Annotated in this window: 109 protein-coding genes and 3 tRNA genes (1 of these 112 only partly in view); 67 read left to right on the forward strand and 45 right to left on the reverse strand. The window is 70.7% G+C overall.

Going from position 1 to position 112613, the window contains the following annotated elements; all coding sequences use genetic code 11:
- The 7 genes in view from AOP78_RS03790 to AOP78_RS03820 are tightly spaced (each overlapping or abutting the next) and all read left to right on the forward strand, a layout consistent with a single transcriptional unit that may run on beyond the window.
- A protein-coding gene (locus AOP78_RS03790) for a sirohydrochlorin chelatase (RefSeq protein WP_062201804.1) crosses the window boundary here: on the forward strand, window positions 1-86 show its final stretch. 610 nt of this gene lie to the left of the window's left edge; 86 of the gene's 696 nt are visible here — the last part of the coding sequence; its start codon lies beyond the left edge, outside the window; it ends in the stop codon at window positions 84-86.
- The gene (locus AOP78_RS03795; protein WP_062201806.1) at window positions 79-786 is read left to right on the forward strand and encodes a HesA/MoeB/ThiF family protein; all 708 of its coding nucleotides are present in this window, start codon (window positions 79-81) and stop codon (window positions 784-786) included. Before AOP78_RS03790 ends, AOP78_RS03795 begins: the two co-directional genes overlap by 8 nt.
- The gene (locus AOP78_RS03800; RefSeq protein ID WP_083979884.1) at window positions 779-1945 is read left to right on the forward strand and encodes a molybdopterin molybdotransferase MoeA; all 1167 of its coding nucleotides are present in this window, start codon (window positions 779-781) and stop codon (window positions 1943-1945) included. The genes AOP78_RS03795 and AOP78_RS03800 overlap by 8 nt, the downstream gene beginning before the upstream one ends.
- Window positions 1942-2412 (forward strand): cyclic pyranopterin monophosphate synthase MoaC, encoded by a 471-nt coding sequence (gene moaC / locus AOP78_RS03805; RefSeq protein WP_062201809.1) that lies wholly within the window; start codon window positions 1942-1944, stop codon window positions 2410-2412. The genes AOP78_RS03800 and moaC overlap by 4 nt, the downstream gene beginning before the upstream one ends.
- Window positions 2409-2969: a molybdenum cofactor guanylyltransferase gene (mobA, locus tag AOP78_RS03810; protein ID WP_062202558.1), complete on the forward strand. Its 561-nt coding sequence runs from the start codon at window positions 2409-2411 to the stop codon at window positions 2967-2969. Before moaC ends, mobA begins: the two co-directional genes overlap by 4 nt.
- Window positions 2966-3211: a DUF6457 domain-containing protein gene (locus tag AOP78_RS14965; protein ID WP_062201811.1), complete on the forward strand. Its 246-nt coding sequence runs from the start codon at window positions 2966-2968 to the stop codon at window positions 3209-3211. Before mobA ends, AOP78_RS14965 begins: the two co-directional genes overlap by 4 nt.
- On the forward strand, window positions 3208-3447 hold the full coding sequence (locus AOP78_RS03820; RefSeq protein WP_174442374.1) for a MoaD/ThiS family protein: 240 nt from the start codon (window positions 3208-3210) through the stop codon (window positions 3445-3447). The genes AOP78_RS14965 and AOP78_RS03820 overlap by 4 nt, the downstream gene beginning before the upstream one ends.
- Window position 3448: 1 nt before the next feature.
- On the opposite strand, the gene AOP78_RS15360 is transcribed toward AOP78_RS03820, so the two are convergent.
- On the reverse strand, window positions 3449-3607 hold the full coding sequence (locus AOP78_RS15360) for a hypothetical protein (RefSeq protein WP_169748444.1): 159 nt from the start codon (window positions 3605-3607) through the stop codon (window positions 3449-3451).
- Window positions 3608-3671: 64 nt separating this feature from the next.
- On the opposite strand from AOP78_RS15360, the gene AOP78_RS03825 reads away from it, so the two are divergent.
- Window positions 3672-5015 (forward strand): flavin monoamine oxidase family protein, encoded by a 1344-nt coding sequence (locus AOP78_RS03825; RefSeq protein ID WP_439645013.1) that lies wholly within the window; start codon window positions 3672-3674, stop codon window positions 5013-5015.
- Window positions 5016-5041: 26 nt separating this feature from the next.
- Here AOP78_RS03825 and AOP78_RS03830 read toward each other — a convergent pair whose 3' ends face one another.
- From AOP78_RS03830 to AOP78_RS03865, 8 genes are all read right to left on the reverse strand, one after another.
- Entirely contained in the window at window positions 5042-6328 is a 1287-nt protein-coding gene (locus AOP78_RS03830; RefSeq protein WP_062201813.1) for an APC family permease, read from the reverse strand.
- Window positions 6329-6683: 355 nt separating this feature from the next.
- A complete protein-coding gene (moaA, locus tag AOP78_RS03835; protein ID WP_062201815.1) occupies window positions 6684-7688 on the reverse strand; it encodes a GTP 3',8-cyclase MoaA in 1005 nt (334 codons plus the stop codon).
- On the reverse strand, window positions 7673-8095 hold the full coding sequence (locus AOP78_RS03840) for a molybdenum cofactor biosynthesis protein MoaE (protein ID WP_062201817.1): 423 nt from the start codon (window positions 8093-8095) through the stop codon (window positions 7673-7675). The genes moaA and AOP78_RS03840 overlap by 16 nt, the downstream gene beginning before the upstream one ends.
- Window positions 8092-8592, reverse strand: a complete 501-nt coding sequence (locus AOP78_RS03845; RefSeq protein WP_062201819.1) for a MogA/MoaB family molybdenum cofactor biosynthesis protein — start codon at window positions 8590-8592, stop codon at window positions 8092-8094. The genes AOP78_RS03840 and AOP78_RS03845 overlap by 4 nt, the downstream gene beginning before the upstream one ends.
- Before the next feature lie 76 nt (window positions 8593-8668).
- On the reverse strand, window positions 8669-9694 hold the full coding sequence (locus AOP78_RS03850; protein ID WP_062201821.1) for a sulfate/molybdate ABC transporter ATP-binding protein: 1026 nt from the start codon (window positions 9692-9694) through the stop codon (window positions 8669-8671).
- The gene (locus AOP78_RS03855; protein ID WP_062201823.1) at window positions 9691-10506 is read right to left on the reverse strand and encodes an ABC transporter permease; all 816 of its coding nucleotides are present in this window, start codon (window positions 10504-10506) and stop codon (window positions 9691-9693) included. The genes AOP78_RS03850 and AOP78_RS03855 overlap by 4 nt, the downstream gene beginning before the upstream one ends.
- The gene (gene modA / locus AOP78_RS15465) at window positions 10503-11261 is read right to left on the reverse strand and encodes a molybdate ABC transporter substrate-binding protein (RefSeq protein WP_062201825.1); all 759 of its coding nucleotides are present in this window, start codon (window positions 11259-11261) and stop codon (window positions 10503-10505) included. The genes AOP78_RS03855 and modA overlap by 4 nt, the downstream gene beginning before the upstream one ends.
- A gap of 56 nt (window positions 11262-11317) precedes the next feature.
- A complete protein-coding gene (locus tag AOP78_RS03865; RefSeq protein WP_062201827.1) occupies window positions 11318-11833 on the reverse strand; it encodes a PH domain-containing protein in 516 nt (171 codons plus the stop codon).
- Window positions 11834-11959: 126 nt separating this feature from the next.
- Between AOP78_RS03865 and AOP78_RS03870 the strand changes: the two genes are divergently transcribed.
- The 9 genes from AOP78_RS03870 (at window position 11960) to holA (ending at window position 24067) form a co-directional block, all read left to right on the forward strand.
- Window positions 11960-13552 carry a circularly permuted type 2 ATP-grasp protein gene (locus AOP78_RS03870; protein ID WP_062201830.1) on the forward strand — a complete coding sequence of 531 codons (1593 nt, stop codon included), beginning with the start codon at window positions 11960-11962 and terminating at the stop codon, window positions 13550-13552.
- Window positions 13552-14475, forward strand: coding sequence for an alpha-E domain-containing protein (locus tag AOP78_RS03875; protein ID WP_062202560.1), 924 nt, complete (start codon window positions 13552-13554; stop codon window positions 14473-14475). The genes AOP78_RS03870 and AOP78_RS03875 overlap by 1 nt, the downstream gene beginning before the upstream one ends.
- Window positions 14472-15308 (forward strand): transglutaminase family protein, encoded by an 837-nt coding sequence (locus tag AOP78_RS03880; RefSeq protein WP_062201831.1) that lies wholly within the window; start codon window positions 14472-14474, stop codon window positions 15306-15308. The genes AOP78_RS03875 and AOP78_RS03880 overlap by 4 nt, the downstream gene beginning before the upstream one ends.
- Window positions 15309-15368: 60 nt before the next feature.
- Entirely contained in the window at window positions 15369-17873 is a 2505-nt protein-coding gene (leuS, locus tag AOP78_RS03885; RefSeq protein WP_062201834.1) for a leucine--tRNA ligase, read from the forward strand.
- A 117-nt stretch (window positions 17874-17990) separates the two neighbouring features.
- Window positions 17991-18911, forward strand: coding sequence for a DegV family protein (locus tag AOP78_RS03890; protein ID WP_062201836.1), 921 nt, complete (start codon window positions 17991-17993; stop codon window positions 18909-18911).
- A gap of 58 nt (window positions 18912-18969) precedes the next feature.
- Window positions 18970-19863: a DegV family protein gene (locus AOP78_RS03895; protein WP_160297589.1), complete on the forward strand. Its 894-nt coding sequence runs from the start codon at window positions 18970-18972 to the stop codon at window positions 19861-19863.
- Between the two features lie 145 nt (window positions 19864-20008).
- Window positions 20009-20758 (forward strand): ComEA family DNA-binding protein, encoded by a 750-nt coding sequence (locus AOP78_RS03900; protein ID WP_152659396.1) that lies wholly within the window; start codon window positions 20009-20011, stop codon window positions 20756-20758.
- Entirely contained in the window at window positions 20755-23070 is a 2316-nt protein-coding gene (locus AOP78_RS03905; protein ID WP_062201842.1) for a ComEC/Rec2 family competence protein, read from the forward strand. Before AOP78_RS03900 ends, AOP78_RS03905 begins: the two co-directional genes overlap by 4 nt.
- Window positions 23071-23074: 4 nt before the next feature.
- Window positions 23075-24067 carry a DNA polymerase III subunit delta gene (gene holA / locus AOP78_RS03910; protein ID WP_062201844.1) on the forward strand — a complete coding sequence of 331 codons (993 nt, stop codon included), beginning with the start codon at window positions 23075-23077 and terminating at the stop codon, window positions 24065-24067.
- Between the two features lie 96 nt (window positions 24068-24163).
- On the opposite strand, the gene rpsT is transcribed toward holA, so the two are convergent.
- The 3 genes from rpsT to AOP78_RS03925 form a co-directional block, all read right to left on the reverse strand.
- A complete protein-coding gene (gene rpsT / locus AOP78_RS03915; RefSeq protein WP_062201845.1) occupies window positions 24164-24424 on the reverse strand; it encodes a 30S ribosomal protein S20 in 261 nt (86 codons plus the stop codon).
- A 71-nt stretch (window positions 24425-24495) separates the two neighbouring features.
- The gene (locus AOP78_RS03920) at window positions 24496-25020 is read right to left on the reverse strand and encodes a type II toxin-antitoxin system PemK/MazF family toxin (RefSeq protein WP_062201847.1); all 525 of its coding nucleotides are present in this window, start codon (window positions 25018-25020) and stop codon (window positions 24496-24498) included.
- Between the two features lie 54 nt (window positions 25021-25074).
- Complete coding sequence (locus AOP78_RS03925) at window positions 25075-26907, reverse strand: putative bifunctional diguanylate cyclase/phosphodiesterase (RefSeq protein ID WP_083979825.1); 1833 nt, start codon at window positions 26905-26907, stop codon at window positions 25075-25077.
- A 149-nt stretch (window positions 26908-27056) separates the two neighbouring features.
- Here AOP78_RS03925 and lepA point away from each other — a divergent pair, with 149 nt between their 5' ends.
- From lepA to AOP78_RS03940, 3 genes are all read left to right on the forward strand, one after another.
- Window positions 27057-28907: a translation elongation factor 4 gene (gene lepA / locus AOP78_RS03930; protein ID WP_062201852.1), complete on the forward strand. Its 1851-nt coding sequence runs from the start codon at window positions 27057-27059 to the stop codon at window positions 28905-28907.
- 2 nt (window positions 28908-28909) lie between these two features.
- On the forward strand, window positions 28910-30121 hold the full coding sequence (gene hemW, locus AOP78_RS03935; protein ID WP_062201854.1) for a radical SAM family heme chaperone HemW: 1212 nt from the start codon (window positions 28910-28912) through the stop codon (window positions 30119-30121).
- A gap of 348 nt (window positions 30122-30469) precedes the next feature.
- Entirely contained in the window at window positions 30470-31219 is a 750-nt protein-coding gene (locus tag AOP78_RS03940) for an endonuclease domain-containing protein (protein ID WP_160297590.1), read from the forward strand.
- 48 nt (window positions 31220-31267) lie between these two features.
- Here AOP78_RS03940 and AOP78_RS03945 read toward each other — a convergent pair whose 3' ends face one another.
- The 3 genes from AOP78_RS03945 to AOP78_RS14695 all read right to left on the reverse strand — a co-directional run bounded on the left by AOP78_RS03945 (window position 31268) and on the right by AOP78_RS14695 (window position 32990).
- The gene (locus AOP78_RS03945; protein WP_062201858.1) at window positions 31268-31831 is read right to left on the reverse strand and encodes a P-loop NTPase family protein; all 564 of its coding nucleotides are present in this window, start codon (window positions 31829-31831) and stop codon (window positions 31268-31270) included.
- Between the two features lie 85 nt (window positions 31832-31916).
- On the reverse strand, window positions 31917-32537 hold the full coding sequence (locus tag AOP78_RS03950) for a DUF4870 domain-containing protein (RefSeq protein ID WP_062201859.1): 621 nt from the start codon (window positions 32535-32537) through the stop codon (window positions 31917-31919).
- A 90-nt stretch (window positions 32538-32627) separates the two neighbouring features.
- Complete coding sequence (locus tag AOP78_RS14695; RefSeq protein ID WP_160297591.1) at window positions 32628-32990, reverse strand: DUF4870 domain-containing protein; 363 nt, start codon at window positions 32988-32990, stop codon at window positions 32628-32630.
- Window positions 32991-33280: 290 nt separating this feature from the next.
- On the opposite strand from AOP78_RS14695, the gene hrcA reads away from it, so the two are divergent.
- From hrcA to leuA, 11 genes are all read left to right on the forward strand, one after another.
- Window positions 33281-34288, forward strand: a complete 1008-nt coding sequence (gene hrcA / locus AOP78_RS03960) for a heat-inducible transcriptional repressor HrcA (protein ID WP_062201863.1) — start codon at window positions 33281-33283, stop codon at window positions 34286-34288.
- Window positions 34285-35418 carry a molecular chaperone DnaJ gene (gene dnaJ, locus AOP78_RS03965; protein WP_062201865.1) on the forward strand — a complete coding sequence of 378 codons (1134 nt, stop codon included), beginning with the start codon at window positions 34285-34287 and terminating at the stop codon, window positions 35416-35418. Before hrcA ends, dnaJ begins: the two co-directional genes overlap by 4 nt.
- Window positions 35419-35460: 42 nt before the next feature.
- Window positions 35461-36240, forward strand: a complete 780-nt coding sequence (locus AOP78_RS03970) for an EI24 domain-containing protein (protein ID WP_062201867.1) — start codon at window positions 35461-35463, stop codon at window positions 36238-36240.
- Between the two features lie 58 nt (window positions 36241-36298).
- Window positions 36299-37039, forward strand: a complete 741-nt coding sequence (locus AOP78_RS03975) for a 16S rRNA (uracil(1498)-N(3))-methyltransferase (RefSeq protein ID WP_062201869.1) — start codon at window positions 36299-36301, stop codon at window positions 37037-37039.
- A gap of 40 nt (window positions 37040-37079) precedes the next feature.
- Window positions 37080-37418 carry a histidine triad nucleotide-binding protein gene (locus tag AOP78_RS03980; protein ID WP_062201871.1) on the forward strand — a complete coding sequence of 113 codons (339 nt, stop codon included), beginning with the start codon at window positions 37080-37082 and terminating at the stop codon, window positions 37416-37418.
- Window positions 37419-37456: 38 nt separating this feature from the next.
- Window positions 37457-38542: a PhoH family protein gene (locus tag AOP78_RS03985; protein WP_083979885.1), complete on the forward strand. Its 1086-nt coding sequence runs from the start codon at window positions 37457-37459 to the stop codon at window positions 38540-38542.
- Complete coding sequence (gene ybeY, locus AOP78_RS03990) at window positions 38539-38994, forward strand: rRNA maturation RNase YbeY (protein ID WP_062201873.1); 456 nt, start codon at window positions 38539-38541, stop codon at window positions 38992-38994. The genes AOP78_RS03985 and ybeY overlap by 4 nt, the downstream gene beginning before the upstream one ends.
- A 20-nt stretch (window positions 38995-39014) precedes the next feature.
- Entirely contained in the window at window positions 39015-40331 is a 1317-nt protein-coding gene (locus tag AOP78_RS03995; protein WP_062201875.1) for a hemolysin family protein, read from the forward strand.
- The gene (era, locus tag AOP78_RS04000) at window positions 40324-41235 is read left to right on the forward strand and encodes a GTPase Era (protein ID WP_062201877.1); all 912 of its coding nucleotides are present in this window, start codon (window positions 40324-40326) and stop codon (window positions 41233-41235) included. The genes AOP78_RS03995 and era overlap by 8 nt, the downstream gene beginning before the upstream one ends.
- 107 nt (window positions 41236-41342) lie before the next feature.
- On the forward strand, window positions 41343-41834 hold the full coding sequence (locus AOP78_RS04005) for a hypothetical protein (protein WP_152659398.1): 492 nt from the start codon (window positions 41343-41345) through the stop codon (window positions 41832-41834).
- Between the two features lie 274 nt (window positions 41835-42108).
- Window positions 42109-43809 carry a 2-isopropylmalate synthase gene (gene leuA / locus AOP78_RS04010; RefSeq protein WP_062202561.1) on the forward strand — a complete coding sequence of 567 codons (1701 nt, stop codon included), beginning with the start codon at window positions 42109-42111 and terminating at the stop codon, window positions 43807-43809.
- A 400-nt stretch (window positions 43810-44209) separates the two neighbouring features.
- Here leuA and AOP78_RS04015 read toward each other — a convergent pair whose 3' ends face one another.
- Entirely contained in the window at window positions 44210-44980 is a 771-nt protein-coding gene (locus AOP78_RS04015) for a DUF4386 domain-containing protein (protein ID WP_062201881.1), read from the reverse strand.
- 56 nt (window positions 44981-45036) lie between these two features.
- Window positions 45037-46077, reverse strand: coding sequence for an NAD(P)-dependent alcohol dehydrogenase (locus tag AOP78_RS04020; protein WP_236685289.1), 1041 nt, complete (start codon window positions 46075-46077; stop codon window positions 45037-45039).
- A gap of 188 nt (window positions 46078-46265) precedes the next feature.
- Between AOP78_RS04020 and AOP78_RS15180 the strand changes: the two genes are divergently transcribed.
- Both AOP78_RS15180 and AOP78_RS04025 read left to right on the forward strand, forming a co-directional pair.
- On the forward strand, window positions 46266-46430 hold the full coding sequence (locus AOP78_RS15180) for a hypothetical protein (RefSeq protein ID WP_160297592.1): 165 nt from the start codon (window positions 46266-46268) through the stop codon (window positions 46428-46430).
- A gap of 110 nt (window positions 46431-46540) precedes the next feature.
- Complete coding sequence (locus AOP78_RS04025) at window positions 46541-47194, forward strand: TetR/AcrR family transcriptional regulator (protein WP_062201883.1); 654 nt, start codon at window positions 46541-46543, stop codon at window positions 47192-47194.
- A 10-nt stretch (window positions 47195-47204) separates the two neighbouring features.
- Here the strand turns inward: AOP78_RS04025 and AOP78_RS04030 are convergent, their stop codons facing one another.
- The 4 genes from AOP78_RS04030 to AOP78_RS04045 are packed head-to-tail and all read right to left on the reverse strand — an operon-like array spanning window position 47205 to window position 51160.
- Window positions 47205-48272: an ABC transporter ATP-binding protein gene (locus tag AOP78_RS04030; RefSeq protein WP_062201885.1), complete on the reverse strand. Its 1068-nt coding sequence runs from the start codon at window positions 48270-48272 to the stop codon at window positions 47205-47207.
- Window positions 48269-49144 (reverse strand): ABC transporter permease, encoded by an 876-nt coding sequence (locus AOP78_RS04035; protein WP_083979829.1) that lies wholly within the window; start codon window positions 49142-49144, stop codon window positions 48269-48271. Before AOP78_RS04035 ends, AOP78_RS04030 begins: the two co-directional genes overlap by 4 nt.
- The gene (locus AOP78_RS04040; RefSeq protein WP_062201888.1) at window positions 49141-50022 is read right to left on the reverse strand and encodes an ABC transporter permease; all 882 of its coding nucleotides are present in this window, start codon (window positions 50020-50022) and stop codon (window positions 49141-49143) included. The genes AOP78_RS04035 and AOP78_RS04040 overlap by 4 nt, the downstream gene beginning before the upstream one ends.
- Window positions 49994-51160, reverse strand: coding sequence for an ABC transporter substrate-binding protein (locus AOP78_RS04045; protein WP_062201890.1), 1167 nt, complete (start codon window positions 51158-51160; stop codon window positions 49994-49996). Before AOP78_RS04045 ends, AOP78_RS04040 begins: the two co-directional genes overlap by 29 nt.
- Window positions 51161-51381: 221 nt before the next feature.
- Here AOP78_RS04045 and recO point away from each other — a divergent pair, with 221 nt between their 5' ends.
- From recO to AOP78_RS04060, 3 genes are all read left to right on the forward strand, one after another.
- Window positions 51382-52113, forward strand: coding sequence for a DNA repair protein RecO (gene recO, locus AOP78_RS04050; protein WP_062201892.1), 732 nt, complete (start codon window positions 51382-51384; stop codon window positions 52111-52113).
- 75 nt (window positions 52114-52188) lie between these two features.
- A complete protein-coding gene (locus AOP78_RS04055) occupies window positions 52189-52878 on the forward strand; it encodes an HAD family hydrolase (protein WP_062201894.1) in 690 nt (229 codons plus the stop codon).
- 58 nt (window positions 52879-52936) lie between these two features.
- Window positions 52937-53695 (forward strand): isoprenyl transferase, encoded by a 759-nt coding sequence (locus AOP78_RS04060; protein WP_236685291.1) that lies wholly within the window; start codon window positions 52937-52939, stop codon window positions 53693-53695.
- Here the strand turns inward: AOP78_RS04060 and AOP78_RS04065 are convergent.
- The 5 genes from AOP78_RS04065 to AOP78_RS04085 are packed head-to-tail and all read right to left on the reverse strand — an operon-like array spanning window position 53649 to window position 57195.
- Window positions 53649-54176, reverse strand: coding sequence for a DedA family protein (locus tag AOP78_RS04065; protein ID WP_062201898.1), 528 nt, complete (start codon window positions 54174-54176; stop codon window positions 53649-53651). The two genes, AOP78_RS04060 and AOP78_RS04065, sit on opposite strands and share 47 nt — an antisense overlap.
- Window positions 54176-54598 (reverse strand): Fur family transcriptional regulator, encoded by a 423-nt coding sequence (locus tag AOP78_RS04070; protein WP_062201900.1) that lies wholly within the window; start codon window positions 54596-54598, stop codon window positions 54176-54178. Before AOP78_RS04070 ends, AOP78_RS04065 begins: the two co-directional genes overlap by 1 nt.
- A complete protein-coding gene (locus AOP78_RS04075; RefSeq protein ID WP_062201903.1) occupies window positions 54595-55443 on the reverse strand; it encodes a metal ABC transporter permease in 849 nt (282 codons plus the stop codon). Before AOP78_RS04075 ends, AOP78_RS04070 begins: the two co-directional genes overlap by 4 nt.
- Entirely contained in the window at window positions 55440-56264 is an 825-nt protein-coding gene (locus AOP78_RS04080) for a metal ABC transporter ATP-binding protein (RefSeq protein WP_236685292.1), read from the reverse strand. Before AOP78_RS04080 ends, AOP78_RS04075 begins: the two co-directional genes overlap by 4 nt.
- Window positions 56251-57195 carry a metal ABC transporter substrate-binding protein gene (locus AOP78_RS04085; protein WP_062201904.1) on the reverse strand — a complete coding sequence of 315 codons (945 nt, stop codon included), beginning with the start codon at window positions 57193-57195 and terminating at the stop codon, window positions 56251-56253. Before AOP78_RS04085 ends, AOP78_RS04080 begins: the two co-directional genes overlap by 14 nt.
- A 306-nt stretch (window positions 57196-57501) precedes the next feature.
- On the opposite strand from AOP78_RS04085, the gene AOP78_RS04090 reads away from it, so the two are divergent.
- On the forward strand, window positions 57502-58887 hold the full coding sequence (locus tag AOP78_RS04090; protein ID WP_062201906.1) for a glycine--tRNA ligase: 1386 nt from the start codon (window positions 57502-57504) through the stop codon (window positions 58885-58887).
- A 4-nt stretch (window positions 58888-58891) separates the two neighbouring features.
- Window positions 58892-60121 (forward strand): YibE/F family protein, encoded by a 1230-nt coding sequence (locus AOP78_RS04095; RefSeq protein WP_062201908.1) that lies wholly within the window; start codon window positions 58892-58894, stop codon window positions 60119-60121.
- On the opposite strand, the gene AOP78_RS04100 is transcribed toward AOP78_RS04095, so the two are convergent.
- Window positions 60102-61436 carry an oligosaccharide flippase family protein gene (locus AOP78_RS04100; RefSeq protein WP_152659399.1) on the reverse strand — a complete coding sequence of 445 codons (1335 nt, stop codon included), beginning with the start codon at window positions 61434-61436 and terminating at the stop codon, window positions 60102-60104. The genes AOP78_RS04095 and AOP78_RS04100 overlap by 20 nt on opposite strands.
- A gap of 124 nt (window positions 61437-61560) precedes the next feature.
- On the opposite strand from AOP78_RS04100, the gene AOP78_RS04105 reads away from it, so the two are divergent.
- The 3 genes from AOP78_RS04105 to AOP78_RS04115 are packed head-to-tail and all read left to right on the forward strand — an operon-like array spanning window position 61561 to window position 64535.
- Window positions 61561-62298, forward strand: coding sequence for an HAD family hydrolase (locus tag AOP78_RS04105; protein ID WP_152659400.1), 738 nt, complete (start codon window positions 61561-61563; stop codon window positions 62296-62298).
- On the forward strand, window positions 62295-63506 hold the full coding sequence (locus tag AOP78_RS04110) for a hypothetical protein (protein WP_062201915.1): 1212 nt from the start codon (window positions 62295-62297) through the stop codon (window positions 63504-63506). The genes AOP78_RS04105 and AOP78_RS04110 overlap by 4 nt, the downstream gene beginning before the upstream one ends.
- A gap of 36 nt (window positions 63507-63542) precedes the next feature.
- On the forward strand, window positions 63543-64535 hold the full coding sequence (locus AOP78_RS04115; protein ID WP_062201917.1) for a glycosyltransferase family 2 protein: 993 nt from the start codon (window positions 63543-63545) through the stop codon (window positions 64533-64535).
- A gap of 61 nt (window positions 64536-64596) precedes the next feature.
- On the opposite strand, the gene AOP78_RS04120 is transcribed toward AOP78_RS04115, so the two are convergent.
- The 5 genes from AOP78_RS04120 to AOP78_RS04140 all read right to left on the reverse strand — a co-directional run bounded on the left by AOP78_RS04120 (window position 64597) and on the right by AOP78_RS04140 (window position 71283).
- Entirely contained in the window at window positions 64597-66771 is a 2175-nt protein-coding gene (locus AOP78_RS04120; RefSeq protein ID WP_062201919.1) for a glycoside hydrolase family 16 protein, read from the reverse strand.
- On the reverse strand, window positions 66768-67667 hold the full coding sequence (locus AOP78_RS04125) for a glycosyltransferase family 2 protein (protein WP_062201921.1): 900 nt from the start codon (window positions 67665-67667) through the stop codon (window positions 66768-66770). The genes AOP78_RS04120 and AOP78_RS04125 overlap by 4 nt, the downstream gene beginning before the upstream one ends.
- Window positions 67664-68716: a glycosyltransferase family 4 protein gene (locus tag AOP78_RS04130; protein ID WP_062201923.1), complete on the reverse strand. Its 1053-nt coding sequence runs from the start codon at window positions 68714-68716 to the stop codon at window positions 67664-67666. The genes AOP78_RS04125 and AOP78_RS04130 overlap by 4 nt, the downstream gene beginning before the upstream one ends.
- Window positions 68713-69807, reverse strand: coding sequence for a glycosyltransferase (locus AOP78_RS04135; protein ID WP_062201924.1), 1095 nt, complete (start codon window positions 69805-69807; stop codon window positions 68713-68715). The genes AOP78_RS04130 and AOP78_RS04135 overlap by 4 nt, the downstream gene beginning before the upstream one ends.
- 177 nt (window positions 69808-69984) lie before the next feature.
- Window positions 69985-71283: a Wzz/FepE/Etk N-terminal domain-containing protein gene (locus tag AOP78_RS04140; RefSeq protein ID WP_062201927.1), complete on the reverse strand. Its 1299-nt coding sequence runs from the start codon at window positions 71281-71283 to the stop codon at window positions 69985-69987.
- A 102-nt stretch (window positions 71284-71385) separates the two neighbouring features.
- Between AOP78_RS04140 and AOP78_RS04145 the strand changes: the two genes are divergently transcribed.
- The 10 genes from AOP78_RS04145 (at window position 71386) to AOP78_RS04190 (ending at window position 85942) form a co-directional block, all read left to right on the forward strand.
- Window positions 71386-72822 carry a hypothetical protein gene (locus AOP78_RS04145; RefSeq protein ID WP_062201929.1) on the forward strand — a complete coding sequence of 479 codons (1437 nt, stop codon included), beginning with the start codon at window positions 71386-71388 and terminating at the stop codon, window positions 72820-72822.
- 5 nt (window positions 72823-72827) lie between these two features.
- Complete coding sequence (locus AOP78_RS04150; RefSeq protein WP_062201931.1) at window positions 72828-73871, forward strand: acyltransferase family protein; 1044 nt, start codon at window positions 72828-72830, stop codon at window positions 73869-73871.
- Between the two features lie 116 nt (window positions 73872-73987).
- Complete coding sequence (locus tag AOP78_RS04155) at window positions 73988-76621, forward strand: GMC oxidoreductase (protein WP_083979831.1); 2634 nt, start codon at window positions 73988-73990, stop codon at window positions 76619-76621.
- Between the two features lie 44 nt (window positions 76622-76665).
- A complete protein-coding gene (locus AOP78_RS04160) occupies window positions 76666-78033 on the forward strand; it encodes an FAD-dependent oxidoreductase (protein WP_062202570.1) in 1368 nt (455 codons plus the stop codon).
- Window positions 78034-78087: 54 nt separating this feature from the next.
- Window positions 78088-80340: a glycosyltransferase gene (locus tag AOP78_RS04165; RefSeq protein WP_062201933.1), complete on the forward strand. Its 2253-nt coding sequence runs from the start codon at window positions 78088-78090 to the stop codon at window positions 80338-80340.
- A gap of 153 nt (window positions 80341-80493) precedes the next feature.
- Complete coding sequence (locus tag AOP78_RS04170) at window positions 80494-82011, forward strand: sugar transferase (protein ID WP_062201935.1); 1518 nt, start codon at window positions 80494-80496, stop codon at window positions 82009-82011.
- A 287-nt stretch (window positions 82012-82298) separates the two neighbouring features.
- Window positions 82299-82643 carry a hypothetical protein gene (locus tag AOP78_RS14970; RefSeq protein WP_152659401.1) on the forward strand — a complete coding sequence of 115 codons (345 nt, stop codon included), beginning with the start codon at window positions 82299-82301 and terminating at the stop codon, window positions 82641-82643.
- A 239-nt stretch (window positions 82644-82882) separates the two neighbouring features.
- Entirely contained in the window at window positions 82883-84058 is a 1176-nt protein-coding gene (gene dusB / locus AOP78_RS04180; protein ID WP_062201939.1) for a tRNA dihydrouridine synthase DusB, read from the forward strand.
- Between the two features lie 106 nt (window positions 84059-84164).
- Complete coding sequence (locus AOP78_RS04185; RefSeq protein ID WP_062201941.1) at window positions 84165-84638, forward strand: hypothetical protein; 474 nt, start codon at window positions 84165-84167, stop codon at window positions 84636-84638.
- Entirely contained in the window at window positions 84635-85942 is a 1308-nt protein-coding gene (locus AOP78_RS04190; RefSeq protein WP_062201943.1) for a deoxyguanosinetriphosphate triphosphohydrolase, read from the forward strand. Before AOP78_RS04185 ends, AOP78_RS04190 begins: the two co-directional genes overlap by 4 nt.
- Here AOP78_RS04190 and AOP78_RS04195 read toward each other — a convergent pair.
- The 3 genes from AOP78_RS04195 to AOP78_RS04205 are packed head-to-tail and all read right to left on the reverse strand — an operon-like array spanning window position 85921 to window position 87220.
- Window positions 85921-86331 (reverse strand): hypothetical protein, encoded by a 411-nt coding sequence (locus AOP78_RS04195; RefSeq protein ID WP_062201945.1) that lies wholly within the window; start codon window positions 86329-86331, stop codon window positions 85921-85923. The two genes, AOP78_RS04190 and AOP78_RS04195, sit on opposite strands and share 22 nt — an antisense overlap.
- Window positions 86332-86345: 14 nt before the next feature.
- Window positions 86346-86765: a hypothetical protein gene (locus AOP78_RS04200; RefSeq protein WP_062201947.1), complete on the reverse strand. Its 420-nt coding sequence runs from the start codon at window positions 86763-86765 to the stop codon at window positions 86346-86348.
- Window positions 86765-87220 (reverse strand): DUF6941 family protein, encoded by a 456-nt coding sequence (locus AOP78_RS04205; protein WP_062201958.1) that lies wholly within the window; start codon window positions 87218-87220, stop codon window positions 86765-86767. The genes AOP78_RS04200 and AOP78_RS04205 overlap by 1 nt, the downstream gene beginning before the upstream one ends.
- A gap of 116 nt (window positions 87221-87336) precedes the next feature.
- Between AOP78_RS04205 and dnaG the strand changes: the two genes are divergently transcribed.
- The 5 genes from dnaG to phnE (AOP78_RS04230) all read left to right on the forward strand — a co-directional run bounded on the left by dnaG (window position 87337) and on the right by phnE (AOP78_RS04230) (window position 93078).
- Window positions 87337-89349, forward strand: coding sequence for a DNA primase (gene dnaG, locus AOP78_RS04210; RefSeq protein ID WP_062201960.1), 2013 nt, complete (start codon window positions 87337-87339; stop codon window positions 89347-89349).
- Window positions 89350-89566: 217 nt separating this feature from the next.
- A complete protein-coding gene (gene phnD, locus AOP78_RS04215; protein ID WP_062201962.1) occupies window positions 89567-90541 on the forward strand; it encodes a phosphate/phosphite/phosphonate ABC transporter substrate-binding protein in 975 nt (324 codons plus the stop codon).
- 85 nt (window positions 90542-90626) lie between these two features.
- Window positions 90627-91397, forward strand: a complete 771-nt coding sequence (gene phnC, locus AOP78_RS04220) for a phosphonate ABC transporter ATP-binding protein (protein ID WP_062201964.1) — start codon at window positions 90627-90629, stop codon at window positions 91395-91397.
- The gene (gene phnE, locus AOP78_RS04225) at window positions 91394-92200 is read left to right on the forward strand and encodes a phosphonate ABC transporter, permease protein PhnE (protein ID WP_062201966.1); all 807 of its coding nucleotides are present in this window, start codon (window positions 91394-91396) and stop codon (window positions 92198-92200) included. Before phnC ends, phnE (AOP78_RS04225) begins: the two co-directional genes overlap by 4 nt.
- Window positions 92197-93078, forward strand: a complete 882-nt coding sequence (gene phnE / locus AOP78_RS04230) for a phosphonate ABC transporter, permease protein PhnE (RefSeq protein ID WP_062201968.1) — start codon at window positions 92197-92199, stop codon at window positions 93076-93078. The genes phnE (AOP78_RS04225) and phnE (AOP78_RS04230) overlap by 4 nt, the downstream gene beginning before the upstream one ends.
- Before the next feature lie 10 nt (window positions 93079-93088).
- On the opposite strand, the gene AOP78_RS04235 is transcribed toward phnE (AOP78_RS04230), so the two are convergent.
- Window positions 93089-93162: transfer RNA gene (locus tag AOP78_RS04235), tRNA-Ile, on the reverse strand.
- 131 nt (window positions 93163-93293) lie between these two features.
- On the opposite strand from AOP78_RS04235, the gene AOP78_RS04240 reads away from it, so the two are divergent.
- A tRNA-Asn gene (locus AOP78_RS04240) sits at window positions 93294-93366 on the forward strand.
- An 88-nt stretch (window positions 93367-93454) separates the two neighbouring features.
- On the opposite strand, the gene AOP78_RS04245 is transcribed toward AOP78_RS04240, so the two are convergent.
- A complete protein-coding gene (locus AOP78_RS04245; protein ID WP_062201970.1) occupies window positions 93455-95698 on the reverse strand; it encodes an Ig-like domain-containing protein in 2244 nt (747 codons plus the stop codon).
- Between the two features lie 159 nt (window positions 95699-95857).
- Between AOP78_RS04245 and AOP78_RS04250 the strand changes: the two genes are divergently transcribed.
- Both AOP78_RS04250 and AOP78_RS04255 read left to right on the forward strand, forming a co-directional pair.
- Window positions 95858-96154, forward strand: coding sequence for a DUF1905 domain-containing protein (locus AOP78_RS04250; protein WP_062201972.1), 297 nt, complete (start codon window positions 95858-95860; stop codon window positions 96152-96154).
- 100 nt (window positions 96155-96254) lie between these two features.
- A complete protein-coding gene (locus AOP78_RS04255) occupies window positions 96255-96836 on the forward strand; it encodes a hypothetical protein (RefSeq protein ID WP_062201973.1) in 582 nt (193 codons plus the stop codon).
- A gap of 51 nt (window positions 96837-96887) precedes the next feature.
- Here AOP78_RS04255 and AOP78_RS04260 read toward each other — a convergent pair whose 3' ends face one another.
- Window positions 96888-97766 carry an NAD(P)H-hydrate dehydratase gene (locus AOP78_RS04260; RefSeq protein WP_062201975.1) on the reverse strand — a complete coding sequence of 293 codons (879 nt, stop codon included), beginning with the start codon at window positions 97764-97766 and terminating at the stop codon, window positions 96888-96890.
- Between the two features lie 42 nt (window positions 97767-97808).
- Here AOP78_RS04260 and def point away from each other — a divergent pair, with 42 nt between their 5' ends.
- Entirely contained in the window at window positions 97809-98306 is a 498-nt protein-coding gene (def, locus tag AOP78_RS04265) for a peptide deformylase (RefSeq protein WP_062201977.1), read from the forward strand.
- 47 nt (window positions 98307-98353) lie between these two features.
- Here def and AOP78_RS04270 read toward each other — a convergent pair whose 3' ends face one another.
- Entirely contained in the window at window positions 98354-99004 is a 651-nt protein-coding gene (locus AOP78_RS04270) for an NAD(P)H-hydrate epimerase (protein WP_062201979.1), read from the reverse strand.
- 155 nt (window positions 99005-99159) lie between these two features.
- Between AOP78_RS04270 and AOP78_RS04275 the strand changes: the two genes are divergently transcribed.
- Window positions 99160-99657 carry a DUF3145 domain-containing protein gene (locus tag AOP78_RS04275; protein ID WP_062201982.1) on the forward strand — a complete coding sequence of 166 codons (498 nt, stop codon included), beginning with the start codon at window positions 99160-99162 and terminating at the stop codon, window positions 99655-99657.
- Window positions 99657-100019: a nuclear transport factor 2 family protein gene (locus AOP78_RS04280; RefSeq protein ID WP_062201984.1), complete on the forward strand. Its 363-nt coding sequence runs from the start codon at window positions 99657-99659 to the stop codon at window positions 100017-100019. Before AOP78_RS04275 ends, AOP78_RS04280 begins: the two co-directional genes overlap by 1 nt.
- 283 nt (window positions 100020-100302) lie before the next feature.
- On the opposite strand, the gene fabF is transcribed toward AOP78_RS04280, so the two are convergent.
- From fabF to AOP78_RS04305, 5 genes are all read right to left on the reverse strand, one after another.
- Window positions 100303-101538, reverse strand: a complete 1236-nt coding sequence (gene fabF / locus AOP78_RS04285) for a beta-ketoacyl-ACP synthase II (protein WP_062201987.1) — start codon at window positions 101536-101538, stop codon at window positions 100303-100305.
- A gap of 66 nt (window positions 101539-101604) precedes the next feature.
- Window positions 101605-101853, reverse strand: coding sequence for an acyl carrier protein (locus AOP78_RS04290; RefSeq protein WP_062201990.1), 249 nt, complete (start codon window positions 101851-101853; stop codon window positions 101605-101607).
- Between the two features lie 74 nt (window positions 101854-101927).
- Window positions 101928-102929: a beta-ketoacyl-ACP synthase III gene (locus AOP78_RS04295; protein ID WP_062201991.1), complete on the reverse strand. Its 1002-nt coding sequence runs from the start codon at window positions 102927-102929 to the stop codon at window positions 101928-101930.
- Complete coding sequence (locus AOP78_RS04300) at window positions 102926-103840, reverse strand: ACP S-malonyltransferase (protein ID WP_062201993.1); 915 nt, start codon at window positions 103838-103840, stop codon at window positions 102926-102928. Before AOP78_RS04300 ends, AOP78_RS04295 begins: the two co-directional genes overlap by 4 nt.
- Window positions 103841-103917: 77 nt before the next feature.
- Window positions 103918-105087, reverse strand: coding sequence for a PucR family transcriptional regulator (locus tag AOP78_RS04305; protein WP_062201994.1), 1170 nt, complete (start codon window positions 105085-105087; stop codon window positions 103918-103920).
- 236 nt (window positions 105088-105323) lie between these two features.
- Here AOP78_RS04305 and AOP78_RS04310 point away from each other — a divergent pair, with 236 nt between their 5' ends.
- Window positions 105324-106202, forward strand: coding sequence for a hypothetical protein (locus AOP78_RS04310; protein WP_062201995.1), 879 nt, complete (start codon window positions 105324-105326; stop codon window positions 106200-106202).
- A 59-nt stretch (window positions 106203-106261) separates the two neighbouring features.
- Here the strand turns inward: AOP78_RS04310 and aceE are convergent, their stop codons facing one another.
- A complete protein-coding gene (gene aceE, locus AOP78_RS04315; protein WP_062201996.1) occupies window positions 106262-108973 on the reverse strand; it encodes a pyruvate dehydrogenase (acetyl-transferring), homodimeric type in 2712 nt (903 codons plus the stop codon).
- Window positions 108974-109240: 267 nt separating this feature from the next.
- On the opposite strand from aceE, the gene AOP78_RS04320 reads away from it, so the two are divergent.
- The 4 genes from AOP78_RS04320 (at window position 109241) to AOP78_RS04335 (ending at window position 112473) form a co-directional block, all read left to right on the forward strand.
- Entirely contained in the window at window positions 109241-109669 is a 429-nt protein-coding gene (locus AOP78_RS04320) for a DUF3052 domain-containing protein (protein ID WP_062201997.1), read from the forward strand.
- On the forward strand, window positions 109666-110130 hold the full coding sequence (locus AOP78_RS04325) for a redoxin domain-containing protein (RefSeq protein WP_062201998.1): 465 nt from the start codon (window positions 109666-109668) through the stop codon (window positions 110128-110130). The genes AOP78_RS04320 and AOP78_RS04325 overlap by 4 nt, the downstream gene beginning before the upstream one ends.
- Before the next feature lie 80 nt (window positions 110131-110210).
- Window positions 110211-110287: transfer RNA gene (locus AOP78_RS04330), tRNA-Val, on the forward strand.
- A gap of 287 nt (window positions 110288-110574) precedes the next feature.
- Window positions 110575-112473, forward strand: a complete 1899-nt coding sequence (locus AOP78_RS04335) for a metallopeptidase domain-containing protein (protein WP_062201999.1) — start codon at window positions 110575-110577, stop codon at window positions 112471-112473.
- Window positions 112474-112613: the final 140 nt, after the last annotated feature.

The raw sequence follows: 112613 nt of genomic DNA on the forward strand, positions 1-112613 counted from the left end.
CGGACAGCGTGACGGATCCCCTGTCCCCGCATCGCCACCTCGTCGAGATCGTCGCCGAGAGGTACCGTCGGGCGTGTGATGGCTGATCCCTTCCTGCGCCAGCGGGTGCTGCGAGGCTTCGGCGATGCGGGCCAGGAGGCGCTTGCGGGCGCGCGCGTCGCCATCGTCGGTGTGGGTGGCCTTGGGTGCCCGGCCGCGCAGTACCTCGCCGCAGCCGGCGTCGGCTCCCTTACGCTCGTCGACTCCGACCGGGTCGCCGCCTCCAATCTCCACCGTCAGATCCTGTTCGGGCCGGATGATGTGGGTCGGCTCAAGGTCGACGCAGCCGTTGACGCGCTCAACAGGATCGCGCCGTGGTGCGCGGTGACGGAGGTGCCCGAGCGCCTCGCCGAGAGTTCCGCGGGTCTGCTCGCAGGCGTGGACATCGTGGTCGACGGCACGGATACGTGGGCGAGCCGACGTGCGGTCGCCTCCCTCGCGCGATCACGCGGTGTCCCTGTCGTGTGGGGTGCGGTTCAGGGTTGGTATGGGCAGGTGGCTGTGTTCGGCGGTGCTGTCGATCTCGCCGATGTCTACCCGCAGGAGGACGTCGGCGACCTGGACAGGTGCGACGGCCAGGGCGTCGTCGGAGTCGTCTGCGGTCAGGTCGGCACCTCGATGGCGCAGCGCGCGATGGCTCTCATCCTCGGCAACGACGCGGGCGAGGGGCGGCTCGATCAGCTCGACGGACGTACTGGTCGCTGGCGAGAGGTACGGGTCGGTGCCCGCACGCGGACCCATGCGTAGCGTTGCGGAGCATCGCGAGGACCTCCTCGCGCTCGTGAGTCCGATCGGTTCCGAGTCCGTCCTGCTCTCCGATGCGCTCGGACGGGTGCTGGCGGATGACGTGCTTGCGGCCGCCGACGCGCCGCCCTTCGACAACTCGGCGATGGACGGCTACGCCATCCGTGTGTCCGCCGGCGGCGTCGGCTCTTGGCGGGTCAGCCAGGACATCCCGGCGGGACGCATGCCGTCGGCGCTTGAGCCTGGAACGGTCGCCAGGATCATGACGGGTGCGCCGATGCCTGAGGGTGCCGATGCGGTGGTGCCCGTCGAGGATTCCGACGGGGGCATCGGCCAGGTCGAGCTGCGGACCTGGCCTGTCGTCGGACGGCATGTGCGGCCCGCCGGCGCGGACATGATCGCCGGTGCCGTGGTGGTGGGCGCCCCGCGGCTCCTGCGCGCGGCGGATCTCGCCGCGGCGGCGGCGGCGGGACAGCCACGTGTCACGGTGGCGCGTCGACCGCGCGTCTCCATCGTCGTCACCGGCGACGAGCTCGCCCCGCCGGGAGCGACGCTCACGGGCGCGGAGATCTACGACGCGAACTCGACGGTCCTGAGTGCTGCCGTGCGCGAGTGGGGCGGGGAGGTCGTCTCGGCGCAGAGGGTAGGCGACGGGCCGGCTGAGCTGCTCAGATCCCTCGAGGGCATCGAGGCGGATCTGATCGTGACCGCGGGCGGGGTGTCGGCGGGGGCCTATGACGTCGTCAAGGAGTCGCTCGCCTCTCGCGGAGTGACGTTCGGTCCGGTCGCCATGCAGCCGGGAAAGCCCCAAGGGTGGGGTGCACTCCATGGCGTCCCCATCGTCTGCGCCCCGGGGAACCCCGTGTCGGTGGCTGTCACGTTCCGGCTGTTCGTCGTGCCGATGCTGTGCGCGATGCTGGGAGTGCCGACGCCGCCGTTGCGTCGGCTGCCGGTGGTGGAGGGCTGGCGAAGCCCGCAGGGGAGGACTCAGGTGATGCCCGTGCGCATCCTTGACGATGCGGTCCTCCCCGCCACTGCCGGAGGGTCGGGGTCCAACCTTGTCGGATCTCTCGCGGCGGCCGACGCGTATGCTCTCGTGCCAGCCGAAGTCGAGATGGTGATGCCTGGCACTACCGTGGACGTCATGGGACTCGTGCCATGACCGGATTCACCCACCTCGACAGTGCGGGCCATGCCCGTATGGTCGACGTCACCCACAAGCAGCCGACCGAGCGTCGCGCGTCCGCGGAGGCATACGTGGCGGTCTCGCCGCAGGTGGTTGACGCGTTGCGCTCGGGCGACGTGCCGAAGGGCGATGTGCTCGCCGTCGCGCGCGTGGCTGGCATCGCCGCCGCGAAGCGCGTGCCCGATCTCCTGCCGCTCGCGCACGTCATCGGTATCCACGGCTGCACCGTCGATCTCGAGATCCACGACGACGGCGTGGCCATCGCGACGACGGTCGCCACCGCTGACCGCACCGGAGTGGAGATGGAGGCGCTGACCGCGGCGACGGTCGCGGCGCTGGCCGTGGTGGACATGGTCAAGGGCATGGACCGAGGTGCAGAGATCGTGCACGTGCGAGTGACGAGGAAGTCCGGCGGACGGTCGGGCACGTGGGAGCGCGCATGACCCATGCCGCGATCATCCTCGCAGGCGGACGCGCCCGTCGGCTCGGCGGAGCGTCCAAGCCTGACCTTGAGGTCGGCGGAAGGACCCTGCTCGAGCGTTCCCTCGACGCCGCGGCGGGAGCCTCGACCGTGGTGGTCGTGGGACCAGTGGCGCCGCGCGACGGAGTGATCGTCACCCGCGAGGACCCGCCCGGGGGTGGGCCGGTGGCTGGCCTCGCCGCTGGGCTCGCATCGCTCGGGGAGCTCGATGGGGACGTCCTCGTGCTTGCGTGCGACATGCCGCAGGTCGGCGAGGCGGTGCCCGCGCTCCTGGCGGCCGCTTCCTCTGCGAGAGATGGGGCCTGGCTCGTCGACAAAGACGGCCGCGAGCAGCCGCTCGCCGCCGTCTACCGCGCGGATTCGCTGCGCGCCGCGCTCGCGGGTCTCAAACCCGACGGCGCGTCCATGCGGCAGCTCATCACCGACCTGTCGATGGCTGACGTGTCGGACGAGCGTGCCGCGAGCCGGGATATCGATACATGGGACGACTTGGACCATCACCGCAAGGAGCAGTCATGACGGACCCCGCGACGCTGGACGACTGGACCTCGGAGGTCGAGGACGCGCTCGGACTCGCACCTGGCACTGTCGACTCCACTGCGGTCCTGGATCTTGTTCGCGACGTTGCGCACGGTGTGATGCGGCCCGCGGGGCCCATCGCCGCGTACCTGGTCGGCTATGCGGCCGGCGCCTCGGGCGCTGATCCGGGCGCTTCGGCGGATGCTGTCCGCGCCCTCATCGCGAGTCGAGGAAGCGCGTGAGTGTCATCGTGCGACTGTTCGCTGCGGCCGCCGAGGCCGCGGGCACGGACGAGACCGTGGCGGAGGCCGCCACTGCGGACGCGCTGCGCGAGGAGCTTGCGCGCGCGCACGGGTCCGGTCTCGGGTCGATCCTGCCCCGCTGCTCGCTGCTGAGCGATGGCGAGTATCTGGAGGGATCCGCAAGCCTGCCGGACGGCGCCACCGTCGATGTGCTGCCGCCGTTCGCGGGGGGATGAGTCAGCCGTGCTCGTCGTCGACCAGCGGTGCCAGGCTGGCGACGCGCCTGCGGGCATCGAGGATGCCGTCCCGCACCGCCATCCGGATGATCCGGTAGAGCACGTACAGGATGATCCCGATGACCAGCACGTAGGCTGCGATCCCCTCAAGAAAGGCCATGCGGGGAATGCTGGCATCGGCGGCACCTGGTGTCAATGAGTCGAGTCTCGATGAAGGAGTCGTGGTGACGAGCGAGGAGATGCGGCGGCAGCGGTACGACACCGTGGTCGTCGGCGCGGGGGTCGCGGGCCTCACGGCCGCGAGGCTGCTGTCGCGCGCGGGGCGCGACGTGATCGTGCTCGAGGCGCGCGACCGGGTCGGCGGCCGGCTATGGACCTTGCGCGAAGGTGGCGTGGTCACGGACCTGGGCGGCTCGTGGATCCACGGGATCGACGGCAGCCCCGTGGCCGCCGCGGCCGAGGCTTTCGGCATGCGGACCCACGAGTTCACGGTGGGCGGCTACCAGGTCGACAGCCGCCCGATCGCGTACTACGGGCCGGACGGTACGCGGCTGTCCGATGCTGCGGCCGCGCGGTTCGCCGCGGACGTGCACGCCGTCGACGAGGCGCTCGTGAGCGTGATCGCCGAGTCGGCGCCCGACGCGTCGTACCGGGACGTGACCGACGCCGCGATCGCTCTGCAGGGGTGGGACGACGAGCGGGCCGAGCGCGTACGCGAGCACCTCGAGCATCGCAGCGAGGAGCAGTACGGCGCCTGGATCGACGATCTCGCCGCCCACGGGCTCGACGACGACCAGATCGAGGGGGACGAGGTCGTGTTCCCCGACGGCTACGACGTCCTGCCTGCACGGCTCGCGGAAGGGCTCGACGTGCGGCTGGGCGAGGTGGTCTCGCGGGTCTCCTGGGGGCCTGACGGCGTGCGGGTGTCCTCGACAGGCGGCGTCGTCGAGGCGGACGATGCGGTGCTGACCGTCCCGGTGGGAGTGCTTCAGTCAGGCGACCTCTTGGTCGAGCCGCCGCTGCCTCCTGCGGTCGCTGAGCCGCTGGCGCGGCTCCGAGCGAACGACTTCGAGAAGGTCTTCCTTCGGTTCGAGCGACGGTTCTGGGAGGACGACGTCTACGCGATGCGGCAGCTCGGTCCCGAGGGTGCCTGGTGGCACTCCTGGTACGACCTCACGGGGCTCGACGGCGTGCCCACGCTCCTCACGTTCGCCGCGGGACCCGCCGCGCGTGCGACCGCCGACTGGACCGACGAGGAGGTGGCCGAGTCGGTGATGGCCCAGCTGCATCGTCTGTACGGCGACTCCGTTCCCGCGCCGATCCGAGTCGACAGGACCGCGTGGCGCGCCGACCCGTTCGCGCGTGGCGCCTACGCCTACATGGAACGAGGCTCGGTGACCGCCGACCATGACGCGCTCGCGACGCCCATCGGGGGAGTGCTTCACCTGGCAGGCGAGGCGACCTGGACCGATGACCCTGGGACCGTCGCGGGAGCGATGCTGTCGGGGCATCGTGCGGCCTGCCGGATCGCTCGGCGAGACCTGGCGATCGAGGGGCTCTGGGCGTAGGCGAGCGTCGGCGGTTCGTCGTCTCCTCAGCCCGCGCTCGGCTCGCGGCGGTGAGTGAGGCGGAACGTCCCCTCGATAGCCACCGCGAGGCCGACGAGCCCCGCGACCACCCACACGTTGCCAGGCGCATGGCGCAGCGTCTGCCAGATCAGCGCCGCGAGCGCCAGGACGCACGCGGCCGCGGCGACCCATGAGATCCATGCGCGGGAGCCGACCTCACGGTGGCGCACCGCGCTCGCGCAGTTGACCGCGGTGAACACGAGAAGGAAGCCTGCGGAGCCGATGGTGGCGATCGAGGTCAGGTTGAGCGTGTTCGCGACCACGAGCGTGACGGCGGCGGTGATCAGCAGGCCCTCGATCGGGCGGCCCCAGACCTTGCGGCCCAGCGCTGCCGGGAGCTCGCCGTCGCGCACGATCGAGTAGCTGAGCCGCGCGGAGCCGTACAGGGTGGCGTTGATCGCGGACGCGGTCGAGAGCATCGCGGCGACCGCGATGAGCGTGAACCCGAAGTGGCCGAACGTCGGACGAGCCGCCTCGGCGAGTGCGAAGTCCTTGGCATCGACGATCGCCGAGACGCTGAGGCTGCCGACCGTGACGGCGGCGACCGCGACGTACAGGGCGATCACGAACCCGACGGCGACGAAGAAGGCGCGAGGCAGCGTCCGATGAGGGTCGTCGACGTCCTCGGCCGTGTAGGCGATCAGCTCGAACCCCTCGTACGCGAGGAAGATGATCATGCCGCCGGCAGCGATCTGGGCGAGCGGGGCCCACTCGGACGGGGCGAGGTTGCCGGGCTGGACCCCGAAAGCGCCGACGCCGACGAAGATCAGCAGGATGACGATCTTGAGCCCGACGATCCACTCCTCGGCGCGCCCGATGACCTCGGCGCTCAGCACATTCAGCCCCGCGATGACGACGATGGCGGTGGAGATGAGCACGTGCTTGCCGGTCGCCTGCCACGCGTCGGGGAGGAACGTCGCGCCATAGCTGCCGAAGGCGTACGCGTACAGCGACAGCATCACGACGTAGCTGAGCCACAGCAGCACGTTGAGGCTGCCGGTGGCGAGGTTCGCCCCGAATGCACGGTCGAGGAACGTGACCGTCCCGCCCCGCCCGGGGTAGGCGAGCGACAGCCTCGCGTACGAGTAGGCGGTGAGCAGCGCCACGCAGCCCGCGATCGCGAAGGCGAGCGGGGTGCCGCCGTGCGCGAGCTGCACCGCGAGGCCGAGGACGGCGAAGATGCCGCCGCCGACCATCCCGCCGACGCCGATGGAGACGACCTCCCACAGGCTGAGCTTCTTCTTGCTGCCCACCCGCTCATCGTGGCACGCTGCGCCCGCCGTCGTTCCGTGACGCGTCGACCCTCTCCACGGACAATCTCTGACACACGGCGGCGCTGGCGCACGGCGTGTCTCCCGCGACACGCCGAGTCGGCGCGTCGATCTGTGTCAGAGAGCGTCCGCGCGAGTCCGCGGCGGGGTGGGTGCTGCGCGACGCCCCCCTTCCGCGCGGATGCGGGGCGGCCGATCGTCGCGCGGGTGAGATGCCTCGAGATCGACCAGGCCCGCGAAGTGAGCGATCGCATGCCTCATCCTGCGGCGGGTCGCCTTCCCGATGTACCTGGTGGTGCGCGACCGGTGAGCCGTCGAGCGGCGATCAGCAGGAGCGTCAGCCGCCGATCGCGCTCATCGGGCGGCTCGGCTGAAGGAATCCAGGGTCGTCGATGTCGTGGCCGGCTTTCTTGCCGAGCAGGCACCGGCGGATCGCGGCGTCGATCTCTGCGTCGGAGGCGCCCGAGCGCAGCACCGAGAGCACGTCCGTCTCCGTGCGCGCGAACAGACAGGCTCGAAGCTGGCCGTCGGCGGTGAGGCGGATGCGATCGCACGCGCCGCAGAACGGCCTGGTCACCGACGCGATCACCCCGATCGTGGTCGGCCCGCCATCCAGCAGCCACGTCTGCGCCGGGTCGGCGCCACGGCCGGGCATCTCGGTGAGCTCCCATCGCGAGGTGAGCGCGGCGAGGATCTCCTCGGCCTCGACCATCGTGCCGCGGTCCCACGTGTGGCCCGCATCGAGAGGCATCTGCTCGATGAACCTCAGGTGCAGGCCGCGCTCGGCCGCGAACTCCGCGAGGTCCACGATCTCGTCATCGTTCCTGCCGCGCATGACGACGGTGTTGATCTTCACGGGCGCGAGCCTCGCCCCGACCGCCGCGTCGATGCCCGCGAGCGTGTCGTCCAGGCGGTCTCTCCGGGTGAGCGCGACGAACCGATCCTGGCGCAGGGTGTCGAGCGAGATGTTGACGCGGGTCAGGCCGGCTTCGACGAGCGGCTGCGCGAGGCGGGGGAGTGCCAGGGCGTTCGTCGTCAGGGAGATCTCGGGTGGCCCGTCGGGGCCGATGAGGGTCGACAGTCGCGAGACGACGTCCACGACGTCCGGGCGCAGCAACGGCTCACCGCCGGTGAGCCTCAGGGTGCTCACCCCTGCTTCGACCGCGACGCGTGCGACGCGCACGATCTCCTCGGTCGTGAGCAGGCTGTCCTTCTGGAGCCACGGCACGCCCTCGGCCGGCATGCAGTAGGTGCAGCGCAGCGAGCATCGGTCGGTGAGCGAGATGCGGAGGTCGCGATGAACCCTGCCGAAGGTGTCGGTGAGCGTCACAGGCCCACCCATGTGTGCGACCCGTCGGCGAGCACCTCGCGCTTCCACACGGGGAGCTCGGCCTTGACCCGCTCGACGAGCTCGCGGCAGGCATCGAACGCCGCAGCGCGATGCGCGGACCCGGCGGCCGCGACGATCGCGGCGTCTCCCACGGCGAGCAGCCCGACGCGGTGGGTCACGGCGAGCGCGACGTCAGGGTGAGCGGCGGCGACGGATTCGGCGATGCGGGCGAGGAAGGCCTCGGCGTCGGGATGAGCGCTGTACTCGAGGTGCGTCACCTCACCGACCACGGACGGGTCGTGGTCCCGGACCACGCCCACGAACGTGGCGACCGCGCCGTGCGACGCCGCCGAGACCGCGGCGATGTGCACCGCGACGTCGACGGGCTCTGCGGAGACTCCGCGCATGACAACGCTCATGCGTGACCGCCCCGCGGCGCGTGGTCGGCGCCCTTCAGCTGCCCGAGCGCGTGAGGCAGCAACCGCACGAGCAGGTCGGCCCCGGTGCGCGCGGCCTTCGCCGAGCCTGGGAGGTTGATGATCAGCACGTGGTCGGCGGTGAGGCCCGCGAGTCCTCGCGACAGGGCCGCGGCGGGCACTCCCGCGTCGGCCGCGCGGATTGCTTCGGGGATTCCCGGCAGGAGCGTCTCGAGGAGCGGTGCCGTGGCCTCCGGTGTGAGATCGCGCGGGGAGATCCCTGTCCCGCCCGTCGTCACGACGGCATCCGAGGACGTCACCGCCTCAAGCAGCGCCTGACGCACAGTGACGACACCATCGGGCACGAGTGCGCGCACGACGACTGCGCCGAGCGCGGCGAAGGCCTCGGCGAGTACCGGACCGGACAGGTCCTCAGCCTCTCCCGCCGAGCAACGGTCGGACACGGTGATCACGGTGATCCGTGAGCCATCCAGGGACATGTCCGCCAGTGTAGGCACGCGACGTTGCGCCGACGTTGCCCCGTCCTCACGCGGCGGCGACGGGCGGTCTGAGGACCTACACCTCCAGCGCATAGGCGAGCGGGGGCGCCGTGAAGGCGAAGGCGACCCGGTCGCCCAGCGACAGCGACGACGCCTCCTCTGGCGTCACATCGGCGGACACTCGCGAGCAGTGGAGGCGCACTCCGTCTCCGTGCGGTTCGAGCGCTCGTACCTCGTCCGCCAGGGACCCCGCAGCTCCGTCGGTGACGAGCGACAGCTCCCGAGGACGCGGCGCGACCGCGCACGCCGCGCCGACGGCCGGAGCGGACTCGGGGTGTGGTGCCGACGCGACGTCCTCCCCGGTGTCCAGTCTGAGTGCGCCCGCGCGCCACCTGCCCGTGAGCAGCGACCTGCCCGCCATGCGCGCCGCGAACGCCGTTCGGGGCCGCTCGAGCACGCGCGCGGTCGGACCGTGCTCGACGACGCTGCCCTCGTCGACCACGGCGACATGCGTGGCGAGCGCGTGCGCGTCGAGCACCTCGTGCGTCGCGAGCACCGCAGTGCGTCCGTCGAGGACCCTGCGCACGAGCGAGCGCATCGCGGTGGCCGACTCGAGGTCCAGCGCCGAGAACGGCTCGTCGAGGAGGAGGAGATCCGGCTCGGCCGCGAGGGCGCGCGCGAGCGCAACGCGCCGCGCCTGGCCTCCCGACAGCGCTGACGCCTTGCGCGGCGCCAGTTCAAGCACATCGACCCGCGACAGCCAACCGTCGGCTATTCGGCGCGAAGCCGTCCGCGACGCACCCTGGGATCGCGGCCCGAACGCCACGTTGTCGCGCACCGTGAGGGAGTCGAACAGTGCCGAGTCCTGCGTCACGATGCCCACGCCCCGGCGATGCGGGGGCAGCGCCTCGCGGCCGTCCAGCAGTGCGCGGCCGTCCAGCTCGATGAGTCCCTCGGCGCGCACGATCCCTGCGATCGCCTCGAGCACCGTCGACTTCCCCGCGCCGTTCGGACCGAGCAGCGCGAGCGTCGTCCCGGAGGGAACCTCGATCGTCGCCTCGACTCCGCGCGCGGGGACCCTCAGCGCCGCCTCGAGCCTCACGGGGAGACCTCCCGGCCAGCGATTCCGCCGCCGGCCGCGCGTCGTCCGGGTCGCGTGCGCCGGAAGGTGAGCGCCACGATCGCGATTGCGACGACGACGAGGACGACGCCGAGCGCGACCGCGGCCTCGGGGTCGCTCTCGCGCGCGAGGTAGATCTGGAGCGGCGCCGTGCGCGTGACTCCCTCGAGGCTTCCCGCGAACGTGAGCGTCGCCCCGAACTCGCCGAGCGACCTCGCGAAGGCCAGGACGAGGCCCGTGCCGAGCGCGGGCACGAGCGCTGGCAGCGTCACCCGCCGGAACACGATCCAGGGTGAGGCCCCGAGCGTGGCGGCGATCGCCTCGTGCCTACCGGTGCGGGCGGACAGCGCGGTCTCGACCGCGAGCACCATGAACGGCAGCGCCACGAAGGTCTGCGCGATCACCACCGCGGTCGTCGTGAAGGCGATCTGCAGCCCGAACGCCTCGAGCGTCCCTCCCAGCAGGCCCTTCCTCCCGAACGCGTACACGAGCGCGAGGCCGCCGACGACGGGCGGCAGCACGAGAGGCGCAAGAACGATCGCGCGCGCGAGCGAGGCACCCCGGAAGCGCGCGCTGTGCAGGGCGGCGCCGAGCGGCACGCCGAGCACGAGGCACAGGACGGCGGCGACCGTGGCGGTCCTGAGTGACAGCCTGAGCGCCGCGAGCGCCGCCGGGGACGTGACGAGCGGCCAGAACGAGGTCCAGTCGACGCGTGAGGCGAGCGCGATCAGCGGCACGGCGACGAGCAGCGCACCGAGCACCGCCAACGGCAGCAGGCGGCGGGGGAGGATCACGGCGTGCCGAAGCCGGCGGCAGCGAGCGTCTGCTCGCTCGCGTCGGACAGCACCGCGGCGACGAAGGCGTCGGCCGTGACCTCCTCCGCGCCGCTTCCGTCGGGCAGGGCCGCGATCGGGTAGAGGTTGACCCCCGCCTCGGCGTCGGGCAGGGCGACCGCCTCGACGCCCTCGGCGCGCGCGATGTCCGTCACGTACACGATGCCTGCGTCGGCCTCGCCGGACGCGACCTTGCCGAGGACGTCGGTGACGTTCGCCTCCTCGGACACGGGTGAGAGCTCGACCCCCGCGGCCTCGGCGACGAGCGCCGTCGCGGCCCCGCACGGGACCTGAGGGGCGCAGATGACCAGTCGCGTGTCGTCGTCCGTGAGGTCCGAGAGCTCGTCGATCCCGGCGGGATTGCCCTCGGCCACGACGATCGTGAGCACGTTCGTGGCGAACACGTGCGGCTCGATGTCGAGCTCGTCGGCGACGAGCGCCATCGTCGCCTCGTTCGCGGTCGCGATCACGTCGGCGGGCGCGCCCTCGAGCACCTGCTGCGCTAGCGTCGACGAGCCGGCGAAGGACAGCTGGACGTGGACGTGCGGGTGCGTCTCCTCGAAGTCCGCGGCGATCTCGGTGAACACGTCCGTGAGGGAGGCGGCGGCGAGGACGGTGAGCGTCTGGTCCTCGCTCTCGTCGTCCGGCGCCGCGCACGCCGTCAGACCGAGGGCCACCAGGCCTACGGTCGCGACGGCGCCCACGCGTGCTTGCATGCCTTCGATGCTAGGGCCGGGGCGGGGCGCCGCGGTCCGGGGCCGTGCGGAGCGGCTCAGCGCTCGTCCTCGTCCTCGATGACCTCGTTGACCTGGTGGTAGAGGATCGCGTGGACCTTCTCGACGTTCGGGATGTCGTTGAACTCGAGCGGGTCGTCGGAGGCGGACTCGATGATGAGCGTGCCCGTGCGAAACAGCTGGTCGATGAAGCCATGGCGGAACTGCACGGAGTTGACGCGCGCGAGCGGGATGTCGATGCCGCTCTTGGTGAACACCCCGGTGCGGTAGATGACGCGCCTGTCCGTGATGACGAAGTGCGTCGTGGCCCAGCGGATGTACGGCGAGACGGCGAGCCAGACGACGAACACGATCAGGGTCACCGCGACCGCGATCCCGACGCCGGTCTCGAGCCCTGAGCTCCACTCGACCGACGCCATCCACCACCACGCGAGCCCGCCGAGGACGAGGGCGAGGATCGTGGTCGCGACGGCGCCGATGAGCGCCTTCCAGTGGGTGCGCTCGTCGACGACGATCTCCTCATCGGGGGCCAGCAGGTCCTTGGGGTATGCCATGGCTTGAGCGTATCGGTGAGGGACGATGCGGGCATAGGGGTGCATCGGGCCGGTCGCGCCTGGACGACGCGCCCCGGCGACATCCCTGACACGCCTGGGAAACACGCCGTGACTAGATTGGGCCTCATGAGCGACGACAGGTCGACCCCGTGGACCGGATACGCGCCGGCCCAGGCCTGGGACGAGGCGATGGACGTGCACGGAGAGATCCGTGAGCCGTACCAGCGCGTGTACGCGGAGATCGACCGGATGTCCGGGGCGGATCTCTATTCCAAGGCCGAGGCGCTCGCCTCGAGCTATCTCGCGCAGGGCGTGACGTTCGACCATGCGGGCGAGGAGCGGCCGTTCCCGCTCGACATCGTGCCGCGCGTGGTCGGCGCCGACGAGTGGGACGTGATCGCGCCCGGCATCGCCCAACGCGTGCGGACGCTCGAGGCCTTCCTCGCGGACGTCTACGGCTCGCAGCACTGCGTCACCGACGGGGTGGTCCCTCGCCGGCTGATCGCGTCGAGCCAGTACTTCTATCGTGCGGTCCATGGCGTCGACCCTGCCAACGGCGTGCGCGTCCACGTGTCCGGCATCGACCTCGTGCGCGATCAGCACAGCATCTGGCGCGTGCTCGAGGACAACGTACGCGTGCCGTCTGGCGTGAGCTACGTGCTGTCCAACCGGCGCGCGATGAGCCAGATGTACCCCGACATGTTCGGCGCGATGGGCGTGCGGCCGGTCCTCGAGTACTCGCAGCGGCTGCGCTCCGCGCTCGCGAAGGCGGCCCCCGACGGCGTCGACGACCCGACGATCGTCGTCCTCACGCCCGGCGTGTTCAACTCCGCGTACTACGAGCACTCGCTGCTCGCGCGCACGATGGGCGTGCAGCTCGTCGAGGGCCGCGACCTCGAGACCCTCAACGGGCGCGTCTACATGCGCACCACGGCGGGAAGACGGCGCGTGGACGTCATCTACCGTCGCGTCGACGACGACTACCTCGACCCCGTGCAGTTCCGGCCCGACAGCGCGCTCGGCGCCCCCGGCATCGTCCAGGCCGCGCGCCTGGGCAACGTCACGATCGCGAATGCGATCGGCAACGGCGTCGCCGATGACAAGCTCATCTACACCTACATGCCGGACCTCACCCGCTACTACCTGGGCGAGGAGCCGATCCTGCCCATCGTGGACACGTGGCGCCTCGAGGAGAAGGAGGCACGCGAGGAGGTGCTTGACCGGCTGAACGAGCTCGTCGTCAAGCCCGTGGACGGCTCGGGAGGCAAGGGCGTCGTCATCGGCACCAAGGCCTCCAAGGAGGAGCTCGAGGCCACCCGCACGCAGATCCTCGACGACCCGCGCGGGTGGATCGCGCAGCCCGTGATCCAGTTGTCGACCGTGCCGACGCTGACAGACGACGGGCTCGAGCCCCGTCACGTGGACCTGCGGCCCTTCGCGATCAACGACGGCGACGACGTCTGGGTGCTGCCCGGCGGCCTCACGCGCGTCGCGCTCCAGAAGGGCCAGCTCATCGTGAACTCGTCGCAGGGCGGCGGATCCAAGGACACCTGGGTGCTCGGCGGCGTGCGGCATCGCGGCACCGTCGTCCCGCCGCCCGAGGCGAAGGTCGAGCTCGAGGGCGTCGCCTCGGTCCCGCAGGACGCGCATCCCGAGGACTGGGCGCACGGCCAGCAGCAGCAACAGCAGCAGCAGGCGAAGGAGGTGAGCGGATCATGATGCTCTCCCGCATCGCCGAGTCGCTGTTCTGGATCGGCCGCTACGTCGAGAGGGCCGACAACACCGCGCGGCTCCTGGACGTCCACCTCAACGTGCTGCTCGAGGACCAGTGGGTCGACGAGCCCAGCGCGAACGCGTCCCTGCTCACCGTGATGAGCGTGCCGTGGGAGGGCCCTGTCAGCCGTGGGGACGTGCTCCATGCGCTCGCGTATCAGACGGACTCGCCGAGCTCGATCTCGGGCACGTTGTCCGCGGCGCGTGAGAACGCCCGGCGGGCCCGCGAGGTCATCTCGACGGAGGTGTGGGAGTCGCTCAACACGACCCACATGCAGGTGGACCGGTGGGCGCGCTCGCCGCGGCCCCACGACTACTTCGTGTGGGTGCGTGAGCGCGCGGCCGTCGTCTGGGGACTCATGTCGGCCACGACGACGCGCGACGACGCCTGGTACTTCATGGAGCTCGGGCGCTCGCTCGAGCGGGCGGACATGATCGCTCGCCTGCTCATGACCAGGAATCTCGAGGGGACGACGGGCCCCAACTGGACGACGCTGCTGCGGTCGTGCTCGGCTCACGAGGCCTACCTCCGCACCGTGCGCGCGCTCGTCACCGAGGAGAAGGCCGCCGAGTTCCTCCTGGTGGACAGGCTGTTCCCGCGGTCGATCGCGTACAACCTGGAGCGCGCCGAGACGATCCTCCAGCAGATCGAGGGCAGCGAGCACGGAAGGGCGCTGTCGAACCGTGCGCGGCTTTCCTTGGGACGCGCGCGCACCAACCTCGAGTACCGCGACGTGAGGGAGATCCTCACCGACCTGACCGGACAGATGGGTGAGGTCCAGCGCGCCTGCGCGACCGCATCGAACCTGATCCGTGACCGCTACTTCCTCCCGGCGTCGACGACGCTGTGGAGTCAGGAGGCGCTGTGAGCACCCTTCGCATCGAGCACCGCACCCGATTCACGTACGGGTCGGAGATCGTCAGCTCCTACAACGAGGCCAGGCTGACGCCCGCGTGGCTGCCCCGTCAGCGCGTGCTCGACTCCAAGGTGGAGATCGAGCCGTCGACGTGGCGCACCACGTACCGCGACTACTGGGAGACCGAGGTCGTCGCCTTCGAGGTGCTGCAGCCCCACAAGACGCTCACCGTCGTCGGGACGTCGATCGTTGAGGTCTCGCCGCTCAGGGCGCGCGACGAACGTGTGGGCTGGTCCGAGATCGACGGGCCCCGCTTCAAGGACCTGCTGTGCGAGTACTTGGGCAACACCCCCACGACCGAGCCGACCGAGGAGCTCGCGGCGATCGCCGAGGACGCTGCGGGGCGCCTCAGCCCCGATCTCGCGGCGCGCGCGATCTGTGACGTGCTTCACGACCGCATCCAGTACGTGCCGGGTGCGACGTCGGTGCATACGCCTGCCGCGCATGCGTGGGCGGCGAACTCGGGCGTGTGTCAGGACCTCGCGCATCTCGCGATCGGCGCGCTGCGCCACGTCGGCATCCCCGCGCGCTACGTGTCCGGGTACCTGCACCCCAAGCGCGACGCCGAGATCGGCGAGTCCGTCGCAGGCGAGTCGCACGCGTGGGTCGAGTGGTGGACAGGCGACTGGCACGGCTTCGACCCCACCAACGACCGCGAGGTCGCCGACCACCACGTGATCGTGGGGCGCGGACGCGAGTACCGCGACGTACCGCCGCTGACCGGCGTGGTGGCGGGGGAGACCGAGGGGCTCGACGTGCGGGTGACGGTGACGCAGACGGCCTGAGCCCGCCCGTGAGCGGCGCCCGCGTGCCGCATCGTGCGCGCACCTCGCTAGAATCCTGGGGTGACCACGCCTGCTGAGAACTTCGACGAGAACCGCTACGACTTCCGCGCGCTCGAGGAGCGCTGGCAGCCGGTGTGGGAGGAGCGCCAGCCCTTCCGCTCGGGCGGCGAGGCTGACGGACGCCCCACGAAGTACGTGCTCGACATGTTCCCGTACCCCTCGGGCGACCTCCACATGGGTCACGCCGAGGCGTACGCGCTCGGCGATGTGATCTCCCGCCACTGGATCCAGAAGGGCTTCAACGTCCTCCACCCGATCGGCTGGGACTCGTTCGGCCTGCCCGCGGAGAACGCCGCGATCAAGCGCGGTATCGACCCGTACGGCTGGACCGAGGACAACATCGCGCAGCAGAAGGCGTCGATGAAGCGCTACGCGTGCTCCTTCGACTGGGACCGCGTGCTGATGACGCACCGCCCCGATTACTACCGCTGGAACCAGTGGCTGTTCACGCGCCTGTTCGAGCGCGGCCTGGCCTACCGCAAGCCGAGCCAGGTCAACTGGTGCCCCCACGACCAGACGGTGCTCGCGAACGAGCAGGTCGTCGGCGGCCTGTGCGAGCGCTGCGACACCCCAGTCACCAAGAAGAAGCTCACGCAGTGGTACTTCAAGGTCACCGACTACGCGGATGAGCTGCTCGACGGTCTGGAGGACCTGCGAGGCACCTGGCCGTCCAAGGTCATCGCCATGCAGCGCAACTGGATCGGCCGATCCTATGGCGCCGACGTGACGTTCACGATCGAGGGCCGCGACGAGCCCATCGACATCTACACGACGCGACCCGACACCCTGTACGGCGCGACCTTCATGGTCGTCGCCGCGGACTCCGACCTGGCCGCCGAGCTTGCCAATGGCTCGGACGGCGAGGTCCGCGAGGAGTTCGACCGCTACCTCGAGTCGGTCAAGAACGCCTCGGAGATCGACCGCCTGTCCACCGAGCGCCCCAAGACGGGCGTGTTCCTCAAGCGGTACGGCATCAACCCCGTCAACGGCGAGCGCCTGCCGATCTGGGCCTCCGACTACGTGCTGGCCGACTACGGCCACGGCGCGATCATGGCCGTGCCCGCGCACGACCAGCGCGACCTCGACTTCGCCCGCGCGATGGACCTGCCCGTCCGCGTCGTCGTCGACGTGCGCGACGAGGACGGGGCGCGTCTCCCTGACCCGAACGAGTCCGGCATCGCCACGACCGGCGAGGGCGTCATGGTCAACTCGGGCTCGCTCGACGGGTTGGGCAAGACTGAGGCCATCGACAAGGTCATCGAGGAGCTCGCCGCGGACGATGCGGGCGAGAAGTCGGTCAACTACCGCCTGCGTGACTGGCTGATCTCGCGTCAGCGCTATTGGGGCACGCCCATCCCGATCGTCCACTGCGACACGTGCGGCGAGGTCCCGGTCCCCGACGACCAGCTGCCCATCACGCTGCCGCCGGCCGAGGGCCTCGACCTCAAGCCGAAGGGGCAGTCGCCCCTCGCGGCCGCGAGCGACTGGGTCAACACGACCTGCCCGAAGTGCGACGCCCCCGCGAAGCGGGACACCGACACGATGGACACGTTCGTCGACTCGTCCTGGTACTACCTGCGCTACCTCTCGCCGGAGAAGACCGACGGCCCGTTCGACCTGGTCGAGGCGAAGAAGTGGGCGCCGATCGACCAGTACGTCGGCGGCGTCACCCACGCGATCCTGCACCTGCTGTACTCGCGCTTCTTCACCAAGGCCCTGCGCGACATGGGCATGGTCGACTTCGACGAGCCCTTCACCGCGCTGCTCAACCAGGGCATGGTCCAGATGGACGGCTCCGCGATGTCGAAGTCGCGCGGCAACCTGGTGCGCCTGTCTGATCAGCTCGACGAGTTCGGCGTGGACGCCGTGCGCCTCACGATGGCGTTCGCCGGCCCGCCCGAGGACGACATCGACTGGGCGGACGTCTCGCCCGCCGGCTCCGCGAAGTTCCTCGCCCGCGCCTGGCGCCTGGCCCGCGACGTCACGTCCGAGCCCGGTGTCGACCCCGCGACCGGCGACCAGGAGCTGCGTGCCCACACCCACCGCGCGCTCAAGGAGTCGCAGGAGCTCGTCGAGGGCTTCCGCTTCAACGTCGTCGTCGCGAAGGTCATGGAGCTCGTCAACGTCACCCGCAAGGCGATCGACTCGGGCGCGGGCCCGGCCGACCCCGCCGTGCGCGAGGCCGCCGAGGTCGTCTCGATCCTGCTGAGCCTCTTCGCGCCGTACGCAGCCGAGGACATGTGGGCGATGCTCGGCCACGAGGACGTCGCGCTCGCGACCTACCCGGCCATCGACGAGTCCCTGCTCGTCGAGGAGACCGTCACCTGCATCGTCCAGGTGAAGGGCAAGGTGCGCGACCGCCTCGAGGTGTCCCCGAGCATCGGTGAGGACGAGCTCAAGGAGCTCGCGCTCGCGTCGGATGGCGCGAAGCGCGCGATCGGCGACGGCGGCATCCGCACCGTCATCGTGCGCGCCCCCAAGCTCGTCAACATCGTCACGCTCTGACGCCTGGCGGTCCCGCAGCGCGGTCCTGAGCATTCGTGAGAGGGCTCACGACCCCTCACACGCGCCCGCGCGCCGTCGATAGCGCTCCCAACACCGGCATCGGCTGAGGGAGACGCTATGGCAAGGGACGTGGTCGCCGTGATCACGGATTCCGCGTGCGGCATCGCGCCGCAGGCCGCGGCGTCCTTCGGCGTGCTCGTCGTTCCCGTCAGCATCGAGGGCGGCGGCGAGTCCCATCGGGACGGTCCTGTGCGCTCCCACGCGGCCGCGACGATGCTCGGCACCGCGGGAGCCCTGAGGACCGCGGCTCCCACGGTGGCCGAGATGGCGAACCTGTACCGGGCCGCGGCGGATTCGGGCGCCGACAGGATCGTCGCCGTCATGGGCGGCGTCACCATGTCGGACGCGGTGACGAGCGCGCGCGAGGCCGCACCCGGCTCGCCCATCCCTGTCACCGTCGTCGACACCGGCACGGTCGCCGTCGGCCAGGCGCTCGCGGCGCTCGCGGCGGGCGCGGTCGGGATCGGCGGCGCGAGCGCGGACACCATCGCGGGCATCGCGCAGGAGGTCGGCCACCGCACCCAGATGTACGCGACCGTGGAGACCCTCGAGCACTTCCGGCGCTCGGGTCATGCCCGGCTCCTCGAGGACTCGCTTGGCGGCGTGGAGCCCATGCGCCCCATCCTGCGCGTCAACCGCAACGAGGCGGCGGTGGTCGCCCAGGGGCGGGGAGAGGACGGCGCGCGCCTGGCCGTGCGCGAGCTCGTGAACCGCGAGGCGCGGTCGCTGAGGCGTCCGGTGGGGGCGGTGGGCCTGAGCGGGGACTCGCTCGACCCCGAGCAGATCTCGCTCGACGTCGAGGGACCCGTCCTCGTGATGCCGTCGCCGATGTCGATCCTGGCTAATGCCGGTCCCGGGCTGTTCATGGCGGCAGCCACCGAGATGCCCGAGGCCTTCCACCGTCTGTTCGATCGGATGACGGCCAGGGGCGATGCCACCGACGAGTCGCTCGCGTGGACGCGGCTCGAGCGCATCTGACGCGCTCTCGCCACGCGCGATCGCGGTCCCGCCCGGCGGGGCCGCTAGCCTTGGCGTCATGACGACGCGGGTGGCGGTGGTGACCGACTCGGCCGCCTCGCTGCCTGACGCTCTCGCGCTCACCCCGGGGCTCATCGTGGTGCCGCTGACGGTGGTGGTCGGCACGACCGCCTACGCCGAGGGGGAGGGGATCTCGCCCCGCGAAGTGGCCGACGCGCTCGGCCGCGGCGAGTCCGTGACGACCGCGCACCCCGGTGTCGAGGCCTACGCCCGAGCGATCGCCCACGTCGTGGCCGGTGGCGCCGACGCGGTGCTGATCGTGACGCTCTCGAGCGCGCTCTCCGGCGCCTACGACGCCGCGCGCGTCGCCGCGGGAGGCGCCGACGTGCCGACCGAGGTCGTCGACTCCGGGACCGTGACGATGGCTCAGGGGCTCGCGGCTCTTGCGGCCGCTGAGGTCGCGCGGGGCGGCGCCCCGCTCGAGGACTGCGCGGAGGAGGCCCGCGTCGTCGCGTCCGGTTCCCGCTGCCTGTTCACGGTCGACTCCCTCGAGCCGTTGCGCAAGGGCGGCCGGCTCTCGGCGGCCGCCGCGGCGATCGGCGCGGCGCTGTCCCTCCGGCCACTGCTCACGGTCAGGGACGGCGCGATCGTGGTCGAGGGGCGCGAACGGACGACGCGACGCGCACGGGCGGCGGTCGCGTCGCGGGCGGCGGCGCTCATGGGCACGGACGATGCGTCACGACCCGGGACTTCCAGCGTCGCCGCAGTGGTGGGGCTCCAGGAGGACGTGGTCGTGGGGCTGCGCGACGAGGTGCGTCGGCTCGCTCCCGAGGCTGCGGTCGTCGCAGGGCCGGTGTCGTCCGTGCTCGCCGCGCATGCGGGGGCCGGAGCGGTCGCCGTGTGCGTCGCCGAGGTGCCCGAGAGCCTTGCCGCGAGGATGCGCGAGATCTGACAGAGGGCCCGGGCGCGGTCGAGGGCCCGCCCGGACCGAGCCGTCTGCGAGCAGGCGTCGTCCCCAGTCCTCGCATCGCGGCTCTCCCTCCCCAGGCGCTTGCGGCGCGCCCACCGAGGCGCGTCTCGGCTCCTACCGTCTCGGCATGGACCCGAACATTGAACCGGTGATCCGCCCTGACGCTGACGACGTGCGGGCGCGGTGGCGGGACTCTCTCGCGCACGCGGCCGAGGCCGCCTACCGGCGAGCCAACGCCGACGAGATGCCCACCGAGGCGAGGCGGGTGAGGTGGCGCTTCGAGCCGAGGGCGGCGATGTCGGTCGCCTTCGTCGTCGGTGTCGGCGCGCTCGTGGCGTGGGCGCTGCTCGGCGGCGGATCAGGCGGCGAATCGGAGGCGCTCGAGGAGTCCACCGTCGTCGGATCGCCGACTGCGGCGTCCGCCTCGGCCGTCGCCGTCGTCGCCTCCGCAGCGACCGTCGTGGTCCACGTGGCGGGCGAGGTCGCCGAACCGGGCATCGTGGAGCTCGCATCGGGGCAGCGGATCGCCGACGCGATCGAGGCTGCGGGCGGCGCGCTCGCCGACGCGGACCTGAGCGCGGTGAACCTCGCGCGCGTGCCGGTGGACGGCGAGCAGATCCTCGTGCCGTCGGCGGGGTCGGAGGGATCGTCATCGGGCTCGTCCGAAGCGTCCGGAGCCTCGGCTGGGAAGGTGAGCCTGTCGACGGCGGACGCGGCGGCGCTCGAGGACCTCCCAGGCATCGGGCCTGTCCTCGCCGAACGGATCGTCGCGGACAGGGAGGAGAACGGTCCCTTCGCGTCGGTGGAGGATCTTGCTCGCGTGTCCGGGATCGGCGACTCCGTCGTCTCGCAGCTCGTGGATCTCGTCGTGCCATGACTGCGAGGCACGACCTGCGCCTCGTGCCCGCCGCGCTCGCGGCCTGGGGATGCGCGATGCTCGTGGCGACCGGGCAGGCCGGAGCGGGCTGGGCGGTGGCCGCGGGCCTGGGGGTGATCGCGGCAGGGGTGGCCCTGCGCGCGCCGCGCGCCGCGCCGATGGTCGCGGTTCCTGTCGTCGCCGGGGCGGCGGTGCTGCTCGTCGGCGGGGCGAGGCTGGCTCGCGAGGAGCCGCTCGTGGCGCTCGTCGAGCAGGGAGACGTGACGCTGACCGCAGTCGTCGCGGCGGACCCCGAGCCGACCCGCGCGGACACCTTCACGGGTGAGCCACGCCTGCGGGTCGACCTCGACTCCGTCTCGGTCGCGACCGGCGGCGCCGCGACGCCGACGGCGGGTCGCGTCGTCGCGATCGTGGACGATGCGTGGGCGGAGCTGGTCGTGGGCGACACCGTGACGCTGGTCGCCCAGCTCGACGACGCCGGAGTCGGCCGTGCGGTCGCGCTCGTCTGGGGCGGCGACCTGGTCTCGGTCCACCCGCCCGCGGGCGCCGCGGCGCTCGTCGCCCAGTCCCGTGCCTCCTTCCGCACGGCGACCGCCGGGCTGGACGACGAGGTGCGGGGTCTGGTGCGCGGCATGGTGATCGGGGACGACTCCGCGATCCCGGACGAGCAGAGGGCCGACCTGCGCGAGGTGAGCCTGACCCACCTGACGGCGGTGTCGGGCGCTCACCTCGCGATCATCGCGGGGCTGCTCGGAGCCGCGCTTCGGGCGCTGCCGATCGGTCGCCGGGCGAGGCTGCTCGGCCTGCTCGCCGGGATGTCCGCCTTCGCGATGCTCGTCCTGCCGCAGCCGTCCGTCGCGCGGTCGCTCGCGATGGCCTGCGTCGGCGCGGTCGGCGGACTCTGGGGCCGCCCCGCGCAGGCGATGCCGGCCCTCGCGACGAGCGTGATCGTGCTCGTGGCCTGGGACCCCTACCTCGCGATCGAGTACGGGATGGCGCTGTCGGTGAGCGCCGTCACAGGCATCGTGCTGCTCGCGCCCGCGCTGCGCCGCGCGCTGACGCGTCCGCTCGGAGGGCTCGCCGCGATGGCCGTCAGCATCCCCGCAGCGGCCCAGCTCGCGTGCATGCCGGTGCTCGTGCTGCTCAGCCCCTCGCTGCCCTCGTGGGCGGTCGCCGCGAACCTGGCCGCGGTGCCCTTCGCAGCGCCGATCGTGACGCTCGGCGCGATCGGGGTCATCGCCTCGTCGCTGGCGCTGACCGGCGCGAGCGTGCTCGCGGCGCTGCTCGGGATGCTCGCCCTGCCGATCGCGCGCATCGCGCGGCTTCTCGCCGGGGCGCCTGGCGCGAGCCTGCCCTGGCCCGCGGGCGGCGAGGGCGTGGCCTGCGCGGTGGCCCTGCTGGTCTGCGTGGCGGTGGCGGCCGGATCGGGGCCGCCGTCACTGCGGTGGGCCGGCGCGGTCGGGGGTCTCGCCGTCCTCGTCGCGAGCGTGCGGACCGCCTCGGCGCTCCTGGTGGCGGACGTGCCCGACGCCTGGCGCATCGCCTCGTGCGACGTCGGCCAGGGCGACATGACCGTGGTGAGAGCAGGCGAGGACTCCGCGGTGGTCGTCGACACGGGGCCAGGCGGGGGAGCCGGCGAGTGCCTCGCGAGCCTCGGGGTGGAGCGCGTGCCTCTGCTGATCCTCACCCATCCTCATGCGGATCACGACGGCGCGATCGACGAGGTCGCCTCCGTCGCGGGCGTGGACGCAGTGTGGTGGTCGTCCGCGGCGCTCGGGGAGGCGGGCGCAAGCGCCGGCGCGGACCTCGACGCGCTCGGGATCTCGCCGACGGTGCCGGACGCGGGGACGACCGCGAGCGTGGGGGAGGCGACCGTGCTCGTGCTGCCGACCGATGGCACAGCCGGGCATGCCCCGGCGCAGGCCGACGACGGCTCCGCGGTGAACGACGAGAGCCTCGCGCTGCTGATCGAGTCGGGCGGACTGTCCATCGTCGTGCTCGGCGACCTCGAGGCGGATGCGCAGGCGGAGCTGGCCGACGCGATCGAGCCCCTCGAGCTCACCGCCGTGAAGGTCGCGCACCACGGCTCGGCCAGCCAGGACCTAGGGCTGGCCGACGACCTCCACGCGGCCGTCGCGCTCGTCTCCGTCGGCGAGGACAACACCTACGGACATCCCGCGGCGAGCGCGCTCGCGCTGTACGAGGCGGCCGGGGCGGCGACGTTCCGTACGGATGAGTGCGGCACGATCGTGCTGTCTCCCGACGACGGGCTCACCGTGGCATCGCGGTGTCCGACGGTCGTGGCAGGCTAGGGCCATGCCCGCAGCCCGCTCCTCATCGGACCGTCCCTGGCACGCCGCGGCGCCCGCACCGATCGTCCTGGTCTCCGGTCCCGAGCAGCTGCTCGGGGCGCGCGCTGTCGAGCGGATCGCCGGAGCGCTGAGGCGCGGCGGAGCCACCGTCGCGACCACCGTCCTCGACGCGGGCAGCTACAGCAAGGGCGCCCTGATCGCCGCAGCGAGCCCCTCGCTGTTCGATGACCCCGGGCTCGTGGTCGTCGAAGGCGCCGAGCGCATGAACGACGAGTTCCTCGCCGACGCGCTCGCCTACGCGGCGGCTCCCGATCCCGAGGTCACCGTCGTCATCCGGCACGGCGGAGGGGTGCGCGGCAAGAAGCTGCTGGACACCCTCAAGAAGAACCAGGTGCCCGTGTACTCGTGCCCGGCGATCAAGAAGGACGCCGAGGTCGTCGAGTTCGCGATGGGGGAGTTCGCGCGTGCCTCGCGCCCGATCGCGGCCCGCGCGGTGCGAGCTCTCGTCGACTCCGTGGGCAGCGACGTCGCGGAGGTCGCGGCCGCCTGCCGCCAGCTCATGAACGACGTGGACGGCTCGCTCACCGAGGAGCATGTCGCCCGGTACTACGGCACCCGCGTCAACGCCACGGGGTTCGCCGTCGCCGACGCCGCGATCGCGGGGAGGACGGGGGAGGCGCTCGCACTCGTGCGTCACGCCGTCGCCACAGGCACGGACCCCGTGCCGCTCGTCGCCGCCATCGCGTCCAAGCTCCGCACGCTCGCCAAGGTGGGAGCGGCACGCGGTCGCCGGCTCGACCCCGTCAAGGATCTCGGGCTCGCGCCATGGCAGGCCGACCGCGCCAAGAAGGACCTGCGCATGTGGGACGCCGACCGGCTCGCGGCGGCGATCGAGGCGATCGCAAGGGCCGATGCGGAGATCAAGGGCGCCTCGCGAGCGCCGCACTTCGCTCTCGAGCGCGCGGTGCGCGTCGTCGCCGACCTCGCGCGCGGCTGAGCGCAGCCGACTTCAGCGCCGCATCGTCCCTGACACGCAGAAGCGCCCCGGACCGCGTGAGCGGTACGGGGCGCCGAAGCTGCGGGTGAGGCGCGCTTAGAGAGCGGCGACCTGCTTCGCGAGAGCCGACTTGCGGTTCGCGGCCTGGTTCTTGTGGATGACGCCCTTGGAGACGGCCTTGTCGAGCTTGACCGACGCGGTGGACAGAGCGGCCTCGGCCTTGTCCTTGTCACCGGCCGCGATGGCCTCGCGGACCTTGCGCACGTTGGTCTTGAGCTCAGACTTGACGGCGACGTTGCGCAGGCGAGCCTTCTCGTTGGTGCCGATGCGCTTGATCTTCGACTTGATGTTAGCCACGGTTGTCCTTGGGTAGTGGGGCTGAAGTTCTGGGGCGGCGCGAACGACTCGCGCGCGCACGGCCTCCTACTTTACCACCGATGGTGGTCCGAAAGCGACCTTGCGACCGCGGAGAACCTCGTGCGATCGAGTGCGGCGCCCTCACGGCGCACCGCGGAGGGGTCGACTCGCACGATTCTATCGAGTCGTACCTCGCTCGGGCGACCCTGACGGTCCCAGGCGCCCGTGCCGATGTCCATCCAGTAGCGGCCGTAGCGCGCCTCCTTGGCCGCGTCGAGGTCGTGGTCCTTCGAGGTGAGCTGGAGGCCGAGGAGCCACGGGCCGTCGTTGCCGATCAGCAGCACCGGGCGATCCTTGCCCTGCGAGTGGTCCTCCTCGAACGGCACCCAGGTCCACACGACCTCTCCGGGGTCCGGCGAGCCGTCCGCGCTCGGCGCGTACGCGAGATCGACCTTGCCCGTGAAGTCGCCGGGGTACGCCGACGTGCGTCCCAGCGCTGGGGCACGGCCACGCGAGGGGGTGCGCCTGCGCGCGCGCAGGATCGCGATGAGCACGACGAGCGCGACGAGCAGATAGGGGATGTCGCTGCGGCTCATGGCAGGGAGCCTGCCACAGGTGTCGCCGAGGCGCTCAGCGAGGCGGTCCAGCGCTCAGAGGCGGGCCTCGGTGCCGCGGATCAGGATCGCCTCGTCGATGTCGGGGCGGAGTCGCTGGAGCGGCGACGCGGTCGTGTCCGAGGCGGCCGGCGACTCGGGGGCCTCGGCCCACAGCCGCGGGCGATCGGGCGTGGAGTTCACTGGTCGCTTCTCAGTCGGGATGCGGGCGGTGCCGTCGTCGTCGAACCGGATCCGGTCGGCGGGAACGGCGTGGCCGAAGAGGAATCCTTGTCCGTAGGTCCACCCGTGACGACGCGCGATCGCGTACTGCGCCTCCGTCTCGATGCCCTCGATGACGCCGTAGAGCTGCAACGAGCGCGTGAGCGCCGCCATCGCGAGCGAGATGCGGTCTCCCGTGGCCAGGTCCCCGAGCCGCAGCGTGAACTCGCGCGCGAGCTTGAGCCCCGCGACGGGGTTGAGCAGCACCGAGGACAGCGACGAGTACCCGGTGCCGAAGTCGTCGATCACGAGGTCGATGCCGAGCGCGGTGAGCGACGCGAGGTCGGACTTCGCCGCGGGCGTCGCCAGCAGCATCCCCGTCTCGGTGATCTCGAGGCCGATGCGCGAGGGGTCCACCCCCGTCTCGGTGAGCGCCGAGCGGACCACGCCGGTGAGGTCCGCCGCGCCGATCTGCTTGGTCGAGACGTTGACGAGGATGCGTCCCGTGAACTCGGGGTGCCATGCGATGAAGTGGCACGCCTCGCGGATCACGTACGCGCCGAGCGGCACGATGAGGTTCGCCTCCTCGGCGACTCCGATGAACGTGTCGGGCTGCAGCAGGCCGCGCGAAGGGTGGCGCCAGCGCACGAGCGCCTCGAAGTTCACGATCCGTCGGGTCTGAAGGTCCACGATCGGCTGGTAGTGGACCTCGAGGTGGCCCTCCTTGATGGCGGTCCTCAGCTCGAGCTCGACCGACAGCTTGCTCATCGCGTCCGTCCGCATGCGCGGGTGGTACGTCGTGACCCGCGCGCGTCCGCCGCGCTTCGCGGCCGACAGAGCGGTGTCCGCGGCCATGAGCAGCTGCTCCGCCGTCATGTCCTTCTCTGCGAGCGCCAGCCCGATCGATGCGGTGGGGAGGAGCTCGTGGCCGTCGATCTCGAAGGGGGACTGGACCACGTCGACGACCGACGCGATCGCGCGCTCGGCGGCGGCGCGATCGGGCACGTCCTCGAACACGATGACGAACTCGTCGCCGCCGAGGCGGGCCACGATGTCTCCCGTGCGAGTGTTGCCCTGGATCCGACGCGCGATCTCCTTGAGCAGGGCGTCGCCCGCGTCATGGCCGAGCGAGTCGTTCACGACCTTGAAGTGGTCGATGTCGAGGAACGCGCACGCCATGGTCGACCCGCTGTCGCGACGGCCGCGCAGGCCGTGCGCGAGCCGCTCGAGCAGCAGCGGACGATTCGCGAGGCCCGTGAGGGGGTCGTAGTGGGTGCGGTGCGCGAGCAGCGTCTTGGCGCGACGCTCCTCGGTGATGTCCTCCACCTGGACCAGCAGGTGGTGGTGCGGGTCCTGCGCGGTGCCGCGCGAGTCGGACACGGTCAGCCGCGCCCACACGATCTCGCCGTCGCTGCTGAGGTAGCGCTTGATGATCTGCGCGGAGGGGGCGTCGCCCGAGCTCACTCGCGCGAGCGTCTCGAGGGAGGTCTGGCGGTCGTCGGGGTGCGTGAAGTCGAGGTACGAGCGGCCGATCACCTGCTCGGGCGCGAGCCCGACCACCGAGGCGAACGTGGGGTTGACCTCTTCATACGTGCCGTGGGCGTCGAGGATCGCCATGCCGATAGGCGACTCCTGGAACGCCTGTCGAAACAGTTCGTCCGTGCGCATCACTGTGTCCCTCCGCTTGGCGTCCCTGCTGGGGGTGTGAGGTACGCCACACGGGATATCGGCATCTTTCCGGCGCGCATGAGGTCAGAAAACCGTGGGACCATAGACCGTTAAGCCCACGAGATCGCCGACGAGGACACTTATCCACTGTGACCGACACCCGCATCGAGCCTGCCGCCACCGCGCCTGAGCTGATCCGCAACTTCTGCATCATCGCGCACATCGACCACGGAAAGTCGACCCTCGCGGACCGCATGCTCCAGCTGACCGGCGTCGTCGAGGCGCGCCAGATGAAGGCCCAGTACCTCGACCGCATGGACATCGAGCGCGAGCGCGGCATCACGATCAAGTCGCAGGCCGTCCGCATGCCGTGGCAGGTCGAGGGCGCCCCGTACGCGCTCAACATGATCGACACCCCCGGGCACGTCGACTTCTCCTACGAGGTCTCCCGTTCGCTCGCGGCGTGCGAGGGCGCGATCCTCCTCGTCGATGCGGCGCAGGGCATCGAGGCGCAGACCCTCGCGAACCTGTACCTCGCGATGGAGAACGACCTCACCATCATCCCGGTGCTCAACAAGATCGACCTGCCCTCGGCCGAGCCCGAGCGCTACGCGGCCGAGCTCGCGCAGCTGATCGGCTGCGAGGTGGACGACGTCCTGCGAGTGTCCGGCAAGACGGGCGAGGGAGTGGACGCGCTCCTGGACCGCGTCGTCCGTGACATCCCCGCGCCCGTCGGCGACGCCGACGCCCCGACGCGCGCCATGATCTTCGACTCCGTGTACGACACGTACCGCGGCGTCGTCACGTACGTGCGCGTGGTCGACGGCTCGCTCAAGCCGCGCGAGCGCATCACCATGATGTCGACGCTCGCTAGCCACGACCTGCTCGAGATCGGCGTCATCAGCCCCGAGCCGAAGCCGTCCAAGGGCCTCGGCGTGGGCGAGGTCGGCTACCTCATCACGGGCGTGAAGGACGTGCGTCAGTCGAAGGTCGGCGACACCGTGACGCTCGCGGGTCGTCGTGCGCAGCAGTCGCTCGGCGGCTACCGCGACCCCCGACCGATGGTCTACTCGGGCCTGTTCCCCGTGGACGGTTCGGACTTCCCGGTCCTGCGCGACGCGCTCGACAAGCTCCAGCTGAACGATGCGTCCCTGGTCTTCGAGCCCGAGAGCTCGGTCGCGCTGGGCTTCGGATTCCGCTGCGGCTACCTCGGACTGCTTCACCTCGAGATCGTGCGCGACCGCCTTGAGCGCGAGTTCGGCCTCGACCTCATCTCGACCGCGCCCAACGTGGTCTACGAGGTCGAGATGGAGGACCGCAAGGTCTATACCGTGACCAACCCGTCCGAGTTCCCGTCGGGCAAGATCTCCGAGGTGCGCGAGCCCGTCGTCGCCGCATCGATCCTGGTACCCAGCGAGTTCATCGGCACCGTCATGGAGCTGTGCCAGGAGCGCCGCGGCATCATGGGCACGATGAACTACCTGTCCGAGACGCGCGTCGAGATGCACTACACGCTGCCGCTCGCCGAGGTCGTGTTCGACTTCTTCGACCAGCTCAAGTCCCGCACGCGCGGCTACGGCTCGCTCGACTACGAGCCCGCCGGCGAGCAGGCCGCCGACCTCGTGAAGGTCGACATCCTGCTCCAAGGCGAGCAGGTGGACGCGTTCTCCGCGATCGTCCACAAGGACAAGGCGTACGCGTACGGCGTGATGATGGTCGGCAAGCTCAAGAACCTCATCGACCGTCAGCAGTTCGAGATCCCCGTGCAGGCAGCGATCGGCGCCCGCATCATCGCGCGCGAGACGATCCGCGCGATCCGCAAGGACGTCCTCGCGAAGTGCTACGGCGGTGACATCTCGCGTAAGCGCAAGCTGCTCGAGAAGCAGAAGGCCGGTAAGAAGCGCATGAAGAACATCGGCTCGGTCGAGGTGCCGCCGGAGGCGTTCATCGCCGCGCTGTCCACCGCCGACGACGGCTCGGACAAGGGCAAGAAGAAGTAGCGGTGCCCGCCCCCGCATCGTCCCCGGCGCCAGCATCGTCCCTGGTCGAGCGCGACTTCGGCGTGTACATCCACGTGCCGTTCTGCCGCGTGCGGTGCGGATACTGCGACTTCAACACGTACGCGCCGTCCGAGGTAGGCGGCGCGACCCGCGAGGGCTACGTGTCCTCGGCGCTCGCCGAGATGGCACTCGCAGGCTCGGTCATGGCGGGGGACGGGCGCGCGGCCTCCACGGTCTTCTTCGGCGGAGGGACGCCGACGATGCTCGACGCGGCGGCGCTGTCGTCCCTCCTTGACGGCGTGCGGACGACGTGGGGGCTGGCTCGGGGCGCGGAGGTCACCACCGAGGCCAATCCCGATTCGGTGACGCGCGAGTCGTTGGCGACCCTCGCATCGTCCGGGTTCACCAGAGTGTCCTTCGGGATGCAGTCCGCGGTTCCCCACGTGCTCGCGACGCTCGAGCGCACGCACGAGCCCGAGAATGTCGGCAGGGCGGTGGAGTGGGCGCGCGAGGCCGGGCTGTCCGTGTCGCTCGACCTCATCTACGGCACGCCGGGGGAGTCGCTCTCCGACTGGGAGGCGAGCCTCGACACGGCGATCGCTCTGGAACCGGACCACATCTCGGCCTACGCGCTCGTGATCGAGCCTGGCACGCGGATGGGGGCGCAGCTGCGGCGCGGCCAGATCGAGGCCGTGGACCTCGACACCCAGGCCGACATGTACGAGCTGGCCGAGGAGCGCCTCGCTGCGGCGGGTTATGCCTGGTACGAGGTGTCCAACTGGGCGCGCACGCCGGCCCAGGTCTGTCGGCACAACGTCGCCTACTGGCGCAGCCAGGACTGGTGGGGGATCGGACCTGGCGCTCACTCCTACCTTGGCCCGCGCGTCGGGGCGTCCGGGGAGGAGCTAAGCGCCGAGCGGTGGTGGAACGTCAAGCACCCGCGGGCCTACTCGGACCGGCTCGCGGCAGGGGAGTCCCCCGAGGCCGAGCGCGAGCCGCTCACGGCCGAGGACCTGGCGCTCGAGTCCGTGATGCTGCGGCTGCGGCTGGCCGAGGGGATGCCCGTCGGCGATCTGCCCGAGCGCCGCCCCGCCGAGGTCGCGCGGCTCGTGGCTGAGGGGCTGCTGGACGGGCGTGCGGCGCTGGCAGGGACACTGCTGCTCACCCTTAAGGGGCGCCTTCTCGCCGACGCCGCGGTGCGCGCGCTGACCTGAACTGCGGTCTGCCTCCTGGAATCGCAGGGCGCCCGGAATCCTGCTCGATTTCGGGCGCCATGCGATTCCAGGACGCATCTCCACAAGGCTGCGCGGCCGCACCCGGGAGTCCACAGGTGTGCGGCGGCCACGAAGCGAGCGAGTCGCCGGTGGTCGAATCCGTTCATGCGCATCCTGCCGGACCTCACGGGGCTGGAACTCCCCTTGTCCGACTTTCTCGTGTCCAACAGTCATGCGTTCTCACGCCGGGAGCTGCTGGCGCGGTGGAGCAAGCATGCGCTCGAATCCACGCTATCGGGCGGCGCCGCGACCAGAGTGCTTCCTGGCGTCTACTGCGGGACAACGCACGTGGCCTCGCCTCGCGTCCGCGGCGAGGCGCTCAACCTGTGGGCACCGCGGACGCTCGTGACCGGCCGCCTTGCGCTGCATCTGTGCGATGACTCGCTGCCGGTGCCTCCCGTGGCGGACGTGGTCGCTGGACCTGGTCGCGCCCTGCGACCGCCGTCATGGGTGCGCGTCCACCAGCATGCGGTGCCGCGCACGTCGTGCCACCTCGATGGGGTGGACTGCGTCACGCCAGCGCGAGCACTGCTCGACGCTTGGCGGAGCGCGCCTGAGGAGGAACGCCGCGACATCGTGTGGGAGTCCCTGTGGGCTCGCGCCTGCACCTGGCGGCAGCTGAGGGTCGAACTCGACCGAGCTGTGCGCGTCGCAGGACGGCGCGACCTGGAGCGGATGCTCGGATGGTTCGCCGAGGGCGCGACCACGCCGCTGGAGGTGCGTGCCAAGCATGAGGTCTTCACCGGCGCCAGGTTCCGCGAGTTCGAGTGGCAGGTTCCACTCGTGCTTCCGGGCCGCAGACCGACTGTCGACATGCTCCACAGGCGGGCCATGGTGGTAGGTGAGCTCGACGGAGACCGCTACCACTCCACCAGGTCGGCACGCGATGAGGACCGCAATCGCCAGACGGATCTCACCGCCGCGGGTTACGCGGTCATCAGATTCGGCTGGCGGGACGTGGTGGATCGACCTCAGTGGTGCCGCGAACGGTTACTGACCACGGTCGCCGGTCGGCTCGGGCTTCCTGGAATCGCATAGCGCCCGGAATCCTGCTCGATTTCGGGCGCCATGCGATTCCAGCGCGCACTACGTGGAAGCCGCGAGCGGGCCGGCGAGCCACGCGTCGGCCTGGCGCTGCGATCGCAGCCTGACCACCGTGAGGCAGGGATTGGACTCGGCGGCCTCCGGCACGCGCGTCCGGTTGAGGTGACGGGTGGACCAGGCCCACTTGACGATGTGCTCGCGGTCCGTGAAGAAGGTGCACAGCGGCGGCTCGACGTTGCCGTTCCAGAGCTCCTCGCGTCGGACGCTGCGCCGGATGGTGCGGCGGACCACGCGCGGGAGGATCACGGTGAGGAACGGCAGGTCCAGCCACACGAGCAGGTCGGCGCGCGCGGCGAGGACCGGACGCGCGGAGTCGTAGAGCCACTCGGTCACCCAGGCATCGCTCTGAGCGAGCGCCGTCATCTCGTCCACGAACTCGGGGCGAGGCGTCCAGTCGGGGCCGTGGAAGAGGGCATCGAGCTCGGTGTAGCGCGCGTCGATGCTCGCGGCGATCGCTCGCGCGAGCGTCGACTTCCCCGCGCCCGACACCCCGGCGACGACCACCCTCCGAGGGCGGCTGGGGAGCGGGTCGTCGAAGCGGAGCACGCGGTCGATGCTAGCGAGCGCGGGCGCGCAGACGCCCCGCTGGCCGGGTACGGAGCGGCCGCGGGGCGTCGGGGTGAGAGGTGCGTCAGCGCACGAACGGGATCATGAGCGGGATCTTGTAGTACTCGCCGTTGTTCGCCTTCACTCCGGCGACGAACGAGATCACGATCGAGTAGAGCACGTAGATCCCCCACAGCGGGAGCGTGATCGCGAGGCCGACGACGAGCATGAGCAGGCCGAGCACCACGGCTGCGACGCCAGAGATGAGAACCGTCAGCTGGAGGTTGAGCTGCTGCTTGCCGTGGTGATCGATCAGGGCCGAGCGGTCCTTGAAGATGAGCCACAGCACGAGCGGGACGAGCCAGGAGACGGTACCGGCAGACAGCAGCGCGGCGCCCCCGGCGATGATGTGGATGAGCATGGACCAGTTGCGGGCCTCGGACTCGAGCATCCGCTGCGGCGTGTAGGGCTGCTGCGCGGGAGGCTGCTGGCCGTACTGCTGCCCCGTCTGCTGCCCCGTCTGCTGCTGGCCCGCGTAGGGCGGGATGGTGCTGTCCGCAGACGGTGCCTCGGAAGAGGACGATGCGGTGGGGCCGGCCTCGAGCGCGGGAGGCTGGCTGACGCCTTCGGCCTGGGTGCCGGCGGCGTCCTGAGGTGCGGCGTCAGGCGTCGTCTCGGCGCCCTCGGTGCGGTCGGTGTCGTTCATGTCCTCACCGTCCCACGACGCGGCAGAGCCCCGCATCCCTCTGCGGAAGGAGCGGGGCCCTGATTGTGCGCTCGGGGTGAACCCTGAGCGCTACTTCACGAGCGGAATCGTGAACGGGTAGGTGTAGGGCTGGCCCTTGCTCGCGGCCTGGAAGCCCTGGATGCCGAAGATGATCGCGGCGACGAACGCGGCGAGCGACAGCAGCCAGCCGATGAACGGGATCCACGACAGGAAGTAGGCGATCGACACGAGGATGCCGAAGTTGAGTGCCTTCTTGCCCTCCTCGTCGATGAACGGGCTCTGGTCCTTGCCGACGAGCCAGATGATGAGCGGGACCAGGAATCCGAGGATCACGCCGAGATGCGCGAACGAGGCCATCTGGTTGGGGTTGGAGCCCGACGCCGGCGGCGGTGTCGGCGAGGTGGGCGGCGGGGGAGGGGGCGTCTCTGACATCGTTCTCACCACTTCTGTTGTTGGGACATATGGTGCGGTCTGGTCGGCGCGACGCGCCCGGGTGTCGAGCATGTCCCCCGAGGTGTTCGCCGACACCTCCAATGTAGCGATCACCGGGCATCTCGTGCGGAATCTCCAGGTATTGGCATGGGGTGTCGTGCCCTTGAGGGGTCGCGGAACGGTGACGTGTCGCACGTCTGCGCCGCATCATGGAGAGGGTGTCGGGGGCGACGCTAGAATTGGCACTCACGGACTGAGAGTGCCAGCGGGATCACGGGAGGTGGAGCGGCATGAGCGAGGAGCGCAGGCGTGCGGTGCTGCGAGCCATCGTCGAGGGCTACGTCGAGACCTCCGAGCCGATCGGCTCCAAGGCGCTCGCGGCCCGCACCGGTCTCGGGGTGTCCCCCGCGACCATCCGCAACGACATGGCGATCCTCGAGGAGGAGGGGCTCATCGCCCAGCCGCACACCTCCGCGGGGCGCATCCCCACCGACGCCGGCTACCGCTCCTTCGTGGACTACCTCGCGCACGCCGCGCTGCCCGACAGCCACAAGCGAGCGATCACGACCTTCCTGTCCGACGCGGTCGACCTGGATGACGTGATCGAGCGCTCGGTGCGCATGCTGAGCCAGCTGACGCAGCAGGTCGCGGTGGTCCAGTACCCGTCGCTGCGCGAGAGCGCGGTCCGCCGCGTCGAGCTCGTCGTCCTGGGGCTGGATCGCATCCTCGTGGTCGTGATCAGCGCCGACGCGCGCGTCGAGCAGGCCAACGTCGCCCTCACCGCCCCCGTGCGCCAGGAGGAGGTCGACCGCGCGGTCCGCGAGATCAACGAGATCGCCGTCGGCCGCACGCCGTCCGCGCTCGAGCCGAGGCTCGACGCCTGGGCGGATCGCCCCGGTCAGCCGGCCTGGGCCGGCGGGGTGGCGCAGGCGATCATGCAGGCGGCCTACGGCGGCGCGGTCCAGCGCGTGGTGTTCGCCGGCACCTCCAATCTCGCGCGCGGCAGCGACCTTCAAGCCGACGCGATCGGCCCCGTGCTGGATGCGCTCGAGGAGCAGGTCGTGCTCCTCCGCCTGCTGCACGAGATGACCGCGGGCGACGCCGACGTGGCGGTCCGCATCGGTCACGAGACTCAGAACGAGGCGCTCGCACGCACCTCGATCGTCGCCGCCGGGTACGGCAGCGGCCCCTCCGTGTCCCTGCTCGGGGCCCTGGGCCCCACCCGCATGGACTATCCCTCGACCATGGCCGCGGTTCGCGCGGTCGCCCGATACCTCTCCAAGGTGGTTGATTCTTGAAGGACTACTACGCCGTTCTCGGCGTGAACCGCAACGCCAGCGAGGCCGAGATCAAGAAGGCGTATCGCAAGCTCGCGCGCGAGAACCATCCCGACGTCGCCGGACCTGACGGCGAGGAGCGCTTCAAGGAGGTCGGCGCGGCCTACGAGGTGCTCTCGAACCCCGAGAAGAAGGCCATGTACGACCGCGGCGTCGACCCGCGCGCGACCGCCGGCTCGCAGGGCGGGGCCCAGGGCTTCGGCTTCGAGGACATCTTCGAGTCGTTCTTCGGCGGGGGCAGCCCGTTCGGAGGCCAGCAGCGGGGTCCGCAGTCGCGGGTCCAGCGTGGCGGCGACCAGCTCGTCGGCGTCGAGGTGAGCCTCGAGGAGGCCGTGTTCGGCGTGAATCACGAGGTCGTCGTCGACCTCGCCGACGTGTGCTCGACGTGCTCCGGCTCGTGCTGCGCGCCGGGCACCCAGCCTTCGACCTGCTCGACCTGTCGCGGTCAGGGCCAGGTGCAGCGCGTCGCGCGTTCCCTGCTCGGCAACGTCATGACGACCTCGCCGTGCCCCGACTGCGGCGGCTACGGCACGATCATCCAGTCCCCGTGCCCCGACTGCGCCGGCCGCGGCCGCACGCACTCTCGCCACACGATCAAGGTCGACATCCCCGCGGGCGTCGAGACCGGCACCCGCATCCGCCTGCCGCACATGGGCGACGCCGGCGTCGGCGGCGGGCCGAAGGGCGACCTGTACGTCGAGATCCGCGAGACGTCGCACAAGACCTTCGAGCGCCGCGGCGACGACCTGCACTGCACGCTCGAGGTGCCGATGACCGCGGCCGCGCTCGGCACGGTGCTCACGGTCGACACGTTCGACGGCGCGCAGGAGGTCGATGTCCCCCAGGGCACGCACTCGGGCCACACCGTGCGCCTCAAGGGGCTCGGCGTCGGTCGTCTGCAGCGACCGGGCCGTGGCGACCTGTTCGTGCACCTCGACGTGCTCACCCCCACGGACCTCACCGACGAGCAGCAGGAGCTGATGACGAGGCTCGCGAAGCTGCGCGGCGAGGAGATGCCCGAGGCGCGGCTCGCACCGATCGGCGGGGGCGTGTTCTCGCGCCTCAAGGACGCGTTCATGGGGCGTGGCTAGAGGGACCCGGGCCTCGGCCCAGGCACGTGTGAGCGTACGCGGATGACCTCCCCGCGGAGTCTGAGCGCCCAGGCGGGCGACGCCGTCAGGCTCGTGCTCGTCAGCTTCCGGGCCTGGCTCACGGACCCGAAGGTGATGCTCGTCGGAGCGCTCCCTGCAGTCATCGCGGCCGCCGTGATCGCGGCCCTGATCGCCGCCCTGCTCATCCTCGCGCCGGGTGTCGACGACCTGGTCCTGGACGTCACCGGGCTCGACGGCGCGCTGGGCCGCACCGTGTCCGCGATCGTCACCGTGCTCGTCGTCGTCGGCGGCTCTGTGGCCGCGGTGCTGATGTTCACGACCATCGCGCTGATCATCGGGCAGCCCTTCTTCGAGCACCTGTCACGCCATCTCGACGAGCGCGACGGGGTCGAGGTGCTCGACTCCGACGAGTCCTGGACGCGGTCGCTCAGCAGGGGGACGGTCGAGGGGCTCATCACCTTCGCCACGTCGCTCGGGATCCTCGCGGTGACCGCGCTGCTCGGGCTCATCCCCGTCGCGGGAACCGTCGCCGCATTCGTCGCCTCCGCGATCCTGGGAGGGCGCATGCTCGCGATCGAGCTCACGGCCTATCCCATGGCGTGCCGGGGCGTGCTCGCGAGGCGTGACCGCATCGTCGAGCTGCGCCCTGTGCGCGTCACCGCGTATCTGTTCGGGACGTTCATCTTCCTGATCTTCATGCTTCCGCTGGGTGCTGTCGTCGCCATGCCGGTCGCGGTCGTGGGCGCGAACACCTTGTCGCGCAGAGCGGTCGGCTCGCGCGCGGAGGGCGCCTCCGCGTAGGGCCCGCGCGCCCGATGCCCGATGCCCGGTGGTCGCGCGGGCGGTAGATTCTGGTGCTGTGACCGCCCCCGTCTTCCTGTGCCCCGACGCGTCCAACGCCGTCATCGGCGCGGTTCTCGCGCTCGACGGCGCGGAGGCCCGGCACGCGGGCACCGTGCAGCGGCGTGCGGTGGGCGAGACGCTCGACCTGGTCGACGGACATGGACGACGCGCTCGCGGCCCGATCGTCGAGGTCGCCGACGGACGGGTCGCCATCCGCGTCGAGGAGGTCCTCGAGGACCGCGATCCCGCGGTGACGCTCGTGCAGGCGTTAGCGAAGGGCGGGCGGGACGAGCAGGCGGTCGAGTCCGCGATCGAGCTCGGCGCGACCTGCATCGTCCCGTGGCAGGCCGACCGCTCGATCGTGCAGTGGCGCGGTCCGAAGTCCGAGAAGGCCAGGGCGAGGTGGGAGGCGCTCGCGCTCGCGGCGATGAAGCAGAGCCGCCGCGCGGTGCTCCCGACGGTCGATCCGGTCGTGTCGACAGCTGCCCTCGTCGGCCGCGTGCGCGCGGCGGTGGACGCGGGCGAGCGCGTGCTCGTCCTCCACGAGGTCGCCGCACGCCCGCTCACCTCCTTGGACTGGGACGATGCGCCCGTCACCTTCGTCGTGGGTCCCGAGGGCGGGATCTCGGATGACGAGGTCGCCGCGCTTGTCGACGCTGGCGCCGAGGCGGTGCTGCTCGGGCCGCACGTGCTCCGAGCCTCCACCGCCGGGCCCGCGGGCATCGTCGCCCTCGCGGCGCTGCGTCGCACCTGGTGAGGGGGACGCGAATGTCGGTCGCACGTCCTACGCTGGTCCCATGACCGACTGCCTCTTCTGCCGCATCGTCGCGGGCGAGATCCCCGCGGACATCCTCGCTGAGAACGACACATGCGTCGCCTTCCGCGACGTGGCGCCCAAGGCACCCGTGCACGTGCTCGTCGTGCCCCGCAGCCACCTCGAGAACGTCGCCCAGGTCGCGGAGGCCGACCCCGGCCTGCTCGCCGAGATGGCCACGATGGCGCAGGGCATCGCCGACACGGAGTGCGGCGGCCAGTTCCGGTGGATCTTCAACACGGGCGCCGAGGCCGGGCAGAGCGTGTTCCACGCGCACGGCCACGTGCTCGGCGGCGCGACCCTCGGTTGGGAGCCTGCGTGAGCGTGACCCGCGAGATCCTCGTCGATGATGCCGCCACGATGCCCGAGCTGCTCGGCAGCGGGGACGCGGTGATCCGCGAGGTCGAGAGCGCCTACCCGGATGTGGACTTCCATGTGCGGGGCAACCGGATCACGCTGAGCGGAGACGACGCGCAGGTCGCGTCCGCCGCGACCGCGGTCGACGAGCTGCGCTCGGTCCTCGCCGCGGGGGTCCCGCTCACGCCGGACATCGCGCGCGAGTCGGTGCGGATGCTGCGCAGCGTGCAGGGCGTCGCGTCCGCTGCGGCGGCAGCGAGCGCGGGCAAGGCGTCCGAGCGACCCAAGGACGTGCTCGCACGCTCGATCCTGTCGACGCGAGGCCGCACCATCCGTCCGCGCACCGCCGGCCAGGCCGAGTACGTGACGGCGATCGAGAACCACACGATCACCTTCGGGATCGGGCCTGCGGGCACCGGCAAGACGTACCTCGCGATGGCGCAGGCCGTCGCGGCGCTGCAGGCCAAGCGCGTCAACCGCATCGTCCTGACGCGTCCCGCCGTGGAGGCGGGGGAGCGGCTCGGGTTCCTTCCCGGCTCGCTCAACGAGAAGATCGACCCGTACCTGCGCCCGTTGTACGACGCGCTGCACGACATGATCGACCCCGAGTCGATCCCTCGCCTCATGGAGGCCGGGACCATCGAGGTCGCGCCTCTCGCGTACATGCGCGGGCGCACCCTCAACGACGCGTTCATCATCCTGGACGAGGCGCAGAACACCACGCGCGAGCAGATGAAGATGTTCCTCACGCGCCTTGGGTTCGGCGCGACGATGGTCGTCACCGGCGACGTCACGCAGGTTGATCTGCCAGGGGGGACGCAGTCGGGGCTGAGGGCCGCGAGCGAGATCCTCGAGGGCGTCGACGACATCGCCTTCTGCCGCCTCGGCGCGGACGACGTGGTCCGTCACCGCCTCGTGAGCGACATCATCAACGCGTACGCCGCGAATGAGGACCGGGACGGAGGCCGTCCCGTCGGGCAGCAGCGTCGCTTCGAGCGCCGCGACCACCACGACCGCACCGGACGCGAGCGTCGCGACAGGCCGGCCCGCCCCCAGGAAACCGCCCGCACCGAGGAGGACGCCGAGTGATCGAGGTCAACAACGAGACCGACGCGCAGATCGACGAGATCGAGTTCGCCGAGCTCGCGAAGTACGTGCTCGGCGAGATGCACGTCGCCGAGGAGGCCGAGCTCGCGATCATGTTCGTCGACGAGGCCGCGATGGAGCAGCTCCACATCCAGTGGATGGACGAGCCGGGCCCCACCGACGTGCTGAGCTTCCCCATGGACGAGCTGCGCCCCGGCACGGCCGAGGACCCGACCCCTGCCGGACTGCTCGGCGACATCGTCGTGTGCCCGCCCGTCGCGGCGGACCAGGCCGTGAAGGCCGGCCACACCGCGGAGGAGGAGATGCTGCTGCTGACGACGCACGGCATCCTGCACCTGCTCGGCTACGACCACGCGGAGCCCGAGGAGGAGAAGGAGATGTTCGCGCTTCAGCGTCGCCTGCTCCTCACCTTCCTCGCGAACCGCGGCTCCTGACGGCGCGGGTGACCCGGTAGATGGAGGCATTCCCCTGGGCGACGTTGATCTTCCTCGTCGTCCTCAGCGTGCTCGGCGCGGCCGTCATGCATGCCGTCGTCGCGGCGTTCGAGCAGGTGCCGTACGCGCGTGAGCGCGAGATCGAGGCCTCGCATCGTCCGGACGGCCGCCCGACCTCGGCCGCGAGGCTCGCCGCGCTGCCCGACCACGCCGACGCCGCATCGTCCGTGGTCTACTCGCTGCTCGAGGCGCTCGCGCTCGTCAGCTGGGCGTTCATCGCGTGGGAGATCGCGGACGGCCTGGACTGGCGCTGGGGCTGGGTCCTCACCGCCGCCGCGGGCATGGGCGCTGCGCTGTCCCTGCTCGTCATCCGAGCCCTGCCACGCACGCTCGCCAAGGCGTATCCCGAGGCGGTCCTGCGCGCGCTCGCGCCGGTCGCGTGGTCGCTGATCTGGATCACGACCCCGATCCGAGCGATCATCCCCGCGCTCAGCTATCCCGAGCTCACCGAGGCGGAGGACCTCGTCGAGCAGGCGGAGGGCGCGCTCGAGGCGGACGAGGCCGAGCTGCTGCGCTCGATCGTCGGGCTCGGCGACACGCTCGTGCGCGAGGTCATGGTGCCGCGCACCGACATGGTGACGATCCAGTCCGGCACCCCGGTGCGCAAGGCGATGGTCCTGTTCATGCGCTCCGGCTTCTCGCGCGTGCCCGTGGTCGGTGAGGGCACCGACGACGTGCGCGGCGTGATCTACCTCAAGGACTGCGTGCGCGACACGTGGGACAGCGCCGAGCGGCTCGCCGAGCCGGTCGACGGTCTCATGCGCGAGCCCGAGTTCGTGCCCGAGTCGTTGGCCGTCGACGAGCTCCTGCGCAGGATGCAGGACGAGGTGTTCCACCTGGGCGTCGTCGTCGACGAGTTCGGCGGCGTCGCGGGCCTCGTCACCATCGAGGACGCGCTCGAGGAGATCGTCGGCGAGGTGGTCGACGAGCACGACCGCACCGCGCCCGAGGCAGAGCTGCTGTCCGAGGGCGTGTACAGGGTGCCCGCGCGCATGGATCTCGACGAGCTCGCCGAGCTGTTCGACGTCGAGATCGACGATGATGATGTGGAGACCGTCGCGGGGCTGCTCGCCAAGGCGCTCGGCAAGGTGCCGATCCCAGGCGCGCACGCTCAGGCGCATGGGCTCGAGCTGCTCGCGGATCGCGCCGAGGGCCGACGTCGCAGGCTGACGTCCGTCGTGGTGCGCCGCGACGAGCAGCCGGAGGACGTGGACACGGGAGAGCGGCGCACGGTGCGGACCGGACGGTCCCGCAGGAAGGAGCACGACGATGACTGAGGAGGCCAAGGTGCACAGGTCGGGCTTCGCCTGCTTCGTGGGGCGCCCGAACGCGGGCAAGTCGACCCTAATGAACGCGCTCGTGGGGGAGAAGGTCGCGATCATGTCGTCGCGCCCTCAGACCACCCGACGCGCGATCCGCGGCATCGTCAACCGTGAGGACGCCCAGCTGGTCGTCGTCGACACCCCGGGACTGCACCGTCCCCGGACCCTGCTCGGAGAGCGCCTCAACGACCTCGTCCGCGAGACGTTCGCCGAGGTCGACGTGATCGGCTTCTGCCTGCCCGCCGACGAGAAGATCGGGCCCGGCGACAAGTGGATCGCGCGCGAGCTGTCCGAGGCTCGGGCGCCCGTCGTCGCGATCGTGACGAAGGTCGACAAGGTTCCGCGCGATCGCGTGGCCGAGCACCTGCTCGAGGTGACGCAGCTCGGCGAGTGGGCCGACATCGTCCCCGTGTCCTCGGTCAAGGACATCCAGGTGGACGTGCTGACCGACGTGCTCGTGTCGCGACTCCCCGAGGGGCCGCCCCTGTACCCGGAGGGCGAGGTCACCGACGAGCCCGAGGACGTGATGATCGCCGAGCTGATCCGCGAGGCCGCGCTCGAGGGCGTGCGCGACGAGCTGCCGCACTCGCTCGCCGTCGTGGTCGAGGAGCTGATCGAGCCCGGCGCTGAGACGTCGACGCGCGACGTCCTCGAGATCCGCGCGCACGTGTTCGTCGAGCGCGACTCCCAGAAGGGCATCGTCATCGGTCGCGCGGGGTCGCGGCTCAAGGAGGTCGGGGCTACCTCTCGCCAGGGCATCGAGCGCCTGCTCGGGCGCAAGGTCTACCTGGACCTTCACGTGAAGGTCGCCAAGGAGTGGCAGCGCGACCCGAAGCAGCTGGGGCGCTTGGGATTCTGACGGGCGCATCGCGTCCCGGCAGAGGGGGCTGGTCGCGACGCGGGACAGCCACGTATCGTGGGCGTCTGCGGTCGCACCCGGTGGTCGCCCTGAAGGAGGTCGGCTTCGTGGAGGACTCGCAGGGCACGCTGATCGACCGGGTGAACCGCGAGGCCCAGCTGTTCAAGGACGTCGGCGTCGCGGTGGGCGAGGCGGGCCAGCGGTGGCTCGAGACGAGCACGCAGCTGTGCGCCGACCTCGAGACGTTCGGTGATGCCGCGCTGCTCGACCCGGAGGTGCAGGACGCCGACCGCTCGGGCCACGTGCGCGCCGCCGCCGAGCTGTTCGAGCGCGTCGCGGTGCTCTCGCCCCGCGTTCCGCAGATGCTCGCCGGGCTGTCCGCGCAGGCGGACTCGTTCAAGGACCTTCTCGGCGAGTGCGTGACCGCGGTGTCGGACGGCACCGTCGACGTCGCGCTCGTCGAGCGCGCGCAGCGGATGCGTGCGTCCTTCGAGACCAGCTACGTGTCGATGGCGGACCTGCTCGACGAGGTGGCCGCGATCGACGAGGCCCTGCGCTTCCAGCTCGTGCGCCTGGGACTGCGGGACGGCGGTCAGTAGCGCGCCGCACCACGTCCGCGTGAGGGTCGCACGACGGCTGGGGACGCGCGCGGCATCGAGTGCGCTATGGTGGCCGTATGCGTGCACGCTCGCTGCTTCTTAGCTGCCGCGACGAGGCCTAGAACAGGCTGGCTCCTCGTCGCGGCGGTTCGTGTGCCGGCCCACCGACGAGTTGAGACCTGAGAGAAGCGACATGACCAGCGAGCAGACCAGCACCGAGCCCACGCACACTGAGCCCACCCACTACACCGGCGGCGACCAGAAGCCGTCGCCCATGCCGATCCACAAGTACGTCCCGTTCCAGGACCAGATCCGTGTGGAGATGGCCGACCGGACCTGGCCGTCCAAGGTCATCACCGAGGCGCCCCGGTGGTGCGCGGTCGACCTGCGCGACGGCAACCAGGCGCTCATCGAGCCGATGAACTCCGAGCGCAAGATGCGCATGTTCGACCTCCTGGTGCGCATGGGCTACAAGGAGATCGAGGTCGGCTTCCCGAGCGCGAGCCAGACGGACTTCGACTTCGTGCGCAAGCTGATCGAGGACGACCACATCCCGGACGACGTGACGATCCAGGTCCTCACTCAGGCGCGCGAGCACCTGATCGAGCGCACCTACGAGGCCATCAAGGGCGCCAAGCAGGCGATCGTCCACCTGTACAACTCGACGTCGATCCTGCAGCGCGAGGTCGTGTTCCGCGCCGACGAGGACGAGATCCTCGACATCGCGACGCACGGCGCGATGCTGTGCCAGAAGTTCGAGGAGTCGATCCCGGACACCCGGGTCTTCTACGAGTACAGCCCCGAGTCCTACACGGGCACCGAGCTCGAGTACGCGGTGCGCGTGTGCAACGCGGTGCTGGACGTGTGGCAGCCGACGCCGGACCGCAAGGTCATCATCAACCTGCCCGCGACCGTGGAGATGGCGACGCCCAACGTCTACGCCGACTCGATCGAGTGGATGAACCGTCACCTCGAGCACCGCGACTCCGTGGTGCTGAGCCTGCACCCGCACAACGACCGCGGCACCGCGATCGCGGCGGCCGAGCTGGGCTACATGGCCGGCGCCGACCGCATCGAGGGCTGCCTGTTCGGCAACGGCGAGCGCACGGGCAACGTGGACCTGGTGACGCTGGGCATGAACCTGTTCAGCCAGGGCATCGACCCGCAGATCGACTTCTCGGACATCGACGAGGTGCGCCGCACGGTCGAGTACTGCAACCAGATCGACGTGCACCCGCGCCACCCGTGGGGCGGCGACCTGGTCTTCACGGCCTTCTCCGGCTCCCACCAGGACGCCATCAAGAAGGGCCTGGAGGCGATGGAGGACAAGGCCATGCGCATGGGCGCGACGGTCGACGACCTCGTCTGGGCCGTGCCGTACCTGCCGATCGACCCCAAGGACGTCGGCCGCTCGTACGAGGCCGTGATCCGCGTCAACTCGCAGTCCGGGAAGGGCGGCGTGGCGTATCTTCTCAAGTCGGAGCGTCAGCTCGAGCTCCCGCGTCGGCTTCAGATCGAGTTCTCGCGCGTCGTCCAGCGCCACGCGGACGAGCTCGGCGTCGAGATGACCGCCGACTCGCTGTGGAGGATCTTCGAGGACGAGTACCTGCCGTCGCCCGATGCGGACAAGCAGTGGGGCCGTTTCGCGCTCCAGGGGACGCGCACCACGTCGTCCGACACGGGCCCCGACACGCTCGCCGCGGACGTCGTCGACACCGGCGCCGCCGTGACGATCGAGGGCTCCGGCGGCGGTCCCGTCGAGGCGTTCGTCGCAGCGCTCAGCACGCGCGGCGTCAAGGTCGAGGTGCTCGACTACGCCGAGCACGCGATGACCTCGGGAGGCGACTCGCGTGCCGCCGCGTACGTCGAGTGCGAGATCGGCGACGAGATCTTCTGGGGGGTCGGCATCGACCCGTCCATCACCACGGCCACCCTCAAGGCCATCATCTCCGCGGTCAACCGCCAAGCGCGGTAGCGCGAATCTCTGCGGTGGACCGCCAAGCGCGGTGACGCTGCAGCGTCCCGGCCGAGCCACGCCATCCCGTCGATCACGGGGGACGCGGGGCCGGGACCGGACGCGCCGGGGGAGACCATCGACCATGGTGGACCCCGGCGCGTCCTCATTTCTGCGTCGCTGCGACCGCTCAGTGGCGTGCCCTCGCTCGCGCCGCTGCTCCTGCGCGCGCTGGCGGGACATGAGCGTCGGATTCGAGAAGGATCCTGCACTCATGTCCCGCTCGGGTACGAAGACGATGGTGTGCCGCTGGGGAGCCTGCCACCGAGGCGCAGAACGCCCCGCCGATCCCCGCAAGGGGACCGACGGGGCGTCGACGTCACGGTCAGGCCGGCACCTCCGGTCAGGCCGGTGGAACGGCTCAGGCCGCGACGAGCTCCGGCTTCCGGCCGGGGAGGATGGCCATCACCCGCGGTGCGCGGACGAGAAGCCAGATCGTGAACCACACCTCGGAGACGATCGACAGCGTCGCGACGATCGCGAGGAACGCGCCTCCGAAGTCGGCGTAGTTGGCGAGCAGCAGGTGGGCGAAGGTGTCGGCGACGTAGGCGACTCCCGCGATCGAGAGCGCGATGCCGAGCGCGCGCCCGAGCCCTGAGGCGAACAGGATGCGTCCGACGACGATCAGGTGCAGGCCGAACGCGACCAGCGCGAGCAGCCACGTGACGTCGAAGGCCTCCATGGCGAGCCCGGTCCAGGCCTCGCGCTGACCGACGTCGAGCCCCGTGAGGACGTCACCGCCGACGGACAGCTGCAGCGCGAGGACCATGAAGGTGATCGAAGGAACGAACGCCACGGTGTAGGCGAGGCGCAGCCAGGCCGCGAGCAGCGAGCGGCGCTCGCCCGTGTGACGCAGGAGCACGTGGAGCGCCCAGGCGATGCCGATATCGATCATGGCGATGACGGTGAATCCCGCGACGCCGAGGCGGAACGTGGTCTCGTTCTCGGCGATGTTGGACATGGTCGCCGCCGGGTCGTCGAAGACGACGAGCTGGTTCCGGACCAGGAAGTTCGCGCCCATGGCGAGCAGCACGATGGCGATGTAGCCGAGGCCGGCGAGTCGCGCGGCGGTGGTGGGGGACAGGGCGTGGGATGACACGGACGATGCGGGGGTGGGCTGGATGGCATTCATGGTGGGGACTCCTGTGGTGTGTGGACGATGCCGGTGGATCGGCGTGGTGAGGACGCTCAGGCGACGTCGCGGACGGTGATGATGGCCTTGCCGGCGACGCGGCCGGCCGCGAGGTCGGTGACCGCGTCCGCCGTCCGCTCGAGCGGGTACGTGCTCGTGGCGGCGGCGTGGACCGCGCCGGACTCGACCAGCATCGCGAGCCGGCCCAGGAGCACGGCGTCGGTCGCCGAGATCATGCCCGTGAGTCGCTGCTTCGTGAACAGCGAGACGAGCGGGGCCACGAGCGAACGGCCGGATCCGCCGATGAGCGAGTCGCCGCCCTCCCCGCCCACGAGCACCAGGGTGCCGGTGGGGGACAGGATCCGACGGAGACGGCCCAGCGAGGTGAGGCTGCCGGCATCGATGATGACGTCGAACTGCTCGTCGAGCTCCGTGACCTCGGTGGTCCGGTAGTCGATGACGCGCTCGGCACCCAGCTCGCGCACCAGCTCGGCCTTGGCCGCGCTCGCGACGCCGGTCACGTGAGCGCCGGCCGCGACAGCGATCTGCACGGCGAACGAGCCGACGCCCCCGGAGGCGCCCAGGATCAGCACGCGCTGGCCGGACTCGACCTTCGCGGTGTCCTCGACCGCCTGCAGGGCGGCGACGGCCGACACGGGCATCGCGCCCGCCTCCGTCATCGAGGTGCGCGCGGGCTTCGCGGCGAGGCGGTCCTCCTTCGCGATCGCGAACTGCGCGTACGAGCCGTCGGCCGTGCCGAAGACCTCGTCGCCGACCACGAAGCGAGTGACGCCCGCGCCGACAGCCGTCACGACGCCCGCGACGTCCGAGCCCATCACAGGCTGCTTGGGGCGGCGCAGGCCGAAGCCGATAGCGCGGATCACGAGCGGGCGGCCGGTGGCGAGGTGCCACACGCCGCGGTCGACGCCCGCGGCGTGAACCTCGACGAGAACCTCGCCCTCGCCGGGTGCCGGCACCGCGACGGTGTCGGTGTGGATCTGCTCGGGGCTGCCGTAGTGGCGCTGGACTGCAGCCTTCATGGAGCGCGCCTTCATGGTGGCGGTGGGCTCAGTGGACGATGCGGTGGTGGCGTTCATGGTTTCCCTCCCCAGGGCTGTCGTGCGTCGTACTTAGTACGTCCGCTGATGGCAACGCTAGGCGTACTTAGTACGACCGTCAAGCGAAACTCCAGAAGAAGTGCATTTGCCAGGCATATTGACCACGTACTTAGTACGATCTAGAGTGACAGACGTACTAAGTACGACCACACACGAGGAGAGGCGCCATGTCCCGCATCGAGTCCCCGATCGCCGCAGGCGAGACCACTGTCAAGAAGGAGTACCCCTGGTATGCGATCCCGGCGATCCTGTCCATGCTCATGCTGAGCTCAGGGGGGATGGTCGCGCTGCTCGGCTACGGCATCGCGATGATGTCGTCCGCGACGTACTGATGTCGCGGGTGGCGGTCGCCCGACACGCGCGTGTCGGGCGCGCCGGTCGCCTCGCCGCATCTGTGACACTTGATCAGCCGTCCCCGCACGGCTCTCGGAAGGAGACCCTCATGGCCGCCGCGCCGCGCCTCGCGCTGACCCAGGAGCGCATCGTCGATGCTGCCATGCGGCTCGCGGACGAAGGCGGCGTCGAGTCGCTCACGATCCGCGCGCTCGCGAATGAGCTGGGCACCAAGCCCATGACGCTCTACACGCACGTCGACGGCAAGGAGGCGGTGCTCGACCTCATGGTGGAGCGCGTCTTCTCCGAGATCGAGGTTCCGCCTGTGAACCTCGACTGGCAGGAGGCCATCCGCGTCCGCTGCCGCTCGGCGCGCGAGGTGCTGGTCCGTCATCCCTGGTCCGTGCCGCTGCTCGAGTCGAGGAGGTCGCCGGGGCCCGAGCTGCTCCGGCATCATGAGGCGATGCTGGCCACGCTCGAGCGCGGAGGGCTCCCACTTCCGCTCATGGCCCACGGATACGCGATCCTCGACAGCTTCGTCTACGGCTTCGCGATCGAGGAGGCGAACCTTCCCGACATGGGCGGTGACGGGCTGTCCGACGTCGCCGCGGAGATCGCGAAGGCCTTCATGACGGGTGAGTACCCCCAGATGGCGAGGCTCGCGATGGATCACGTCGCGCAACCGGGCTACTCGTTCGGTGCGTCCTTCGACGTCGGGCTGGACATGATCCTCGACGGGCTGGAGTCCGCAGCGCAGCGGTAGTGCTCCGCGGCTACCGAGCCTCGACCGCGACCGGATTGCCGGCGAGCGCGATGCCTACCCGCGCCCCGAGCGTGACCTCGTCTGCCGCGTCATGCTGGACGGTGACCTTCGCATCGTCCTCGAGCGTCACGACCGTGCGTCGCATCGACCCGAGGAAGCTGGTGCCGGCGACCGTCGCGGGGACCCCGCCAGGGAGCAGGCGCACGTGCTCGGGGCGCACGTAGGCGGTCACGTCGCCGTCGCGCACGGCGTCGGACGTCACGGGCAGCGCCGTGCCGAGCACGGAGACGATGCCGTTCGCGAGCACGCCCGGGAGGCGGTTGCTCAGCCCCACGAAGTCCGCGACGAACGCCGTGGCAGGACGCGAGTAGAGCTCCTCCGGGCTGCCGATCTGCTCGACCCTGCCCTCGCTCATCACCGCGACGCGATCCGCCATCGCGAGCGCCTCCTCCTGATCGTGGGTCACGAACAGGGTGGTGATTCCCAGCTCGGTCTGGATGCGTCGGATCTGCTCGCGCAGCTCCACACGGACCTTCGCGTCGAGCGCGGAGAGCGGCTCGTCGAGCAGCAGCACCTGAGGCTCGGTGACGAGCGCGCGAGCGAGCGCGACCCGCTGCTGCTGGCCGCCCGAGAGCTGATGTGCGTAGCGGTCCTCCCGGCCCTCGAGCCCGACGAGCGCGAGCATGAGGGAGGCCCTCCTGCGGCGCTCCGAGGCGGCCACCTTCCTCATCTGGAGACCGAACTCGACGTTCTCCACCGCGGTGAGGTGAGGGAACAGCGAGTACGACTGGAACACCATCCCCATGTCCCTGCGGTTGGTCGGCACCGTCGAGACGTCGACGTCGTGCACGATGATCGTCCCCTCGGACACGGATTCGAGACCCGCGAGGGCGCGCAGCGCCGTCGTCTTCCCGCAGCCGGACGGGCCGAGAAGCGCGACGAGCTCGCCGCGTGCCAGGTCGAGTGAGAACCCGTCGAGCGCGCGGACGTCCCCGTACCGTTTGACGATGCCGGACATCCGCACCCAGGGTGCGGCCGCATCGTCCGTGGTCGCGGGGGCGGGAGCGGAGAGGGTCATCGATTACTCCTTGCGGTGGCGGCGCCGACCCTGCCGATCACGAGCAGCAGGCCCAGGGCCAGCGCGAGCGACAGGAGGACGACGATGTAGGCGACGTACGGGTCCTGCTTCTGCACCAGGACGATCGCGGTCTGTAGATTGGTGCGGCTCAGCAGCGAGGCGACGGTGAACTCGCCGAGCACCACCGCGACGGAGATGAACGATGCGGCGAGGACTCCACGCCGCAGGTTCGGCAGCAGCACGCGAAGCAGCACCGTGGGCCATGACGCGCCGAGCGTGCGCGCGGCCTCTGACAGGGTCGGCACGTCGATCGCCGAGAGGTTCGACTGGAGTGCGCGGTACGCGTAGGGAAGACAGAGGATCACGTACGCGAACGCGAGCGTCCACGAGCCGGACCCGAAGATCCGGGCGACCACGGAGTACACGGGCGCGAGCCCCACGACCATCGCGACCGCGGGGATCGTGAGGGGGAGGAGGCACACGAACTCGAGCGCCTTCTCCCATCGCGGCAGGCGCAGCCGCACCAGGATCATCGTGGGCAGCAGCAGCGCGAGCATGAGCGCGACGGTCACTGCCGCGAGGACGAGCGAGCTGCTGATGCCGTCCCACAGGGGGCCGCCCGCGTCGACCTCGCCGCTGAGGAGCTCGGCCCAATGACGGAACGTGATGCCGCCCTCGAGGCCTCCCTTGATGGTGAAGTGGAAGAGCGCGACCAGGGGCAGGCCCAGGAACACGGCCCCCAGCATCAGGATCGTCCACCGCGTGACGGGACTCGGCGCGATGCGTGCCGGCGTGCGCAGGCGTGCTTCGGCACCAGGACGGGCCGGCGGCGGCGACGTCCGGACAGGGGGTCGGTCGGTGCGCACGCTCATCGACGCCACCTCGAGGCGCGGCGATCGAGCGCCGCATACAGGGCCATGACGGCCGCCATGATGGCGATCATCGCGAGCGCGAGCGCTCCCGCGAGGTTCGCGTGACCCAGCACCGTCTCCGAGGAGAGGGCGGCACGGATCTGCAGCGGGATGATCTGCGAGCCCTGGCTGATGAGCGCGGCGGCCGTGCCGTAGGCGGAGAACGCGTTCGCGAACAGCAGGAGCGCTGCACCGATGAGGCTCGGCGCGAGCACGGGAAGTCCGACGCGACGCCAGTACGTCGCCCGACCGCCACCGAGGATCGCGTTCGCCTCGGCCCACTCGGGGCGGAGCGCGTCGAGCGCGGGCAGGAAGACGATCACCATGAGCGGCAGCTGGAACGCCACGTACGGGGCGATGAGCCCCGGCATCTCGTAGATCCACGCGCCCGAGGCGTACAGGTCGAACCCGAAGGTGTCCTGAAGCCAGACTGTGACGAGCCCGCTGAGGCCGAAGGCCGCGATGTACGCGAACGCGAGCGGAACTCCTGCGAACTGTGCGAGCACGCCGCTCGCCGCGTCCACGAAGGTGCGAAGCCGACTCTCCGGGCCCACGCCGATGAGGGCGTAGCAGATCGCCGCGCCTCCGATCGTTCCCAGCGCGGCCGTGAGCGCCGCGAGCCAGACCGAGTTGCCGAGGGTCTTGAGGATCACCGGGTCGCCGAGCGCGATGAGGTTGTCGGCCGTGAGGTGGCCGTCCGCATCGTAGAGGCCGCTGCCGACGGCGAGCACGGTGGGGACGGCGAGGAAGAGGAAGGTGAACGCCCCGAAGGGGAGCAGCCCGAGGGCCGCTCCCCTCCGAGGGTGCGCATCAGCTGACAGCGGCGGCCCACTTGTCACCGAGCAGCGTCGCCGCGGCGTCGCTCTGCTCCGCGGTGGGCACGAAGGTCTCGGCAGGGACCTCCGGCAGCGCGTCCCACAGGTCCTGGTCGAGAGTGCCGGCCTCGGACATCGCCTCCGCGCGCACGGGGCGGGCGCCACCCGCGAGCCACAGGTTCTGGACCTCGTCGGAGTACAGGAACTCCTCCCACAGGCGAGCGGCGGCCGGGTGCGGCGCGTCGACGTTCACGGCCTGGTTGTAGTACGACGCGTAGCCGAAGTCGGGCAGCACCACGATCTCCCAGTTGCGCTCGCCCTCCATGGCGGCCTTGTTCGCGGCCTGGAGGTAGTCCCAGTCGAAGTCGACGGGGACCTCGCCCGACGCGATGAGCGCCGAGGTCACGTCCACCTGGAGGAAGTTGCCCGCGGCGCTCAGCTCCTCGAAGAAGTCGACCCCCGACTGGAAGTCGTCGAGCGATCCGCCGTTCTGGAGGGTCGCGAGGCCGACCGCGGCGAAGGCCGCACCGGCCTGCGTCGGGTCACCGTTGATCGCCACCGAGCCCTTGTACGCCTCGCCGAGCAGATCCTCGAGGGAGGTCACGGCGGGCACGGCATCGGGGTCGTAGCCGACAGCCATGTAGCCGCCGTAGTCGCCCACGTACAGGCCGGTGGACTCCTTGAGGCTGTCGTCGATGTCGTCCCAGCCGGCGACCTGGTAGGGCGCGAACTGGTCGAGGCTCGACAGCGCGACCGCGAGGCCGAGGTCGAAGACGTCGGGCGCGGTGTCCTGGCCAGCGAGGTCCTCGGCGGCAGCGATCTCATCCGCGGACGACCCGTCGGGCTGGGCCTCGTTGACCGTGATCTCGGGGTACTTCTCCTTGAACGCGTCGATGATCTCGCCGTAGTTCGCCCAGTCGTGGGGAAGGGCGATGACGTTGAGCTCGCCCTCGGCGATCGCCGCGGCCTCGAGCTCCTCCATGGAGCCGAAGTCGGCGAGCGAGGTCGCGGTGGCGGCGTCGACGCCCCCCGCTGCCTCCGCGCTGCCCGACGCCGACGAGCCGTCGGTGGCGTCGGCGTCGCCGGAGCACCCGGCGAGGGCGAGGACGGCGAGCGACGCCGCCCCGATGATGAAGTGCTTGCGTGCCATGGTCTCCTCCATGTCCGATGCGCGGCGGGCGGTTCGGGCCGTCGCGCAGGAGGAGACGTGAGTTCCCCCTGGTCAGGGACCGTAGGGCGGCTGAGTGACGTTCAGGTGTCCGAATTGTGTGCCTTTCATGGCGCTTGAGTGTGGAGTCGGTTGCCAGATCGTGAACAGATGGTGGCGCGGTGGCTCGAGCGTCGGTGCGGCGGCCTGTCAGCCGCGCGAGGGACAATGGGGCCGTGCCCCTCTACCGTGACGACGCCATCGTCCTGCGCACCCACAAGCTGGGTGAGGCGGACCGCATCGTCACGATGCTGACCCGGCACCACGGCAAGGTGCGTGCCGTCGCCAAGGGGGTGCGGCGGACGTCGTCCCGGCTGGGCGCCCGGGTGGAGCCGTTCATGCTCGTCGACGTCCAGCTCTACGAGGGGCGCAACCTCGACATCGTGAGCCAGGTGGAGACGCGTGAGCCCTACGCGCGCCGCATCGCCGAGGACTACTCGCTGTACACCGCCGCGACCGCGATGGTGGAGACCGCGGACAAGCTCGTCGACCATGAGAGGGAGCCCGCGTACCCCCAGTACCGGCTGCTGCACGGCGCGCTCGGTGCCCTGAGCCGCCGCGAGCACGACGCGGGGCTCGTGCTCGACTCGTTCCTCCTGCGCTCGCTCGCGATCGCGGGCTACGCCCCGAGCTTCGACGACTGCGCCTCGTGCGGCGCGCCGGGGCCGCACAGGGCCTTCGCGATCGCCGAGGGCGGAGCGGTGTGCGAGGACTGCCGGCCCTCCGGCTCGGCCGCGCCCTCGCCCGAGACGTTCACCCTGCTCTCCTCCCTGCTCGAGGGGGAGTGGGTGGTCGCGGACGCGTCGGAGGACCGCGCTCGCCGCGACGCCGCGGGCCTGATCGCCGCATACGCGCAGTACCACCTCGAACGCAAGGTCCGCTCGCTGGGCCTGGTCGACCGGGCCTGACCCGCATCGTCCCTGTCCCTGATCGATCGCCTCTAGTCTGGACGCGTTGTCCGCTCACCTGCCAGGGAGGTCCCGATGCGACCCACCGTGATCTTCGACTTCGACGGCACGCTCGCGCTCGGCGACGGACCGATCGAGGCCTACGCGAGAGGCGTGGCCGAGGCCGCACGCGTGCCCGAGATCGCGGATGCGGGCCTCGAGGCGCTCGCGCGATTCGCCGCGGGCGAGAGCGAGGCGATCGACGGGTACGACGCCGTGCGGGCGGCCGCGGTCGCGCTCGGCGCCGACGACGAGGCGTTGTCGGCCGGATACCTGGCCAGTCGCAGAGTCCTGGCCACGGACGATGCGCCCATCTCCGCCCCCGCGGGCCTCGCCGACCTCCTCGCTCGCCTGAGCGAGCACGCGGAGCTCGTCCTCGTCACCAACTCACCCGACATCCGCATCGACGAGGCGCTCGAGGCGCTCGGCGCGACCGCCATCACCAGGAAGGTGTGCTCGGCGCGCAAGCCCGCAGGGCTCGCCGCCGTGGTCGAGGACGCGCTGGCCACGGGCCCGGTGCTCAGCGTCGGCGACATCTACGTCAACGACCTCGAGCCCGCGGCCGCGCGTGGCGCCGCGACCGCGCTCGTGGGCTCCACCTGGAAGAAGTGGGCAGCCGTCGTGACCATGGCGGCGGCGACCCTGCCCGAGCTCTACGCCCGCATCGAGGCGTGGGTCGCGGGCGAGTCGACGGGCGTCGCCACCTCGCGCGGCTCGCAGGAGTAGGCGCCCCCCCGCATCGTCCCTGCCCCCGCATCGTCCGCGCGCCAGTAGGCTGACGCAGGTGAGTCCGACGAAGCCCTTCCCCCACGCAGGCGGAGCGACGCCGCCGGACCTGCCCAAGGACGCCGTGCCGAAGCACGTGGCCGTCGTCATGGACGGCAACGGCCGCTGGGCCAAGGAGCGCGGCCTTCCGCGCACCGAGGGGCACACCAGGGGAGAGGCGTCGCTGCTGGACGTGGTCGCGGGCGCGATCGAGGTCGGCGTCGAGCACATCAGCGCCTACGCGTTCAGCACGGAGAACTGGAAGCGCAGCCCCGACGAGGTCCGCTTCCTCATGGGCTTCAACCGCGACGTGATCCGTCGCCGCCGCGATGAGATGCACTCGTGGGGCGTGCGCGTGCGCTGGGCCGGCCGGCGTCCGCGCCTGTGGAAGTCGGTCATCACCGAGCTCGAGAAGGCCGAGGAGCTCACGAAGGACAACACGGTCCTCACCCTCACGATGTGCGTGAACTACGGGGGCCGCGCGGAGATCGCCGATGCGGCCAAGGAGATCGCTCGCAAGGTCGCCAGGGGAGAGCTCAACCCCGAGAAGATCACCGAGGCGACGCTCGCCGCGCACCTGGACGAGCCGGACATGCCCGACGTGGACCTGTTCTGGCGGTCCTCCGGCGAGCAGCGGTCGAGCAACTTCCTGCCGTGGCAGGCCGCCTACGCCGAGTACGTGTTCTCCGACGTGCTGTGGCCCGACGTGGACCGCACGCACCTGTGGGCGGCTATCGAGGAGTACGCGCGTCGGAACCGGCGCTTCGGCGCTGCATAGCCTTGCGCAGCGAGGTCAGCCCCCATGCGACGGCGACGACGCCCACGACGACCCCCACGCCGAGCAGCGGCGAGCGCGCGAACGCGCTCATGAGGCTCAGCCCGAGGAACGAGTAGACGACCGCCCACGCGACGCAGCCGGGGATCATCGCGGCCGTGTAGAGGTCCCAGCGCATGCGCGTGTAGCCGGCCGCGGCGTTCACCATCGTCTGGAACCCGATCGTGAGGAACGACAGCGGCACTCCAACGAAGCCCCAGCGGTCCAGGAAGCGCTGCGCGCGCTCCCACGAGGGACCCGACAGGTGGCTCGCGAAGCGCGCGCGGCGACCGTGGACCTCGTCGTGAGCGGCGACCTCGGCCCCCCTGCGCACCCAGCGGCCAGCCCAGTACGTCGCCTGCGCGCGCAGCAGGACCACGCAGAAGAGGAACAGGAAGAGCCCGAGCCAGGGGCCGTCGGAGACGAACGACGGCACTCCCGCCATCAGCCGCTCGCCTTCGCGCCGCTAACCTTCGTGCAGTCCGCGCAGACGCCGATGAGCTCGACCGTGTGGTCGACATCGGTGTAGCCGTGCTGCGCCGCGATCCGGTTCGTCACCGACTCCAGGTCGGGGATGTCGATGTCGACGGCCGCCCCGCAGTTGCGGCAGCGAAGGTGGTGGTGATGCACCTCGGGCTGCTCGCAGCGGCGGTACAGGGTCTCCCCGGAGGCGGTCACGACGGTGTCGACGTCGCCCGACTCCGCGAAGTGCTGGAGGCTCCGGTACACCGTCGCGAGACCGATCGAGGCGCCGTCGTGACGCAGATGATCGTGCCAGTCCTGCGCCGAGCGGAAGCCGCCGCCGTCCAGTGCGTCGAGGATGGCCTGGCGCTGGCGAGTCATGCGGGGGCGGGTGACCTCGGTCATGCGGGGGTCCTCCGGAGGCGGGTCAGTGAGGTGATCAGGCCCACGGCGGCGTAGAGCACGACGCCGAGGACGACGATCAGCGCGCCGGGGCTGAGGTCGTAGAAGAGGGTGATCCACACGCCCGTGAGCGTGAGCACCGTGCCGATGGCCATCGCGAGACGCATCGTGCGCGAGAACGAGCGGGTGATCTGCTGGGCGATCGCCACAGGCAGGATCATGAGCGCGCTCACGAGCAGCACGCCGACCACGCGCATCGACACCGTGATGGTGACCGCGGCGAGGACCGCCACGACCATGTTGAGCGCGTTCACCGGCAGTCCCGTCGACTGGGCGAACTCCTGATCGTGCGTGACCGAGAACAGCGCGCTGCGCAGCCCGATGCCGATGATCAGGATGACGGAGCCCATGCCGACCGTCCACCACACGTCGGCCCACGTCACCGTCGAGATCGAGCCGAAGAGGTAGCCGAGCAGGTTGGCGTTCGAGCCTCCCGCGAGCGAGATGAGCAGCACGCCGCTCGCGATGCCGCCGTAGAAGAGGACGGCCATGACGATGTCGGCGGCGGCTCCCTTGGAGCGCAGCCGCTCGATCGTGACCGCGCCTGCCACCGCGAAGATCACCGCGCCGGGGATCGCCCACGCGTCCTGCTTCGCGAGCCCTGCGGCGGAGCCGGCGAGCCAGCCCGCCGCGACACCGGCGAGGGCCACGTGGCCGATGCCGTCGCCGAGCAGCGCCATGCGGCGCTGCACGAGGTACGTGCCGACGACCGGCGCGGTGATGCCGACGAGGAGCCCGACGAGCAGGATGCGCTGGACCAGGGGATCGGTGAGGAGCTCGATGATCATGCGCCCGGCACCTCCATCGAGATCGTGGGGTCGTCCCGGCGCTGGTCGTCGTGCGGATGGTCGTGATCGTGACCCGGCAGCGCGTGAACGCCCATGTCCTTCGGCGGCGGGCCGTCGTAGGTGACGCAGCCCGCGTCGAGCACCACGGCGCGATCGATGTGGCGGGCGACGGCGCCGAGCTCGTGAAGGACGACGACGATCGCGACGCCGTGCGCCTTGAGGTGACCGAGCGTGTGCGCGAACTGCACCTGGGAGCTCAGGTCCACGCCCGCCATCGGCTCGTCGAGGATCATGAGGTCCGGCTTGCGGACGAGCGCCCGCGCGATGAGGATGCGCTGCTGCTGCCCGCCGGAGAGTCGCGAGACGTCGCGTCCGGCGAGGTCCTCGACGCCGACCTCGCGCAGGGCCTCCTTCGCGAGGGCCTTGGCGTTCCTGGGCGGAAGCAGGCCGCCGAGGCGTCCTCGGCGTGAGGCGGTGCCGGAGCCGAGCAGTCCCGAGATGACCACCTCGCCGGCGGTCGCGGAGACTCCGCCGCCAACCGAGATGCGCTGGGGTACGTAGCCCAGGCGAGCGCGGCTCCTAGCGTCCGCGGGCTGGCCGAAGATCGAGATCGTGCCTCCCGACGCTGGGATCGCGCCGACGACCGTGCGGACGAAGGTCGACTTGCCGGAGCCGTTGCCGCCGAGCAGTGCGACCACCTCGCCGGCGTGCGCCTGCATCGAGACGCCGTGCAGGATCTCGTTGCCCTGAAGGGACACGTGAACCCCCGCCGCGTCGAGCGCGGCGGGGGTGTCGGTGCTGATGAGGTCAGGAGCAGCCAAGCGCGGACCTCAGGGTCTCGAGGTTGGTGTTCATGACATCAATGTAGTCCTCGCCGTCCGCCACGGTCTCGATCGGGCTGAGGACGGTCGTGGTGACGCCGGCATCGTCCGCGAGGGACTTCGCGACGTTCGCCGAGACCGCGTCCTCGGTGAAGACCGTGGTCGTGCCCGTCTCCTCGACGAGGTCGCGCAGCTCGCGCAGACGAGCGGGCGACGGCTCGGTCTCGGGGTCGATCCCCGCGATCGACTCCTGCGTCAGGCCGTAGGCGGCTGCGAGATAGGCGAAGGCGGAGTGGCTCGTGACGATCGTGGTGCGCTCGCACTGCGCGAGGCCCTCCGTGTAGTCGGCGTCGAGCTGCTCGAGCTCGGCATCCAGCGACTCTGCGTTCGCGGTGTACGTGTCGGCGTTGTCGGGGTCGATCTCGGCGAACGCGTCCGCGACGGCGTCCGCGTACTCGGCGAGGAGCGTCGGGTCGAGCCAGAAGTGCGGGTCCACGTCGCCGTGGGCGTGGTCCTCATCCTCGTCCTCGTCGGCGTGCTCCTCGTCGGTCTCGTCCGATGCCTCCATGAGCGTGACGACGTCCGCGACGTCGAGACCGGTCACGCCGGTCGAGTCGATCGCGTCGTCAACGGCGGCCTGGAAGTCATGGAGGTAGAGCACCAGGCCCGCCTTGCTGAGGCTCCGCACGGTGGCGGGGGACAGCTCGAGGTCGTGCGGCTCGACGCCGGGCTGCGCGAGCGGCAGGACATCGATGAGGTCGCCGCCCACCTGCTCGGCCACGAACTGGAGTGGGTAGAAGGACGCGGCGATGATGGGCAGGTCCGAGTCGGACGATGCGTTCGCCGAGGCGCTGGTCGAGGTCGAGCAGGCGCTGAGCAGCAGCGCCGAGGAGGCGACGGCGGCGAGCGCGGCGGAGGAACGGGTCTTCATGGTGTCCAATCTATGGAGGGTGATAATCATTGTCAAACTGGAGCGCCTGCCCGTGCCACCGCATCGTCCTTGCGCCGCACGTCTTGCACACAGTTCGCCCGGCACGCGGCGTGTCGCCGGGGTGACACGCCGCGTGCATTGTCATGTGTGTGGGGCACGTGCGGCGGGGGCTGCCGGGGGAGGACAGCGACGATGCGACGGTCGCCCGAGCGGTCGGGTGACCACCGCATCGTCCGCGCCATCGCATCGTCCGCGCGCCGATAGACTGACGCGAGCACAGGACCCCACCCTCCGAGGAGCACCACCGTGGCCGCACCCAGCCGTCTCGACAACGTCATCTCGCTCGCGAAGCGCCGCGGCTTCGTCTTCCCCTGCAGCGAGATCTACGGCGGTACCAGGTCGGCGTGGGACTACGGGCCCCTCGGCGTGGAGCTCAAGGAGAACATCAAGCGTCAGTGGTGGCGCTCGATGGTCACGAGCCGCGACGACATCGTCGGCCTCGACTCGTCCGTCATCCTCGCGCCCCAGGTGTGGGAGGCCTCGGGCCACATCAAGGCCTTCGTCGACCCCCTCGTCGAGTGCCTGTCCTGCCACAAGCGCTACCGCGAGGACCACCTCCTCGAGGAGTTCGAGGAGAAGAAGGGTCGTGCCCCCGAGGGCGGCCTCGCCGAGATCGCGTGCGCGAACTGCGGCACCCGCGGCCAGTTCACCGAGCCGAAGATGTTCAACGGACTGCTTCGCACCTACCTGGGCGCCGCCTCCGATGAGTCCGGCCTTCACTACCTGCGCCCCGAGACCGCGCAGGGCATCTTCGTGAACTTCGAGAACGTCATGCGCGCCTCGCGCCAGAAGCCTCCGTTCGGCATCGCGCAGGTCGGCAAGTCGTTCCGCAACGAGATCACGCCCGGAAACTTCATCTTCCGCACGCGCGAGTTCGAGCAGATGGAGATGGAGTTCTTCGTCGTGCCCGGCACGGACGAGGAGTGGCACCAGAACTGGATCGACACGCGTCACGCCTGGTACACCGACCTCGGCATCTCGGCCGACAACCTGCGCCTCTTCGAGCACCCGCAGGAGAAGCTCTCGCACTACTCGAAGCGCACGGTCGACATCGAGTACCGCTTCGGCTTCCAGGGCTCCGAGTGGGGCGAGCTCGAGGGCATCGCGAACCGCACCGACTTCGACCTCACGACCCACTCCGAGCACTCCGGCAAGGACCTGTCCTACCTGGACCCGGCCACCAACGAGCGTTTCATCCCCTACGTCATCGAGCCCGCCGCTGGCCTGTCGCGCTCCCTCATGGCCTTCCTGGTCGAGGCCTACGAGGAGGAGCAGGTGCCCACCGCCAAGGGCGGCACCGAGACCCGCACCGTCCTGCGGCTCGACAAGCGCCTCGCGCCCGTCAAGGCCGCCGTGCTCCCGCTGTCCAAGTCCGAGGAGCTCGTCCCGACCGCGCAGGCGCTCGCGAACGAGCTGCGCGCCCACTGGAACATCGAGCTCGACGTCACCCAGTCCATCGGCAAGCGCTACCGCCGCCAGGACGAGGTCGGCACGCCGTTCTGCATCACCGTCGACTTCGACACGAAGGACGACCAGGCCGTCACCATCCGCGACCGCGACACCATGCAGCAGGAGCGCGTCGCGCTCAGCAAGGTGTCGGAGTACCTCGCGCCCAGGCTGCTCGGAGCCTGACCGCATGGGCGCCGGTCACGCGCACGTCGGCGCCGATGAGCATCCGCCGCGCGCGAGCGAGCGCGCCTCGATCGTGCTCGGCTCCGCCGTCGCGGCGGTGCTGTTCCTCACGCTCGTCGGCGCGATGGTCGTGTGGCCGAGCACGTGGAGCATGCTGGGCTCGATGCAGACCCTCGAGGAAGGGTCGAGCTGGGTCACGGGCGAGGTCACGACCGAGAACGACGACGGCACGTGGAACCTCATCGTCCAGGGCGAGGAGGACGCCGGCGAGCAGGTGATGGCCGATACCGGTGACCCCACGGTCGAGGTCCACACGGGCGACGTCATCCGAGCGCTCCAGCTCGAGGACGGCACGCTGGTGTTCTCGGACTTCGAGCGGACCGCGCCGATGCTCCTGCTGTTCATCGTCTACGTGGCGCTCGTCCTGATCGTCGCCAGGTGGCGAGGGCTCGGCTCCCTGCTGGGGCTCGCCCTCGCGTTCGGCATCATCATCTTCTTCACCGCGCCCGCGCTGCTCGACGGCGGGAACCCGCTGATCGTGGGCCTCGTGACGGGGGCGGGTGCGCTGTTCGTGCTGCTGTACCTCGCGCACGGGGTCAACGCCCGCACCACGACCGCGTACCTCGGCACGCTCGCAGGCCTGTCGGTGACCGCCGCCCTCGCGTGGTGGGCCGTCACCGCTTCGAAGCTCACCGGCATCTGGAGCGACACAGGCGTCCACCTGGAGTTCTGGAACAGGGGCGTCTCCCTGCAGGGGCTCGTGCTGTGCGGCATCATCCTCGCCGGCCTGGGCGTGCTGAACGACGTGACGATCACCCAGGCGTCCGCGGTGTGGGAGCTGCGCGCCGCTCGTCCCGACATGGGCCGACGCGAGCTCTTCACGCGGGGCATGCGGATCGGTCGGGACCACATCGCGTCCACCGTCTACACGATCGCCTTCGCGTACGTCGGTGCCGCGCTGCCGACCATCCTCTTCGTGTCCATGTACCAGCAGAGCGTCGGCCTCACGCTCACGAGCGCCGACATCGCCGAGGAGATCGTGCGCACGCTCGTCGGCTCGATCGGCCTGGTGCTCGCGGTGCCGCTCACGACGCTCATCGGCGCGGCCGTCGTCGGCCGGGACGCGGTGGTCGTGGACGATGCGGTGGCCGAGGAGTCGTCCGCTGTGGACGATGCCGCGGTTGCGGACGATGCGGTGGCGGGGGAGGACCCGGTCAGCGGCCCAGGCGCTTGAGGACCACCCGCGTCGACTGCATTCCCAGGTCCCACAGGCGTCGAACGTCGGACCACGTGATCGCGACGAACCGCGACGCCGGAACCTCCATGACCCGGCTGGCCGTCGCGATCATGAACGTGCTCATGACGACGTTGCCGATGACGCTGGTCCATGCCGCGCCCCACACTCCGAGGTGAGGGACCAGCAGCAGGAACGCACCGAGGTAGACGACCAGCGTGACCAGCAGGCCGAGGCTCCGCAAGGAGGGTCGGCCGAACGAGCTGAGCCCGCCCGCGGCCATGAGGCCGGGCACGCAGATGCACGCGGACGCGAGCAGCAGGATCGTCGGGCCGAGCGCGCCCGCGAAGTCCGAGCCGAACAGCGGGGCGAGCCACCACGGGAGCGTGACCGCGATCGCGACCGAGCCGGCGATCGCAAGCAGCGTCGTGAGGCGTGCTGTGTCGGTGACGCGCGAGGCGTTCTGGTCCCGGGACCCGACGCCGAACAAGGCTCCCTGCACGGCGAGGGCGACGATCAGCGGCAGGTCGGAGATCGTCGTCGCCACCGTGTACAGGCCCAGGTCGTAGGCGGTCGACAGCGGAACCATCAGCAGCGGCGCGAGGCGTGACAGCGTCATCGAGGCGACGGAGCCCCACCACACGCGCAGCCCGTAGCCGAACACGGGTCTCATGGACCGCGACTCGAGGCCGGGCTTGTCCCTGTCGAGCGGCGGTCTGCGCGTGACGACCAGATAGACCACGCCGGCGGCGATCGGCAGCGCGATGTTCACGACGACGGCCGAGAAGACCGTGAGCGTGCCTGTCCAGAACAGCGCGCAGAACAGCACCACGCGCCCGAGCGTGAGGATCACGCGCTCGATCGCGATGTACTTCCACAGCTGTCTACCCACCGCGGCGCCGCGGAGCACGCCGACCACGAGGGCGGGGACCGTGGAGGCGCTCGCGATCAGGATCAGCCGGGACAGCTCGGCGTCGTCGGAGGACAGCAGCGGAAGCAGAAGCGCCGTCACGCCGATCGAGACGATCCCGAGGACGATCGTCGCCGCAGAGGACCAGGCCGTCGCCCTGCGCGTGAGGCTGGGCCAGCGCGCCAGGTGGAAGGTGAGCGAGTCAGGCAGTCCGAGCGTCGCGAGGTTGAGCATGAGCGCCGAGGGGGCGAGGGCCGCGGCGAGGATGCCGCGTCCCTCGGCGCCGAGTCCCTGCGCGAGGATCGGCGCGGTGACGAGGCCCGCCGCCGGCACCAGGAAGCTGGTGGCGGTCATGAGAACTGCTGCGCGGCGGAAGCCGGGCTCGCGCGTTTCGACGGCGGTCACGCGACCCACAGTAGGGCGATTTGGGGCGCTTGCGACAGTTATTCACAATTCGTAGCCAACGCCCGGGGTGCCCGGATACGATGAAAACGGAAACAGGGGGCATATCCACCATGCGGAGGCGGGCTTGAGTGTAGAGGTGTTGAGGGGTGCGGTCTCCGCCCCCACCACGACGGTTCTCTCTCTCGACATCTTCGACACGGTCGTCCTGCGCGATGGCACCACCCAGGTGTTCCGGTTCGTGGAGGCCGCGGAGCTGGCCGCCGAGCGCCTTGGCGTGGACCCCGCGCCTCTCACGGCGATGCGGCTGCTGTCGCACGACAACGCGTATCGGGCCATCCAGATGGAGCGGCCCGGCGCGGATGCCCGCTTCTCGGCGTTGTGCGAGGCGGCGACCGCGCCGCTCGGACTCGGAGCGCACGGCGCGGCGGTCCTCGCGGAGTGCGAGCTCGAGGCTGACATCGCGCGGCTCAAGCCGAATCCTCGTGCGCTCGCGATGATCGCGGAGGCCCGTGAGCGCGGGATGCGGGTGATCGCAGTGAGCGACACCTGGTACTCGGCCGGCGACGTGGAGCGGCTGCTGCTCTCGGTGCTTGGCGAGCAGCCTTTCGACGCGATCTACACGAGCTCGGATGTGGGCGCCTCGAAGCACGGCGGGGGGATCTTCGACCGCGTGGCGGTGCTCGAGGGTCGGGAGTCGCTCGAGTTCATCCACGTCGGCGACACGCTCGACGCGGACCTCGAGAACCCCTCCGCGGCCGGGTGGGGTGCGGCCCACGTGCCGCGCTCGCGCTGGCACGATCTCGTGCGGCTGTCCTGGAAGATCCGCACTCTTCCGATGCAGGCGAGGGTGGGCCACTCGTGACCGCGCGCAGCCCCGAGGACTTCGGGCGGGCCGTGGTCGGCCCCGTCGTCGCGGAGTTCTGCCTGCGCCTGTGGAACCTCGCGCGACTGATCGACGAGCCGGGCGACACCACGATGCTGTTCTGCGCGCGCGGCGGCCTGCCGATGCTCGCCGCGTACGAGCGCTTCCTGGTGTCGACGGGACTCGAGTCGCCGGTCCGCGCCGTGCCGCTGATGACCTCGCGGCTGACCGCCACCCGCCCGGCCCTGGCTCCCGCCCTGCGAGGCGATGCGCCGTTCGCCCCCGCAGGCGCCGCGACGCTCTTCTACGAGTTCAGCAAGTCGACCAACGCGCAGACGGTGAAGGCGCTCTCGGGCTTCGAGCTCGACGCCTCCGTGCCGGGCGCCCACGACCTGACCACGCCCGAGTCGCTGCTCAACGTGCTCGTGCGTGATGAGGCGCTCGAGGCCCGTGCCGAGATCCTGCGTCAGTCGGACAGGTTCGACGCGCACCTGCGCGGCGCCGCCGGGGGCGCCAACCACGTCATGCTCGTCGACACGGGGCTGCACGGCACCACCGGGCTGCTCGTGGCGGAGGGCTTTCCCGACCTTCGCGTCTCGTCCGCGCTGATCGCGCGGATTCATCGTCCGCTCCGGGGCGCGCCCGACGTGCCGACCCACGGGCTGCTCGAGCACTCGAACGGCTACTCGCCGCTGAGGAGGCGCAGCGTTCTGCTGCGCTACTGGCACTTCGTCGAGTGGCTCTTCGAGCCGGAGCTTCCGAGCGTGCGCCGCTTCGACGACATCGATGGCGCGATCGTGTCCAACCTCGAGCAGATCAAGGGGTGGCAGGAGAAGGCGCTTCCGGCGAAGGGGTCGATCCTCGCCGGAGCCTTCGCCTACCTCGAGCGTGACCTCAAGGGTGCCACCGCGGAGCGCGTGCTCACCGACGCGCCCCACGCTTGGCGTGAGCTGTCCCGCGCGATCGTGTGGCCCACGGCGGACGATGCGCGGGTCCTCGACGTCGGCACGCGCTCCCATGACTTCGGGCGCGAGGGCACCTGGACCGCGCGGCAGTGGCAAGGGCCGGTCGCGGCGCTCAAGGGCTCCGTGATGTGGAGGGAGGGCGAGATCGCGCGCGCGAGCACCCCGCTCCGGCTGCCGTTGCTCGCCGCCATCGAGCTCGGGTACGGGGCCCGGCCCGTGCTCAGGAAGGTTCGACGCGCCTGATCGTCGGATCGGCGCGGTGTGAGGGAGGGGACCGTCATGAAGCGACTCAGCGTCGTGATGCCGAACTACAACTACGGCCGCTACATCGAGGCCGCTATCGACAGCGCGCTCGCGATCGACTGGCCCGACGTCGAGGTGATCGTGGTCGACGACGGGTCGACCGACGACTCTCGCGCACGGATCGAGGCCTACGGCGACCGGATCACCGCGATCTTCCAGGAGAACGCGGGTCCCCGGGAAGCCTGCAACGCGGGCTTCGCGGCCTCGACCGGAGACGCGGTCGTGTTCCTTGACTCGGATGACGTGCTCGAGCCGACCATCGCGCGTGCGTGCGCCGACGTGTGGGGGCCCGAGGTCAGCAAGGTGCAGTTCCCCATGATCCGCATCGACAAGGACGGCACCCCCACGGGCACGAGCTTCCCGACCTTCGACAAGGTCCCCAGTCCCGAGGACGTGCGCAGGTGGATGCGAGTCACGGCCGCCTATCCGACGCCGCCCGGCTCAGGCAACGTCTACGCTCGAGCCTTCCTCGACAGGCTCTTCCCCCTCGATGGCCGGTGCGGCGACTCCACGGATTCATCGGTGCTCGCCGCGGCCCCCTACCTGGGTGACGTCGTGACGGTTCAGGAGCCGCAGGCAAGGTACCGCCAGCACGGCGACAACCGCAGCCACGTGCTCGTGGACTACTCCCGCTTCACCAGGCACCTGACACGGGCCGTCCAGCGGCACCGCTACGCGATCGAGATCTCGGGGCAGGAGAGCGACGGGATCGCGCCGCTGTTCCGCGGAAGGCATCTGCTGCAGCTGAGGGTGTCGGGTCGCAGGATGCGCCCTGAGGATCACCCGATCCCCGGCGACTCGGCGCTGCGGATGCTCGGCGACGCGCTCGCCTCTCCATTCCAGCCGGGGCCCGAGAGCGCGAGATACCGCGTGATGGTCTCGGCGTGGTCGGTCGCGACGCTCGTGTCGCCGAAGCCCGTGGCGGAGCGGTTGATCGAGCGACGCTTCCGTCAGCCGGTCGCGGGCTGACGCCGTCGCGGGCTGTCGCCGCCGCTCCGCACAGGACGGCGCCCGCGCGTGTTCTCCGCGCTCAGCTGTAGACCCGCACCCAGTCGACGTACATCTCGACGTGCTTCCCCGTGGTGCTCAGGTCCACGGGCCAGCCTCCGCCGGACGCGAGGTTGAGCAGGAAGTAGTAGGGGAGCGTGTCGCGGTCCAGGCGTGACTTGGACGCGACGAGCGTGCCGTCGATGTACATGTCGGCGCCGTCCGGGTGGATGAGCACTCCGTAGGTGTGCCAGCGCAGCGCCCAGTCGCCCTCACCGTTGTCGTCGAAGCATGACTCGCCGATCGCCTGGGTGTCGGATGCCCAGTTGTGGATCGTGTGGCAGCTTCCCCGAGGGTTGTGGCCGTAGAGCTCGACCGCGTCGACCTCGCCGGCGCCCTCGTCGGACTTCCGGACGCTCTCGGTGTCGAGCATCCAGAACGCGCTCCAGGTGCCGAGTCCTGCCGGCGCGAGGATCCGCGCCTCGAAGTACCCGTACTGCGCGGCGAAGCCCGATGAGCCGACGCGCGCGGAGGAGACGATGCCGCCGAGGTCGTCGCGGCCCCACCCGAACGGGTCCTCCCGGTCCCCGAGGTCCGTGAGGGTGATCCGCAGGTAGTCGTCGTCGAGCGTCGTGAGGGTGTCGGTGCCCCATGCAGGGTCGGCGAAGACCGAGTCGGAGAACTCGGAGGCGCCCGAGGATGTGGGCTTCGTGGCGGCGTACGCTGTGCCGGCGCCGAGCCTCGAGACCGACAGGGGCGAGGTGAAGTCGTCCTCGTATTGGAGCGTCATGCCCGCGGGTGCGTATCCGTCGTCCTCGGCGGTGATGCCCGAGGTGTTGTCGAGCTGCACGTACAACGGGGTGTCGGAGCCGTCGCTATCGACTGCGATCGCCATCGGGCCTTGGAGCAGGCCCGTCATGTCGATGGACAGGGTCGCGGTGCCGTCGTCCCCGACCTGGGCCGTGCCGACCGCCACGAGCTCGGACGTCTCGGGAGACCAGGCGGTCGCTGTGAGCGTCGCTCCCGGGTCGGCGGCGACGACGATGGTCGCGCTGTCCCCGACGCTGGATCCGACGGCGGGGCACACGAGCGCGGGCGCGGATCCGGATGAGGAGCCGACCGGCTCGGTGGAGGAGTCGCAGGACGATGCGGCAGTCGAGGCAGACTCCTCGGTCCCGGCCAGCGGCCACGTCGGAGGCGTGGTGCCGGGCGCGTAGGCGCGCAGCTCGCCGAGCTCGGCGCCCGCGCCCTCGGCGACGAACCGCACCCAGGTCACCGTCCGTGTCGTGAAGGCGAGGGTGGTCGGTCCGTCCTCGGCCGCGGTCACCCCGCTGACGACGATCGTGCTGCCGTCGCTGAACTCGAGCGTGCCGTGGAGGGGTCCGTCCGCCCCCGGGACCCCCAGGATCTGAACGCTCGAGACCGGGGTCGGGGAATCCCATGCGAGACCAGCCCAGGGGTCCGTCTCGGTGGTGCTCCAGGCGTCGCCGCCGTCTCCGGCGGCGATGTCGCCGTCGACCAGGGACGATGCGGGACCTGCCGTGTCGTCGGAGACGACAGGGTGCGGGTCGATCGACGAGAGGTCCGCGCCCGAGTCGTCGAAGGCGATGGCCCTGAGCGCGACGGTGTCGGCGCCCTCGCCGCCGTCGACGAACTGGACCTGCGCGGTGGTCGTGCTGCGAGGCTCGATGTCCATGGAGACGTTCCCGCGGGAATCGGGGGTGACCCATACCGTGGAGCCGTCCTCGAACGTGATGACCGCCGCCGTGTAGGCGTGGCTCGGCCCGCCCGCGCCGTCGAGGCGGACGTGGCTGACGGTGACCGCGGACGGCCAGGTGACGGTGAGCGCGGTTCCGCGGGCGCCGTCGGTCGACTGCCATGTGACGTCTCCAGCGTGCCAGTCGGAGGTGTCGGCCGTGACTCCATCCTCGATCGAGGGCGCCGCGAGGGCGGTCGGTTCCGCGATGTCCGCCGCGGCGGTGAGCAGGTCCTGGGCGTCCGTGCCCGCCGCGGAGGACGAGGCCTCGACCTGCACGGCTCGCGGGCCACCTCGCAGGAACGACGAGTCCTGCGCGAGCAGCAGCGTCGCCGCGGCCAGCGCGAGCGCGACCACCGCGAGAGTGCGGCGGTTCCTGCGTCGACGCGGGCCCTCACCGCGGTCGTCGACCCCCCGAGCATCGTCCGGCGTCGCCGAGCGACTCGCGGGGGAGTCGATCACAGAGAGGTGATCCGTTCGGGCGTGATGCGGCCCCCGAGCGCGTCCCCCAGGGCCATGCGGTTGCCCTTGAGCCGTTCGCGCCGCCACTCAGCGGCGGGGCCGCGGACCGACTGCACCACATTCTTGGCGGTCGGACGGAAGATCTCCCAGGCCGCGAGCCACAGCGGGAAGCTTCCCGAACGGTGCAGGTAGATCGGGTTCATCATCTGCGAGTACCCGAGCCGCACGTGGTTCGTGCGACCACCTGACGCGGCGCCCCGATGCACGATGACGCAGTCCTCGACGTGCGCGATGCCGCCTGAGCGCAGGAGGCGCCTGGCGAAGTCGTGATCCTCGAGCCACGAGTACAGCGGCAGCCGTCCGTCGAAACGGATGTCCGGAACCTTCGCGCGATGGAATGCGAAGTTCGCGCCGAACAGGGTGCGGCCGGGCTCGAACCCGCCCGTGAGGGGCTCGGGCTCCGACTCGATGACGAGCCTGTCGGCTTCCTCAAGCGGCACCTCGCCGTAGGTCTTGCTTGCCGCGCCGTCGAGCAGCACGCGGCCGGTGAGCCCGACGAAGTCGGGGTGGTCCCGGAAGAAGGCGAGCGCCTGCTCGACGTAGTCGCGGCGCACGATCGCGTCGTCGTCGAAGAACAGCACGACGTCCGCGCCGTCGCCCAGCGCGTCGAGCCCGGCGTTGCGCTGCGCGGCGAGGCCCTTCGTGCCGGTGACGACGGTCCAGGCGGGGTTGAGCCCAGCCGGCAGGCTGTCCTCGTTCGGCACCGAGACGATGCGGGCGACCGGAGTGACGGTCTGCTCCATGAGCCGCGAGGCGATGTCGTCGAGCAGCTGCGGGCGGCCCGCGGAGGCCAGGATGATCGCCGCGGTGAGCGGCCGTGAGTCGGAGGTCGTCATCGGTTCCTCGCCACCTCGGTGCAGATCTCCGCGACCGCTCTCGCGGACGCGTTCCAGTCGAATCGGTCCAGGTCGATCGAGATCGCGGGGGCCCGCCCCTCGATCGCGGCGGTCAGCCCCGCCGCGATGGACTCGGCGGAGGACGGGTCGACGTACACGGCGCCGTCCTCGCAGATCCAGCGGAAGACGTCCAGGTCGGAGACGACGAGCGAGCCGGCGCCGGCCGCGGCGGCCTCCACGAGCGGGAGCCCGAAGCCCTCCGCCATGGAGGGGAAGACGACGGCGCGCGCCCCAGCGTAGAGCGCTCGCAGGTCGTCGTCCGTCACGTAGCCCGCGTCGACGGTGCCTTTCGGCCAGGCGATGCTCTCTCCCTGGTAGATCGCCGCTCCACCGCCGACGACGACGAGGGGGAAGCGGCTTCGCGTCTCCTCCGGGAGCAGTCCGTACGCGTGGGCGAGCCGGGGCAGGTTCTTGCGTGGGTCCTTGCTGCCGACCGTGAGCAGGTAGCCGTCCTCACGCAGACCGCGCGACTCGAGCGCGCCCGTGGCTGCGGCGTCGGCCGCGCTCGGCGACGACCTGAAGACGTCGCTCGGCGCGTTGGGTGCGACGACCACCTTCCCGGCGAACCTGCCCCGCACCGCCTCAGCGGTGGGCTCGCTCACCGCGACCACGGCGGACGCGGTGCGCAGCTGCGCACGCAGCGTCGGCGCGTGGGTGAGGACGTACTTGCGGGAGAACCACTCGGGGTTCGTGAGCACGAACAGGTCGTGCACCACAAGCACCTGACGACGCGCGAAAGGCGAGCGTGCCGTGAGCGAGACCACCACCGAGCCGCTCGCCAGGGAGGGGAGGCGGAGCATCGTCCATGCCCACTCCTTGACGGCGGAGCCGAGCCAGCCGCCCTGGGGCGCGTGCTCGCCGAACCCGTGGTCCCGCACGAGACGATCCGCGATCTCGATCGCGTACCGCTGCTGGCCCGTCACCCGCTGGGGTCGGAACGCCCCGTTGACGACGAGGGAGCGCGTGTCCGTCACGGTCGGCGCTGTCATGCTCCCACCCACTCGCGGATCTCGTCGGCGAAGCGGGACTGCGAGAACGATCGCGCGTGGGCGCGACGGGACTCGACCGAGGTCGCCATGGCCGTTCGGACAGCCTCGGCGATAGCGCCAGGCGACTCGAACTGCGTGAGCGCACCGGTGACCCCGGGCACCACGGACTCGGCGGTGCCACCCACATCGCGCGCCACGACGGGCGCGCCCGCGGCCATCGCCTCGACGGGCATGATCCCGAAGTCCTCGACCGCAGGGAACACGTAGACCGCCGCGCGGGCGAACAGCGACCACAGGAGCGGGCTCGACGGCGACAGGACGAACGTGACCGGCACGCTCGCGTCCTGCGCGATCTGCTGAAGGTGCGGAAGCTCGGGGCCGTTGCCCGCGAGCACGACCGGCATCCCGCACGCCTCGCCGGCCTGGATGACGACGTCGAGCTCCTTGTAGGGGATGAACCGCGAGGCGCCGAGGATGAAGGTCTCGGGAAGCGAGGCGAGCACAGCAGACTCGTCCTCATCGAGGGTCTGCGCCCAGTCCTGAGACTGGATCCTCTCCACGTCCACCGGCGGGTGGATCACCTCGGCGTCGGTGCCCCACGTGTCGGCGATGCGCTGGCGCACGAACTCGCTGTTCGCCGCGAACTGCGCGCCCTCGGCGGCGCGCCGCCGGTCGGGTCCCTTGAGGGCCGCCGCCACCATCCGTGCTGCGCGGCCGGACCCCCGCTTGTCGAGCTCGGGAGTCCAGACGTAGCGCGCGGGGGTGTGGACGTAGACGTAGCGCGGCAGGCTCGGCCTGCCGAAGTTGACGTGGTGCGCGAAGGCGTGCGAGCTGATGAGCGCCCAGTCGTACTCCGGGCCTCGCTGGGTGCGCCACGCGAGCGGCATCAGCGGAAGCGCGGCCGCCTTCGAGCGGCGCAAGGGCGTGCGAGCGAGCCACGTCTGCCGCAGGCGATCCGACTCGAAACGCCCCTTGGAGTCGTCCCAGAGGCACAGCATGTCCGCCTCCGGATAGATGCGCCCCATCGCCTCGAAGACGTTCTCGCTGCCCCCCGCAGGTGCGAGCCACTCGTGTACCAGAACCCCGCCCATGCCACCCCCCGGCGCTGTGGCGAGAGCGCATCGTCGGGTGCGGGCGCGATGTCGCCTGCCTAGCCGACGAAGCCCCTGCGCCCCATTGGATGAATCGGATGATTCAGGGCCAAACTACCCACGGCGGGGCGATTCGGGCAAGGGTCCTGTGGATGAGCCGCGGCGAGAGGCGGATCCTCAGTGCCTCCGCGGCGGCTCCAGAAGCGCCACGCCGAGCACCGCGCCGTGCGCGGAGGCGAGGGTGTCGAGACCCTGCTGGAGCGCGTCGGCGTCGTCCTTGCCGGACTTGACCGCGATGACGACGCGGCCGATCCGTGCGGCGACGACGGAGGCATCGGGTCGATCGAGCACCGCGGGCGCGGTGAGCACCACGGTGTCGAAGCTGGCCTCCGCCCACTGGAGAAGCGGCTCGAGCATCTGGCCCGCGAGCGCATCGGCGGGGCTGCCCTGGGGCTCACCTGGGCGCATCGCCCAGACGCCGGGCTCGGAGGACTCGACCGTCGCCTCGTCGGGAGTGGCGCCACCCGCGAGCACCTCGAACACGCCTGGGGCCTCGGGAAGGTCGAGCACGGACGCGAGCGCCGTGCTGCGCGCGTCGAGGTCGATCACGAGCGTCCGCCGTCCGGCGCGCGCGTACGCGGCGGCGAGGCGCGCGGGGACGTCGGCGTCGTGGTTCCCGGGGGTCAGCGGGGCGACGAGCGTGCTCGAGCGGGCTCCGTTCGAGCTTGCGGAGACGGCGGTGCGCAGCGCCTGATAGGCGGCCGCCGTCCGGTCGTCGAGCTGGAGGGTGCCCGCGAACGCCTTCGGCTCGCCGGGGATCGCCGCGAGCACGGGCGTCCCGACGGAGCGGAAGTCCTCGGGGCGTCGCACGCGGCGATCGGCGGCGTAGGCCGCGATTGCGAGCGCGAGGCCCACCGTGAGCCCGATGAGGGTCGCGATCACCATGACCCCCTTGGTGCTCGGGCTCGTCGGCGAGGTCGGAGCGTCGGGGGTGCTGAGGACGTCGACCCGGATCAGGTCGTCGCCCTCGCTGTTGGTGCCTCCGACCTGCTCGGGCACGATGTCGCTCGCGGACTCCGCGACCGCCGTGGCGACGTCCGCGGCGACCTGGCCGTCGTCCGTGCGCACGGTGAGGGTGAGCAGGCCGGTCGACGTCTCGGTCGCCACCGTGACCATGGAGGCGAGCGCCGAGGCCGAGTGCGCGCCGTCGAGGCTCTCCGCGGCCGGTTCGAGCACGATCGGGGAGTCGATCATCGCTGCGACGGTCGAGGCCATCGAGGAGACGAACTGTGCGCCCGACTGGGCGTCGGGGATGCTCGTCGGGTCGTTCACCGCCACGACCACGCGCGCGGTCGCGTCGTACGTCTTCGGGGCGATCGCGAGGTAGCCGACACCGATCGCGGCACCCACGATCGCCGCGAGCATCACCCTCAGCCATCCGCGCCGCAACGCCTTCAGGTAATAGTCGAGCTCCATGGCTGCCCCCTCTGCACCGGTGCACGCCCCTGCGTGCACCCCAACGCCAATGGTTGAAACATACCCGAGACGGATTCCCTGGACGCAAGGTACTTTACGGACATGGGGGTGCTTACCGTCGCTGCGCTCGTGCTGATCGGCTACGGGCTGGCCACACGACGATACGATCGCGCGCTCGCGCTGGCGGGGGTCACCGCGGCGGGCGCGGCGGCCGTCGTGGGGTCCGTCGCCGTGCCGACGTTCTACGCGGTCGCGTCGGGACTGCTGGTCGTGCTCCTCGCGCGCTACGCCCGGGGCAGGTCGGCAGGACGGCGCATCTCGATCATGGCCGTGCCCGGCGCCGGGCTGTTCCTCGCGTTCTTCGCCTGGGCGGTGCTCGTCACGCTCGTCGCGCCGATGCTGTTCCCCGGACTGGTGACCGTGACCCCCTCGGGCGCGGAGCTCGTCGCCGGTCACCTGACGGTCTCGAACATCGCGCAGATCCTCTACCTCGGCCTCAGCATCGGCGTCGTCCTCCTGTTCGCCTACACGAGCAGCACCGGACCCCAGACGCTCGGGCTCATGCTCGCCGTCGCGATGCTGCTGTCGCTGTGGCGCTACCTCGGGCTCCACGCAGGGGTCCCGTTCCCGTACGGCGTCTTCGACAACTCGCCCGGCTTCGCGTACATCGAGACGGCGGCGGGCGGCATCCCGCGCTTCCGGGGGATCTTCTCCGAGCCGTCGGCGCTGGCCGGCGTGGCGCTCACCGCCGCGGTGTACTCGCTCGCGAGAGCCGTCCAGGTGCGCGGGCCGTGGCGGCTCGGCAACCTCGTCGTCGCGGGCATCGCGATCTTCCTCGGGATCGTCTCCACCTCCACGACGTTCGTGGTCGTGGGAGCCATCATGCTGGGCCTCGCCGTCGTGGTGGTCGTCGGCGGCTTCGTGAGCGGACGGACCGGATGGCCGCTGGGCGGCGTGTACGTCTTCCTCGCCATGGTGGTCGCGTCCGTGTGGGTCGTGCCCGCTGCCTACGAGTTCGTGCAGGCGGTGCTCACGGAGAAGGTCGCGTCGGACTCCTACGGCGAGCGCTCGGGTGCAGACGCGGACTCGTACCAGGTGTTCCTCGACACGTTCGGATTCGGGGTCGGGCTCGGCAGCGGGCGGGCGTCGTCGTTCTTCGCGACGCTCCTCAGCACGACCGGCTATGTCGGGGTGCTGCTCTTCGCCGCGTCCGTCGCGTCGGTCGCGCTGCCCGCGGTCCGGATCAGGGCGGCCCAGCCCGTGCTGTGGGTCCTCGCCACGACGCTCATCGCGCGGTTCGTCTCGGGCCCCGAGCTGACCTCGACCTCGGGGGTGATGTGGATGACGCTCGGCGTGCTCGCGAGCATGGTCATGGCCGACCGGGAGGCGCGCGCCTCAACCGAGTCGTCGGCGTTGCCCCCGCCTCCCGCTCCGGATGATCCGGACTCCCGTGTGCCCACGTCCGCGAGGTCGAGCCCCGGCGCCGGGCGCTCCGCTGCGTCATCGGCCGCGCCGGCCGTGACGGTGAGCGAGGACTGAGCCGCATGGGGAGGCGGCTCGACTGGGCGGACACGGTCAAAGGGGCCGCGATCGTTCTCGTCGTCGTGTTCCACTCGGCGATCTGGTCCGTCAACGCGGGCTATGCGCCGGCGTGGTGGGATCAGGTGACGCCGATCCTGGAGACGGTGCTGATGCCACCGTTCTTCCTGGTGTCGGGCCTGTTCGCGGGCAGGTGGCTGACGCGTCCGCTGCCCGAGCTGCTCAAGGTCAAGGTCTGGCCCCTCATGTGGGTGTTCATGGTGTGGTCGGCGCTCATGCTGCTGATCCTCCCGCTCGAGGCGCGGCTGGACGGCATGGAGCGCGAGCCGCTCAAGAACTTCCTGCAGTTCTTCCTGTCTCCCGTGCGGCCGCGCTTCGAGATGTGGTTCCTGTGGACGCTTGCGGTCTTCTACATCGGGATGTGGATCACGCGCAGGATGCCGGTGATCCTGCAGCTGTCGCTCGCGACGGTCGCCTCGATCGCGGCGTTCGCGCTGCCCGCGATCCACGAGTACAACGTCGGCTACTCCGGTGCGCTGAAGTTCTACGTGTACTTCCTGGTAGGCCTGCACCTCAGGGATCACGTGGTGCGGTTCATGGGGGCCGTGCGATGGCCGGTCGCGCTCGCGTACGTCGGCGTCTGGGGGCTGCTCGTCGTCGGCTTCGTCGCGTCGGGGATGGACGGCCGGCCCGTCGCGTTCGCCGCCATGGCGGCGCTCGGGACGATGCTGACGCTGGCGCTCGGCGTGCTGCTCGCGCCGGTCGAGCGCGTGCGCGTGCTGGGCACGCAGACGCTCCCCATCTACGTGACGCACGTGCCGATCGTCGTGGTGACCCTCACGGTCCTCGTCGGCGTCGGCGTGCCCGGTTCCGCGGACTCGATCCTCGGAGGGCTCGTGCCGATCGTCGTCGCCGCGTGGGCGATAGCGGTGGCGCTCGTCGTGTCCCGCGCGGTCGCGGGGAACGTAGGTCGCTACCTCTACGAGGCGCCGCCGTTCCCCGAGCGGCCGCGGCTCGGCGCGAGCCGCGCCGGCCGGCGCGCGGGGTAGTCGGACGGCGGCAAGAGGGGCCGCGGCGGTCTCCCCAACTTGGGGAAGGGGGATTGACAAGAAGGGTGCATTTCCCGCAACGTCGGGCATACGGGACTGGGGGGAGGAATCGGATCATGCCGAAAGTAGACCTGTTTTCGGACAGCGGTTCCGGTCTGGCATCCGAGGCGCTGGACTCGTGCGACGTGTGCATCGTCGGCACGGGGCCCGCGGGCGCGACGATCGCGGCAGAGCTCGCAAGGTCGCCGCTGAGGGTCACGATCCTCGAGAGCGGCGGGTTCCAGCGTCGCGAGGACGCGGACCGGCTCAATGACATCGACAGCGTCGGCCGGGGCAGGGTGGCCGACCAGTTCAAGGTCCGCAACCGCATCGTCGGCGGCAGCTCGTACACGTGGGGTGGCCGCGTCGCCCCGTTCGACGAGATCGACTACGAGGAGCGCGACTGGGTGCCCGGCTCCGGGTGGCCGCTCGCGCACCGCGACCTCGCCCCCTACCTGTCGCGCTCCGCCGCGCATCTCGGCCTCGAGTTCGGCGAGGACTTCTCCGACGAGCGCTTCTGGGAGCTCGCTCCCGCGGCGCGGCTCGACACCCCTCCCGACCCCGCGCTGCTCCGGCCCTTCTACTGGCAGTTCAGCAAGGACCCGCATCCGTCGTATCCGTTCGAGTATCGACGGTTCGGACGGGGGCTGGTCGACAGGCTCGGCCCGCGGCAGACGCTCGTGGCCGGCGCCACCGTCGTCCGTGTCGAGGCGACATCCGACGGCACGGGCGTGCGAGGCGTCGCCTTCGCCACCCCGGACGGCCTCGTGCGCGAGCTCAGGGCCACCACCGTCGTCCTGTGCGCTGGCGGAATCGAGAACGCGCGGCTGCTGCTCGCGTCGGACTCCGTGGTCCCCGCGGGCCTCGGCAACTCCCGCGACCAGGTCGGCAGGCACCTCATGGACCACCCCAGGGGACGCGTCGGCGCCTTCGCGGCCGAGGATGTGCGTCCGCTCCAGTCGAAGCTGCTGCGCCACACCGTGCGCGGTGCGCTGTTCCGCGCGGGGATGCGCCTCAGCCCCGAGGTCCAGCGCGAGGAGCGGCTGCTCAACGCGTCGGCATGGCTCGGCGAGATCGTCGCCGACGACGACCCGTGGGACGGGATCCGGCGGACGATCCGCGGTGGCACCAACCGAGCGCACGCGTTGCGCAGCGTGGCCCGCAACGCCGACTACATCGCGCGCGGCGTCCCCGACTACCTCATCCACCACACCGGGGTGCCGCGCAAGCTCTCCGAGCTCGAGCTGCTCGTGATGATCGAGCAGCACCCCGACCCGGACAGCCGGGTCACGCTCAGCGACGAGCGCGACGCGCTCGGGCAGCGGCGGGCGCGTGTGGACTGGCGGGAGCACCCCGACGAGGCGCGCACCGTGCGTCGCATCGCCGAGCTCACCGCGTCGGAGCTCGCTCGCATGGGCCTGCCCGCGCCGACGCTCGAACCGTGGATCCGCGAGGAGGGCCAGCTGCCCGACTCCTGGGTCGATGTCGCCCACCCTACGGGCACGACCCGGATGTCGGACGCGCCGGACGACGGCGTCGTCGACTCCCACGGGCAGGTGCACGGAGTGGCCGGGCTGTACGTGGCGGGGAGCTCGGTGTTCCCTACCGCGGGGCACTGCAACCCCACGCAGATGATCGTCGCGCTCGCGATCCGGACCGCCGATGCCGTGCGAGACCGCCCGGTGCGCGAGGCGCTCGAGGCCACGGCACGACCCGAGGCGCCGCTGGTCGTCGTGACCGGCGCGAGGGGCGGCATCGGTCGCGTGGTGGTCGAGGACCTCGTCGAACGCGGGTATCGCGTCCGGGCGACCACGTCAGGGGATTCCCGGCAGGGGACCGGGGCCGTCCCGGAGGTCGAGTGGGCGCGGCTCGATCTCAAGGCGGCCGAGGCTGCCGACTGCGATGCGCTCATGATCGGCGCGGACGCCGTCATCCACCTCGCGGCGGCGAAGGGTGACAAGCCGATCATGCCTGCGGTCAACGCCGACGGGACGCGCCTGCTCGCGGAGGCCGCCGAGCGCGCAGGAGTCGGCGCCTTCTGCTACACGAGCACGGTGTCCGTCTACGGCAGCCCGCTCGCACGCGACGCGATCGAGACGGGCCCGGTCCTCACCGTCGAGCGCGACGTGCCCGGCGAGTACCTCGCGATGGAGTACGTGCGTGCCTACGGTCGCACCAAGCTGCTCGGCGAGCGCGCGATCGCCGAGACCGCGACGCGTGTGCGGTACACGATCATGCGGCCCGCGGTCGTCGTCGACACCGCGGACATCGCGTCGATCCGCCGCTGGAGCACGGTGAAGCGGACGCTCGGCGCCCACCGCCACGCGCATCATGTCTACGTCAAGGACGTGTCCGATGCGCTCATCTGGGCGCTCGAGCGTTCGCTCGCAGGGGTGGGGGAGCCGGGCCAGGTCGAGACCTTCAACCTCGCCCAGGACGATGCGGATCGGCCCACCCACCGGGCTTTCATGCGCGACGCGTACGCGGCGACCGGAGACGACAGGTTCCGGGTGATCCGGGTGCCCTCGCTCGCCGACTGGGCGCACGACCTGGTGAGGTTCCGTGCGGTGTCGCTGCGGAACCCGCTGTGGCGCGCGAGGTTCCCCGCGGACCGGCTCGCCGAGGCGGGATATCGGCCGCGATACGGGGTGTCGCACGCGCGAGCGCTCGCGCTTCAGGAGCTGCGCGACGAGAGGGGACGGGCAGGGTGATGACGGCTGAGGGGACGAGAGAGCGCGACGGTGCCGTACCGGGCGTGGCGCACGACAGGGGGGTGCCCCCCGGGGTCACCAAGGTGTACGACGGGATCGTGCTCGGGGCGGGGATCAGCGGGCTCGTGTCCGCATCCGTGCTGCTCGAGAAGGGGGCCAGGACGGTGCTCGTCATCGACGAGTACGAGCGGGTCGGGGGCAATCACCTCGACTTCTCGATCGACGGCTACACGTTCGACGTGGGCAGCCTCATCTTCCAGGACGACTCGCCTCTGGTGCATCGCTTTCCCGAGCTGCTCCCTCGCTACGTGCCCGTCGAGCCGACGTGGTCGCGCCTCAACCCGCAGGGGAAGGTGACCGACTATCCGTTCTCGATGAAGGACGACCTCGTCGCCGCCGGTCCGGCCGCGTGGGCGAGCATGGCGGCATCTCTCGTCGCGTCGCGGTTCCGCTACCGGAACCAGCGCAACGCGCGCGACTTCACGCGCTTCTGGGTCGGCACCAAGGCCGCGGAGCGCACCGGGCTCGAGCATTACATCGAGCGGTTCTGCGGTCTGCCTTCCGAGGTGATCGACCTCGACTTCGCCAGGGCGCGGATGATGTGGATCGCCGACAACGCCCGGGTGTGGCCGCGCGTCACGCGCGCCGCGAGGGGACTGCGCAAGCGGCTCGCGCGACGCGGACCGGAGGTGGAGGCCCCGACGCAGCGGCGCACCCAGCAGCTCGTGCGCCCACGCGAGGGCTTCGACGCGCTCTACCGGCCGCTCGTGGAGCGGCTCGAATCCGAGGGCGTCGAGTTCCTGCTGTCCACGCCGTCCACGGCGATCGAGCGAGCGGACGAGTCGCTCGTGGTGAGGACGTCCGCGGGAGACTTCTCGAGCCCGATGCTCGTGTCCACGGTCCCCACGCATCGGGCGCTCGCGCTCGTGGGTGTCGACAGCGAGCCGCTTCCCACCGTGACGATCATCTCGCTGCTGTGCAGCTTCGCGGGGCGGCGCGGGTTCGACACGTCGATCCTCTACAACTTCTCCCATGACGGCTCGTGGAAGCGGCTCACGATGCACTCCGACTTCTACGGGCCCGTCCGCGAGCGCGAGTACTTCTGTGTCGAGGTCGTGGGGTCCGGGTCCGTGCGGACGGTCGCCGAGGCCGAGAAGTCGTTCCGGGAGCACACCCAGGCCAACGGGCTCTTCCACGGGGACCTGAGGATCGAGGGTGGACACGTGCTCGAGAACGTGTACCCCGTGTTCACCGGCGGAAGCGCGGCGCGGGCGGCCGACCAGGTCGCGCTCCTGCACGACCACGGCGTGACCTCGCTCGGCAAGCAGGGCGGATTCGACTATCAGCCCACGGCGCGCGTCTCCACCAGGAACGCGGAGAAGAAGCTTGGCGGGACGGTGTCGCCGAAGTGAACCACGCATCGTCCTAGGACAGACCACGACCACTCACGCACAAGGGGGCCTTTCGTGAGGATCATCCACCTGCTCAAGCACGCCGTCCGGGGGAACGGGTCGGTGCACATGGCTGTCGACCTTGCCTGCGCGCAGGCGGACGCCGGACATGAGGTGTGGTTCGCGAGCGCCCGCGGGTCCTACGACGCCGTGCTCGCGGAGCACGGCGTCCACGTCACGGACCTCCCGGAGCCGGACTCGAAGAAGCACGCGCTCGAGAACATGGCCGCGCTCGCGGGCCTCATGCGGGAGGTGCGCCCCGATGTGCTGCACGCCCACATGATGTCCTCGGCCGTGATCTCGATGCCGCTGTCCCTGCTGTTCCGGGCGCCGCTCGTGTCGACGATGCACAACTCGTTCGACACGCACTCGTGGCTCATGCGGGTGAGTCGCCGCGTCGTGGCCGTGAGCGAGGCCGAGCGGCGGCTGCTGCGCTCCCGCCGCTACCCCGACCGCCAGGTGGTGACGGTGCTGAACGGCACCGCCGGATCGGCGCGCGAGGGCCAGGACTTCGACGACATCGGGCCGCTGCACAGGCCGAGCATCATGACCCTTTCCGGGCTCCACCCGCGCAAGGCGGTGGGCGACGTGCTCGCGGCCTTCGCGATGATCGCCGACGAGCACCCCGAGTGGCACCTCAACATCCTCGGCTGGGGTGCCTCGCGCGAGGACCTCGAGACGCAGGCGACGGACGCGGGGCTGACCGACCGCGTGCACTTTATGGGCTCCACGCTCACGCCCTGGGCCTATCTCGCGCAGACGGACGTCGTCGCGACCGCGACGCTCGCCGACCCCTGCCCGCTCACCGTGATGGAGGCGCGCGTCGCGGGGGCGGCCGTGGTGGGCACCAAGGTCGGAGGGATCCCCGAGGTGCTCGGCTACGGCGCCTACGGTCACCTCGTCGACACGCACGCCCCTGAGCAGATCGCCGATGCCTTCCGGGACCTGCTGGACTCCGACGAGAGCCTCGCCACGTGGCGGTCGCTCGCGCACGAGGGGTCCGAGCACTTCACCGTCCAGCGCATGGCGCGCGACTACGACGATGTCTACGTGGACGTCCTTCCCGGCGCCAAGCGCCGCGGGCTCGCGGCCGAGCGTGGCGACGACGGTCTGCTGCGGATCGCCTACCTCGTGCCGCCGTCGCGGCACTTCGCGGGGATCGAGCGAGTCGTCCATGAGCTCGCGTCCGAGCTCGCGACCACGTTCGGGGACGAGCTCGACGTGCACGTCATCTACGCGAGCCACTACGCCGAGCGTGAGCTCGGCCGCACCTCCTACACGAAGCACGAGCTCGGCGTGGACCGCCTGCTGGGGCTCGCCGGGCCGTTGCGTCGGATGGTGCGTCGTCAGCGCATCGACGTGCTCGTGAGCCCTCAGGTCGAGGCGACCACGGTCAGCTGGCTCGCGACCCGCGGCCGCGGGATGCCGTCGCTGATCGGGCACCTGCACGGGAACCCGCGGGTCGAGGAGGAGGGTGGATCGCTGCTCACCCGCGCGTCGTTCAAGGCGTTCAGGGGCTTCGTGTCGCGCGACCTGGCGGGGGTGCTCGCCGTGTCGCCATCGCTCGCGGACTACGTGAAGGAGCACCTGTCGTCCGGCACGAAGGCGCTGTTCTCCAAGAATCCGGTGAGGGACCTGCACGCGCCCGAGCGTCGTGAGCGCGAGGACGATGCGCCCTTCACCTTCATCTGCGTAGCGCGCCTTGCGTACCAGAAGGGGCATGACGTCCTGCTGAGGGCGTTCGCGCTCGCGGCCGAGGACCTGGACGGAGCCCGTCTGCTCCTGGTGGGGTCGGGCCCCGCCGAGCAGGATCTCAAGGCGCTCGCGCGCGAGCTGCGGATCGAGGATCGGGTCGAGTTCGCCGGCTACGTGTCGGAGCCCGCGCCGCTACTCGCGTCCGCGGACTGCTTCGTCCTCGCGTCGCGCTGGGAGGGGTTCGGGGTCGCGCTCGTCGAGGCGCTCCAGTTCGGTCTCCCGGTCCTCGCGACCGACTGCCAGTTCGGGCCCTCGGATGTCATCACCGACGCGGAGCTCGGCGAGGTCGTCGCGTCGGAGGATCCCGGCGCGCTCGCCGAGGGGCTCAAGCGCGCCCGCGTCCGCGTCGACACCAAGGCCGCGGCCTCGCACCGCAGAGCGGTCGCCTCCGAGTACGGTCCGGCGGAGGCGGCTCGGCATCATTTGCAGGCGCTGCGCGAGGTCGTCGGCGCGCGGCTCGCAGCGCGGACGGAGGCGCGCACGCGCGCGGCGTCCATGCGAGAGCCCGCCTGACCTGCGCGCACGCGGATCCGTCGGTCATGTGGAAATGTCATAGATTTCACGTGACTGTCACAATTCGTCGCTAGCATCACGATTGTTCGGTTTGTGCGAGTGCTCCCTGGGGAGGGCGTCTTGCAGGGCGAAGCGAGTCTGGGGGGCAGGCAGATGACAGGACAGAGCGTCACCGAGGTCGAGGTCGGTCGCGAGAGCGTCGACGTCGGCGTCGACGGAGCCGAAGGGGCGCCGAGGATGACTGAGGAGTGGCGGCGCGCCTACGGGCGGAGGCTCGCGGCGAGCGACCTCGCCGTGCTGCTGTGGGTGGTGGTGGGCGGACAGCTCGCGCTTGCTGCCGGGGGCCTGCTGCCCTATCCGACCGATGGTGGGCGCGAGGCGCTCCTGAGCCTGGGCTTCCCCCTCTTCGTCCTCGTGACCTGGCAGGCGGCCCTCGCCCTCGCCGACACCCGCAGCGATCGCGTGGTCGGTGAGGGTGCGCAGGAGTACGAACGGGTCTTCGACGCGACCTTCATGGTGTTCGGCGCGATCGCCACCGTGGCGTTCGTCTTCGGGGTGGAGTCGATCAAGCCGTTCCTGTTCCTCACGGTGCCCTTCGGCCTGCTCGTGCTGTTCGTGGAGCGGTGGCTGTGGCGCCAGTGGCTGCGCTTCAAGCGCGAGGATGGCGAGTACAGCGCGAGGGTGCTGCTGGTCGGCTCGCCTCAGTCTGTGGAGGAGATCGCCGCCGAGCTCGGTCGCGCCCGCGACGCCGGCTATCTCATCGTGGGAGCGTGCGTGCCCGACGGCGTGGCGGGTCAGGAGGTGCCGGGCACCGACGTCCCGATCGTGGGCGACGCCGAGTCGAGCGTGGCGAGCGCCGCGGCGACCGATGCCGACACCATCATCATCACGAGCGCCGACGTCCTCTCGCCGCACCGGGTTCAGGAGATCGGCTGGGAGCTGCAGCCGGGGAGCCAGCACCTCGTCCTCGCGCCCAGCATCGTCGGCATCGCCGGGCACCGTCTCCACACACGTGCGGTCGCGGGCCTGCCGCTCATCCACGTGGAGACGCCGCAGCTGTCGCCCGCGGACAGGTTCACGAAGCGAGCCTTCGACGTGCTCGTGTCCGGTGCGCTGATCGTCGTCGCCTCGCCGATCCTGCTCGTCGTCGCGCTCGCGGTCAGGATGACGTCGCCGGGGCCGCTGCTGTACCGGTCCCAGCGGATCGGTCTGCGCGGCGAGCCGTTCGCGATGCTCAAGTTCAGGTCGATGCGCCAGGGTGCGGACAAGGAGCTCAAGAAGCTACTCGAGGCGCAGGGCACCGCGGAGACACCGCTGTTCAAGGTGAAGGACGACCCGCGCATCACGCCGATCGGCAAGGTGCTCCGGAAGTACTCGATCGATGAGCTTCCGCAGCTCTTCAACGTCCTCGGCGGCTCGATGAGCCTCGTCGGTCCGAGGCCGCAGATTGCGGCAGAGGTCGCGATGTACACGGACTCCGCACGACGAAGGCTTCTGACGCGCCCCGGGGTCACCGGGCTGTGGCAGGTCAGTGGGCGCTCGATGCTCACCTGGGACGATGCCGTCCGCCTGGACCTCTTCTACGTGGAGAACTGGTCGCTGCTCGGCGATATCGAGATCATGCTGCGCACCTTCAAGGCCGTGGTGGTGCCGGGGGAGACCGCTCACTAGCGTATGCCCGCTCGCAGGTATGCCTGTCCGCTCGACGACGGCGTCGAGCGTCGCGTCGGCGCCGCCACCGTGACACTTGAGGTCGAAAACGGACAATTTACCTAGATGTAACCAAAACCGGCTGGCCGGGGTCCGATTTGCCCGTTAGTGTGAAGAATGTCACACGGTGAACGGGGAGGGCTCGGGCACGGTGACGCTGGGGGTCAGGGCTGACTCGAGACGGCTCGTCGGAAAACGGCGGCACCGTCTCAGAGCGGCCCTTCTGTTGTTCTTGGGGGAGGGTAAGCATGTCAATGACTTCATCCGACAGTCGTGCTGGGCTGCGAGTCCTGGGCGGAGTGGGGCTGGTCTGCGGTTACGCCGCGTTCGGCATCCCGGCCGCCGTGTCGTCGACGTGGGGCACGGTCGAGCAGGCCGCGTCGAACGCCGCGAGCCGCGAGGAGATCACCATCCTGGCGGTGTGGATCGCGCTCGGAGTCCTGGCGCTCGTCGTCGGCACGGTGTCCTTGGCGTTGGTCGCGAGGCGTCGCCGAGCCGCACGCGGCGGCTCGTCGGCAGAACAGTCGTCGCGCGAGCAGCCCGCCACTGGGTCTCGGCCGGTCTCTTCGTCGCCCGTCCCTGCTCACGCGTGAGGTGAGCCTCCGGCGCGTCCGGATCAATTGAAGATTGCGCGTTCACGCGGACCCTCGCAGGTGAGAAGGGGCACCGCAGGCCGACCGAGGAACGCGCGCCGCACGCCGGCCCGCTCGAGCGATCCCTCAGCCGCTCGGGCGGGTCGGTCTATGTCCGCACCCGCCCGTCGTGGGCGGTGGCCCTGCCCTCAGGGGATCGTGCGGCGGGGGGTGAACCGTCGATCGGGGACAATGGAGCAATGACCTCAACCGGCTCGGCCACCCAGCGACTGCTCCCGCCCCTGCGGCTCGGGCCGCTCGAGATCGACACGCCCGTCGAGCTCGCGCCGATGGCGGGCGTCACCAACGCCGCGTTCCGCAGGCTGTGCCGCGAGCACGGAGGCGGCATCTATGTCGCCGAGATGGTGACCTCGCGCGCCCTGGTCGAGCGCACCCCGGAGAGCCTGCGCATCATCCACCACGAGCCCGACGAGCGGCCGCGCTCGGTCCAGGTCTACGGTGTCGACCCGGCGACCGTCCGAGCGGCGGTGCGGATGCTGGTCGAGGAGGACCTCGCGGACCACATCGACATGAACTTCGGCTGCCCGGTGCCCAAGGTGACGCGCAAGGGTGGCGGCGCGGTGCTGCCGTGGAAGCGCGACCTGTTCCGCGACATCGTCCGAGGCGCCGTCAAGGAGGCCTCCCGCAAGGACATCCCCCTCACGGTGAAGATGCGCAAGGGCATCGACGACGACCACCTGACCTACCTGGATGCGGCGCGCATGGCCGAACGCGAGGGCGTCGCCGCGGTCGCGTTGCACGCGAGGACCGCGGCCGACTACTACTCCGGCACCGCCGACTGGTCCGCGATCTCTCGGCTCAAGGACGAGATCAGGACGATTCCGGTGCTCGGCAACGGCGACATCTGGGCGGCCGAGGACGCCGTCGCGATGGTCGAGCAGACCGGATGCGACGGGGTCGTCGTCGGGCGCGGCTGCATGGGGCGTCCGTGGCTGTTCGCGGACCTCCAGGCAGCGTTCGAGGGCCGTGCGGACCGGGTCAAGCCGGGGCTGCGAGAGGTCGCGGACACGATCTACCGTCACGGCGAGCTCATGGTCGACACGTTCGGTGGTGACGAAGGCAAGGCGATGCGCGAGATTCGCAAGCATATGGCCTGGTACCTCAAGGGTTACCCGGTCGGTGGAGAAGCACGACGCGCGCTCGGGCTGGTCGAGACGCTCGCCGAGCTCCGTGGCCGCCTGGACGGCCTTGATCTGGATACGCCGTACCCCGGCGCGGAGGCGGAGGGGGCCCGAGGTCGGCAGGGCAGCGCTCGCCAGCCCGCCCTTCCGGACGGCTGGCTCGACAGTCAGGACCTCACGCCCGAGCATGAGGCGCGCCTGCGCGACGCCGAGCTCTCCGTGTCCGGCGGCTGAGTGACGCGCGGGCCGGTCGACTGGACCGTGCGTGCCGGTCGAGTCGACTGCCCGACCGCCGGACGCCCGGGCCGCGACGGCCGGATACCCGCTAGGTTGAGGTGTCATGAGCGAGGACCACGGCACGCGCAGATTCCCTGTCGATGGCGAGCTCGGCCTTCATGAGCCTGAGGCTCACCCCGACTATGCGGAGATCGTCGCGTTCTTCGGTCACATCGCCTACGTGATGCCGGACGTGCGAGGCGTGCTCGGCGAGCACCTCAAGCTCGCCGAGGGAGAGGTGCTCCCGACTCTGATGATGCAGGACCTGATGTCGTGGCTCCTCGAGACGTTCCGCACGGTGGGCCCCAACGGGCGCACCCTCCAGCTGTTCTCAATCCTCGACGCCGGCTACCGCGAGGCGTCGGACGCGCTGCGCGACGTCATGATCGTGGGCTTCCTCGAGGTCATCCCCGGCTTCGCCGGCCGCGTGCCGGACCCGGAGATGCTCGGCCACCTGGTCCGCGCGGGGCTCGGACCGGTACTGTCCGCGGTCCTGGTCGAGGTCGAGGGATGGCGCGGCGATAGCATCGGAACGTGAGCGATGCGAGCCCCGGCTACACAGAGTCGGACAAGGAACGCCTGGTACCCGAGCCGGCGAAGACCGCCAACCGCACGTCCTTCGCGCGAGACCGTGCCCGCATCGTCCATTCGAGCGCGCTGAGGCGGCTCGGGGCGAAGACCCAGATCCTCGGCGCGGGCAGCGGTGACTTCGTGCGCACCCGGCTCACCCACTCGCTCGAGGTCGCGCAGGTCGGGCGCGAGCTCGGCAAGGCGTTGGGGTGCGATCCTGACGTGGTCGACGCCGCGTGCCTGGCCCACGACCTCGGCCACCCGCCGTTCGGGCACAACGGCGAGCGCGCGCTCGACGAGGCCGTGCGCCACGTGGGTGGCTTCGAGGGCAACGCCCAGACGCTGCGCGTCCTCACACGGCTCGAGCCGAAGACGATCCACCCGGTCACGGGCGAGAGCATCGGCCTGAATCTGACGCGCGCGGTCCTCGACGCCACGGTGAAGTACCCGTGGGGCGAGCAGGAGCTCAAGCTCGACGCGCACGGCCGGCCGATCCGCAAGTTCAACGTGTACGAGGACGACCGTCCCGTCTACGACTGGCTGCGCGCGGACGCCCCGTCGCGCCAGCCGAGCTTCGAGGCGCAGATCATGGACCTCGCCGACGACATCTCCTACTCGGTCCACGACGTCGAGGACTCCGTCGTGCACCAGGGGGTGTCGCTGTCCGTCATGCGCGACCCCGGCGTCGCCCGCGCCGTCGCCGAGCGGGCGCGCGAGTGGTACGGCTGGGACGACGAGGCAGCGCTGCTCGAAGCACTCGAGCGGCTCCGGGTCTTCGGCTGGTGGGCGGACGAGTACGACGGTTCGCGCAGGGCGCTCGCCGCGCTCAAGGACATGACGAGCCAGCTGATCGGGCGCATGTGCAACGGCGCGATCGACGCGACACGGCAGGCGCACGGCGACGGGCCCCTCACGCGGTACAACGCGAGGCTCGTGCTCCCCCAGGAGACGCACGCGGAGATCGTCCTGCTCAAGGGCATCGCGGTGCACTTCCTCATGGCGCCGCGCGAGGCGACGCCCGGCTACGGGAAGCAGCGCAAGGTGCTCAAGCAGCTGGTCGCCGCGCTCGCGGACCGGGGGCCCGAGGCCTTCGAGCCGCAGTTCGCCGCGGACTACCGGGACGCGGCGGACGATGCGGGACGGCTCAGGGCGGCCGTCGACCAGGTGGCCTCGCTCACCGACAAGTCCGCGTACGACTGGCATCACAGGCTCGTCGTGAGCCCGCGCAAGCCGCGCGGGAGCCGCAGGCCTCAGGACGCCGTCGAGTCCTGAGGGACCCTTCTCGCGCGCAGCAGCATGACGAGCGCCGCGATCGGCAGGAGCAGCGGCACCCAGCCGTACGCGGAGCCGTAGCCGGTCCACACCGTCTCGTCGGGCCACCACGAGGACTCGAGGTAGCCGAGCGTGCCGACGATCACGACGCCCGCGAGCTCGAGCGCGGAGCCGATCAGCGCGATGCGCCGCCGGCCTCGCCACAGCGCGACCGCGATGACGCCGTAGAGCACGGCCGAGACGCCGGAGATCAGATAGGGGAGCGGGGCCTCGGACAGCTTGGTCGAGATCTGATAGGCCGAGCGGCCGGTCGCGGCGAGGCACAGCACCGCGTAGACCGCGATGAGCGAGATGCGCGCGACGGGGTTCATGACCCTGCGCTCCGGCATTGCGTCGTCCCTGGTCATGCGGTCCCCAGGATCACCGCGAGGCGCCAGGCCACCACTGCGATCGCGGCGCCGATCAGGACGGCGGCGATCGCATCGAGCCGGACGATCTGGTCGGCTCGAAGCACGGGACGGTCGGGGTCGACCTTCTCACCGGGCGCCGGCGGCTCGCCGAGCCGTCCGATGCCGAGCAGCGGTACGAGCGCGATCGAGGCGAGCAGGTAGCCGACGGTGAGGACGACGCCCGCGTCGTTGCCGGTCAGCAGCAGCCAGACGACGGCGAGCGCCTGGACCGCGGTCACGATCCAGGCCGCGGTCACGACGGCCTTGAGCGCGCCATGGGCGCGCGGCAGCGCGAGCGTGAGGATTCCGACGACTGCGAGGGCTCCGGCGACGATCAGCACCGCGGGGTACACGAGCCCTGAGTACAGGCCCATCAGACCTGCTGCTGGGCCTGCTGCACGCGCATCGGCAGGCGCGCGGCCTCCTCGCCGTCGATCGAGATGACCCACGAGAACATGCCGGCGGCAGGGAAGCGCAGGCCGTCGAAGGGGAAAGCGAACGGCGCGATCTGCTCGTCGCCGTCGACCAGGTGCGGGGGGCGGCCGAGCGTGAACTCACCGCCGACGCCGTGGACCGGGACGGGCTTGCCCTCATCGCCCATGCGGAGGCCGATCGGGTGCTCCTTGCCGTCCTCGGTGAGCAGCTTGATCTCGAAGCGGTGGGCCTCGTTCGTCGAGGTGAAGGGCACGTGCACGGTGGCCGCGACCGTCAGGCGGCGGTGGACCGCCGGGAACGTGCGGACGTTGATGACGTTCCAGCCGGCGCCGAGGGCGTAGATCTTGCCCTGCACCACCTCAGCGGAGTCGCACAGGAAGGAGTTGACGCGCACGGGGGAGTCCTTTCATCGATGACCGCGGTCAAGCCTACCCATTCTCGTCACGCGACACCGCAAGCGAGGCGGCGCCGACGCACGGCGACGGACGGTCGCGCCGGTAGTGTGATGCCGTGGCGGGCACGATCAACAGGGATGACATCGCGGCGGTGCGCGAGCGCGCGCCGATCGAGGACATCGTCTCCCAGCATGTGACGCTCAAGAGTGCGGGCGTGGGCTCCCTCAAGGGACTGTGCCCCTTCCACGACGAGCGCAGCCCGTCGTTCCACGTGCGCCCCCAGGCGGGTCGCTGGCACTGCTTCGGGTGCGGCGAGGGCGGCGACGTCATCGAGTTCGTGATGCGGATGGACGGCCTCCCGTTCGTGGAGGCCGTGGAGTACCTCGCGGAGCGCGCGGGGGTGACGCTGCGTTACGAGGCCGGCGCGGGTCCGCGCAAGGAGGGCACGGCCGGGCAGCGCAAGAGGCTGCTCGACGCGCATCGCGTGGCCGCCGAGTTCTACGTGTCGCAGCTCGGCACCCCCGAGGCGAAGATCGGGCGCGACTTCCTGACCGAGCGCGGGTTCGGGCGCGAGGCCGCCGCGCACTTCGGCGTCGGCTACGCGCCGCAGGGCTGGCAGGCGCTCACCGACCACTTGCGGCGCAACGGCTTCACCGAGGCGGAGCTGCGCACGTCGGGGCTCGTGTCCGAGGGTTCGCGCGGCGTGTACGACCGGTTCCGCGGGCGCCTCGTATGGCCGATCCGCGATGTCACGGGCGAGGTGATCGGCTTCGGCGCACGGCGACTCTTCGACGACGACCAGGGCCCCAAGTACCTCAACACCCCCGAGACACCGCTGTACAAGAAGGCGCAGGTGCTCTACGGCCTCGACCTCGCGAAGTCGTCGATCCGGTCCGAGCGGACCGCCGTGGTCGTCGAGGGCTACACCGACGTGATGGCGTGCCATCTCGCGGGCGTCACCAATGCGGTCGCGACGTGCGGCACGGCGTTCGGCGAGGATCACGTCAAGGTCGTGCGGCGGCTGATGGGCGACATGGCCGGGGCGCAGCTCAAGGTCGGATCCACGGGCTCCAAGGTGATCTTCACGTTCGACGGCGACGAGGCGGGGCAGAACGCGGCGCTCAAGGCCTTCCAGCTGGACCAACAATTCCTCGCGCAGACGTTCGTCGCCGTGGACCCGCAGGGTCAGGATCCGTGCGAGATCCGTCAGCATCGCGGGGACGATGCGGTTCGGGCGCTCATGGAAGCGCGCCAGCCCTTGTTCGAGTTCGTCATCCGCACGACCCTCGCCAGCTACGACCTCAACACGGCGGAGGGCAGGGTGGCGGCGCTGCGCGCGTCGGCGCCCGTGGTCGCGGGCATCCGCGACCGCGTCCTTCAGCCCGAGTACGCGCGTCGCCTGGCCGGTTGGCTCGGCATGGAGGTCCAAGCCGTGCGCGGCGCCGTGTCCGAGGCCGCGAGAACCGGCGCGGGACGCGCTCCCCAGGTCCAGCATCGTCCTCAGTCCCAGCATCGTCCTGCCGGGCACGGTCCCCAAGGGTCGGCGCCCGCCCAGCCGGACGGCGCATCGTCCCCGACCCAGCCTCCCTATGACGACGGGCCCCCGCCCATGGACCCCGAGACCGGCGCGGTCATGCAGGTCGCGCCCGGGCCCGCGCGGCCCTCGCGGCGCGACCCGGTGGTGCGGCAGGAGGCGCTGTCGCTCGGCGTCCTCCTGCAGCTCGCGCCCGCGATCGCGAACGAGGCCGCGCCCGCAGCCGTGTACGCGGACCTGAGCCCCGAGGCGTTCATGGTGCCGCAGTACCGTGCGGTGTTCGAGTCGATGCTCGCCGCGGGCGGACCCAGCTCGGCGCCCGACTGGGTCGAGGCGGTGGTCGAGCAGGCGGGGCCGACGCTCGCCCCCACGATCTCCGAGCTCGCCGTCACGCCCCTTCCGCACGAGGGAGGGGACGACGGCCCCTACGCCGCGTCGGTGCTGTCCCGCCTGCTGGACCTCGCGGTCACGCGGCAGATCGCCGAGCTGCGTGGAGCGATGCAGCGTGCGGGTGAGGGATCGCCCGAGGCGCAGCAGGCGTTCGCCGAGCTGATCGCGCTCGAGGGGAAGCGGCGGTCCCTGCGCGGGGAGTGACCCGCGGCCGCGCCTTGCCATACGTTCCGGGGAATTCTGTTCAGGACTGTGCAACTTTTCGGACACGGTCCGATGAATCCCAGGTAACCGTCCCGTTAAATCTGCGAACTCGCGTTCACCTCATCAACATCCTCCGATAGCGTCGAAAAGTCGCTTCGGCGATCGTCGCCGCCCGGAGGGGGTGCGCGCACCACGAACGAATTGCAGAGGTAGAAACGTGAACCAGTTCCCCAAGCGCGTGGCTGCGCTGTCCCTCGTCGGCGCGTCCGCGCTGGCCCTGGCGGCCTGCTCCTCGGGTGGAGACGACACCCTGACCCTGGCGCTCGTGCCCTCGGACGAGGTCGAGCAGCTGACGACCGACGGCGAGACGCTCGCCGCGCTCCTGTCCGAGGAGCTCGGTCAGGACGTCGAGATCTTCGTTCCCGACGACTACAACGCCGTCGTCGTGGCGCTCCAGACCGGCAAGGCCGACATCGGCTTCCTCGGCCCGGTCGCGATGTGGCAGGCGCACGAGGAGGCGGGCGCGGACATCGTCCTGCAGTCGGTGCGCTACGGCTCCTCGGAGTACGTCGGTCAGTGGATGACGAACGACCCCGACACGTACTGCCTCGACGACGTGACGACCGAGACCGACGACGAGGGCGTCGACTACTCGTACTGCAACGGCGCCACCGGCTACGAGGGACCCGCGGGCGAGGACGCGCTCGCGCTCATCCCGGAGGACGCCTCGATCGCATGGGTCGACGCGACCTCCGCGTCGGGCTACTACTTCCCGGCCACCCAGCTCGCCGGCATCCTCGGCATCGACGACCCGTCGACCGCCTTCCCGAACGGCTTCTTCGCGGGCGGCCACCCGCAGTCGGTCCAGGCGCTCTACGACGGTGACGCTGACATCGCGGTCTCCTACAACGACGCGCGCTCGAACCTTGCCGAGGAGTTCTCGGACGTGGGCACCACGGACGTCGTGTTCGCGTACACCGAGAACATCCCCAACGACGGCGTCGTCCTCAACGGCGACCTCTCGGACGACGAGAAGACCACGATCACAGATGCGCTGACGACGCTCGCGGGCACGGACGACGGCCTCGCGGCCCTCGACGCCGTCTACGAGATCGAGGGCCTGGAGGCGGCGAACATGGACGCCTTCGAGGGCATCGTGGCGTCGACCTACGCGAACTTCGGCGGCGAGTAGGCAGCTGGTTCGTCGACGGACAACCGCACCGGCGGTCAGCCTGCGAGGCTGGCCGCCGGTGCCATTCCCCTGGTAGGCAGGAATCATGATCGAGCTCAAGGGCGTCACCGTCCGCTATCCCAACGGCGTCGTCGGCCTGGACGACGTCTCCCTCACCATCCCGGACGGTCAGTTCGTCGTGGTGGTCGGACTCTCCGGAGCCGGCAAGTCCACGCTGATCCGGACGATCAACGGCCTCGTGCCGGTCACCGAGGGCAGCCTCGTGGTGGACGGAGTCGAGATCGCGGGCGCCTCGGACAAGCGCCTGAGGGAGGTGCGTTCGAGCATCGGGATGATCTTCCAGTCGTTCAACCTCGTGAAGCGCACCTCCGTCATGAACAACGTGATGGTCGGCCAGATGCACGACATCCCGATGTGGCGGTCGCTGTTCGGCGCCTGGACTGCCGAGGAGAAGGAGACGGCCTACCGGTCGCTCGAGCGCGTGGGGATCGTCGAGAAGGCCTGGACGCGCGCCTCGCAGCTCTCGGGCGGTCAGCAGCAGCGCGTCGCGATCGCCCGCGCGCTCGCGCAGGACCCCAAGGTGATGCTCGCCGACGAGCCGGTGGCGTCCCTGGACCCGCCCACCGCGCAGATGGTCATGAAGGACCTCCAGCGCATCAACCGCGACCTGGGGATCACCACCCTCGTCAACCTGCACTTCCTGGATCTCGCGCGCCAGTTCGGCGATCGCGTGGTCGGCATGCGCGCAGGCAAGGTCGTGTTCGACGGGACAGGCGCCGAGGCGGACGATGCGGTGTTCGAGGACATCTACGGGCGCTCGCTGACCGCCGACGACGTGCTGCCGGGACAGGCATGACGGTCGCCTCAGCGTCCCCCGCGGTCACGGCGCGGCCGAGAAGGCCCGCGCCGAGCAGGTTCCTCATCGTCAGACTCGTGGTCGCCGCGCTCATCACCGTGTGGGCGGGCTGGGAGATCCAGTTCACGCTCGCGCCCCTGTTCACGGACTTCGCGAACGGCTGGGTCGTCGTCGAGCAGTTCCTGCGCCCGAACTGGTCCTTCCTGGGCAGCACCTGGACCGCCTGGCTGGAGACGGTCTCCATCGCGATCATCGCGAGCTTCTTCGGCGTCGCCGTGGGGCTCGTGCTCGCCTACATGGCCTCGACCGTGACGAACCGCTCCACCCGGATCTACCGCGCGACCAAGTGGTTCCTGTCGGTGCTCCGCTCGCTGCCCGACGTCGCGTACGTGCTCATCTTCGTCGCGCTCGTGGGCGTCGGCTCGCTCGCGGGCATCCTCGCGCTGTTCATCTTCAACATCGGCATCGCCGCCAAGCTCACCGCCGAGACGATCGATGCGGTCGATGCTGGTCCGCTCGAGGCGGCTGACGCGTCGGGCGCGGGCACGTTCGCCCGCGCGCGCTGGGCCGTTCAACCGCAGATCCTGCCGAACTTCCTGTCGTACGCGCTGTACATCTTCGAGCTCAACATCCGCGCCTCCGTCGTCATCGGCTACGCGGGCGGTGGAGGCATCGGCCAGCTCATCCAGGTCCAGTTCGCGCGGTTCAACTACGAGAACGTGTCGGCCGTGGTCATCAGCATGTTCGTCGTGGTGCTCCTGATCGACCAGCTCTCCCAGTACCTCAGAAGGAGGCTCGTGTGAGCGCGCAGACCGCCACGACGCCCGCGACCGTGCGGCCGCCCGAGCCGGGGAAGACCCGTGCCACCGTCGGCGCGATCGTTCTTGTCGTCCTTGTCATCGGCAGCGGATTCCTGTCCAACGCGGACTGGAAGGAGCTGCCGTCGATCTTCACCGAGGGGTGGAAGTACCTCTACCTCATGGTCAAGGGACTGGTGCAGAACCCGTTCGCGGAGCCCTACAGCGAGTACTGGTCGCAGGCCCTGGGCGGCATGCTCGAGTCGATCTCGATGGCGTGGATCGGAACGCTGATCGGTGCGGCGCTGTCGGTGCCCATGGGCTTCCTCGCGGCCCGCAACGTGTCTCACCCTGTCGTCGTCCAGGCGACGCGGGTGGTGCTCAACTTCATCCGCACCCTGCCTGAGCTGATCTTCGCGATCATCCTTCTGCTGCCGATCTTCGGATTCGGCGCGAACGCGGGCGCGCTCGCGCTCGGCATCGGCGCGGTCGGCACGCTGGGCAAGCTCACCGCGGAGGCGCTCGAAGGGATCGATCCCGGTCCCGTGGAGGCGGCCCGCGCCGCGGGCGCGCCCCGCAGCGCGATCCTGCGCTGGACGTACTGGTCGCAGGTGCTGCCCGAGGTGCTCGCCTTCTGGCTCTACCGCTTCGAGATCAACATCCGCGCCTCCGCCATCCTCGGCGTCATCGGCGCGGGCGGCATCGGCTCGGTCCTGTCGCAGGCGTTCCGCTACCGCGAGTGGGACTTCATCGGCATCCTGCTGTTCGTGATCATCGCGGTCACGGTCATCGTCGACTCGATCTCCGGAGCCGTGCGCCACCGGATCATCGCGGGCGGCGGCGCGGACGTGAAGGACGCGGACGCCGAGCGCGTGGTGATGTAGGGCAGGTCGGTGGGCCAGGCGGGACTTGAACCCGCGACCGATGGATTATGAGTCCACTGCTCTAACCGGCTGAGCTACTGGCCCGTGCGCGACGTCGGCCACGCGGGAGACCAGCCTAGCGGGGAAGCGGGCGTGGTCTCGGTCACGTCGGCGCCCCGCGGCGCCCGAGATGGTTTCTGGGAGGCCCCGGGATCGTGTAGAGTTCTACAGCGCGATCCCCCGTAGCTCAATTGGCAGAGCATTCGACTGTTAATCGAAGGGTTACTGGTTCGAGTCCAGTCGGGGGAGCTGCAAGGAGAGGCCCCCTTCCCGCCCACACAGCGGGAAGGGGGCCTCTCTGCTTGCCCGGAACGCGAGCATCGTCCCTGGTCCGTGGCTAGGCGTCGATGCGCTCGCGCTCCTCGTCGGCGGCCTCGTGCGCCGGGAAGAGTCGGAACGCGACCCAGGCCGTCATCGCGATGGCGGCGAAGCCCGCCACGATCGCGACCCAGGTGAGGACCGTCGACTGCGACTCGTCCCACGACTCGCCGAGCGGCACCGCGATGAAGACGAAGGCCGCTGCGGCGACGAAGTAGGCGCCCGCCCAGATCCGCTGATCCCAGTCGTGCAGGTCCTTGCCCTCGAGGTACTCGAAGGGCAGCAGCCCGACCAGCAGCACGGTGAGCGCCTCGAGAGCGGTCGCCGCGAACGTGTCCTCCATGAGCCCGACGAGGAAGCCCGTGTCGTGCCCGAAGCCCAGCTCGACGAAGCTCAGGGCGAGCCAGGACACGATCCCGAGCGCGAGGACCGCGGCGGCGCCCACGAGCGCGATGCGTCCCGAGGCCTCCTTGGACTGGGTGCGCGCGAGCGTGATCCCGACGACGAGTCCGAACAGGAGGCTCGGCTGGATGTCGAGGCCCCGTGAGATGAGCACGGACGCCGCCGCGATCACCATCCCGCCAGGCAACGGGGAGAGCACGCCGCGGATGTCGAATCGCCAGGCGGCGTACCCGAGCTTCGCGATGTTGGTAACGATGTTGATCGCGTACAGCGACAGGTAGAGCGCGAGGAACGTCCGCACCGACCAGGTGTTGAGCCCGAACTGGGGCTCGGAGAAGCCCAGGATGATCGAGGTGAGCCCGATCGAGAACGCGCTGCCGAGCCAGGGGTTGTCGAGGCGTCGGGGCACGAACCGGCGCAGGCCGCGCGTCCTGCGCCGCACGGGTGTGAGCCACGCGAACGCGCGCCCGTAGTTCTCGGTCAGGGTGGACTGCAGCAGCTCGGCGGGGAGCGCGGCCAGCAGGACGAACACCGCCGCGAGGCCGCCCGTCGTGGCGATCGTGTACGGGGTGATCGTGTTCTCCCACAGCGATGGCACGACGTCCGACAGCCGTCGCACGTAGTCCTCGTGAGGCACGGGAGTGAGCTTCACGACGGGCGGCTCGGGATCCACCGGGTTCTCCGCGGGGACGATCGCGTCGGCCTCGACCGCCGCGACGACGACAGGCAGCGACGACACCGAGGCGGAGAAGCCCTCCGCGGTGAGCGTGGCGACCAGGGCGTGCGCGCCCGCGGACGTCGATGCGGGCAGCGTGAACGGCGCGATCAGCGAGCCCGTGGCGTCAACGGTCGCGTTCACGAGCGAGATGGGCGTCGAATGCAGCTCGACGCGCACCTTCGCACCCTCGGGCAGTCCGTTCGCGAGCACGGCGAGCTGCTCGCCCGGAACGAGCGGTCGCCCGCCGATGTCCTTGCCTGCGGAGTCCACGATCGTGAACGACCAGTCGATCGGAGGGAGCGTCGGCACCGCCCTCGGGGCCACCGGGATGTTGGCCGCAGCACGGGTGGTCTCCGAGGCGGGTGTGGTGGTCTGTGCGGGAGTGCTCTTCGTGACCGACTCGGCCTTGACCGCGCCGGCCTTCTTCGTGGTGGGGTCGGGAGCCGGCGTCGTCGTCGTCGGGGTGGACTGCTTGGTCGTCTTGGTCGTCTTGCTTGTCGTGGCGGGAGCCGGCGCTGGTGGTTCTGCGGCGGGCTCGGGTTCGTCCTCGGTCTCGACCGGCTCGGGCAGGCTCACGACGAGACGGCACGACGACGTGGTCACGTCGCGACCGTCCTGCGCGTGCTGGTGGACGAGTCGCAGCTGGTACGAGCCGGATGGCAGGGGGGTGGTGAACGTGCAGGACCAGCTGCCGGATCCCGTCGGCGTCGCCGTGCAGGTGCGGCCCGACACCGTGGCCCCGTCATCGGTGGTGCCCGTGGCCGTGACGATGAGCGTCGAGCCGGCGGGATACCCGACTCCGTTCAGCGTCGGGGTGGAGGTCGTCGTCGTCACGGGTCCGTGGGTCTTGAAGCGCGGCGCGGCCTTCACGGACTGGGGTGACGTCTCCTTCGTGGTCTCGCGTGGTGTCGACTCGCGGGCCGTGTCATCGTCACGGGTGCCGGCCGTCCGGTAGCCGTCGTCGCGGTCCCCATCGTCATGCGTCGTCCCGCGGTCGGGCGAGGACCCTGGCTCTCCCGCCCAGGCTGTCGCCGCGCCGAGCGCTGTCAGGGCGAGGGCGAGCGTCAGCGCCACGATCGTGGCGAGCAGGGCGGTGGCGGCCGCCCTGTCGAGCCGGCGGGCGCGGGTGCGTGCAGGCGCCATGACGGGCCTCCCTCAGCGGGGCCAGGCGGGTTGTCCGGGGTTGCAGCCCGTCGAGTCCCCTCAAGCGCAGAATAATGTGACGTATCTCACATCGCGAACGGAGGAATGAAGAATTCACGCGCCCGAAACAGGCGCGGCCGACGCTGATACGTTCGTCGCATGACCGATTTCGGCTTCGACGCGGAGCTCTACCTCTGGGAGGCCAGGCTCCAGACGTGGGTGTTCGCCGACCTTCCCGAGGACGTCGCGGACGTGATCGAGGACGTCCAGGTAGGCCCTCGGCGCGGCTTCGGAGCCGTCAAGGTCGAGGTGACCTTGGGCGACACCACGTGGCGCACGAGCATCTTCCCCTCGAAGGACCGCGGCACCTACATCCTTCCCGTCAAGCGGGCGGTACTGGACGCCGAGGGCGCGGCTCCGCCCGACAAGGCGAGCCTGCGGCTACGGCTCGTGTGAGCGACGCCGGCGCCTCGCATCGTCCCTCGACCCGGGACGATGCCGGACGTAACCTGGAGATCCGGGACGCCGTTCCGCACCGCTGAGGGAGGCGACCGCCATGGTTGTCGATTCGGTCGAAGGCGACACGAGGCCGCTCAGCGGCGCGCGGCGCGCGTGGCTGGCCACCGGGATCGCGATACCGCTCCACGCGATGCTCGCGCTCATCCTCGGATCCGCGGCGAGCGCGATCTTCGGCGCACTGGTCACCGACCCCACCGGCGACGAGCTGGTCCTGGTCTCCGGTGTCTTCGTGGCCATCGAGCACATCCTCACCGTGGTCCTCGGGATCGTCCTCGCGGTCCATACCGTGGGCCGCTGGCTCGACGCGCGCACCCGTGACTGGGAGGCGCGTCGGGCGGCGTGGCGGTTCGCGGCGCTCGGAGCGGCGCTGTCGCTCCTGCCAGGGGCCATCTTCTTCGTCGACGGGCAGTACCCGCTCGCCAACGCGGTACTGGTCCTCGTGGGGCTCACGGTGCCGTTCGCCGCCACCGCGGGCCTGACGCGCCTCATCATGCCGCTCGTGGAGGACGGGCAGCGTCCGCGCCTCGTGTGGGGGCTCGCGATCGCGGCCGTGATCCTCACGGTGATCTTCGCGGCGGTGGTGATCCTCGGCGTGCCGATCCTGGGACTGGGGAGCTGACGGCGGCGCGCGGCGTCGACCGCCCCTGACGTGAGCGATCGCCGGGGGTCGTCAGCGACGAAGGGCGGCGATCACCCTCGGCAGCGCCGACGCGATGTCTGAGGCGGTGATCGGTCCGCCTCGACCGTCGGGGCCCGACGCATCGTCCCCAGCGGCGAGGGCGCCCGCCTGCGCGTGCGCCCAGGCCGCGCACACGCCCGCCTCGGCGGCGTCCAGCCCCGCGGCGAGAAGCGCGCCGGCGACGCCCGCGAGGACGTCGCCCGAACCCGCGACGGCGAGCCACGGCGTCGCGACGGGCAGCTCCCATGAGGCGCCGCCGGGGGCGGCCACGATCGTCCTCGAGCCCTTGAGCAGCACCGTCGATCGCGTCGTCTCAGCGAGAAGGCGCGCATGCCCCGCCCTGTCGGCCCGCACATCGTCCGCCGTGACGTCGTGACGGATCGCGGCGAGCGCGCGCACGAGCTCGCCCTCGTGGGGAGTGAGCAGGATCTTCTCCGCTGGCGTGGCCCTGGCGCCCGAGTGGCGGGCGCGCGCGCAGTCCTCGAGCGCCCCGGCGTCGACCACGCAGGGCAGGCCTCCCGCCCAGACCGCCCCGATCACCGCGTCCTGGCCTGGCGCGTCCGACACGCCCGAGCCGACGACCCACGCGTGGACGCGCGGCAGCCGGTCGACGGCGTCCGCATCCTCATGCACCACCGTCTCGGGGCGCGCCGCGAGCACGAGGTCCTGCGCGCGTCGCGGGCCCACGTAGCGGACCATGCCTGCGCCCGCGCGGGACGCCCCGGTCACGCTCAGCACCGCCGCGCCGGGATAGGCGTCCGACCCCGCGACCACCCCGAGCACCCCGCGCGTGTACTTGTCGTCGTCTGGCAGGGGGCGCGGCCACAGCGCGGCGACGCCGGACGCGTCGATCTCAGAGCTCGTGACCATGTCCCCAGCCTGTCACAAGGGATGACGTGGAAGAATGACCACATGGCAATGCGAGAGATCCGAGTCACCGGCGACCCCGTGCTGCGCACGCCGTGCGCGCCCATCACCGAGATCGACGAGCACGTGAGGGGCCTTGTCGAGGACCTTCTCGAGACGGTCGACTACGAAGGTCGCGCGGGACTCGCGGCGAACCAGATCGGCGTGAGCCTGCGGGCGTTCTCGTGGAACATCGATGGCGACATCGGCTACATCCTCAACCCGGTGATCACCGAGAACTCCGACGAGTTCCAGGAGCTCGGCGAGGAGGGCTGCCTGTCCGTGCCGGGCCTGTGGTACCCGTGCCAGCGTCCCGCGTACGCGAAGGCTGAGGGCACCGACCTCGATGGCAACCCCGTGGTCATCGACGGCGAGGAGATCTGGGCGCGCCTCATCAACCACGAGGTCGACCACCTGAACGGCAAGCTGTACCTGGACCGCCTTGAGAAGGGCGTCCGGAAGCAGGCGATGCGCGAGCTCAGGGAGTCACTCGAGCAGGCGTGACGCCGACGCGCCGGGCCTGATCCCGTGCGCGCGGGACGCCAGGCTCATCAGAGATCCAGTTCGGGCAGCTCGACCCCGACATCGGCGACGACCACCCGGCCCGCCGACTGCGCCGCCGGATGCTCGACCAGGCAGCGCTTGAGCGCCGTGAACGTGACCGTGACGGTCGCGCGCACGTGAGGCGCGTCGTCGTCTCCCGAGTCGGCCTCGAGCCCGCTGGGCAGGTCCACCGCCACCACCGGGGTCTCGCGCGGGATGAGCGGCACGAGCGAGGCCGCGGGCTCTCGCAGCCCCGCTCGGGCTCCAAGGCCCACGATGCCGTCGATCACGAGGTCGGCGCCGGCGACGATCACCGCGCCCGCGGCGGGGTCCACCCGGCCTCCTCCCGCGGCGCTGAGCCGCGCCGCGCCCCGCTCATGCAGGCGACCGCCGCAGGGGATCGCGCGCACGGTAGCCCCGCGCTCGGCGAGCAGCGCGCCAGCGAGCAGGGCGTCCCCTCCGTTGTTGCCGGGGCCAGCGAGGACGGCCACCTCGGCGCCCTCGACTCCGGTGAGCCGGGAGGCGAGCAGCAGCGAGCACTGGTCGGCCACCGCTGCGGCGGCGCGATCCATGAGATCGCGCTCGGGGACCGTGAGCATCGTCCAGTCCTCGGCGTCACGGATCTGCGAGACAGTCATCGGCTCGTCGACGGTGGCCATGCGGACAGCCTGGCACAACGGGGCGACGATGCGCCTGTCACGGTGCGTGGTGCTGGCATTTCCTCGGTGATTGGGGCACGATAGAGACACGCCCGGCTGAGCTGGACCGCCTTCGAGGTCGTTGGGGAAGACGCACCTCACAGGAAGGAAGGGTCATGGCTACCATCACCCGCGGTGTTCTTTTCGTGCACTCTGCTACGCGCGCGATGGGCCCACACATCGAGTGGGCTGCGCAGGGAGTGCTGGGTCCGCGCGCCCATTTCGAGTGGACCGACCAGCCCGCCGGCCACCGCATGTTCCGCGCCGAGGTCGCTTGGCAGGGCCGTCCCGGCACGGGCGCGGCGCTCGCCTCCGCGCTGCGCGGCTGGGAGCACGTCCGCTACGAGGTGACGGAGGACCCGTCGTTCGGCTGCGATGGCGGACGCTGGATGCACACCCCCTCGCTCGGGATCTTCCACGCCGTGACCGACGTGCACGGCAACATCGTGGTCCCCGAGGACCGCATCCGCGCCGTCATGGAGGCGGGCGGCACCGCGACCGACTTCGCGCGCGCCATGAACCTCGCCCTCGGCACCGCCTGGGACGAGGAGCTCGAGCCCTTCCGCTACGCCGGACACGGTGCGCCGGTGCGCTGGTTGCATAGAGTGGGTTGATGGAGCTCGCGCGTGACGACGCACTTCTCCTCCAGGCGATGGAGGAGGCGATGTGGCGCGCGGAGACCCGCTTCGACCGGGCCTACATGGACGCGGTGCTCGCCCCCGGCTATGTCGAGATCGGCCAGTCCGGCCGCATCTACACCCGGGAGCAGGTGCTCGACCTGCCGTACCAGGAGATCGACGTGACGCTTCCCCTCACCGATTTCCGGGTCGAGGCTGTCTGCTCCCACGGTGCCATGGTGCTGTACACCTCCGTGCCCGGCCACGGTGAGCACGGCGCGGCACACCGCAGCTCGATCTGGGTCCACGAGGACCGCTGGCGGCTCCGGTACCACCAGGCGACCCCGGTCGATCTGTAGCCGCGCGCCCGGCTGCCTCCTGCATCGTCCTGGCGACTGTGATGCCCCGGTTCCGCCACGGCCCTGGAACCAGCATCGTCCTAGTTTCAGCCGCCTCCCTGCCCACTCACCGCACGTGTTCCACACGCTTCGCGCTGCGCCAGGCGTGTCGACGCCGCGACACGCCGACGGCAGCGTCATCTGTGTGGAAGACGTGCGGCGGCCCGGACGATGCGGGGGCGGAGAAGGCGAAGGGCCGGCCCCTCGGAGAGGAGCCGGCCCTTGCACAGGGACGATGCGGCGGCTACGCGGTCGCGAAGACCAGCGCCACGTTGTGGCCGCCGAAGCCGAACGAGTTGTTGATCGCCGCGAGCTGGCCGTCGGCGGGGAGGGCGCGCGGGGTGTCGCGCACGAGGTCCACCTCGAGCTCGGGGTCGGGCTCGGTGACGTTGATGGTCGGGGGAGCGGTGCGGGTCTCGAGCGCCTTGACGGTGAAGACGGACTCGAGCGCGCCGGCGCCTCCGAGGAGGTGGCCGGTCATGGACTTGGTCGCTGACAGCAGCACCTGGTCGGCGTGCGAGCCGAGCAGCGAGCGGATGCCGCGCGCCTCGATCATGTCGCCCACGGGCGTCGAGGTCGCGTGAGCGTTGACGTGCGCGACGTCCGCGGTGGTGAGACCAGCGGACTCGAGCGCGAACTGCATCGCCTTGGTCTGGCCCGTGCCGTTGGGCTCGGGAGCGGCGATGTGGTGGCCGTCGGCGGTCATGCCGCGGCCCAGGAGCCTTGCGTAGACGCGGGCCCCGCGAGCGCGAGCGTGCTCCTCGGACTCGAGGATCACCACGCCGGCGCCCTCGCCGAGCACGAACCCGTCGCGGCTCACGTCGTAGGGGCGCGAAGCGCCGGCCGGGTCGTCGTTGCGCTTGGACAGCGCCTGCATGGCGGCGAACGCGGAGATGGGCAGCGGGTGGATCGCGGCCTCGGTGCCTCCCGCGATCACGACGTCCGCGCGGCCGGACTCGATCATCTCGAGGCCCATGCCGATCGCCTCGGCGCCAGACGCGCAGGCCGAGACGGGGGAGTGCGCGCCTGCACGAGCCTTGAACTCGAGCGACACGTACGCGGTCGGGGAGTTGGGCATCAGCATGGGCACGGTGAGGGGAAGCACGCGCGAGGCGCCCCGCTCCTTCACCGTGTCCCATGCCGACAGCAGCGTCCACACCCCGCCGATGCCCGAGGACACGATCGAACCGAGGCGGTCGGGATCGACGTCCTCCAGGCCGGCATCGGCCCAGGCCTCGCGCGCGGCCACGATCGCCATCTGGGCGGACGGGTCCATGCGCTTGGTCTCGGGACGGCTCAGCACCTCGGCGGTCGGCACCGCGAGCTGGCCCGCGAAGTGCACGGGCACGCCGTAGGCCTCGGCCCAGTCGTTGTCGAGCGTCCGGACGCCGGAGCGTCCTGCGAGGGCCGCCTCCCAGGTGCTGGGAACGTCTCCGCCGAGCGGGGACGTGGTGCCGAGTCCGGTGACGACAACGGTCATGGGAGTGCCTTTCTGGTGGGGTGCTGCGGGGACAGCGGAAGCTGCGGGGACTGCGTCAGGCGGGTGTCAGGCCTGGGCGTCGGTGATGTAGGTGACGGCGTCGCCGACGGTCACGAGGTTCTTGACGTCCTCGTCGGGGATGCGGACGTCGAACTTCTCCTCGGCGAGGGTGACGATCGTCATCATCGACAGCGAGTCGATGTCGAGGTCGTCGGTGAAGTTCTTCTCGAGGGTGACCTCGGCAGCGTCGATACCGGTCTCCTCGACGACGATCTCGGCCAGGCCCTCGAGGACCTCGTTGCTGGAAAGAGCCATGTTCTTCTCCTTGCTCTGGGGTGCCGGGGCGGCACCGTTCTCGTGGATGAACTCTTGAAGACTAATGCGGGGCGTCAGGGCAGCGCGATGACCTGGGCGGCGTAGACAAGCCCGGCGCCGAAGCCGATCTGGAGCGCAAGATCGCCCGACTTGGCGTCGCCGTCGCGCAGCAACCGCTCGGTCGCGAGCGGGATGGAGGCCGCCGAGGTGTTCCCCGAGTCGACGATGTCCTTGCCGACCGCGATGTGCTTGGGCAGGCCGATCTGCTTGACCATCTGGTCGATGATGCGGACGTTCGCCTGGTGGGGGATGAACGCCTTGATGTCGTCGGGCGTCACACCCGCGGCCTCGATCGCCTCGAGGGCGATCTTCGGCATCTTGAACGACGCCCACTTGAACACGCTCGGTCCCTGCTGGCGCAGCGTCGGGAAGGGCGCCTCGGGGTCGTCGCGGACGTCGAGCCACGACGAGGTCTGGTAGATCAGCTCGGCGCCGTCGCCCTCGGAGCCCCACACGGTCGGGCCGATGCCGGGGGTGTCCGACGGGCCGACGATGACCGCGCCGGCGGCATCGCCGAGGAGGTACGAGATGGAGCGGTCAGCCGGGTCCACCCAGTCGCTGAGCTTCTCCGCGCCCACGACGAGCACGTAGGTCGCGGCGCCCGAGCGCACGAGCGCGTCGGCCTGACCGATGCCATAGCAGTAGCCCGCGCACGCGGCCGAGATGTCGTATGCCGCCGCAGGGGATGCTCCGATGCGGTCGGCCAGGATCGGAGCGCCACCGGGCGTGATGTGGGGGTGCGAGATCGTCGACAGGATCACCGCGTCGATCTGGCTCGCCTCGATGCCCGCCTGGGCGATCGCGTCGAGCGCGGCCTTCTCCGACAGGTCGATGACCGTGGTGTCCTTGTCGGCGCGCACGCGGGTGACGATGCCCGTCATCTTGCGGATCCACTCGTCGGATGAGTCGATCGGCTCGATCAGGTCGTCGTTGGGGACCGCGTTCTCGCCGCGGCACACGCCGAGGCCGAGGATGCGGGTGTACTCAGGTCCGCGTCGGACGTTGATGGTGGTCACGCGTGCGCCTCCACAAGCTCTCGTGCGGCCGCCAGATCCTCGGGGGTCTTGAGGGCGACGGCCGGGATGCCCTTCATCCCGCGCTTGGCGAGTCCGGTGAGGACGCCGCCGGGCGCTACTTCAAGGATGCCCGTCACGCCGAGGTCGAGCATGCGCTCCATGCACAGGTCCCAGCGCACGGGGCTCGCAACCTGGGTCACGAGCCGGGCGACCGTCTCGTCGCCGGTGGCGACGACGGTGCCGTCGGCGTTGGACAGCAGGGGGACGACGGGCGCCTTGCGGGCGACGTCAGCCGCGGCCGCGGCGAGGGTCTCGACGGCGGGCGCCATGTACGACGTGTGGAACGCGCCGGCGACCTGGAGCTCGATCACGCGGGCCCGCGTCGGGGGCTCGGCGACCAGCGCGTCGATCGCGGCCTTGGAGCCGGCGGCGACGACCTGGCCGCCGCCGTTGGCGTTGGCGGGCGTGAGGTTCAGCTCGGCGAGGCGCGCGGCGACCTCGTCGGCCACGCCGCCAAGCACCGCCGCCATCGAGGTGGGCTCGGACGATGCGGCGGCCTCGGCCATGGCGCGGCCGCGGACGGTGACGAGGGAGACCGCGTCGGCGTCGGTCAGCACGCCGCTCAGCGCCGCGGCAGCGAACTCTCCGACGCTGTGGCCCGCGACGACGCCAGGGGCGGTCGCGCCGAGCGCCTCGCGGCCCGTGGCGAGCGCCGTGGCGACGAGCAGGGGCTGCGCGATCGCGGTGTCGCGGATCGTGTCCGCGTCGGAGACCGTGCCGTGGGCGATCAGGTCGACCTCTGTGGCATCCGACAAAGCCTGAAGGGTCTGGGCGACCGAGTCGAGCTCGAGCCAGGGCGCGAGCATTCCGGGAGTTTGGGCACCCTGACCGGGGCAGAGGACAGCAAGCATGTGTCTAGGGTGCCCTACCGCGGCGGCTGCTCGTGACAGGCGCGGCGAAGAAAGCGACGCGAGATTCTGTGTGATCCCTACAAAGATGGGGGCGTCGCGGCCTGGAGGCGTCCGAGGGCCAGCGCGGTGTGCAGGACGTGCGCGTCGCGCGTGTGGAGCACATCCCACCCGGTGATCTCCGAGACCTTCTTGAGCCGGTAGCGCACGGTGTTCGCGTGGACGAACATCGTGCGCGCGGTGAGCTCGAGCGACCGTCCGCAGTCGAGGAACGTCGCGACGGTCTCCTGGAGCGAACCCCCTGCCTGGAGGATCGGCTCGTAAGCGATCGCGAGGAGCCTCTCCCTCGCGGTCGGGTCGCCGACGAGCACGCGCTCGGGCAGCAGGTCGTCGGCGTGGACGGGCCGCGGAGCCTGAGCCCAGGCGGGCGCGGCCGTGGCGCCGGCGATGGCACCGCGGGTCGCTCGCGCGACCTCCGTGAGCGTCACCGCGGGCGGGCCGAGGACGACGGGGCCCGGGCCGAAGACCTGGAGGAGCTGAGCGGCGACGGCCTCGTGGTCCTCGTCGGTGCGAGCGACGACGACGAGCGTCTCGCCGTGGATGCCGACGAGGGCGTTCCCCGCGGCGCGGCGGATCGTGCGCCTCACGTCCGCGGACTGGACCTCGCCCAGCGTGCCGTCGGTGGTCCCGACCATCACGAGGGTCGGTCCCGGCTTCCAGCCGAGCGCGGCCGCTCGCGACGGCACCGCATCGTCCACCTCGCCGCGCACGAGCGCGTCGACCACGAGCGCCTCGATGCGTGCGTCCCACGCGCCGCGCGACTCGGCGGCGCGCGCGTAGACCTCGGCGGCGGAGAACGCGATCTCACGGGAGTAGCGCAGGATCGCCTCGCGCAGCATCTGCTCGGCTCCGGGGGCCGCGAACTCGTCCGAGTGTCCCTCCACCACCTTGACCGCGGTGCGCACGATCGCGAGCGCGTGCTGGAGCGAGATGACGCGGGTGAGCTCCGGGGGAGCGGCGGCGAACACCTCCATGGCGGACCGCGCGGTCTCAGACCTGTCGGCGAACCACGTGACGAACGCGTCGATGCCGGCCTGCGCGACGATGCCCACCCAGGATCGCTCCTTGGCCGGTAGGTCCCGGAACCAGTGGTAGTCGGCGTCGAGAGACTTGAGCGCGGCGGTCGCGAGCTGGCCGCTGCCGGCCCGCAGGCGGCGCAGCGTCTCGGTTCTCGCATCGGTCGGGGGCATGCGGAGAGCCTAGCGTCGCTTTGTGCGATTCCCACAACGCGGTGCCCCCACTTGTGGGGGAGAACCGGTTCGCTAGAGCACAAGTTCCCTGGTTGATGGCCCAAGTTCTCCCCAGAGGGTTGTGGAAACACACGACGGGGCGCGCGTCAGTCCTCCACCTTTGCGGCCCGACGGGCGCGTCCGCCGTGCGTCTCCGCGGCGGCCCGTCTAGCGTGGGGAATGACGGAGGAGTCCTGATGCGCGAACGCCCCAAGCCCCTGCTAGGAGCGCTCCTGGGCCTGCTGATCGGACTCGAGGCCGCAGCTCTGCTCACGGTGCTAGGCGTCGCGCCCGCAGACCAGACGGTCGTGTGGGGGCTCGCCTCCCTCGGGGCGCTGCTCGGCACCGTGGTCCTGACGCAGCGACTGTCGCTCGCACCTCGACGCGTCCTCGCTGCGATGGTCGCCGCGGGCGCTGCGGCGGGGATGGCGCTCGCGGGGCTGCCCGAGCTCACCAGCGGCGGAAGCATCTCCGAGGGATGCTATGTCACGCTCGACTCGGCCTCGCAGGAGGGCGCCGTGACCCCCGAGCAGACATCGGCGGGCGATCCGTTCACGATCGCGCGCGACGACGTCCTCAGGTGGGACGCCGCGTCGGACGAGGTGCTCACGGCATGGCAGAGCACCCTAGGCATCCGCATCAGCGGATGGGAGCCCGTGCTGTGGACCGCCGAGTACGCGAACGAGGACGCGTTGACCGAGTACTCCGGCGCGGAGAGGATCTCCGTGGGCCTCGCCGCGGTCCAGGAGGCGAAGGGCTTCACGCCCACCGGTGTCTATCACGTGGTCGGCACGCTCGACGCCGCCGAGGGGTCGTGCACCCTCGACATGTACGTCCGCATCGAGCCCGAGGGGCTGCTCGACGGCTTCCTCATGATGGGGCTCTGGGCGCTCGGCGCCGCGCTCGTCCTCACCTTCATCGTCCTCGCGTACGACGTTCGGAGCTCGATCAAGGACGCGGACACGGCGCACCTGGGAACGCACGTGCGCGAGCACAGGCCCGGTGAGCACCCGCCGATCGACGAGGACGGGCAGGGGCGACGCCCGGACGCGGACGGCGACAGCGCGCAGACGTGACACGGGCCCGCCGCGCGGTGCGCGACGGGCCCGTGATCAGTCGTGGGCGAGGGCCTCGATCAGGCGTCGCCGCCCGCGTTGCCCGAGGAGCCCTTGGTCACGTCGTGGAGCTCGTAGCGCTCGATCGCCTGGCCGACGAGGTGCGGGTCGATCTCGCCGCGGCGGGCGAGCTGCTGCAGCACCTTGACCGCCGTGGAAGGGCCGTCGATCTTGAAGTGGCGGCGAGCCGCGGCGCGCGTGTCCGAGAAGCCGAAGCCGTCGGCGCCGAGCGTCGCGTACGTGCCGGGGATCCACGCGCGCACCTGGTCGGCGACCAGGTGGTCGTAGTCCGTCGTCGCGACGAACGGGCCGTTCGCGTCGGCGAGCTTCTGCGTGAGGTACGGCGTGCGCACAGGCTCGTTCGGGTGCAGGAACGCGTGCTCGTCAGCGGCGAGCGCCTCGCGACGCAGCTCGCTCCACGAGGTGACCGACCACACCGTGGCGCGGACGCCCCAGTGCGCGGCGAGGAGCTCCTGCGCCTCGAGCGCCCACGGCACTGCCACGCCCGAGGCGAGGATCTGCGCCTCGGGGCCCTCGCCCGCGGGGGCGGCGGCGTACTTGTGGATGCCCTTGAGGATGCCCTCGACATCCACGCCCTCCGGCTCGGCCGGCTGCTGGATCGGCTCGTTGTACACCGTGAGGTAGTACATGACGTTCTTGTCGCGGCCATCCTCGGGGCCGTACATCCGCTGGATGCCGTCCTTGACGATGTGGCGGATCTCGTAGCCGAACGCGGGGTCGTACTGGACGATCGCGGCGTTGGTGCCCGCGAGCAGCGGCGAGTGGCCGTCCGCGTGCTGAAGGCCTTCACCGGTCAGCGTCGTGCGGCCCGCGGTGGCGCCGATGATGAAGCCTCGCGTGAGCTGGTCGCCTGCGGCCCAGAACTGGTCGCCGGTGCGCTGGAAGCCGAACATCGAGTAGAAGATGTAGAACGGCACGAGCGGCTCGCCGTGCGTGGCGTAGGACGTGCCCACGGCCTGGAACGCGGCGGCGGAGCCGGCCTCGTTGATGCCCGTGTGCATGATCTGGCCGGCCGTGGACTCCTTGTAGGAGAGCATCAGCTCGCGGTCGACGGGCAGGTAGTTCTGGCCCTGGGTGTTGAAGATCTTCGCCGACGGGAAGATCGCGTCCAGGCCGAACGTGCGCGCCTCATCGGGGATGATCGGCACCAGGCGGGAGCCGAACTCCTTGTCCTTGACCAGGTCCTTGAACAGGCGCACGAGCGCCATCGTCGTGGCGACCTCCTGCTTGCCAGAGCCCTTCGCGAGCAGGTCGTACGCCTTGTCGCTCGGCATCGCGATCGGCTTCTCGACCGCACGGCGCGACGGCACGAACCCGCCCAGCGCGCTGCGGCGCTCGAGCATGTACTTGATCGCGGGGTCGTCGAAGCCGGGGTGGTAGTACGGCGGGTTGTAGGGGTCCGCCTCGAGCTCCTCGTCCGTGAACGGCAGGTCGAACGTGTCGCGCAGGACCTTCATGTCCGCGACGTGCAGCTTCTTCATCTGGTGCGTCGAGTTGCGCGCCGCGAAGTTGGGGCCGAGGCCGTAGCCCTTGACGGTCTTCGCGATGATGACGGTCGGCTTGCCGTTCTTCGTCTCGGTCGCGCGCTGGTAGGCGGCGTACAGCTTGCGGTAGTCGTGGCCACCGCGCTTGAGGGCCCAGATGTCGTCGTCCGTCATGTCCTTGACGAGCTCCTTGGCGCGCGGGTCGCCGCCGAAGAACTGGTCGCGGATGAACGCGCCTGACTCGGCGCGGAAGGTCTGGAAGTCGCCGTCGGGGACGGTGTTCATCAGGTTGAGCAGCGCGCCGTCGTCCTTGGCCAGCAGCGGGTCCCAGCCGCGGCCCCACACGACCTTAAGCACGTTCCAGCCCGCACCGCGGAAGTACGCCTCGAGCTCCTGGATGATCTTGCCGTTGCCTCGCACGGGACCGTCGAGGCGCTGGAGGTTCGCGTTGACGACGAACGTGAGGTTGTCGAGGCCCTGGTTCGCAGCGAGCTGGAGCATGCCACGTGACTCGGGCTCGTCCATCTCACCGTCGCCCAGGAACGCCCACACGTGCTGGTCGGCGGTGTCCTTGATGCCGCGCAGCTGGAGGTAGCGGTTGGTCCACGCCTGGTAGATGGCCGAGGCGGGGCCGAGGCCCATGGAGACGGTGGGGAACTCCCACACGTCGGGCATGAGGCGCGGGTGAGGGTACGAGGACAGGCCTCGACCGGGCGCGGACTTCTCCTGGCGGAACGAGTCGAGGTCCTCGGCGGAGAAGCGTCCCTCCATGAAGCCGCGCGCGTACATGCCGGGGGCGGCGTGGCCCTGGAAGTAGATCTGGTCGCCGCCGCTCGGGTGGTCCTTGCCCTTGAAGAAGTGGTTCAGGCCGACCTCGTAGAGCGTCGCCACGGAGGCGTACGACGAGATGTGGCCGCCGACGCCCTTGCCCGGGCCCTGCGCGCGGGTGACCATCGCCGCGGCGTTCCAGCGGATCCAGCCGCGGTAGCGGCGCTCGAGCTCCTCGTCGCCGGGGAACTCGGGCTCGTCGTCGACGTGAATCGTGTTGACGTAGGGGGTGTTGAGGCTCAGCGGGACGGACAGCTGGCGCTTGGCGGCGTGATCGACCACGCGGTCGATCACGTACTCGGCGCGGCTCTCGCCGCCGTGCTCGATCATCTCGTCGACGGACTCGAGCCACTCCGCGGTCTCGGTGGGGTCCTTGTCGATTGCGCCGTGGTCTGTCACGGGTCCTCTTCCTGTCGCGGGCGCGGGGTGCTGCGCCGCTGGGTATCGGGAACGCGGCGTTGGCCGCTCTCCTCGCCATTCTGGTCATATTCCGACGCGTTGTCACGCCGGCCCGACGCGCCTGGGCGTGCGGGGACCGAGGCACAGTATCACCCCCAGGGCCAAGGTCCCGGCCACGACGATTGCACCGTGCGCGCGTGGGCATCTACGCTGTGCGGAAGACGCGTCGGACGGCGCGGCTTCGACGACGAAGGGAGCGCCGCCACCGTGGCGACACAGGAGGGCGCGACGGCTGCCGAGAGCAGCCTCGCCGCAAGACTCGGCCTGGAACATGGCCATGTCATCCAGGAGTTCGGCTACGACGACGACGTCGACCAGTCGTTGAGGGACGCGATCGAGGAGGCCACCGGCGAGGAGCTGGTCGACGAGGACTTCGGTGACGTCACCGATGGTGTCGTCGTGTGGTTCCGTGACGGGGACGACGACCTCGCCGACCTTCTCATGGACGTCCAGTCCCTATTGGACGACGGGCGTCCGGTCTGGCTGCTCACGCCCAAGGCGGGCAGCACCGGCTCCGTCGAGCCACGTGACGTGGAGGAGGCCTCGTCCATCGCGGGCCTGCACGCGACGTCGACCTTCGTGGTCGGCACAGGGTGGTGGGCCACGCAGCTCGTCGAGAAGGGGCGGAGCAAGTGACGAACCCGCTCGTGGGGAAGCCCGCGCCCGAGCTCGCGCTCACGGACCAGAACGGGAGGACCGTCTCGCTCGCCGATCTGCGGGGTACGGCGATCCTCCTGGTGTTCGTGCCTTTCGCGTTCTCGGACACGTGCACGAACGAGCTGGTCGATCTGCGGGACGCCCCGGACCTGCTCGAGCGAGACGACCTCAAGGTTCTCGTCGTGTCGTGCGACTCGATCTACGTGCTCAAGGCCTGGGCGGACACCCACCAGTACCGAGGGGCGCTGCTGAGCGACTTCTGGCCGCACGGCGACATCTCGCGCGACTACGGCGTCTTCAACCCGCGCAAGGGCCTCGCGACGCGAGGGACCTTCCTCATCGACGCCGACGGCGTCGTGCGATGGGCGGTCGTCAACCCCACGGGCGAGGCTCGCGACGTGGACGACTACAGGCGCGAGGTCACGGCCCTGCTGGGCTGAGCATCGTCCTGGCGCGTCCTCTCGCGGTGCCCGATGGCCGTCGGGACGATGCGATCGCATGGGGGACAATGGTTCCCCGCGGGCCCTTAGCTCAGTTGGTTAGAGCACTGCGTTTACACCGCAGGTGTCGTCGGTTCGAGTCCGGCAGGGCCCACCATCGATGTGAGGCGGCATCGCGCGCCGCCTGGCGGTCGCGTTCTCGCCGCGCGGCTCGAACGCGCTGAAAGCACGGGCGCGGGCGCGAGGATCTGACGTATGCCCGTGTATGTCCCCGTATGGTCCGGGGGATTGATCACAGTCGCTTGAGATCTTGACGCTGGATGCCGGAACGTGCCTGCCATGGGTACTCACGATCACTCGGCGCACACCGTCGCCCCGCGACCAGGGACCGCCCCCGCACTCTCCAACAACGCACGTTCGGATCGCGCTCGCACGCACCACGCCATGCCGGGCCTCGCGCGAGCCCTGGCATCGCTCGCGGCGGTATTCGCCCTGTGTGCGGTCGGGCTGCCCGCGTCCGCGGAGCCGCAGTCGGACACGGTCGAGGGCACCCTCGTCGACGTCGTGATCGAGTCCGACGGGCACGGCGAGGCCGACGAGGCGCAGGTGATCGTCTCGGAGGACGGCGAGGTCGCCGAGGTCGAGGGCGAGGCGCTCGAGGACATCGAGTCGGGCTCCACGGTGTCAGCCGAGGTCGAGGGATCCGAGGTGCAGTCCGCGACCGTGGTCGCCGCGGCCGAGGAGACGACGGCGGTCGCCGCCCACCATGCCTATGTCGTGACGATCTCCGACACGAGCACCACCGGGAGCGTCGCCCTCGCCGACGCGGTGGCCAACGCTGAGTACGCGGCCGACTACTGGGTGACCGAGGCGAGGGGCGCGATCAGCAGCTTCGACGTCGCGGACTCGACCACGCTCGCGTGGGACGGCTCGTGCTCCGCCAACTATCAGTCGCTGTGGACCGCCGCGGCCGCGGAGTTCCCTGGCGTCTCCTTCTCCTCGACCGGCAACCACCTCATCGTGTACACCCCTGAGGGCTGCTACACGAGCGGGTACTACCCGTACGCGGGCATCGCGATGGTGGGCCCCTCGCTCCACTACGGCGGTACCGTCCAGATCGCCAAGCTCGGCCCCGCGACGGTCGTCCACGAGCTCGGCCACAACCTGGGCCTCGGGCATTCCTTCCTCACCTGGGACTCGGGCTCGGCTGAGTACTTCGGCGTCTACGGGCCGCAGGCGCTCTCCGTGAGCACGTTCCCCGCGGGAGGCCTCGACGCGGCGTACCGCTACGACCTCGGACTCCCGGGCTCGTCAGCGCAGACGCAGGAGCTCCAGGTCGATGACGCGGCGAGCGAGACCACGGTCGTGACGATCGACCAGACCACCGCGACCGGCGGCACCAACGCCGTGCGCCTCGTCGATCCGAGCGACGGGAGCGAGTACTTCCTCGAGTACCGCAGCGGACGAGGGGTCGACTCGTCGGCGTTCTACTCGTACTTCGGGTACTACCTCAACGCGTACAGCCACGCGATGCGCTACGAGACCGGCGTCGTGGTCTCGCGCACCCATGAGCCGGGCCTGTCCGACAACGAGATCGAGATCCTCGGAGTCGAGGACGGCACGACCCTGTGGTCGTCGTTCGAGGACGGAGAGACGTACTCCGCAGGTGACCTGTTCACCATGACGGTGCTGAGCACCACCAGCACCACTGCGACGCTGCAGATCGTCACGAACCCGACCGCGACAGGCGAGCCGGTCGACGAGCCCGCGAAGACCGCGACGAGCGTCCGCGCGAATGCGCGGTCAGCGGCCTACGGGAAGTCCGTGAGGGTCACGGTCGCTGTTTCGGGAACCGAGGGCGACGGCGGCGACGTCACGGTGACTGACGGGGCGTCGACATGGACGCAGGGTGTCGACGGCGACGGCAAGGCGACCTTCTGGATGCCCCGCTCGTGGGAGCCCGGCGTCAGGACACTGTCGGTGACCTACGAGGGCACGTCGACGCGGGAGGCCTCCTCCACGACGGTCGAGGCCCGCACCACCAAGGCGAAGGCCAAGATCAAGGTCAAGGTCGCGAGCTCGTCCGCGGTGAGCAAGGGCGAACGCTCGACGTTCGCGGTCACCGTGGCCGGCCCGTACCGCGCGAGCGAGGCCGGCAAGGTCGCCGTCTTCGTCAACGGCAAGCGGGTCTCGAGGTGGGTCAGCCTCCACCGCTCGGGCACGGTGTACAGGGCCAGGGTCACGAGCCGCGCGTTGCCGAAGGGCAGGGTCACGATCAAGTACGCGTCGAGGAACGACTTCCTCGGCTCGAGGGCTCAGTCGACGAGGTTCCGCGCCCGATAGCTGCGCCGTCCCGGTCGATCACCCGCGCTGGCGGCCTCTCCCCTCCCTGACCTCATGCACCAGGCGGAGGCGCCTCAGGCGACTCCCCCAGCGTGCCAGGCGGCCGACCGTTCGCTCTCGCCGGTGGACCCCTATGCCCA

Source organism: Demequina salsinemoris (assembly GCF_000974805.1).
Taxonomy (GTDB): Bacteria; Actinomycetota; Actinomycetes; order Actinomycetales; family Demequinaceae; genus Demequina; species Demequina salsinemoris.

Excerpts from the sequence above, each read along its gene's own strand:
- def (WP_062201977.1), top strand. The coding sequence starts at position 97,809 with ATGGCAATGCGAGAGATCCGAGTCACCGGCGACCCCGTGCTGCGCACG.
- AOP78_RS03905 (WP_062201842.1), top strand. The coding sequence starts at position 20,755 with ATGACTGCGAGGCACGACCTGCGCCTCGTGCCCGCCGCGCTCGCGGCC.
- AOP78_RS04200 (WP_062201947.1), bottom strand. The coding sequence starts at position 86,765 with ATGGGCCTGTACTCAGGGCTCGTGTACCCCGCGGTGCTGATCGTCGCC.
- AOP78_RS04125 (WP_062201921.1), bottom strand. The coding sequence starts at position 67,667 with ATGACGACCTCCGACTCACGGCCGCTCACCGCGGCGATCATCCTGGCC.
- AOP78_RS04115 (WP_062201917.1), top strand. The coding sequence starts at position 63,543 with ATGAAGCGACTCAGCGTCGTGATGCCGAACTACAACTACGGCCGCTAC.
- leuA (WP_062202561.1), top strand. The coding sequence starts at position 42,109 with ATGCCGATCCACAAGTACGTCCCGTTCCAGGACCAGATCCGTGTGGAG.
- AOP78_RS03970 (WP_062201867.1), top strand. The coding sequence starts at position 35,461 with ATGACCTCCCCGCGGAGTCTGAGCGCCCAGGCGGGCGACGCCGTCAGG.
- AOP78_RS04250 (WP_062201972.1), top strand. The coding sequence starts at position 95,858 with ATGACCGATTTCGGCTTCGACGCGGAGCTCTACCTCTGGGAGGCCAGG.
- AOP78_RS03840 (WP_062201817.1), bottom strand. The coding sequence starts at position 8,095 with ATGAGCGTTGTCATGCGCGGAGTCTCCGCAGAGCCCGTCGACGTCGCG.
- AOP78_RS04055 (WP_062201894.1), top strand. The coding sequence starts at position 52,189 with ATGCGACCCACCGTGATCTTCGACTTCGACGGCACGCTCGCGCTCGGC.
- AOP78_RS04300 (WP_062201993.1), bottom strand. The coding sequence starts at position 103,840 with ATGCTTGCTGTCCTCTGCCCCGGTCAGGGTGCCCAAACTCCCGGAATG.
- AOP78_RS04025 (WP_062201883.1), top strand. The coding sequence starts at position 46,541 with ATGGCCGCCGCGCCGCGCCTCGCGCTGACCCAGGAGCGCATCGTCGAT.
- AOP78_RS03985 (WP_083979885.1), top strand. The coding sequence starts at position 37,457 with ATGCCCGAGCTGCTCGGCAGCGGGGACGCGGTGATCCGCGAGGTCGAG.
- AOP78_RS04130 (WP_062201923.1), bottom strand. The coding sequence starts at position 68,716 with ATGACAGCGCCGACCGTGACGGACACGCGCTCCCTCGTCGTCAACGGG.
- AOP78_RS04155 (WP_083979831.1), top strand. The coding sequence starts at position 73,988 with ATGCCGAAAGTAGACCTGTTTTCGGACAGCGGTTCCGGTCTGGCATCC.
- AOP78_RS03890 (WP_062201836.1), top strand. The coding sequence starts at position 17,991 with ATGGCAAGGGACGTGGTCGCCGTGATCACGGATTCCGCGTGCGGCATC.
- AOP78_RS04030 (WP_062201885.1), bottom strand. The coding sequence starts at position 48,272 with ATGACCCTCTCCGCTCCCGCCCCCGCGACCACGGACGATGCGGCCGCA.
- AOP78_RS03920 (WP_062201847.1), bottom strand. The coding sequence starts at position 25,020 with ATGAGCCGCAGCGACATCCCCTATCTGCTCGTCGCGCTCGTCGTGCTC.
- AOP78_RS04280 (WP_062201984.1), top strand. The coding sequence starts at position 99,657 with ATGGAGCTCGCGCGTGACGACGCACTTCTCCTCCAGGCGATGGAGGAG.
- moaC (WP_062201809.1), top strand. The coding sequence starts at position 1,942 with ATGACCGGATTCACCCACCTCGACAGTGCGGGCCATGCCCGTATGGTC.
- moaA (WP_062201815.1), bottom strand. The coding sequence starts at position 7,688 with ATGGGTGGGCCTGTGACGCTCACCGACACCTTCGGCAGGGTTCATCGC.
- era (WP_062201877.1), top strand. The coding sequence starts at position 40,324 with ATGACTGAGGAGGCCAAGGTGCACAGGTCGGGCTTCGCCTGCTTCGTG.
- phnE (WP_062201966.1), top strand. The coding sequence starts at position 91,394 with ATGACGGTCGCCTCAGCGTCCCCCGCGGTCACGGCGCGGCCGAGAAGG.
- AOP78_RS04020 (WP_236685289.1), bottom strand. The coding sequence starts at position 46,077 with ATGAACGCCACCACCGCATCGTCCACTGAGCCCACCGCCACCATGAAG.
- AOP78_RS04290 (WP_062201990.1), bottom strand. The coding sequence starts at position 101,853 with ATGGCTCTTTCCAGCAACGAGGTCCTCGAGGGCCTGGCCGAGATCGTC.
- AOP78_RS04245 (WP_062201970.1), bottom strand. The coding sequence starts at position 95,698 with ATGGCGCCTGCACGCACCCGCGCCCGCCGGCTCGACAGGGCGGCCGCC.
- AOP78_RS03995 (WP_062201875.1), top strand. The coding sequence starts at position 39,015 with ATGGAGGCATTCCCCTGGGCGACGTTGATCTTCCTCGTCGTCCTCAGC.
- AOP78_RS04255 (WP_062201973.1), top strand. The coding sequence starts at position 96,255 with ATGGTTGTCGATTCGGTCGAAGGCGACACGAGGCCGCTCAGCGGCGCG.
- AOP78_RS15360 (WP_169748444.1), bottom strand. The coding sequence starts at position 3,607 with ATGGCCTTTCTTGAGGGGATCGCAGCCTACGTGCTGGTCATCGGGATC.
- AOP78_RS04270 (WP_062201979.1), bottom strand. The coding sequence starts at position 99,004 with ATGGCCACCGTCGACGAGCCGATGACTGTCTCGCAGATCCGTGACGCC.
- AOP78_RS04145 (WP_062201929.1), top strand. The coding sequence starts at position 71,386 with ATGGGGGTGCTTACCGTCGCTGCGCTCGTGCTGATCGGCTACGGGCTG.
- AOP78_RS04075 (WP_062201903.1), bottom strand. The coding sequence starts at position 55,443 with ATGATCATCGAGCTCCTCACCGATCCCCTGGTCCAGCGCATCCTGCTC.
- AOP78_RS04135 (WP_062201924.1), bottom strand. The coding sequence starts at position 69,807 with ATGGGCGGGGTTCTGGTACACGAGTGGCTCGCACCTGCGGGGGGCAGC.
- AOP78_RS15180 (WP_160297592.1), top strand. The coding sequence starts at position 46,266 with ATGTCCCGCATCGAGTCCCCGATCGCCGCAGGCGAGACCACTGTCAAG.
- AOP78_RS04045 (WP_062201890.1), bottom strand. The coding sequence starts at position 51,160 with ATGGAGGAGACCATGGCACGCAAGCACTTCATCATCGGGGCGGCGTCG.
- AOP78_RS04035 (WP_083979829.1), bottom strand. The coding sequence starts at position 49,144 with ATGAGCGTGCGCACCGACCGACCCCCTGTCCGGACGTCGCCGCCGCCG.
- fabF (WP_062201987.1), bottom strand. The coding sequence starts at position 101,538 with ATGACCGTTGTCGTCACCGGACTCGGCACCACGTCCCCGCTCGGCGGA.
- AOP78_RS14970 (WP_152659401.1), top strand. The coding sequence starts at position 82,299 with ATGTCAATGACTTCATCCGACAGTCGTGCTGGGCTGCGAGTCCTGGGC.
- AOP78_RS03845 (WP_062201819.1), bottom strand. The coding sequence starts at position 8,592 with ATGTCCCTGGATGGCTCACGGATCACCGTGATCACCGTGTCCGACCGT.
- AOP78_RS03870 (WP_062201830.1), top strand. The coding sequence starts at position 11,960 with ATGAGCGACGACAGGTCGACCCCGTGGACCGGATACGCGCCGGCCCAG.
- AOP78_RS03795 (WP_062201806.1), top strand. The coding sequence starts at position 79 with ATGGCTGATCCCTTCCTGCGCCAGCGGGTGCTGCGAGGCTTCGGCGAT.
- holA (WP_062201844.1), top strand. The coding sequence starts at position 23,075 with ATGCCCGCAGCCCGCTCCTCATCGGACCGTCCCTGGCACGCCGCGGCG.
- AOP78_RS03980 (WP_062201871.1), top strand. The coding sequence starts at position 37,080 with ATGACCGACTGCCTCTTCTGCCGCATCGTCGCGGGCGAGATCCCCGCG.
- AOP78_RS04335 (WP_062201999.1), top strand. The coding sequence starts at position 110,575 with ATGCCGGGCCTCGCGCGAGCCCTGGCATCGCTCGCGGCGGTATTCGCC.
- mobA (WP_062202558.1), top strand. The coding sequence starts at position 2,409 with ATGACCCATGCCGCGATCATCCTCGCAGGCGGACGCGCCCGTCGGCTC.
- modA (WP_062201825.1), bottom strand. The coding sequence starts at position 11,261 with ATGCAAGCACGCGTGGGCGCCGTCGCGACCGTAGGCCTGGTGGCCCTC.
- AOP78_RS03900 (WP_152659396.1), top strand. The coding sequence starts at position 20,009 with ATGGACCCGAACATTGAACCGGTGATCCGCCCTGACGCTGACGACGTG.
- AOP78_RS03875 (WP_062202560.1), top strand. The coding sequence starts at position 13,552 with ATGCTCTCCCGCATCGCCGAGTCGCTGTTCTGGATCGGCCGCTACGTC.
- AOP78_RS14695 (WP_160297591.1), bottom strand. The coding sequence starts at position 32,990 with ATGTCAGAGACGCCCCCTCCCCCGCCGCCCACCTCGCCGACACCGCCG.
- AOP78_RS04150 (WP_062201931.1), top strand. The coding sequence starts at position 72,828 with ATGGGGAGGCGGCTCGACTGGGCGGACACGGTCAAAGGGGCCGCGATC.
- AOP78_RS03865 (WP_062201827.1), bottom strand. The coding sequence starts at position 11,833 with ATGGCATACCCCAAGGACCTGCTGGCCCCCGATGAGGAGATCGTCGTC.
- AOP78_RS04260 (WP_062201975.1), bottom strand. The coding sequence starts at position 97,766 with ATGGTCACGAGCTCTGAGATCGACGCGTCCGGCGTCGCCGCGCTGTGG.
- AOP78_RS03950 (WP_062201859.1), bottom strand. The coding sequence starts at position 32,537 with ATGAACGACACCGACCGCACCGAGGGCGCCGAGACGACGCCTGACGCC.
- AOP78_RS14965 (WP_062201811.1), top strand. The coding sequence starts at position 2,966 with ATGACGGACCCCGCGACGCTGGACGACTGGACCTCGGAGGTCGAGGAC.
- AOP78_RS03895 (WP_160297589.1), top strand. The coding sequence starts at position 18,970 with ATGACGACGCGGGTGGCGGTGGTGACCGACTCGGCCGCCTCGCTGCCT.
- AOP78_RS03925 (WP_083979825.1), bottom strand. The coding sequence starts at position 26,907 with ATGCGCACGGACGAACTGTTTCGACAGGCGTTCCAGGAGTCGCCTATC.
- AOP78_RS04085 (WP_062201904.1), bottom strand. The coding sequence starts at position 57,195 with ATGAAGACCCGTTCCTCCGCCGCGCTCGCCGCCGTCGCCTCCTCGGCG.
- dusB (WP_062201939.1), top strand. The coding sequence starts at position 82,883 with ATGACCTCAACCGGCTCGGCCACCCAGCGACTGCTCCCGCCCCTGCGG.
- AOP78_RS04070 (WP_062201900.1), bottom strand. The coding sequence starts at position 54,598 with ATGACCGAGGTCACCCGCCCCCGCATGACTCGCCAGCGCCAGGCCATC.
- AOP78_RS04170 (WP_062201935.1), top strand. The coding sequence starts at position 80,494 with ATGACAGGACAGAGCGTCACCGAGGTCGAGGTCGGTCGCGAGAGCGTC.
- AOP78_RS04140 (WP_062201927.1), bottom strand. The coding sequence starts at position 71,283 with ATGGAGCTCGACTATTACCTGAAGGCGTTGCGGCGCGGATGGCTGAGG.
- AOP78_RS04310 (WP_062201995.1), top strand. The coding sequence starts at position 105,324 with ATGCGCGAACGCCCCAAGCCCCTGCTAGGAGCGCTCCTGGGCCTGCTG.
- AOP78_RS04195 (WP_062201945.1), bottom strand. The coding sequence starts at position 86,331 with ATGCCGGAGCGCAGGGTCATGAACCCCGTCGCGCGCATCTCGCTCATC.
- AOP78_RS04305 (WP_062201994.1), bottom strand. The coding sequence starts at position 105,087 with ATGCCCCCGACCGATGCGAGAACCGAGACGCTGCGCCGCCTGCGGGCC.
- phnC (WP_062201964.1), top strand. The coding sequence starts at position 90,627 with ATGATCGAGCTCAAGGGCGTCACCGTCCGCTATCCCAACGGCGTCGTC.
- AOP78_RS04095 (WP_062201908.1), top strand. The coding sequence starts at position 58,892 with ATGGGCGCCGGTCACGCGCACGTCGGCGCCGATGAGCATCCGCCGCGC.
- AOP78_RS04275 (WP_062201982.1), top strand. The coding sequence starts at position 99,160 with ATGGCTACCATCACCCGCGGTGTTCTTTTCGTGCACTCTGCTACGCGC.
- AOP78_RS03800 (WP_083979884.1), top strand. The coding sequence starts at position 779 with ATGCGTAGCGTTGCGGAGCATCGCGAGGACCTCCTCGCGCTCGTGAGT.
- hrcA (WP_062201863.1), top strand. The coding sequence starts at position 33,281 with ATGAGCGAGGAGCGCAGGCGTGCGGTGCTGCGAGCCATCGTCGAGGGC.
- AOP78_RS04015 (WP_062201881.1), bottom strand. The coding sequence starts at position 44,980 with ATGAATGCCATCCAGCCCACCCCCGCATCGTCCGTGTCATCCCACGCC.
- AOP78_RS04185 (WP_062201941.1), top strand. The coding sequence starts at position 84,165 with ATGAGCGAGGACCACGGCACGCGCAGATTCCCTGTCGATGGCGAGCTC.
- AOP78_RS04065 (WP_062201898.1), bottom strand. The coding sequence starts at position 54,176 with ATGGCGGGAGTGCCGTCGTTCGTCTCCGACGGCCCCTGGCTCGGGCTC.